109 protein-coding genes and 1 pseudogene (2 of these 110 cut by a window edge) are annotated in these 112,298 nt (G+C 71.5%); 64 read left to right on the top strand and 46 right to left on the bottom strand.

All coding sequences use genetic code 11. The annotated features are described in order from the left end of the window. Both AB0I59_RS33490 and AB0I59_RS33485 read left to right on the top strand, forming a co-directional pair. Window positions 1-633, top strand: partial view of an alpha/beta fold hydrolase gene (locus tag AB0I59_RS33490; RefSeq protein ID WP_358139254.1) — the final stretch only. 1,026 nt of this gene lie to the left of the window's left edge; the window shows 633 of its 1,659 coding nt (coding positions 1,027-1,659); its start codon lies off the left edge, out of view; the stop codon is at window positions 631-633. After that, window positions 630-1,325: a hypothetical protein gene (locus AB0I59_RS33485; protein ID WP_061259175.1), complete on the top strand. Its 696-nt coding sequence runs from the start codon at window positions 630-632 to the stop codon at window positions 1,323-1,325. The genes AB0I59_RS33490 and AB0I59_RS33485 overlap by 4 nt, the downstream gene beginning before the upstream one ends. On the opposite strand, the gene AB0I59_RS33480 is transcribed toward AB0I59_RS33485, so the two are convergent. The 5 genes from AB0I59_RS33480 to AB0I59_RS33460 form a co-directional block, all read right to left on the bottom strand. Further along, on the bottom strand, window positions 1,282-2,019 hold the full coding sequence (locus tag AB0I59_RS33480; RefSeq protein WP_358139251.1) for an SDR family oxidoreductase: 738 nt from the start codon (window positions 2,017-2,019) through the stop codon (window positions 1,282-1,284). The genes AB0I59_RS33485 and AB0I59_RS33480 overlap by 44 nt on opposite strands. Then, window positions 2,010-2,942 carry a VOC family protein gene (locus AB0I59_RS33475; protein ID WP_061259177.1) on the bottom strand — a complete coding sequence of 311 codons (933 nt, stop codon included), beginning with the start codon at window positions 2,940-2,942 and terminating at the stop codon, window positions 2,010-2,012. Before AB0I59_RS33475 ends, AB0I59_RS33480 begins: the two co-directional genes overlap by 10 nt. Before the next feature lie 18 nt (window positions 2,943-2,960). Then, window positions 2,961-3,398 (bottom strand): YybH family protein, encoded by a 438-nt coding sequence (locus tag AB0I59_RS33470; protein WP_061259178.1) that lies wholly within the window; start codon window positions 3,396-3,398, stop codon window positions 2,961-2,963. A gap of 108 nt (window positions 3,399-3,506) precedes the next feature. Further along, window positions 3,507-4,502, bottom strand: coding sequence for a zinc-binding dehydrogenase (locus AB0I59_RS33465; RefSeq protein WP_358139248.1), 996 nt, complete (start codon window positions 4,500-4,502; stop codon window positions 3,507-3,509). After that, window positions 4,499-4,954: a DUF3598 family protein gene (locus AB0I59_RS33460; RefSeq protein ID WP_228642503.1), complete on the bottom strand. Its 456-nt coding sequence runs from the start codon at window positions 4,952-4,954 to the stop codon at window positions 4,499-4,501. The genes AB0I59_RS33465 and AB0I59_RS33460 overlap by 4 nt, the downstream gene beginning before the upstream one ends. Window positions 4,955-5,070: 116 nt before the next feature. Here AB0I59_RS33460 and AB0I59_RS33455 point away from each other — a divergent pair, with 116 nt between their 5' ends. From AB0I59_RS33455 to AB0I59_RS33390, 14 genes are all read left to right on the top strand, one after another. Beyond that, complete coding sequence (locus AB0I59_RS33455) at window positions 5,071-5,808, top strand: FadR/GntR family transcriptional regulator (protein WP_061259181.1); 738 nt, start codon at window positions 5,071-5,073, stop codon at window positions 5,806-5,808. Between the two features lie 94 nt (window positions 5,809-5,902). Continuing rightward, complete coding sequence (locus AB0I59_RS33450; RefSeq protein WP_061259182.1) at window positions 5,903-6,424, top strand: MaoC family dehydratase; 522 nt, start codon at window positions 5,903-5,905, stop codon at window positions 6,422-6,424. Then, window positions 6,424-7,458, top strand: coding sequence for an LLM class flavin-dependent oxidoreductase (locus AB0I59_RS33445; protein ID WP_061259183.1), 1,035 nt, complete (start codon window positions 6,424-6,426; stop codon window positions 7,456-7,458). Before AB0I59_RS33450 ends, AB0I59_RS33445 begins: the two co-directional genes overlap by 1 nt. Further along, window positions 7,455-8,657: a CaiB/BaiF CoA transferase family protein gene (locus tag AB0I59_RS33440; protein WP_061259184.1), complete on the top strand. Its 1,203-nt coding sequence runs from the start codon at window positions 7,455-7,457 to the stop codon at window positions 8,655-8,657. Before AB0I59_RS33445 ends, AB0I59_RS33440 begins: the two co-directional genes overlap by 4 nt. After that, complete coding sequence (locus AB0I59_RS33435) at window positions 8,654-10,063, top strand: MmgE/PrpD family protein (protein WP_358139242.1); 1,410 nt, start codon at window positions 8,654-8,656, stop codon at window positions 10,061-10,063. Before AB0I59_RS33440 ends, AB0I59_RS33435 begins: the two co-directional genes overlap by 4 nt. Further along, window positions 10,060-11,223, top strand: coding sequence for a RidA family protein (locus AB0I59_RS33430; RefSeq protein WP_061259186.1), 1,164 nt, complete (start codon window positions 10,060-10,062; stop codon window positions 11,221-11,223). The genes AB0I59_RS33435 and AB0I59_RS33430 overlap by 4 nt, the downstream gene beginning before the upstream one ends. A gap of 5 nt (window positions 11,224-11,228) precedes the next feature. Further along, window positions 11,229-11,720, top strand: a complete 492-nt coding sequence (locus AB0I59_RS33425) for an FAS1-like dehydratase domain-containing protein (protein ID WP_358139239.1) — start codon at window positions 11,229-11,231, stop codon at window positions 11,718-11,720. Next, a complete protein-coding gene (locus tag AB0I59_RS33420) occupies window positions 11,717-12,145 on the top strand; it encodes a MaoC/PaaZ C-terminal domain-containing protein (RefSeq protein ID WP_228642515.1) in 429 nt (142 codons plus the stop codon). The genes AB0I59_RS33425 and AB0I59_RS33420 overlap by 4 nt, the downstream gene beginning before the upstream one ends. After that, entirely contained in the window at window positions 12,142-13,290 is a 1,149-nt protein-coding gene (locus AB0I59_RS33415) for an acetyl-CoA acetyltransferase (protein ID WP_061259188.1), read from the top strand. Before AB0I59_RS33420 ends, AB0I59_RS33415 begins: the two co-directional genes overlap by 4 nt. Further along, window positions 13,287-13,685, top strand: coding sequence for a Zn-ribbon domain-containing OB-fold protein (locus AB0I59_RS33410; protein WP_061259189.1), 399 nt, complete (start codon window positions 13,287-13,289; stop codon window positions 13,683-13,685). Before AB0I59_RS33415 ends, AB0I59_RS33410 begins: the two co-directional genes overlap by 4 nt. Before the next feature lie 3 nt (window positions 13,686-13,688). Then, window positions 13,689-14,855 (top strand): acyl-CoA dehydrogenase family protein, encoded by a 1,167-nt coding sequence (locus tag AB0I59_RS33405; protein ID WP_358139234.1) that lies wholly within the window; start codon window positions 13,689-13,691, stop codon window positions 14,853-14,855. Then, a complete protein-coding gene (locus AB0I59_RS33400) occupies window positions 14,855-15,682 on the top strand; it encodes an HpcH/HpaI aldolase/citrate lyase family protein (protein WP_358139230.1) in 828 nt (275 codons plus the stop codon). Before AB0I59_RS33405 ends, AB0I59_RS33400 begins: the two co-directional genes overlap by 1 nt. Beyond that, window positions 15,679-16,152, top strand: coding sequence for a DUF3598 family protein (locus tag AB0I59_RS33395; protein ID WP_358139227.1), 474 nt, complete (start codon window positions 15,679-15,681; stop codon window positions 16,150-16,152). The genes AB0I59_RS33400 and AB0I59_RS33395 overlap by 4 nt, the downstream gene beginning before the upstream one ends. Beyond that, a complete protein-coding gene (locus tag AB0I59_RS33390; RefSeq protein ID WP_358139224.1) occupies window positions 16,152-16,772 on the top strand; it encodes a cupin domain-containing protein in 621 nt (206 codons plus the stop codon). The genes AB0I59_RS33395 and AB0I59_RS33390 overlap by 1 nt, the downstream gene beginning before the upstream one ends. Before the next feature lie 102 nt (window positions 16,773-16,874). Here AB0I59_RS33390 and AB0I59_RS33385 read toward each other — a convergent pair whose 3' ends face one another. Genes AB0I59_RS33385 through AB0I59_RS33375 form a run of 3 tightly spaced genes read right to left on the bottom strand, consistent with a single transcriptional unit; the run spans window position 16,875 to window position 20,343 of the window. Beyond that, window positions 16,875-18,287, bottom strand: a complete 1,413-nt coding sequence (locus AB0I59_RS33385) for an MmgE/PrpD family protein (protein WP_358139221.1) — start codon at window positions 18,285-18,287, stop codon at window positions 16,875-16,877. After that, window positions 18,284-19,087 carry a cyclase family protein gene (locus tag AB0I59_RS33380; protein ID WP_061259194.1) on the bottom strand — a complete coding sequence of 268 codons (804 nt, stop codon included), beginning with the start codon at window positions 19,085-19,087 and terminating at the stop codon, window positions 18,284-18,286. Before AB0I59_RS33380 ends, AB0I59_RS33385 begins: the two co-directional genes overlap by 4 nt. Next, window positions 19,087-20,343: a CaiB/BaiF CoA transferase family protein gene (locus AB0I59_RS33375; protein ID WP_435831150.1), complete on the bottom strand. Its 1,257-nt coding sequence runs from the start codon at window positions 20,341-20,343 to the stop codon at window positions 19,087-19,089. Before AB0I59_RS33375 ends, AB0I59_RS33380 begins: the two co-directional genes overlap by 1 nt. Before the next feature lie 164 nt (window positions 20,344-20,507). Between AB0I59_RS33375 and AB0I59_RS33370 the strand changes: the two genes are divergently transcribed. From AB0I59_RS33370 to AB0I59_RS33345, 6 genes are all read left to right on the top strand, one after another. Further along, complete coding sequence (locus AB0I59_RS33370) at window positions 20,508-20,858, top strand: hypothetical protein (RefSeq protein ID WP_061259195.1); 351 nt, start codon at window positions 20,508-20,510, stop codon at window positions 20,856-20,858. A 30-nt stretch (window positions 20,859-20,888) separates the two neighbouring features. Beyond that, entirely contained in the window at window positions 20,889-21,716 is an 828-nt protein-coding gene (locus tag AB0I59_RS33365) for an IclR family transcriptional regulator (RefSeq protein WP_358139218.1), read from the top strand. A 28-nt stretch (window positions 21,717-21,744) separates the two neighbouring features. Then, entirely contained in the window at window positions 21,745-23,184 is a 1,440-nt protein-coding gene (locus AB0I59_RS33360; RefSeq protein WP_358139215.1) for a dihydroorotase, read from the top strand. Between the two features lie 126 nt (window positions 23,185-23,310). After that, window positions 23,311-24,180, top strand: a complete 870-nt coding sequence (locus AB0I59_RS33355) for a branched-chain amino acid ABC transporter permease (RefSeq protein WP_061259198.1) — start codon at window positions 23,311-23,313, stop codon at window positions 24,178-24,180. Next, entirely contained in the window at window positions 24,180-26,057 is a 1,878-nt protein-coding gene (locus tag AB0I59_RS33350) for a branched-chain amino acid ABC transporter ATP-binding protein/permease (RefSeq protein WP_061259199.1), read from the top strand. Before AB0I59_RS33355 ends, AB0I59_RS33350 begins: the two co-directional genes overlap by 1 nt. Beyond that, the gene (locus AB0I59_RS33345) at window positions 26,054-26,791 is read left to right on the top strand and encodes an ABC transporter ATP-binding protein (protein WP_358139212.1); all 738 of its coding nucleotides are present in this window, start codon (window positions 26,054-26,056) and stop codon (window positions 26,789-26,791) included. The genes AB0I59_RS33350 and AB0I59_RS33345 overlap by 4 nt, the downstream gene beginning before the upstream one ends. Window positions 26,792-26,942: 151 nt before the next feature. Here AB0I59_RS33345 and AB0I59_RS33340 read toward each other — a convergent pair whose 3' ends face one another. From AB0I59_RS33340 to AB0I59_RS33320, 5 genes are all read right to left on the bottom strand, one after another. After that, the gene (locus AB0I59_RS33340) at window positions 26,943-27,467 is read right to left on the bottom strand and encodes an SMI1/KNR4 family protein (RefSeq protein ID WP_061259200.1); all 525 of its coding nucleotides are present in this window, start codon (window positions 27,465-27,467) and stop codon (window positions 26,943-26,945) included. A 154-nt stretch (window positions 27,468-27,621) separates the two neighbouring features. Continuing rightward, window positions 27,622-28,368, bottom strand: coding sequence for a hypothetical protein (locus AB0I59_RS33335; protein ID WP_358139208.1), 747 nt, complete (start codon window positions 28,366-28,368; stop codon window positions 27,622-27,624). A 105-nt stretch (window positions 28,369-28,473) separates the two neighbouring features. Further along, window positions 28,474-29,715 (bottom strand): DUF4437 domain-containing protein, encoded by a 1,242-nt coding sequence (locus tag AB0I59_RS33330; RefSeq protein WP_358139205.1) that lies wholly within the window; start codon window positions 29,713-29,715, stop codon window positions 28,474-28,476. A gap of 102 nt (window positions 29,716-29,817) precedes the next feature. Then, window positions 29,818-31,377, bottom strand: a complete 1,560-nt coding sequence (locus AB0I59_RS33325) for a class I adenylate-forming enzyme family protein (protein WP_061259202.1) — start codon at window positions 31,375-31,377, stop codon at window positions 29,818-29,820. 71 nt (window positions 31,378-31,448) lie between these two features. After that, entirely contained in the window at window positions 31,449-32,420 is a 972-nt protein-coding gene (locus tag AB0I59_RS33320) for a VOC family protein (RefSeq protein WP_061259203.1), read from the bottom strand. A 138-nt stretch (window positions 32,421-32,558) separates the two neighbouring features. Here AB0I59_RS33320 and AB0I59_RS33315 point away from each other — a divergent pair, with 138 nt between their 5' ends. From AB0I59_RS33315 to AB0I59_RS33285, 7 genes are all read left to right on the top strand, one after another. Continuing rightward, window positions 32,559-33,008, top strand: a complete 450-nt coding sequence (locus AB0I59_RS33315) for a hypothetical protein (RefSeq protein ID WP_061259204.1) — start codon at window positions 32,559-32,561, stop codon at window positions 33,006-33,008. A 255-nt stretch (window positions 33,009-33,263) separates the two neighbouring features. Next, window positions 33,264-34,232, top strand: coding sequence for an ABC transporter permease (locus AB0I59_RS33310; RefSeq protein ID WP_061259205.1), 969 nt, complete (start codon window positions 33,264-33,266; stop codon window positions 34,230-34,232). 59 nt (window positions 34,233-34,291) lie between these two features. Then, window positions 34,292-35,128 carry an ABC transporter permease gene (locus tag AB0I59_RS33305; RefSeq protein ID WP_358139200.1) on the top strand — a complete coding sequence of 279 codons (837 nt, stop codon included), beginning with the start codon at window positions 34,292-34,294 and terminating at the stop codon, window positions 35,126-35,128. A 60-nt stretch (window positions 35,129-35,188) separates the two neighbouring features. Further along, on the top strand, window positions 35,189-36,742 hold the full coding sequence (locus AB0I59_RS33300; protein WP_358139197.1) for an ABC transporter substrate-binding protein: 1,554 nt from the start codon (window positions 35,189-35,191) through the stop codon (window positions 36,740-36,742). Then, window positions 36,742-37,737, top strand: coding sequence for an ABC transporter ATP-binding protein (locus tag AB0I59_RS33295; RefSeq protein WP_061259208.1), 996 nt, complete (start codon window positions 36,742-36,744; stop codon window positions 37,735-37,737). The genes AB0I59_RS33300 and AB0I59_RS33295 overlap by 1 nt, the downstream gene beginning before the upstream one ends. After that, the gene (locus AB0I59_RS33290; RefSeq protein ID WP_358139194.1) at window positions 37,734-38,687 is read left to right on the top strand and encodes an oligopeptide/dipeptide ABC transporter ATP-binding protein; all 954 of its coding nucleotides are present in this window, start codon (window positions 37,734-37,736) and stop codon (window positions 38,685-38,687) included. Before AB0I59_RS33295 ends, AB0I59_RS33290 begins: the two co-directional genes overlap by 4 nt. 28 nt (window positions 38,688-38,715) lie before the next feature. Further along, window positions 38,716-39,759, top strand: a complete 1,044-nt coding sequence (locus tag AB0I59_RS33285; RefSeq protein ID WP_061259210.1) for a nitrilase-related carbon-nitrogen hydrolase — start codon at window positions 38,716-38,718, stop codon at window positions 39,757-39,759. Here AB0I59_RS33285 and AB0I59_RS33280 read toward each other — a convergent pair. Continuing rightward, on the bottom strand, window positions 39,745-43,041 hold the full coding sequence (locus AB0I59_RS33280) for an AfsR/SARP family transcriptional regulator (RefSeq protein ID WP_358139191.1): 3,297 nt from the start codon (window positions 43,039-43,041) through the stop codon (window positions 39,745-39,747). The two genes, AB0I59_RS33285 and AB0I59_RS33280, sit on opposite strands and share 15 nt — an antisense overlap. A gap of 144 nt (window positions 43,042-43,185) precedes the next feature. Between AB0I59_RS33280 and AB0I59_RS33275 the strand changes: the two genes are divergently transcribed. From AB0I59_RS33275 to AB0I59_RS33265, 3 genes are all read left to right on the top strand, one after another. Further along, window positions 43,186-43,749: an NADPH-dependent FMN reductase gene (locus AB0I59_RS33275; protein WP_308066804.1), complete on the top strand. Its 564-nt coding sequence runs from the start codon at window positions 43,186-43,188 to the stop codon at window positions 43,747-43,749. After that, window positions 43,746-44,402, top strand: coding sequence for a dihydrofolate reductase family protein (locus tag AB0I59_RS33270; protein ID WP_358139188.1), 657 nt, complete (start codon window positions 43,746-43,748; stop codon window positions 44,400-44,402). Before AB0I59_RS33275 ends, AB0I59_RS33270 begins: the two co-directional genes overlap by 4 nt. A 126-nt stretch (window positions 44,403-44,528) precedes the next feature. Further along, on the top strand, window positions 44,529-45,149 hold the full coding sequence (locus AB0I59_RS33265) for a hypothetical protein (protein WP_358139186.1): 621 nt from the start codon (window positions 44,529-44,531) through the stop codon (window positions 45,147-45,149). A 22-nt stretch (window positions 45,150-45,171) separates the two neighbouring features. On the opposite strand, the gene AB0I59_RS33260 is transcribed toward AB0I59_RS33265, so the two are convergent. Then, window positions 45,172-45,543 (bottom strand): (2Fe-2S) ferredoxin domain-containing protein, encoded by a 372-nt coding sequence (locus AB0I59_RS33260; protein ID WP_358139183.1) that lies wholly within the window; start codon window positions 45,541-45,543, stop codon window positions 45,172-45,174. 309 nt (window positions 45,544-45,852) lie between these two features. Between AB0I59_RS33260 and AB0I59_RS33255 the strand changes: the two genes are divergently transcribed. The 9 genes from AB0I59_RS33255 (at window position 45,853) to AB0I59_RS33215 (ending at window position 54,159) form a co-directional block, all read left to right on the top strand. Beyond that, window positions 45,853-47,394, top strand: a complete 1,542-nt coding sequence (locus AB0I59_RS33255; RefSeq protein ID WP_358139180.1) for a cobyric acid synthase — start codon at window positions 45,853-45,855, stop codon at window positions 47,392-47,394. Window positions 47,395-47,523: 129 nt separating this feature from the next. Continuing rightward, entirely contained in the window at window positions 47,524-47,904 is a 381-nt protein-coding gene (locus AB0I59_RS33250; RefSeq protein ID WP_061259215.1) for a hypothetical protein, read from the top strand. A gap of 132 nt (window positions 47,905-48,036) precedes the next feature. Continuing rightward, window positions 48,037-49,353 (top strand): aminotransferase class V-fold PLP-dependent enzyme, encoded by a 1,317-nt coding sequence (locus tag AB0I59_RS33245; RefSeq protein WP_358139176.1) that lies wholly within the window; start codon window positions 48,037-48,039, stop codon window positions 49,351-49,353. Between the two features lie 138 nt (window positions 49,354-49,491). After that, window positions 49,492-49,908, top strand: coding sequence for a hypothetical protein (locus tag AB0I59_RS33240; RefSeq protein WP_358139173.1), 417 nt, complete (start codon window positions 49,492-49,494; stop codon window positions 49,906-49,908). Window positions 49,909-50,010: 102 nt separating this feature from the next. Next, on the top strand, window positions 50,011-51,108 hold the full coding sequence (locus AB0I59_RS33235; RefSeq protein ID WP_082777361.1) for a PLP-dependent cysteine synthase family protein: 1,098 nt from the start codon (window positions 50,011-50,013) through the stop codon (window positions 51,106-51,108). Beyond that, a complete protein-coding gene (locus AB0I59_RS33230) occupies window positions 51,105-52,373 on the top strand; it encodes an MDR family MFS transporter (protein WP_061259218.1) in 1,269 nt (422 codons plus the stop codon). The genes AB0I59_RS33235 and AB0I59_RS33230 overlap by 4 nt, the downstream gene beginning before the upstream one ends. Before the next feature lie 222 nt (window positions 52,374-52,595). Further along, window positions 52,596-52,787, top strand: coding sequence for a CbtB domain-containing protein (locus tag AB0I59_RS33225; protein WP_082777362.1), 192 nt, complete (start codon window positions 52,596-52,598; stop codon window positions 52,785-52,787). A gap of 8 nt (window positions 52,788-52,795) precedes the next feature. Then, the gene (locus AB0I59_RS33220; RefSeq protein ID WP_358139168.1) at window positions 52,796-53,524 is read left to right on the top strand and encodes a CbtA family protein; all 729 of its coding nucleotides are present in this window, start codon (window positions 52,796-52,798) and stop codon (window positions 53,522-53,524) included. Between the two features lie 59 nt (window positions 53,525-53,583). Next, window positions 53,584-54,159 carry a histidine phosphatase family protein gene (locus tag AB0I59_RS33215; protein WP_061259220.1) on the top strand — a complete coding sequence of 192 codons (576 nt, stop codon included), beginning with the start codon at window positions 53,584-53,586 and terminating at the stop codon, window positions 54,157-54,159. A 49-nt stretch (window positions 54,160-54,208) separates the two neighbouring features. Here the strand turns inward: AB0I59_RS33215 and AB0I59_RS33210 are convergent, their stop codons facing one another. After that, window positions 54,209-54,568, bottom strand: a complete 360-nt coding sequence (locus AB0I59_RS33210) for an ArsR/SmtB family transcription factor (protein WP_061259221.1) — start codon at window positions 54,566-54,568, stop codon at window positions 54,209-54,211. 48 nt (window positions 54,569-54,616) lie between these two features. On the opposite strand from AB0I59_RS33210, the gene AB0I59_RS33205 reads away from it, so the two are divergent. Further along, the gene (locus AB0I59_RS33205) at window positions 54,617-55,780 is read left to right on the top strand and encodes a cation diffusion facilitator family transporter (protein WP_358139164.1); all 1,164 of its coding nucleotides are present in this window, start codon (window positions 54,617-54,619) and stop codon (window positions 55,778-55,780) included. A 32-nt stretch (window positions 55,781-55,812) separates the two neighbouring features. After that, window positions 55,813-56,292: an inorganic diphosphatase gene (locus AB0I59_RS33200; protein ID WP_358139161.1), complete on the top strand. Its 480-nt coding sequence runs from the start codon at window positions 55,813-55,815 to the stop codon at window positions 56,290-56,292. Between the two features lie 100 nt (window positions 56,293-56,392). On the opposite strand, the gene cydB is transcribed toward AB0I59_RS33200, so the two are convergent. From cydB to AB0I59_RS33115, 17 genes are all read right to left on the bottom strand, one after another. After that, a complete protein-coding gene (gene cydB / locus AB0I59_RS33195) occupies window positions 56,393-57,388 on the bottom strand; it encodes a cytochrome d ubiquinol oxidase subunit II (protein ID WP_061259223.1) in 996 nt (331 codons plus the stop codon). A 10-nt stretch (window positions 57,389-57,398) separates the two neighbouring features. Continuing rightward, complete coding sequence (locus tag AB0I59_RS33190; protein WP_061259224.1) at window positions 57,399-58,790, bottom strand: cytochrome ubiquinol oxidase subunit I; 1,392 nt, start codon at window positions 58,788-58,790, stop codon at window positions 57,399-57,401. Window positions 58,791-58,875: 85 nt separating this feature from the next. Further along, the gene (locus tag AB0I59_RS33185; protein ID WP_061259225.1) at window positions 58,876-59,535 is read right to left on the bottom strand and encodes an ABC transporter ATP-binding protein; all 660 of its coding nucleotides are present in this window, start codon (window positions 59,533-59,535) and stop codon (window positions 58,876-58,878) included. Continuing rightward, window positions 59,522-60,520 (bottom strand): ABC transporter ATP-binding protein, encoded by a 999-nt coding sequence (locus tag AB0I59_RS33180; RefSeq protein WP_358139157.1) that lies wholly within the window; start codon window positions 60,518-60,520, stop codon window positions 59,522-59,524. Before AB0I59_RS33180 ends, AB0I59_RS33185 begins: the two co-directional genes overlap by 14 nt. Next, complete coding sequence (locus tag AB0I59_RS33175; RefSeq protein WP_358139154.1) at window positions 60,517-61,359, bottom strand: ABC transporter permease; 843 nt, start codon at window positions 61,357-61,359, stop codon at window positions 60,517-60,519. Before AB0I59_RS33175 ends, AB0I59_RS33180 begins: the two co-directional genes overlap by 4 nt. Further along, entirely contained in the window at window positions 61,360-62,343 is a 984-nt protein-coding gene (locus AB0I59_RS33170) for an ABC transporter permease (protein WP_358139151.1), read from the bottom strand. It abuts the gene before it with no gap. Continuing rightward, window positions 62,340-63,902 carry an ABC transporter substrate-binding protein gene (locus AB0I59_RS33165; RefSeq protein WP_358139148.1) on the bottom strand — a complete coding sequence of 521 codons (1,563 nt, stop codon included), beginning with the start codon at window positions 63,900-63,902 and terminating at the stop codon, window positions 62,340-62,342. Before AB0I59_RS33165 ends, AB0I59_RS33170 begins: the two co-directional genes overlap by 4 nt. A gap of 195 nt (window positions 63,903-64,097) precedes the next feature. Beyond that, window positions 64,098-65,213 carry an LCP family protein gene (locus tag AB0I59_RS33160; protein ID WP_061259230.1) on the bottom strand — a complete coding sequence of 372 codons (1,116 nt, stop codon included), beginning with the start codon at window positions 65,211-65,213 and terminating at the stop codon, window positions 64,098-64,100. Window positions 65,214-65,215: 2 nt separating this feature from the next. Beyond that, complete coding sequence (locus tag AB0I59_RS33155; RefSeq protein ID WP_061259256.1) at window positions 65,216-65,797, bottom strand: RNA polymerase sigma factor; 582 nt, start codon at window positions 65,795-65,797, stop codon at window positions 65,216-65,218. A gap of 295 nt (window positions 65,798-66,092) precedes the next feature. After that, a complete protein-coding gene (gene fabV, locus AB0I59_RS33150) occupies window positions 66,093-67,295 on the bottom strand; it encodes an enoyl-[acyl-carrier-protein] reductase FabV (protein WP_061259231.1) in 1,203 nt (400 codons plus the stop codon). 269 nt (window positions 67,296-67,564) lie between these two features. Next, on the bottom strand, window positions 67,565-68,326 hold the full coding sequence (locus tag AB0I59_RS33145) for an MgtC/SapB family protein (RefSeq protein ID WP_082777366.1): 762 nt from the start codon (window positions 68,324-68,326) through the stop codon (window positions 67,565-67,567). Between the two features lie 227 nt (window positions 68,327-68,553). Further along, window positions 68,554-69,567: an aliphatic sulfonate ABC transporter substrate-binding protein gene (locus tag AB0I59_RS33140; RefSeq protein ID WP_061259233.1), complete on the bottom strand. Its 1,014-nt coding sequence runs from the start codon at window positions 69,565-69,567 to the stop codon at window positions 68,554-68,556. Further along, window positions 69,564-70,358, bottom strand: a complete 795-nt coding sequence (locus AB0I59_RS33135) for an ABC transporter ATP-binding protein (protein ID WP_228648196.1) — start codon at window positions 70,356-70,358, stop codon at window positions 69,564-69,566. Before AB0I59_RS33135 ends, AB0I59_RS33140 begins: the two co-directional genes overlap by 4 nt. Further along, complete coding sequence (locus AB0I59_RS33130; RefSeq protein WP_061259235.1) at window positions 70,355-71,134, bottom strand: ABC transporter permease; 780 nt, start codon at window positions 71,132-71,134, stop codon at window positions 70,355-70,357. The genes AB0I59_RS33135 and AB0I59_RS33130 overlap by 4 nt, the downstream gene beginning before the upstream one ends. 1 nt (window position 71,135) lies before the next feature. Continuing rightward, complete coding sequence (locus AB0I59_RS33125; RefSeq protein ID WP_358139142.1) at window positions 71,136-72,620, bottom strand: sulfatase family protein; 1,485 nt, start codon at window positions 72,618-72,620, stop codon at window positions 71,136-71,138. A 154-nt stretch (window positions 72,621-72,774) separates the two neighbouring features. After that, entirely contained in the window at window positions 72,775-73,950 is a 1,176-nt protein-coding gene (locus AB0I59_RS33120) for an ROK family transcriptional regulator (RefSeq protein WP_061259257.1), read from the bottom strand. A gap of 118 nt (window positions 73,951-74,068) precedes the next feature. After that, entirely contained in the window at window positions 74,069-75,004 is a 936-nt protein-coding gene (locus AB0I59_RS33115; RefSeq protein WP_061259237.1) for a formylglycine-generating enzyme family protein, read from the bottom strand. Window positions 75,005-75,170: 166 nt separating this feature from the next. On the opposite strand from AB0I59_RS33115, the gene AB0I59_RS33110 reads away from it, so the two are divergent. Further along, window positions 75,171-75,980 carry a phosphotransferase gene (locus AB0I59_RS33110; protein WP_061259238.1) on the top strand — a complete coding sequence of 270 codons (810 nt, stop codon included), beginning with the start codon at window positions 75,171-75,173 and terminating at the stop codon, window positions 75,978-75,980. A 2-nt stretch (window positions 75,981-75,982) separates the two neighbouring features. Here AB0I59_RS33110 and AB0I59_RS33105 read toward each other — a convergent pair whose 3' ends face one another. After that, on the bottom strand, window positions 75,983-76,375 hold the full coding sequence (locus AB0I59_RS33105; RefSeq protein WP_061259239.1) for a winged helix-turn-helix transcriptional regulator: 393 nt from the start codon (window positions 76,373-76,375) through the stop codon (window positions 75,983-75,985). A gap of 119 nt (window positions 76,376-76,494) precedes the next feature. On the opposite strand from AB0I59_RS33105, the gene AB0I59_RS33100 reads away from it, so the two are divergent. From AB0I59_RS33100 to AB0I59_RS33075, 6 genes are all read left to right on the top strand, one after another. After that, a complete protein-coding gene (locus AB0I59_RS33100) occupies window positions 76,495-77,340 on the top strand; it encodes an NAD(P)H-binding protein (RefSeq protein ID WP_358139137.1) in 846 nt (281 codons plus the stop codon). A 178-nt stretch (window positions 77,341-77,518) separates the two neighbouring features. Beyond that, the gene (locus AB0I59_RS33095) at window positions 77,519-78,466 is read left to right on the top strand and encodes a cobalamin biosynthesis protein (protein ID WP_061259258.1); all 948 of its coding nucleotides are present in this window, start codon (window positions 77,519-77,521) and stop codon (window positions 78,464-78,466) included. 42 nt (window positions 78,467-78,508) lie between these two features. Beyond that, window positions 78,509-79,417, top strand: coding sequence for an ABC transporter ATP-binding protein (locus AB0I59_RS33090; RefSeq protein WP_358139131.1), 909 nt, complete (start codon window positions 78,509-78,511; stop codon window positions 79,415-79,417). Next, entirely contained in the window at window positions 79,398-80,198 is an 801-nt protein-coding gene (locus tag AB0I59_RS33085) for an ABC transporter permease subunit (RefSeq protein WP_061260577.1), read from the top strand. The genes AB0I59_RS33090 and AB0I59_RS33085 overlap by 20 nt, the downstream gene beginning before the upstream one ends. Beyond that, window positions 80,198-81,301: a PucR family transcriptional regulator gene (locus AB0I59_RS33080; RefSeq protein ID WP_063818975.1), complete on the top strand. Its 1,104-nt coding sequence runs from the start codon at window positions 80,198-80,200 to the stop codon at window positions 81,299-81,301. The genes AB0I59_RS33085 and AB0I59_RS33080 overlap by 1 nt, the downstream gene beginning before the upstream one ends. Window positions 81,302-81,399: 98 nt before the next feature. Then, window positions 81,400-82,095 (top strand): SHOCT domain-containing protein, encoded by a 696-nt coding sequence (locus AB0I59_RS33075; protein WP_061260575.1) that lies wholly within the window; start codon window positions 81,400-81,402, stop codon window positions 82,093-82,095. 128 nt (window positions 82,096-82,223) lie between these two features. Here AB0I59_RS33075 and AB0I59_RS33070 read toward each other — a convergent pair whose 3' ends face one another. The 7 genes from AB0I59_RS33070 to AB0I59_RS33040 all read right to left on the bottom strand — a co-directional run bounded on the left by AB0I59_RS33070 (window position 82,224) and on the right by AB0I59_RS33040 (window position 88,132). Next, entirely contained in the window at window positions 82,224-83,183 is a 960-nt protein-coding gene (locus AB0I59_RS33070; RefSeq protein ID WP_358139127.1) for a quinone oxidoreductase family protein, read from the bottom strand. A 140-nt stretch (window positions 83,184-83,323) separates the two neighbouring features. Continuing rightward, window positions 83,324-83,683: a hypothetical protein gene (locus AB0I59_RS33065; RefSeq protein WP_082777537.1), complete on the bottom strand. Its 360-nt coding sequence runs from the start codon at window positions 83,681-83,683 to the stop codon at window positions 83,324-83,326. A gap of 116 nt (window positions 83,684-83,799) precedes the next feature. After that, window positions 83,800-84,093 carry an AAA family ATPase gene (locus AB0I59_RS33060; RefSeq protein ID WP_358139124.1) on the bottom strand — a complete coding sequence of 98 codons (294 nt, stop codon included), beginning with the start codon at window positions 84,091-84,093 and terminating at the stop codon, window positions 83,800-83,802. Between the two features lie 91 nt (window positions 84,094-84,184). Then, entirely contained in the window at window positions 84,185-85,285 is a 1,101-nt protein-coding gene (locus AB0I59_RS33055; protein ID WP_061260566.1) for an ABC transporter ATP-binding protein, read from the bottom strand. Continuing rightward, window positions 85,282-86,139, bottom strand: a complete 858-nt coding sequence (locus tag AB0I59_RS33050; protein WP_228643631.1) for an ABC transporter permease — start codon at window positions 86,137-86,139, stop codon at window positions 85,282-85,284. Before AB0I59_RS33050 ends, AB0I59_RS33055 begins: the two co-directional genes overlap by 4 nt. After that, window positions 86,127-86,912 carry an ABC transporter permease gene (locus AB0I59_RS33045; protein WP_228643628.1) on the bottom strand — a complete coding sequence of 262 codons (786 nt, stop codon included), beginning with the start codon at window positions 86,910-86,912 and terminating at the stop codon, window positions 86,127-86,129. The genes AB0I59_RS33050 and AB0I59_RS33045 overlap by 13 nt, the downstream gene beginning before the upstream one ends. 74 nt (window positions 86,913-86,986) lie before the next feature. Continuing rightward, the gene (locus tag AB0I59_RS33040; RefSeq protein ID WP_358139119.1) at window positions 86,987-88,132 is read right to left on the bottom strand and encodes an ABC transporter substrate-binding protein; all 1,146 of its coding nucleotides are present in this window, start codon (window positions 88,130-88,132) and stop codon (window positions 86,987-86,989) included. 244 nt (window positions 88,133-88,376) lie between these two features. Between AB0I59_RS33040 and AB0I59_RS33035 the strand changes: the two genes are divergently transcribed. Then, window positions 88,377-88,643, top strand: coding sequence for a DUF6504 family protein (locus tag AB0I59_RS33035; RefSeq protein WP_061260560.1), 267 nt, complete (start codon window positions 88,377-88,379; stop codon window positions 88,641-88,643). After that, entirely contained in the window at window positions 88,643-92,254 is a 3,612-nt protein-coding gene (locus AB0I59_RS33030) for a DNA polymerase III subunit alpha (protein ID WP_358139116.1), read from the top strand. The genes AB0I59_RS33035 and AB0I59_RS33030 overlap by 1 nt, the downstream gene beginning before the upstream one ends. A 56-nt stretch (window positions 92,255-92,310) precedes the next feature. Here AB0I59_RS33030 and AB0I59_RS33025 read toward each other — a convergent pair. From AB0I59_RS33025 to AB0I59_RS33015, 3 genes and pseudogenes are all read right to left on the bottom strand, one after another. Then, window positions 92,311-92,802, bottom strand: a pseudogene (locus AB0I59_RS33025) (DUF4328 domain-containing protein); the annotation flags it as partial. A gap of 262 nt (window positions 92,803-93,064) precedes the next feature. Continuing rightward, complete coding sequence (locus tag AB0I59_RS33020) at window positions 93,065-94,078, bottom strand: LLM class F420-dependent oxidoreductase (RefSeq protein ID WP_358139113.1); 1,014 nt, start codon at window positions 94,076-94,078, stop codon at window positions 93,065-93,067. Window positions 94,079-94,127: 49 nt separating this feature from the next. Then, window positions 94,128-94,841 (bottom strand): FadR/GntR family transcriptional regulator, encoded by a 714-nt coding sequence (locus tag AB0I59_RS33015; RefSeq protein ID WP_061260554.1) that lies wholly within the window; start codon window positions 94,839-94,841, stop codon window positions 94,128-94,130. 84 nt (window positions 94,842-94,925) lie between these two features. Between AB0I59_RS33015 and AB0I59_RS33010 the strand changes: the two genes are divergently transcribed. Genes AB0I59_RS33010 through AB0I59_RS33000 form a run of 3 tightly spaced genes read left to right on the top strand, consistent with a single transcriptional unit; the run spans window position 94,926 to window position 97,716 of the window. Then, window positions 94,926-95,642, top strand: a complete 717-nt coding sequence (locus AB0I59_RS33010; RefSeq protein WP_061260595.1) for a (Fe-S)-binding protein — start codon at window positions 94,926-94,928, stop codon at window positions 95,640-95,642. After that, entirely contained in the window at window positions 95,639-97,063 is a 1,425-nt protein-coding gene (locus AB0I59_RS33005) for a lactate utilization protein B (RefSeq protein ID WP_061260552.1), read from the top strand. The genes AB0I59_RS33010 and AB0I59_RS33005 overlap by 4 nt, the downstream gene beginning before the upstream one ends. Next, complete coding sequence (locus tag AB0I59_RS33000) at window positions 97,060-97,716, top strand: LutC/YkgG family protein (protein WP_358139109.1); 657 nt, start codon at window positions 97,060-97,062, stop codon at window positions 97,714-97,716. The genes AB0I59_RS33005 and AB0I59_RS33000 overlap by 4 nt, the downstream gene beginning before the upstream one ends. Before the next feature lie 18 nt (window positions 97,717-97,734). Here AB0I59_RS33000 and AB0I59_RS32995 read toward each other — a convergent pair whose 3' ends face one another. Continuing rightward, window positions 97,735-98,802, bottom strand: coding sequence for a baeRF2 domain-containing protein (locus AB0I59_RS32995; RefSeq protein ID WP_061260549.1), 1,068 nt, complete (start codon window positions 98,800-98,802; stop codon window positions 97,735-97,737). Between the two features lie 11 nt (window positions 98,803-98,813). Beyond that, a complete protein-coding gene (locus tag AB0I59_RS32990; RefSeq protein ID WP_061260546.1) occupies window positions 98,814-99,230 on the bottom strand; it encodes a DUF2795 domain-containing protein in 417 nt (138 codons plus the stop codon). 79 nt (window positions 99,231-99,309) lie between these two features. Here AB0I59_RS32990 and AB0I59_RS32985 point away from each other — a divergent pair, with 79 nt between their 5' ends. From AB0I59_RS32985 to ettA, 9 genes are all read left to right on the top strand, one after another. Continuing rightward, window positions 99,310-100,389 (top strand): GNAT family N-acetyltransferase, encoded by a 1,080-nt coding sequence (locus AB0I59_RS32985; protein WP_358139105.1) that lies wholly within the window; start codon window positions 99,310-99,312, stop codon window positions 100,387-100,389. A gap of 153 nt (window positions 100,390-100,542) precedes the next feature. Further along, on the top strand, window positions 100,543-101,442 hold the full coding sequence (locus AB0I59_RS32980; RefSeq protein ID WP_082777533.1) for a sirohydrochlorin chelatase: 900 nt from the start codon (window positions 100,543-100,545) through the stop codon (window positions 101,440-101,442). Window positions 101,443-101,457: 15 nt separating this feature from the next. Next, the gene (gene cobT, locus AB0I59_RS32975; RefSeq protein WP_082777532.1) at window positions 101,458-102,546 is read left to right on the top strand and encodes a nicotinate-nucleotide--dimethylbenzimidazole phosphoribosyltransferase; all 1,089 of its coding nucleotides are present in this window, start codon (window positions 101,458-101,460) and stop codon (window positions 102,544-102,546) included. Between the two features lie 143 nt (window positions 102,547-102,689). Beyond that, entirely contained in the window at window positions 102,690-103,922 is a 1,233-nt protein-coding gene (gene cobA, locus AB0I59_RS32970; protein ID WP_061260544.1) for a uroporphyrinogen-III C-methyltransferase, read from the top strand. Continuing rightward, entirely contained in the window at window positions 103,919-107,638 is a 3,720-nt protein-coding gene (locus tag AB0I59_RS32965) for a dynamin family protein (protein ID WP_358139100.1), read from the top strand. Before cobA ends, AB0I59_RS32965 begins: the two co-directional genes overlap by 4 nt. Beyond that, window positions 107,635-109,266 (top strand): P-loop NTPase family protein, encoded by a 1,632-nt coding sequence (locus AB0I59_RS32960; protein ID WP_061260543.1) that lies wholly within the window; start codon window positions 107,635-107,637, stop codon window positions 109,264-109,266. Before AB0I59_RS32965 ends, AB0I59_RS32960 begins: the two co-directional genes overlap by 4 nt. A gap of 135 nt (window positions 109,267-109,401) precedes the next feature. Next, entirely contained in the window at window positions 109,402-110,058 is a 657-nt protein-coding gene (gene ssb / locus AB0I59_RS32955) for a single-stranded DNA-binding protein (RefSeq protein ID WP_358139096.1), read from the top strand. Between the two features lie 321 nt (window positions 110,059-110,379). Continuing rightward, window positions 110,380-111,675: a GGDEF domain-containing protein gene (locus tag AB0I59_RS32950; RefSeq protein WP_358139093.1), complete on the top strand. Its 1,296-nt coding sequence runs from the start codon at window positions 110,380-110,382 to the stop codon at window positions 111,673-111,675. A gap of 31 nt (window positions 111,676-111,706) precedes the next feature. Next, window positions 111,707-112,298: the beginning of an energy-dependent translational throttle protein EttA gene (ettA, locus tag AB0I59_RS32945; RefSeq protein ID WP_061260540.1), read on the top strand. Its footprint extends 1,073 nt past the window's final position; only the first 592 of its 1,665 coding nucleotides appear in the window; it begins with the start codon at window positions 111,707-111,709; its stop codon lies off the right edge, out of view.

Genomic DNA, 112,298 nt, shown 5'->3' with positions numbered 1-112,298 from the left:
AGGCTCAGGCCCGCCTTCGCGGTGGATCTCCCCGGGACCGGCGACTCGGATCTGCGCGCCGACCCTGACACCCACCTCGGCGTCGACCTCGCGGACGTGGCCGGCGCGGTCGAGGACGTGCTGGACGCCCTCGGTCCGGACTCGGCCGACCTGTACGGCACCGGCGCGGGCGGCACGATCGCCGCGGCCGTCGCCGCGCGTGACCGGGCCCGCGCGCACGCGCTCGCGCTGGCCGCGCCGTACGCCGGAGGGACACCGGGGGATCGGCTCGCGGCACGCACGCCGTCGCTGGCGCCCGACGACCACGGCACCCACCTGCTCCGGGCGTGGCACCTGCTCCGGGACGGCGCGCTGCGCGCGGGCGGCCGGGAGAGGTTCCCGGACCCGGTGCTCCTGCACGACAGGGTGCTCGACATCGTGAGGGCGTGGCCCACGTATGGCGCCGCCTTCCGGGCCGCCGTGCTCGGCGCCGCCACCCCGCGGACCGAAAGCCCGCACACGCCGGTCGTCGTCGTGGACCCGATCTGGGACCCGTTCGCGTCCGGTGCGGAGGCCGCGCCTCCGTCCCCGTACGGCGACGGCCGGGGCGGCGTGCTCAGAATGCTCGAAGCTCTGGACGAGGTGAGAACGTGAGCCGGTACCGGTACGGAGTCATCGACTACGTGGGCGACGACGTCGGCGTACGCGGCCGTGAGGAGTGGACCCTCAGTGTCGCCGAGGACGGCACCCGCACGCTACGCGCGCACTGCCGCATGTGGGACACCGAGATCGAACGCGACGTGGTGCACACGGCGTCGGCCGAATTCCGTCCGCTGCGGTCCTTCATCAGCCACCGGGTGGCCGGAGAGTTCCTCGGCGAGGGCTGGTTCGTGTTCGGGGCGGAGACGCTGGAGTCGGAGCTGCTGCTGGGCGGGACCCGGCGATCGCAGCGGGTCGCCCTGACGACCCCGCCGCCCTTCTTCGTCCCGCACGCCGTGTGCTGCGACGCCTGGATCGTCCCGTCCTACGACGTGGCCGCTGGAGGCTCGCAGCGGCTCAGCGGAGGCTTCCGGTCCTCGCCCCGGCCCAACGGCGCCACCGGCCCGTACGCGGAGGAGATGAGCGACATCACCGCGACCCTCCTCGGCGAGGAGACGATCACCGTGCCCGCGGGGACGTTCCTCACCTGGCACTTCCTGCTGACCAGCGACGGCGGCGCGCGGGAAGACCTGTGGACGAGCCGGGACGGGGACTGGCTCATGGTGCGGCTGCGCTCCGACCGGCTCTCCTCGACCTACGAGCTCACGGAGCTGCGGGAGGAAGCTGACCGAGGTCGAGGCGAGTGACCACGGCGGGACCTTCGAGCGCGACCAGGCTCCGCACCAGCTCCCCGACCACGGAGGCGGGCAGCCGGTCGGCGACGATCCGGTTCGACAGCTCGCTCTCCACCATGGCCGCGACCACGAGGTCGGTCACCTTCACCAGGTGGTCGGCGACCTCCTGGCGGAGCGTGTCGGACAGGCCGAGCAGTCCGAACTTCGACGCGGAGTACGCCGCCCCGGTGGGGTAGCCGCGCAGCCCGGCGCCGGAGTTCACGTTGACGATGTGACCGCGCTTGCCCGCGACGGGCTCCTGCCCGGCCATCAGCCCGGCCGCGGCGCGGGCGCAGTTGAAGGCTCCGGTGAGGTTCGCGTCCAGGGTCTCCCGCCACGCCTCGTCGGACAGGGTCAGGATCTCGCCCTTGCGGAACACCCCGGCGTTGTTGACCAGCACGTCGAGCCGGCCGTACTCCTCGGCGACGCCCGCGACCGCGGCCTCCACCTGGTCGGACGCCCTGACGTCGAGCGGTACGGCGGACGCGGCGCCTCCGGCGGCGCGGATCGCACCGGCCACCTCGGCCACCCGGTCCGCGCGCCGCCCGGCGCAGACGACCGTGTACCGGGCCTTCGCCAGGGACGCGGCGACGGCCGCCCCGATGCCGCTTCCCGCGCCGGTCACCAGGGCGACGCCCGGACTCACGGGCACCGGGGTCACAGGCACTGGTAGAACTCCAGGACCTCGCCGTCCGGCCCGAAGAAGGTCTGGACGAGCGCCGGGCCGTACGGCGGCAGGTCCAGCTCGACCGGCGCGCACACCGGCTCGGCGCCCAGCCCCGTGACCAGGGCGGCGGTGGCCGCGAGGTCGTCGGTGGCGAGGGAGACGGAGAGGATCCCGATGTTCGGCGGGACGGCGCGGTCGTGCTGCCGCGAGCCGGGGAAGCCGACGTACTGGGCGATCTCCACCCGGCCGTTCAGGGTGTCGCCGGGGACGTACATGTTGATGTTGTGCAGCGCGGTCCCCGGCGGCAGCCGGAAGAAGGACTCCATGCCCTCGATGAGCTTGTCGTACAGCTCCACGTAACCGAGCGCGGCGTAGAAGTCCGCGGACGCGCGGGCGTCGCCGACGTGGATCGCGACCGTCTGGAGCTCGCTCGGCCGCCCGTCGTACCCCGCGAGGGCCGACCCTTCGGCGGGTTCGAGCTGGAACACGTCCAGTACGACGCCGTCGGGGTCGTATGACAACGAGTCCCACGCGGACAGATCCGGCATCACCGTCCAGTGGGTGGGCTCCGACTTGGCGCGGCCCCCGGCGGCGCGCAGCCGGCCGATCGCCGCGTGGATGTCCTCCACCCGGATGTTGAGCGCGTAGTGCCCGTAGTCCTGGGCCCGCGAGTAGTCGCCCCAGTAGGGCTCACCCGGTGCGTCGAACTCCACCAGGCGCAGCAGCCCGGTGGTGGCGCCCGCCGGCCCCAGGACGGCCACGCGCCCGGTGAGGCCGGCCGGCATCTGCCAGGCGAGCTCCGCGGCCGGGCCGCCGACCGTGGCCGCGGCCAGCCGGTCGTATCCGAACGTGTCCATATAGAACGAACACGAACGCTCCAGATCCGAGACGGCCACCGTGGTCACGCGCAGCTCGCTGATCATGGGCTTGCCTTTCTCCGTTCAGGACAGTGGAGTCGCGCCCTCGGGCCACCAGTCCCCGGCGCCGTACGGGTCGGCCAGCGGCTGGGAGCCGTGCTCGTGGACGATGCGCCACTCGTCGTTCTCGCGGCGGACCAGCCAGGTCATCCGCATGCGCAGCCGCCCGACCTTGCCGTCGCCCACGATGTCGTAGTCGACGACGCCGCAGACCTGGGCGAGGGTGTCGCTCTCGAAGGTGAACGGACCCTCGACCCAGCGGAACGCGGTGATGCTGATCGGCGCCTCGAAGTAGGCCCGCCAGCCGGCCGCGATCCGGTCGCCGCCGCGGGTGGTCCAGCGCGGACCCTCGACGAAGACGTACGCGTCGGCCTCCGGGGAGAACGTCTCCAGCACGCCGTCCAGGCTCCGGTTCATGACTGCGGTGAGCATGGCCTCCGCCGTGCCGAGCGGTGTCCTCATCAGTAGCGCCTTTCCCCGAACTCAATTGATTCCACTATGTGGAACGATGTTTCGAGGAGACTAATTGTCTGAGGTATCAGGGGTCAAGGGTGCGGGCTCCGTGCGGGCTCATTCGGGGGCGACCCGGACGATCGCCTTGCCGACGTTGCGGCCGGCCATGAGCCGGCAGAACGCGGCGGGCGCCGCGTCGAGGCCCTCGTGGACGTCCTCCAGCAGGCGGAGCCGCCCGTCCGCGACGAGCGCGCCGACCCTGCGGGTGAACCGGGGCCGCAGGTCCTCGTGGTCGTAGACGACGAACCCGTGCACGACGGCCCGCGTCCGCATCAGCAGCCCGGCGGGCAGGACGGTCTGGCCGCCCACCTCGTTGGCGTGCTCCGGAAGCCCGCACAACACCACCCGGGCGCCGACAGCCAGCCGGTCGAGCACGCCGTCAAGGACCGCGCGCCCCGCCATGTGGAGGTATCCATCCACGCCGTCCGGGCAGGCCGCGGTGAGGGCCTCCGTCCAGGACGGATCGTGGCGGTCCACGGCCGCCGCGTAGCCGAACCGCTCGACCGCGATCCGGCACTTCTCCGGGCCGCCGGCGATCGCGACCGTACGGGCTCCCGCGAGCGCGGCGAGTTGTCCGGCCACGCCGCCGACGCCGCCGGTCGCCGAGGACACCACGACGGTGTCGCCCACCGTGGGGCGCAGCAGCCGGGTGACCGTCGCGTACGCGGTCAGGCCGGGCGAGCCGAGCGCGCCGAGTACGGCGGTGCGCGGCACGCCGGGAGGCGTGGTCGCCGGGCGCAGCGACGCGGCGGGGACGGCGGCGTACTCCTGCCAGCCGGTCTCGGCCACGACCCACTCGCCCGTGTCCACGACCCGGGCGATGGCCCGCCCGGGTACGAGGTCGCCGGGACGCACGGGCGGATGGCCGAGGTCCCTGCCGGTCAGCGTGCCCCTGATGTACGGGTCCAGGGAGAGGTCGACGGTGCGGACCAGCACCTCTCCCGGGCCCGGCGGCACGAGCCCGACCGTCTCCACGCGGAAGTCGGCCGGGGCGGGCACGCCTTCCGGGCACCGGGCGAGGACGATCCTGCGCTGGGTGGCAGGGAGGGTCATGCGATCCGCTTCTCGTTGATCAGAGTGCGCTTCACGCAGACGCCGTTCTCCAGCCACTGCCAGACGCGGGTCCTGTTGTCGCCGTCGTCGCTGAGGACGATCATCTCGAACAGCCGCTGGTCCAGCTCGTCGTCGGCGGCCTTGAACCGCCAGGTGAGGTACGCGGTGTTGTCGTCGAGGCACCAGGTCACGCCCTTGATGCGCTCGGTGTCGAAGTACAGGCGGCCGCCGCCGTCGTAGGTGCCGGGGAAGGTGTACTCCTCGGTCCGGCCGTCCTCCCAGCGGTACCGGTTGACCTGCACGTACTGATCCGGGCGCTCCGGCGGGAACACACAGCTCAGGTGGGACGCGTGCTGGTCGACGATCGTTCCCGAGCGGTCCACGTGGGTGTAGGTGCCCTCCCACTCACCCTCGTGCCTGGCGAGCAGCGGCATGCCTTCGCGAATGTTCACGCGTCACTCTTTCTCTCTGGTCACGCTTGCCGAGCCCAGAGTTACACGATGAAACGCCGTTCCGCTAGAGGGAACATGAGGCTGAGTTTCGCGCCCACTGTGGTTAGGCTGGGGGCGTGTCCACCGATCGTGTTTTGGCACCCGCGTACCAGGACCTGGCCGACCGACTGCGTGAGCAGATCCTCGCCGGGGAGCTCCAGCCGGGGGACCGGCTTCCCGTGGAGCCCGAGTTGTGCGCGATCTACGGCGTGAGCCGGAGCACCGTGCGCGAGGCGCTGCGGGTCCTCTCCAGCGAGCGCCTGCTCGTCACCCGGCGAGGGGTGGCCGGGGGGAGCTTCGTCGTCCATCCCGAGCCCGAGCACATCAGCAGCTATCTGCGCTCCAGCCTCGCGCTGTTCACCGACTCGGGTTCGGTCGCCAACCTGCTGGAGGTGCGCGGCCTGCTGGAGGTGCCCGCGGCGGGGCTGGCCGCCGCGCGCCGGACGCCGGAGCAGCTCGACGCCCTGCGGCGCACGCTGTTCGATCCGGGGCGGCTTTCTGGCGAGCACACCTACGCGGCGAACCGGCAGTTCCACAAGGCGCTGCTGGAGGCGGCGGGCAACCCGCTGCTCGACGCGGTGGCCGCGCCCGTGTTCGGCGTGCTGGAGGGCCGGTTCGCCAGGAACGAGGCGGACGACGGCTTCTGGGACCGAGTCGACAAGGACCACCGGGAGATTTACGCGTGCGTCGAGGCCGGGGACTCCCGCGGAGCGGAGCGGGCCCAGAGCGAGCACCTGGAGCATCTGCGCGCCACGTACTCCCGCATCGACCGCGAGCGGCGGGGCGAACCCGGAGAACCCACATCGCAAAACTGAAACGCTGTTAACGTCAGCGGAACAAGCCCTTGACCCTCAAACATCAGACCTTTAGGCTCTGCCGCGTAAGGACAGGTCTGGGTAAGGGGCGTCAATGGGTGTCAAGCCAGGGTGGCAAGGTCGGTTCTTCGAGGACTTCGAGATCGGCGACGTCTATCAGCATCCGCTCGGCAGAACGGTGTCCGAGGCGGACAACACCTGGTTCACGTTGCTGACGATGAACACCAACCAGATGCACTTCAACTCCGAGTACGCGGCGCGTTCGGAGTTCGGCCGGCCGCTCGTCGTCTCCACCTTCACGGTGGCGATCGCGGTCGGCCAGAGCGTCACCGACCTCACCCAGAACGCGTTCGCCAACCTCGGCTGGGGCGACATCCGGATGACCCATCCGGTGTTCGCGGGCGACACGCTCTGGAGCGAGTCGATCGTGCTGGAGAAGCGCGAGTCGGCCAGCCGCCCGCACGCCGGCATCGTCACCGTGCGCACCCGCACCATCAACCAGGACGGCAAGGAGGTCTGCTCGTTCAAGCGGACCTTCTACGTCTACCGGCGCGGCGCCGAGCAGATCGAGGGCGTGTTCCCGACGGCCGAGCAGCCGCTCACGCTGGAGGACTGATGCGCATCACGTACGGCCCCTGGGGCGAGACGCTGGAGGAGCTCGCGGACGCGGCGCGCGCGGCCGAGCGGGCCGGCGCCGAGATCGTGTGGGTTCCCGAGATGCACCGCAGCGCGATCGGCTCGGCCGCGGCGCTGACCCAGGCCACCCGCACCGCCGGCATCGGAACGGCCATCGCGCTCGCCTTCACGCGCAGCCCCATGGTGACCGCGCTCGAGGCGCTCGACATCGACGAGCTGTGCGGCGGCAGGTTCGTCCTCGGCCTGGGCACGGGCGTGCAGCGGCTCAACGAGGACTGGCACAACGTCCCGTGGGGCAAGCCGGTCGGACGGCTCCGCGAGACCGTCCGCGACATCCGGCACTTCTGGGCCAACTGCACCACCGGCGAGCCGATGCTCCTTTCGGGCGAGCACGCCCCGATGCGGATCCGCGGCTACCGCCGCCCGTTCCCGGTCACGCGCACCGACATCCCGATCTACCTCGCGGCGGTCGGCCCCGCCATGACCAGGCTCGCCGCCGAGATCGGCGACGGCTGGATCTCGCACGAGCTGTGCTCCCCGGCGTACCTCGCCGAGCGCATCCTCCCGGAGGTGGAGGCGGGGCTCGCCAAGGCGCCGGGCAAGGAGCGCGGCGACCTCGACCTCGTGGTCTCCGCCTGCTGCTCCGTGGACGCGGACGCGTCCGTCGCGCGCCGCCGGGTCGCGGGGCTCGTCGGCTTCTACGCCAGCGTGCGCAGCTACGCCGACTTCTTCGCCTTCCACGGACTCGCGGAGGAGCAGGCCGCCGTGGTCGAGACCTTCAGATCGGGACGCGGCGCCGACCACCTCGCCGACGTCGTGCCGGACCGGATGGCCGACGCGGTCACGCTCTCCGGCAGCCCGGACGACGTGCGGGCCCGGCTCGCCGCGTACGAGGGCCTCGCCGACACCGTCAAGCTCACCCCGCCCACGCACGGCCTTCCCGGGGCCGAGACCAGGGCGGCGCAGAAGTCGATCATCCAGCTCATCGCCGACATCACAGGAGGGCGCGCGTGAGACCGCTCGAAGACGTCAGGATCATCGCCGTCGAGCAGTACGGCGCCGGCCCGTTCGGCAGCGTGCACCTCGCCGACCTCGGCGCCGAGATCATCAAGATCGAGGACCCGCGCGTCGGCGGTGACGTGGGGCGCTACGTGCCTCCGTACACCGAGGGCGAGGACTCGCTCTTCTTCGAGGCGTTCAACCGGGGCAAGCGGAGCCTGTCCCTCGACCTCGGCACCGAGGAGGGGCGGGCGGTCTTCGAGGACCTCGTACGCGTCAGCGACGCCGTCTACAGCAACCTGCGCGGCGACGTGCCGGCCAAGATGCGCATCACCTACGACGACCTGAAGCACCTCAACCCCGCGATCGTCTGCTGCTCGCTCACCGGGTTCGGCATGAGCGGCCCCCGGCGGCGCGAGCCCGGATACGACTACATCCTGCAGGGACTCGCCGGATGGATGGACATCACCGGCGAGCCCGAGGGGCCCCCGACGAAGTCGGGACTGTCGATGGTCGACTACTCCGGAGGCTTCGTCGCGGCGATCTCGCTGCTCGCCGGGCTGCACGCGGCGCGCAGGGACGGCGTGGGCATGGACTGCGACGTCAGCCTGTACGACACCGCCATCGGGCTGCTGACCTACCCCGCCGCCTGGCATCTCAACGAGGGCTTCGTCCCGGTCCGCACGCGGCACTCCGCCCACCCGTCGCTGGTGCCGTTCCAGGCGTTCGAGGCGCGGGACGGCTGGCTCGTCGTCGGGTGCGCCAAGGAGAAGTTCTGGCAGCGGCTCACCGAGGTCATCGGGCACCCCGAGTGGGCGGCCGACCCCCGGTTCGCCACGTTCGCCGACCGCAGGAACAACCAGGACGTCCTGCTGCCCCTGCTTGAAGAGATCTTCAGGCGGCGCACCGTCGCCGAGTGGCTGCCGCCGCTCTACGCCGCGTCGATCCCGTGCGGCCCGATCAACGACGTCGCGGCGGCCCTGACCGAGGAGCACACCCTGGCCAGGGACCTGGTCGTGGAGACCGAGCACCCGGTCTGGGGCACCGTCCGCCAGGTGGCCTCCCCGGTCCGCGTCGGCGACGAGCGCCCGGCCTACCGGCGGGCGCCGCGCCGCAACGAGGACTTCGGCCACGTCACGCGCGGCCTGCTCGGGTACGACGACGAGAAGGTGGCGGCGCTGACCGAGGCGGGTGCGTTCGGGGCGTCCGCGTGACCGCCGCACGCGACCTCGCCGAGTGGGCGACGCGCCTGCGCCCGGACGACGTGCCCGGGGACGTGCGCGACGCGGCGTGCCGGCACCTGCTCGACGGGTTCGGCACCGCGCTCGCCGCCGGCCGTACCGGAGCGGCGGCCCCCGCGCTCGCGGTCGCCCGAGGGCTCGGCGGCGCCCCCGAGTCGGCGTTGCTCGGCACGGGAGAGCGAGGGTCCGCCGTCGCGGCGGCCCTCGCCACCGGCACGCTCGTGCACGCGCTCGACTTCGACGACACCCATGCCGGAGGGCTCGTGCACGCCACCGCCGTGGTGCTGCCCGCGGCCCTCGCCGTCGGCGAGCAGGTCGGCGCGTCCGGCGCCGAGGTCCTGGCCGCCGCCGTGGCGGGCTACGAGACGGTGTGCCGCGTCGCGGCCGCCGCGCCGCACGCCTTCCACGCGCACGGCCTGCACGCGACCATGACGTGCGGCGTGCTGTCCGCGGCGGTCGTCGCGGCCCGGCTGCTGCGGCTCGGCCCCGAGACGACCGTCGACGCGCTGGGCATCGCGGGCAGTCAGGCGGGCGGCCTGCTGGAGTTCCTGTCCACGGGCGCGTCCACCAAGCAGCTCCACCCCGGATTCGCCTCGGCCTCGGGCATCCTCGCCGCCCGGCTCGCGGCGGCCGGCGCCAGCGGGCCGGACAGCGTGCTCGAAGGGCCGCACGGCCTGTACGCGGCGCTCGCCGGTCGGACCGTGGACGCCGCGAGCGTCACGCGCGGGCTGGGGGAGACGTGGGAGACCACCCGCGTCGGCATCAAGCCGTACCCCGCCTGCCAGCTCATGCACGCGACCCTCGACGCCGTCGCCGAGGCGATGCGCGCGGCGGGCATTCAGCGGATCGAGGCCGCCGAGGCGGCCGGGCTGGTCGAGGTGATCGCCGACGTGCACCCGGACAGCGCGTCCATCGTGTGCGAGCCCGCGGACCGCAAGGTGGCTCCGCGCACACCGTACGACGCCAAGTTCTCGTTGCCGTGGAGCGTGGCGGCGCTGCTCCTCGACGGCGAGGTCACGCTCGGCACGTACGCGCCCGGCTCCCTGGAGCGGCCCGAGGCGGCCGCCCTGGCCACCCGCGTGCGCACGGTCGTCACCCCGGGTGAAGGGGTGGCCGCCGACGCGCACGGACGCGTGCTCCTGCGGTTCGCGGACGGGCGCGAGATCGAGGGCCGGGTGCCTCGCAGCGTCGGCGGCCCCGACCGCCCGCTCGGCGACGACGCGCTGCACGCGAAGTTCACCGCCAACGCCGGAGGCCCGTCCGATGAGGCGGGCGAGCTGGCCCGCAGGGTGCGCGGCCTCGCCGCCGAGCCCGACCTGTCCACCATCGTCGCACTCGCCGACCGGCTCGCCCGGCCGGTGCCGGAGGAACAGAAATGACGCTGAACGCGATCCGTCCGAGCCACTTCCCGTGGTTCCGCTACGACGGTTACTCCTTCTCCCTTGGCCTGACGCACGGCGAGGGCGCCTGGCTGTCCGGTCACTCCGCGAGCGAGTACGACCCCGAGTCCGGGCGTATCGTCGTGCGCGGCGGCATGACCGAGCAGGCCAGGACCGCCTACGCGAAGATCGGCGCGATCCTCGACGCCGCGGGGCTGTCCTTCGCCGACGTCACCCGCGTCACCGAGAACGTCACGGTCGCCGGCCTGGACGCCTACGAGGAGGCCGCCGCCGTACGCGCCGAGATCTTCGGCGCGCACAACCCGGCCGTCACCACCGTGATCGTCGAGCGTCTGCTGCGCCCGGCCGCCTTCATCGAGGTCGAGGTGCACGCGAGCAAGGGCGGGCCCGCGGCGCTGCCCGGCGGCGTGGCCGAGGCGCCGGACGGGGCGGTCTTCCTGCCCACCGTCCTGCCCGTCGACGAGCGCGGCGACGTGGTCCACGAGGGCGACCTGGTCGGCCAGTACGCCTACTGCCTCGACCAGGCCGACCGGCTGCTGCGCGGGGCCGGGCTGTCGCTGGACGCCGCCGTCACGACGTACGACTACACGACGCCGGCCACCCGCGACGTCTACCGCCGCACGCACCGCGTCCGCAAGGAACGGCTCGGCGGCGCGGGGGTCTTCCCGGGCGCCGGCGGCATCCTCATGAGCCGGCTGCACCGCCCCGGCGTGCTCGTCGCGCTCGACGTCACCGCGTCGCGGCACCCGCTGGAGGCGGTCAACCCCGGGTGGGCCCGCTACGACACCCTCACCTACACCCCCGGCGTCAAGGCCGGCGACATGCTGTGGATGAGCGGCTTCGCGTCGCTGGACATGGAGACCCAGCAGGTCCTGCACCCGGGCGACGTGGTGGCCCAGGCCGAGGTCACGTACGACGCGATCCTCCAGGTCCTGGACGCCGCCGGCACCGGGCCCGAGCACCTGCTCTCGACGATCGAGTTCGTCTGCCCCGAGGGCCTGGCCGACTACCGCGGCGTCGCCGACGTGCGCAAGCGGCGGCTGCGCGACCCGTGGCCCGCGTCCACCGGCGCGATCTGCGCGGGGCTGCTCCGGCCGGAGTTCCTGATCGAGGTCTTCCCGGCGGCGGTGCTGCCGTGAGCCTGATGACCGAGGAGATCCGCGCGCTGGTCGGCCGGGAGGTGTCCTACACCGCTCCCGAGGAGCTGGGCCGGGCCGCGATCCGGTACTTCGCCCGCGCCGTCGGCGACGACAACCCGCTCTACACCGACGACGCGTACGCCCGCGAGCACGGGTACGACGGCGTCATCGCGCCGCCCACGCTGATCTGCGAGACCAACCAGTACGCCGACCTGCCGCCGGACGCCGACGGCTACGCCGGACACGACTGGCACATCGACATCCCCGGCAGCCGGAAGGTCCGCGGCGGCAACACCTACACCTTCCACGAGCCGGTCCGGCCGGACGACGTGATCACCGCGACCTGGCGGCTCGACGGCGTCACCGAGCGGCGGAACTCCGCTGGGCAGGAGATGCTCGTCGTCTCCTCGGTCGCCACCTACACCAACCAGCACGGCCGGCTGCTCGTCACGAACGAGGAGACCATCATCTTCGTCGCACTGAAGGAGGAGCGGTGACCGGGCCCGAGGTGACGGTCGGCTCCGAGGTCGCACCCCTGGAGCGGACGATAGAGCTGCGCGACATGGTCGCCTACGCCGGGGCCACCTGGGACTGGCACCGGATGCACTACGACTTCGAATACCTGCAGAAACGAGGGCTGCCCGCGCCGGTCGTGGACGGGCAGGTCTTCGGCGCGCTGCTCGCCGAGCAGCTCCAGGACTGGCTCGGCCCGCGCGCCGTCGTGCGCCGCCTGCACTTCCGGTTCAAGAACCTCGTGTTCGCGGGCGAGACCGTCCGCTGCACCGGCCGGGTCATCGCGGTCGAGGGCGACACCCTCAGGGTGGAGCAGCGGATCGTGATCATCGACGGTGACGAGCCGGAGCGGGTGGCGGTCGAGCCCGCGGGGGCCGAGATCGTCCTGCGCGCCGAGGAGGCGCCATGAGCACGGGTGTGGCGATCGTCGGAGCCGCCGAGAGCGACCTCGGCGTCACCGGCAGGTCGATCCTGGGCCTGCAGGCCCAGGCCGTCAGCCGGGCGGTCGAGGACGCCGGCCTCACCCTCGCCGACGTCGACGGCCTGGCGACCACGGGCGTGTCCCGGTTCTCTACGACGCAGGTGGCCGACTACCTCGGGCTGCGCCCGTCCTGGACCGACTCGACCTTCGCCGGCGGATCCGCGTTCGAGATGTACGTCGCCCGCGCCGCGCAGGCCATCGAGGCCGGCCAGTGCTCGACCGTCGTCATCTCCTACGCGTCCAACCAGCGCTCCGCCAGGTCGCGGTCGCTGGCCGGGGTGGTGGAGACGCACACGCCCGAGGCGCAGTTCGAGACGCCCTACGGGCCGCTCTATCCGATCTCCTACTACGCCATGGCCGCCCAGCAGTACCTCCACCGGTACGGCGGGAGCCGCGAGGCGCTGGCCGAGGTCGCGGTCGCCGCCCGCGAGTGGGCGCTGCTCAACCCGGCGGCCTTCCGGCACGGTGCCGGCCCGCTGACCGCCGCCGACGTGCTCGCCGCCCCCATGGTGTCGACGCCGCTGACGACGGCGGACTGCTGCCTGGTCACCGACGGGGGAGGCGCGGTCGTCCTCACCTCGCTGGATCGGGCGCGTGACCTGCCCAAACCGCCGGTACGGGTGCTGGGCTACGGCGAGTGCACGACCAACACGTCCATGACCGCGGTGGACGATCTGACCGTGACCGGCGCGGTCGAGTCCGGGCGGGCCGCCTTCGCCAGGGCCGGTCTCGTCCCGGCTGACGTGGACGTCGCCGAGGTCTACGACTCCTTCACCGTCACGGTCGTGCTCACGCTGGAGGCACTCGGGTTCTGCGGCCGGGGCGAGGCGCTCGACTGGATCGCCGGAGGCCGGATCCGGCCCGGCGGCGACTTCCCGCTCGACACCTCCGGCGGCGGCCTGTCCTACTGCCATCCGGGCCAGTACGGCGTGCTGCTGCTGGTCGAGGCCGTACGGCAGCTGCGCGGCGAGTGCGGCGCCCGGCAGGTGCCCGGCGCGGAGGTCGCGCTCGCGCACGGCACCGGCGGCATCCTGTCCACGCACGCTACCGTCCTGCTGGGAGTGGACCGATGAGCGCGGAGGTACCCGAGCCCGACGAGGTGACCGGCCCCTGGTGGGAGGCCACCCGCCGGCGAATCCTGCTCGTCCAGAGCTGCGGCGCCTGCGGGCACACGCAGCACCCGCCGCGCGCGCTGTGCACCGGCTGCGGTTCTGACCGCCACCTCGACTGGGTCGAGGCGTCGGGCGCGGCCGTGGTCGACGCGTGCACCGTGGTCGAGCGGGCGATGCCCGGCTTCGCCCCGCCGTACGTCGTGGCGCGGGTCCGGCTGGCGGAGGGCGTGCTGCTGCTCAGCAACGTGGTCGCCGACGATCCGTACCTGCTGGACACCGGCGATCGGCTCCGCCTCGACTGGCGCCCGCTGCCCGACGGGCGCGCACTTCCCGTTTTCGTACCTTCCGAGAGGTGACCCGTGGACTTCGAGCTGAACGAGGACCAGCGTGAGTTCCGCGCGCTGCTGCGCGCGTTCGTCGACAAGGAGATCGTGCCCGTCGCCCGGGACTGGGAGCACTCCGGCCGCTACCCGACCGAGATCGTCGAAGGCTTCAAGCAGATGGGCCTGTTCGGCGTCACCGTCCCGGAGAGCTACGGCGGGCTCGACCTGGACCCGGTGTCCTTCGCGCTCGTCTTCGAGGAGATCTCGCGCGGCTGGATGGGCGTGGCCGGGATCCTCGGCAGCCACTCGCTGGCCTGCCGGATGATCGCGACGCACGGCACGGAGGAGCAGAAGGAGCGCTACCTTCCCGAGCTGGCCACCGGCGAGCGGCGCACCGGGATCGGCCTCACCGAGCCCGACGCGGGCACCGACCTGCAGGGCATCCGGACGACCGCCCGCCTTGAGGGCGACCACTACGTGGTCAACGGCAGCAAGACGTGGATCACCAACGCCCGGTACGCCGACCCGCTGCCGGTGCTGGTGAAGACCGACCCGGCCGCCAGCCCGGCGCACCGCGGGATGAGCATCCTGCTCGTCGACGCGGACACCCCCGGCTACCAGGTCACCAAGGACATCCCGAAGCTGGGATACAAGGGCACCGAGTCCTGCGAGATCGTGCTCGACAACGTCCGGGTCCCCGTGGCCAACCTGCTGGGAGGCGTCGAGGGCCGCGGCATGCAGCAGGCGCTGTCCGCGCTCGAATGGGGCCGGGTCAACATCGCGTCCCGCTCGGTCGGCATCGCGCAGCGCGCCTACGACGAGGCCCTCTCCTACTCCCGGCAGCGCAAGGCGTTCGGGCGGCCCATCGCCGACTTCCAGGCGGTCCAGCTCCAGCTCGCCTCGCTGGCCACGACGCTCCAGGCCGCCCGGCTCATGGCGTACTGGGCGGCGGACCAGGTGCGGCGCGGCCGGGCCGACACGCAGACGGGAATGGCCAAGATCTTCTGCTCCGAGGTGGCGCTGCAGGCCGCCATCGACGCGCTGAAGGTCCACGGCGGGTACGGCTACTCCACCGAGTACGAGGTGGAGAGGCTCTACCGGGACGCGGTGCTGATGAGCATCGGCGAGGGCACCAACGACGTGCTGCGCACCGTCGTGGCCAAGTCCCTCACCCGCGGCGACGTGAAGGTCGGGTGGGCGTGATGAGCGCCCGCTCCCACCTCTACGTCCCGGGCGATGCCCCGGAGAAGCTCGCCAAGGCGCTCACCCGGGGCGCGGACGCCCTGATCGTGGATCTGGAGGACGCCGTACCGGCAGCCGGGAAGGACGCGGCCAGGGAGGCGGTGGCCGGCTGGCTGCGTACGGCCGATCCGGGGCCGGCGGAGATCTGGGTCCGGGTCAACCCCGGCGACCTGCGCGAGGCCGACGTACGGGCCGTCGCCACCGCCCCGGCGTTGACCGGTCTGGTCCTCGCCAAGGTCGAGACGGCGGAGGAACTCGCCGACGTCGACGCCCTGCTGACCTCCCTCGGCGCGGATCGGCTGCCGGTCGTCCCGCTCCTCGAGTCGGCCGCCGCCGTACTGCGGGCGCCGCGGATCGCGGCGGCTCCCCGCGTGGCCCGGCTCCAGGTCGGCGAGGCCGACCTGCGCGCCGACGCGGGGATCACTCTCGGCCCCGACGAGCGCGAGCTGCTCTGGGTCCGCTCCCAGGTGGTGCTGGCCTCGGCGGCGGCGGGCATCGACCCCCCCGTCGGTCCCGTCTCCACCGACTTCCGCGACCTCGACGCGCTGCGGGACTCGACGGCCGCGCTGGCCCGGCTGGGCTACGTCGGCCGGGCCTGCATCCACCCGGCGCAGATCGCGGTCGTCAACGAGGTCTTCACCCCGGCGGCCGAGGAGGTCGCCTGGGCCGGCGACCTCGTGGACCGCTTCGAGGCCTCGGGGTCGGGGGTGCTCCTCGACTCCAAGGGACGCATGGTCGACGAGGCGATCGTGCGCCAGGCACGCAGGGTACTCAGGAGGGCACGTTGAACACGACCAGCGGGAGCATCACCAGCCTGCGCGAGCGCCTGTCGTCCGTCACCGGGGTCTGGGAGGGCACCTACACCCACCTCACCCCGGGCGGCACCCTGCTGGAGACGTACGGCTCGCGGCAGGAGACCCGCCTGGAGGGCGACCGCTGGTACGAGCGGGTCGTCTACCTGCGCGAGGGCGCGGAGCCCGAGGTGCTCGACTTCCGGGCCAGGTTCGAGAGCGAGGACGACCTCGTCTTCGGCTCCACCGACTTCGAGGGCCGGGCCCGGCTGGTCGACGGTCGCTTCCTGCTGTTCCCCTACCGGTGGTCGGCCGAGCCGGGCGTCGAGGTGGTCGAGCTGATCACCTTCGCCGACGAGGACTACCGGTCGCGGCTCTGGAAGCGGTTCCGCGACCGGCGGCTGGAGCAGATCACCGTCGTCGAGGAGCACCGCGTGCACGGCGGGATCCCCGAGGTGTGGCACTGATGGCGGCCGTCCGCGTCGTCGCGCTCGACGACGCCGACCTGCCGTGGATCGACGTGACCATGCCGGCGTCGTCGTCGGCCGTGCGGCTGGTCAGGCTGCACGCCGACGCGGCGACCGGTGCCTCGGTGTCGCTGGTCCGCTTCCCTCCGGGCTGGACCAGGCCGGGCACGGGCCACTACACCTGCGCCGAGGAGTTCGTGGCGTTCGACGGCGAGATCTCCGTCAGCGGGTCGCGCTTCGCGGCCGGCGCGTACAAGTACCTGCCGTCCCACGCGAGCAGGGCGGACAGCTTCGCGGGCGAGGACGGCTGCCTGGCCGTCGCCTGGTTCTCCGGCCCGCCGGTCTGGCGCGACGGGATCGCGGACGACGCTCCCGGCCCCGACCGGGCCGCCGCGCCGGACAGCTCCGCGCCGCTCGGCTCCGCGCCGCTCGGCTCTGTGCTGCTCGGCTCCGTCGCGGAGTTTTCCCGCCGCCTGCCCGGAGACGCGCGGGACGCCCCGGCCGGGTACGACGCCGTCTTCCTCGACGCGCGCGCCTGGGCGTACGTGCCCGAGGGCGAGCCGTTCCCCGACCTGCCCGGACGGGTCCTCGTCCGCCGCTGGGGCCGTACCGGCGGCTGATCTACGGAACCACCGCTCCGGAACCACAGCTCCGGAACCACAGGGAAGCCCTCCCGGCCTCTGGCCGGGAGGGCTTCGTTTCTGTGTCCGCTGTGCCGGTGACTACCGGCCGATCACGGTGGTGTCGAGGAGGCCGGCGACGCTGCCGCGCTCCGCGAGCCCGCGTACCTCGCCCGCGAGCGCCTCGGCCGCCTCGGACGGCAGCACGCGGGAGGCGTTGAGGGCGTACTTCGTCCGCAGCTCGTCGAACGTCAGCGGGTGCTCCGGCCCGCCCCGCGAGGAGTGGACCCGGTGCTCCAGGGTGCTCCCGTCCACGGTGCGGACCCGCAACACGGCGGAGAAGGCCCGGGGGAACTCCTCGCCGCACTCCTCGTCGGCCACGACGCGCACCTTGGCGGCCAGCGCCAGCCTCCGCTCGTCACGGAAGGCCGACTCGGCGAAGTCGTCGAGGTGCAGGCCGAGGCCGCCGCCCCCGATCAGGGCGCTGGCCACGGTGTACGGGCCGGAGAACTTGGCGTGGTACGGCGTACGCGGCCGCACCTTCTCCTCGTACGGCTCGCCGATCGTGCGAAGGGGAGCCGCCGCCACGCCGAGCTCGATCTCCGCCACGTCCTCGGGCCGCAGTCCCTGGGCGCGCAGGGCGAGGGCGGCGTCGATGCCGGGATGGGTGAAGTGGTTCGAGGGATAGGGCTTGTAGACCGTGCGCAGCAGCTCCCACCGCTCGCCCAGCCCGTCGGTGATCGCGTCACCGTCGTAGCGCCCGTCGAGGAACGCCTCGAAGAAGCCGAAGCGCCCCTCGAATACCGTCGGAGGACCGGTCACGCCTTCCGCGGCCATGGTGGCGGCGACGACGCCCGCGTGCGCGGCCCAGCCGCAGTGCACCCGCTTCACGGTGCCGCCGGTGCGGTTGGCCTCGATGACGCCCGCGCCCATGCTGGCCGCGATGCCCATGGCGTGGCCGATGCCGTCCGCGGAGAGGCCCATCAGCAGGGCCGCCCCGGCGGCGGCGCCCACCGTCCCGCAGATGGACGTGGCGTGCCAGCCCTTCTCGAAGAAGAGGGAGTTGCGCAGTTCGGGGATGTAGGAGGCCATCCCCAGCCGGTTGGTGATCTCGTCGCCCACCGCCACGGCACGGCACAGCTCGGCGCCCGACGCGCCCACGGCCTCCGCGACGGCCAGCGTGGCGGGGACGACGGAGGCCGACGGGTGGAGGACGGAGGGCAGGTGGGTGTCGTCGAAGTCCAGGGCGTGCGCGAGCGTGCCGTTGACCAGCGCCGCCGAGGGCGCGGGGAGGGACAACCCGCGGCCGATGACGGAGGACTCGCCCGTGCCGCTCCACCGCTTCGCCATCCGCAGCACCGCCTCGTGCGGCTCGGCCGGATCGGTGAGCTCCTGGGCGGCGAGGCAGTTCCCGAAGGTGTCGAGCACCCGTCCCGTCACGTCGGCGGTGACGGCGTCCGGCAGTCCCTCGCGGGCGTCGGCGGCGAATTCGGCCAGCGCCGAGACGATGGTCATGCGGCGAGCACCGCGAGCGGTCGCACCGGCGCGCCGGTGGCGCCCACGACGGGCAGCGGGTTGAGCACCAGCAGGAACTCGGCGACGCCGAGGCCGAGCAGTTCGGTGAGGCGCATCGTCTCGACGATGTGCACACCCGCCTCGACGAGCAGGATCCGGTGCACGGGCAGCGTGGAGTGGCCGCGGCCGGGCGCGATGCGCTCGAACGCGATGGTCTCGCCTCCGGCCACCGCGACGCCGTGGTCGACCAGCCAGCGGGCCGCGTCGGGGCCGGGGCCGGGCACGCCGCCCTCGTCGCCGACGAACCGGGTCGGCCGGTCCCACTCGCGCGACCAGCCGGTGCCGATCAGTACGGCGTCTCCACGCTCGACCCGCACGTCCGCCCTGCGCTGCGCGGCTTCCAGATCGTCCGGCGTCACCTCGTAGCCGGGCGGCAGCACGTCCACTCCGTGCACGGCGGCCACGTCGAGCAGCACACCCCGCCCGACGTACGGCGCGAAGGTCTCGATGCCGTACTGGGACAGGCCGTGGTGCGACTGGATGCCCGCCGCCTCGACCTCGCCGTACACGTACCCGTCCTGCGAGACGTGACCGAGGGCGTCGACGTGCGTGCCGACGTGCCCGCCGGTGAGGATGACCTCGTTGGCCGCGGATCCGCCGTCCTCGCGGACCATGTCACCGTGCCTGCGCTCGATGACCATCCGGAACCGCGGATGGTTCGGCGACTGGGGCATGCCCGTGCGCATCGGTTGCGCGAGGTCGACGACCTTGGCCCCGTCGAAATGCCGCCACAAGGACATCACACAACTCCCTTGTCCCGCAGGGCGGCCAGCTCGTCGGCGCTCACGCCGAGGCCACCCCACACGTCTTCGTTGTCGGCGCCGCGCGCGCGGCCCGTCCATCTGATCGAGCCCGGCGTCTCGGAGAGCCGGAAGAGCACGTTCTGCATGCGCAGCGGCCCGAGGTCGTCGTCGTCCACCGTCGTGATCGTGTCGAGCGCCCGGTACTGCGCGTCCTCGAACACGTCACGGATGTCGTAGATCGGAGCCACCGCGGCCTCGGCCTTCTCGAACTCCGCGACCACCTCGGAGAGGTCGTGCCGGGCGATCCACCCCCCGACGTACTCGTCGAGCTGGTCGGCGTGCTCGGCCCGGAGGGCGCCCGAGGAGAACCACGGTTCGTCGATCACCTCGGGGTGCCCGACGAGGCGCATCACACGTTCCGCGATCGAGTTGGCCGAGGTGGAGATGGCCACCCAGCGGCCGTCCTTCGTCTGGTACGTGTTGCGCGGGGCGTTGTTGACCGAGCGGTTCCCGGTACGCGGCTGGAGCCGGCCGAGCTGGTCCCACACCATCGGCTGCGGGCCGAGGAGCGTGACCAGCGGCTCGATGATGGCCAGATCGATCACCTGGCCGCGGCCGCTGCCGCCCGGCCGGTCACGGTGGTGCAACGCCATCATGACCGCGTTCACGCAGGTGAGCGCGGAGATGCCGTCGGCCAGCCCGAACGGCGGCAGCGTGGGAGGCCCGTCGGGCTCGCCGGTGACCGCGGCGAAGCCGCTCATCGACTCGGCGAGCGTGCCGAACCCGGGTCGCTTCGCGTACGGGCCGAACTGGCCGAAGCCGGTGACACGCGCGATGACCAGGCGCGGGTTGATCTCGTGCAGGGTCTCCGGGGACAGGCCCCACCGCTCCAGCGTGCCGGGGCGGAAGTTCTCGATGAGCACGTCGGCCCGTGCGATCAGCCGCTTGAGCAGCTCGGCGCCCTCGGGGCGGCCCATGTTGGCGGTGACCGTGCGCTTGTTGCGGCCGAGCATCTTCCACCACAGCCCGATCCCGTCCTTGCTCGCGCCGTGGGTGCGAGAGGGATCACCTCGGTCGGGGTGTTCCACCTTGACGACGTCGGCGCCGTAGTCCCCGAGGATCGTCGCCGCCAGAGGTCCGGCGAACAGGGTGGCCGCGTCGACGACCATGACGCCGGCCAGCGGTCCTGCGGGCGTTCCCGGCTGGTCAGCCGGCGCCGATCGTTCACTCGGAACGATCTGCTCTGCCTCCACGAAACGGCCTCCTCAACTGTGTTCCTGCTGGTCTGAGCCGATAGCGCATCCCCGGGGCAGGCGTTCGCGCTCGCCGGGGGGCTTCCCAAGCTATTGAAACAGCGTTACTGTCTGCGGAACAAGTCCACTGTACATATCGCACTCGGAAGGGCAGGCGGCCCTCGATGATCTATCTCGTCTACCGGATGAGGCTCGGTTCGCGAGCCCGCGATGACATGCGGGGCTTCTGGAACTGGCTGGAGGACCGGGAGAGCTGGTTCTACCGCGATCTGCCGATGGTGCGCGAGGTGCGCTGGTACTACAGCGTCGTCGGTGACGTGTACGTTGTCGAGAACTGGGCCGCGTTCGACGACGAAGCCGCCTGGGGCGAGTACCGCTCCGCGCTCGCGACTCTCAAAGCCGATGACGCCTGGGAGACGCAGCGTGTCAGCCAGAACGAATGGTGGGACTTTCTCGACACGCGAATCGTCACCGATCTTCCGGTGAGGGTCGGATTTCGGCGCCAGGATGGTTGATCAAACCTAGCTGATCTCCTGGAGGAAAACATGCCGACCAAGAACCGTGACACCGCGTCCGGCGAGACGCCCGCGCGGGAGAGCACCGGGCAGGCCATCGCCACCGTCGAGCGGGCCGCGGACGTGCTGATGCACTTCGCCGAGACCCCCTCGGCCACGCTCGGCGTGACCGAGATCGCCGAGGCGCTCGGGATGTCGAAGGCCGCCGTGCACCGGATACTGGCCTCGCTGCGGGTTCGGCGTCTCATCGAACTCGACCCGGTGAGCAGGCGTTACTCCCTGGGAGTCGGCGCCATGCGGCTGGGCCTCGCCTACCTTGACCGCCTGGACATCAGGCGCATCGCCGCGCCGGAACTGGTGGCCCTGTCCCAGCGCACCGACGAGACGGCGACCCTGTCGATCCGTACGGGATGGACCCGGATCTACGCGGACCAGGTGACCCCTGCCCGCGAGGTCATCATGAGCGTCTCCCTCGGCGTGCCCTACCCCCTGCACGCGGGCGGTTCGTCCAAGGCGTTCCTCGCCTTCCTGGCGGACGACGAGATCGAGGCCTACCTGTCGGAGGCCCCGCTCGAACCGTTGACCGGCAAGACGATCGCCGACGTCCCGAAGCTGCGCAAGGAACTCGCCGTGATCCGCGAGAGCGGCTGGGCGCAGTCCTTCGCCGAACGTATGTCGGGTGCCGCCTCCGTGGCCGCGCCCGTCCTCGACCACCACGGCCGGCCCGTGGCCGTCATCAGCGTCTGCGGACCGCTGGAACGGTTCCGCGAGGAGGTCGACGCGTGCGTCGAGGCACTGCTTGATTCCACTCGACGACTGTCCATCCAGATGGGATGGACCGAACCAGAAAGGGGGTGACGGCCGCCCACCCGGCCGGCCGTCGCGTATGTCCCGTTACGATCTGCTTGTCAAAGGCGGCACCGTCGTCCTCCCCTACCACGGAGAGATCCGCGCTGACCTGGCGGTCTCCGGAGGGAAGGTGGCGGCCCTCGCGGAGGACATCCCCACCTCCGACGCCGCCGAGGTGGTCGACGCCAGGGGGAAGGTCGTCCTCCCCGGGGCCGTCGACGCCCACTTCCATCTCGGCATCTACCGTGACCTGGCCCTCGACGCCTTCGAGGAGACCCGCTCGTCCCTCGTCGGTGGCGCCACGACCGTGCTGTCCTACTTCCGTACCGGCTCGCACTACCTCGACCGGACGGGATCGTACAAGGAGATCTTCCCCGAGGTCCTCAACGCCGTCGCGGGCCGCGCCTGGACCGACTACGGCTTCCACCTCGCGCCGATGACGGTGGACCAGATCGCCGAGATCCCGTACCTCGTCGAGGAGCACGGCGTCTCGTCGTTCAAGTACTACATGTTCTACAAGGGCTTCGACCTCGCGGCGAACAGCCGGGACGCACGCTCCTTCACCATGGGCGACGAGTACGACCTCGGCCACCTCTACCTCCTCATGGAGCAGGTGACCGCGGTCCAGCAGGCCAACCCCGGCCTGCGCCTGTCGCTGTCGCTGCACTGCGAGCAGTCCGAGCTGATGAGGGTCTTCATCGACCGGGTCCGCTCGAACGGCGACCCGCAGACGCTGCGCGCCTACCACGAGGGACGCCCGCCGCTCACCGAGCGGGTGGCCATCGGCGAGGCCACCACCCTGGCCAGCCACACCGGCACCAACCTCAACCTGCTGCACCTGTCCAGCCGTGAGGCGGTCGACGCGGTCGCGCTGGCGCGCAGGTCGTTCGGCGCGGTGGACATGCGGGCCGAGACCACGCTGCACCACCTGTGCCTCGACCACGACAGCCTCGACGCGGAAGGCGGCCTCGGCGGCAAGGTCAACCCGCCGATCCGCACCAAGGCCGACAACGAGGCGCTGTGGGAGCGCGCAGCCGACGGCACGATCGACTGGGTGGCCTCCGACCACGCCTGCTGCATGGAGGCGGAGAAGGGCGACCAGCTCTGGCCCGCGCGTCCCGGCTTCGGCGGCACCGCCCTGCTGTACCCGGTTCTGTTCTCCGAGGGCCACCTCAAGCGCGGGATCTCCCTGTCCCGCGTGGCCGAGCTGGCCTCGGCGAACCCCGCCCGGGCGTACAACCTGTGGGGCCGCAAGGGCAGCCTCGCGGTCGGGTTCGACGCGGACCTGACCGTGGTGGACCCGGCGCTGACCCAGACGGTGACGGCCGAGGCGTGCCTCTCCGGGCAGGACCACTCCCCGTTCGAGGGCGTCGACCTGACCGGCTGGCCGGTGACCACGGTCGTCGGCGGTCAGGTCCGGTTCCGCGACGGCGACGTCGTCGGCGAGCCCGGCGGACGGTACGCGCGCCGCGCATGACAGACGGGCTCTGAAACGTCAGACCTATTGACAGTCTGGCGATCATGAGCCAATGTTTCCCCAACCCTGTTCCGTTATGCGGAACAGGGTTCGTCAACCTCTGAAACACCAAGAGGAGCAGTGCAGATGAGCCCCGAGGCGATCATCGATGGACTGTTCGCCGGTTCCGTCTACGCCCTAGTCGCACTCGCCCTGGCCATCGTTTTCCAGCCGACCCGGATCATGAACTTCGCGCAGGGTGAGGCCGTGATCCTCGGCGCCGCCGTCGCGTACCAGATCGTCGCGCTCGAGAAACTGGGCTGGGCCGTCACCCTCGGCGTCACCATCGTGCTGGCCGCTTTGATGGGCCTGCTCATGGAACGCATGATCATGCTACCAGTCCGCATGTCCGGCTCACGCTACGCGTGGATCATCGCGACCCTGGCGGCGGCGCTGATCTTCCAGTCGTTGTTCAACCTCGGCTACTTCGACGTGGACGCCCTGCGGCCGAACCCGGTCGTCGCGGGCGGCTTCCAGGTGGCCGGCATCACCGTGGAATGGCAGGAGGCGCTGACCATCGTCGTCGCCCTGGCCGTGATGGCGGGCTACGACCTCTTCCTGCGGAGGTCCACGTACGGGCGCGCGATCCGGGCCACCGCGCACAGCTCCGAGACCTCGGTCCTCATGGGCATCCCGGTCCAGCGCATCGTCGTGCTGTCGTTCGTGATCGGCGCGGTCATCACCGCCATCGCGGGCATGCTCGCCGCCCCGGTGATCTTCGTGGCGCCGGCGACCGGCCTGATGTTCACCATCAAGGGCTTCACCGCCGCGGTGATCGGAGGAGTCGGGTCACCGCGCGGAGCGCTCGTCGGCGGCATGATCGTCGGCGTTCTCGACACCGTCGTCCGGAGCGTGGTCGGCGGCTCCATCGGCAACTTCGCCGTGTTCGCCGCGCTCGCGGTGATTCTCGTCGTTTTCCCGTCCGGACTGTTCGGCAAGCCCATGGAGGCGCACTGATGGCAACGGTGGACTCTTCCCCCGGAGGCGTCGGCTCTCCCGGATCCGTGTTCGACTCGGCGGCCTACCACCGCGCGCGTACCGTGGTCCTCGCCGTCCTCTCGGTCGCCGTCATCGGCGTGCTGCTCGCGTGGCCGGCCATCACGGACTACTACAGCTACAACGCGTCGTACTACAACGGCATCGTCGCCTCGGCCGCGATCAGCGCGATCCTGACCATCTCCCTGAACCTGTCCATGGGGTACGGCGGGATGTTGTCGATGCTGCACTCCGGACTGCAACTCGCCGGCGGCTACGCCACCGGATATCTCGTGGTCAAGCTGAGCGGCTCGTGGCTGCTCGGCATCGCCGCCTCCGTGGCCGTCGGCACCGTGGTCGCGATGCTGGTCCTGCTGGTCAGCCTGCGGGCGACCTATCTGTACTTCGGCATGATCACCCTGGCCGCCAACCTGATCGTCATCGAGGTCGGGCGCGAGTGGGAGTCCGTCACCGGCGGCATCGTCGGCGTCAGCGGCATCGCCCCCAAGCTGGGCGACGAGTTCATGTCGAAGCAGGCCTTCTACTACGTGGTGCTCGCCTGCCTCGCCGTTGCGTACATCCTGCAGCGCAACCTCGTGCGCAGCGGCGTCGGCCGCGCCTCGATGGCGGTGCGCGAGTCCTCCGACACCGCCTCGGCGATGGGCATCTCGCCCGCGCGCGCCAAGCTCCTGCTCTTCGGCGTCTGCGGCGGCACGGCCGGCCTGTCCGGCGCGCTGTACGCGTTGCAGCTCGGCTTCATCAACCCCGACGTCGGCCTGCTCGACAACGGCATCATCTTCTTCGTCGGCCTCTTCCTCGGCGGCATCTCCACCCTGATCGGGCCGCTGATCGGCGTCGGCCTCATCGCCGTGCTGGTCGAGCTCATCAAGGATCAGGCGCGGTACACCACGCTGGTGCTCGGCGTCCTGCTCCTGGTCGCCATGATGGTGATCCCGCGCGGCGTCGTCGGCACCTGGAAGGCGTCCAGGATGGGCCGCGACCGGCTGGCCGAAGCGGACGACGAGACGCTGCCGGACGAGGTCCCCGACGTGGTGCCCGAGGTGCGCGACGTCCCCGACGGGGTGGCCGCGCTCGAAGGCAGCGGCATCGTGAAGCACTTCGGCGGTGTGCACGCCCTCGACGGCGTGGACGTCCGGATCATGCCGGGCACCGTCCACGGGATCATCGGACCCAACGGATCGGGCAAGTCCACGCTGGTCTCCTGCCTGACCCGCTACCACCAGATCGACGCCGGACAGGTACGGATCTTCGGCGAGGAGGCCCCGCACGCCGCCCACCGCGTCGCCCACGCGGGAGTGACCCGCGTCTTCCAGGTCCCGCACCTCTTCGAACGGGTCAGCGTCCTCGACAACGTGCTCACGGGCATGCGCACGCGCGAGACGTACTCCTGGTTCGGCGCCCTCGTGCGCTCGCCCTCCTATCGCCGCCAGGACCGGACCGAGAGGGAGGAGGCCAGGGAGCTGCTCGCCTTCGCCGGGCTCGCGTCCCGTGCCGACTGGCTCGCCTCGTCCCTCTCCCACGGCCAGAAGCGGCTGCTCGAAGTGGTGCGCGCGGTGGCCAGCAGGCCGAAGGTACTCATCCTGGACGAGCCCGCCACCGGCCTGACGTCCGACGAGCTCGACGCCCTCGGACGGCTGTGCCGGGTACTGCGCGAGCGCGGGCTCGCGGTCGTGCTCATCGAGCACAACGTCGACTTCGTGATGGGGCTCTGCGACGAGCTCACCGTCCTGGAGAGCGGCAAGGTGATCGAGCGCGGCACCCCGGAGAAGGTGCGCAACTCGGCGGCGGTCCTCGAGGCGTACCTCGGCCGCCCCGACCTCGTGGAGGAGGCGTCATGAGCAGACTGCTCGAACTGTCCGGGCTGACCGCGGGCTACGGAGGCGTACGCGCCCTCGACGGGCTCGACCTGCACGTCGACGAAGGGGAGTTCGTGGTGCTCCTCGGCCCCAACGGGGCCGGCAAGACGACCACGATGAAGACCGTCTCCGGTCTGCTGAAGCCCGTGTCCGGGCAGATGCGGTTCGCCGGGCAGGACCTGGCGAAGGTCGCGGCCTGGCGCCGTCCCGCCCTCGGGCTCGGCCACGTGCCCGAAGGCCGGCAGATCTTCCCCGACCACACCGTCCTAGAGAACCTCGCCCTCGGCGGCTTCCCGACCCGGCGGCGCAAGGCGGAGACCGACCGCAGGCGCGACGAGATGCTGGAGATCTTCCCCCGGCTGGCCGAGCGCAGCTCCCAGCTCGCCGGCACGCTGTCCGGGGGAGAGGCCCAGATGCTCGCGATCGCCCGCGCGCTGATGGCGGCGCCCCGGCTCCTCATGCTGGACGAGCCGTCGCTCGGCCTGGCCCCGCTCAAGGTCGCCGAGCTGTTCGGCTATCTCAAGCGGCTGCACGACGAGCGCGGGCTGACCATCCTGCTCGTCGAGCAGCAGGCCAGCACCGCGCTCCGGCTCGCCGACCGCGGATACGTGCTGGAGCGCGGCCGGGTGGCCGTCGAGGGCACCGGCGCCGAGTTGCGGGAGGACCCCAGGGTCCAGGCCGCCTACCTCGGCCAGCTCCGCCAGGAAGCCGGCTGATCCCACCCGTCGCTCCGCCCGGCGGTAACCGTCGGGCGTGGCGCCCCGGCAGGCGGCGCAGAACGCAGAGGCCGGTTCCGATCGTCGGAACCGGCCTTTCGCGTGACCGGTGTAGCCGGCTTTCTGGTGGGGGCCGCGCGCCGGCGCGGCCTCAGTCGAGATATTCGCGCAGGACGCGTTCGGCGAATTCGAAGAACGTTTCGATCTGACCCGTCTCAGCGTCGAACTCGGGTGTCCATCCCAGGTCCCAGTACGACCAGACCGTGCCCTGGAGCGGTCCGCTGAGCACCAGGCACGCGAACCCTTCTCCCGCCGAGCCGCCATAGATCGGCAGCGCACCGTCGCATGGCCCCTCGATCGCCCGGCTCTCACCCGCCCGGACACGTTTCACCAGGTCGGCGGCTTGCTGTGGAGAAAACGGGAAGGGGGCGCCCGGCTGATCCTGGCCCTCCGCCAGCAGCAGGAGCCCATCCGCGGGTGACCACAGCGGTTCGTAGCCCGTGTCCTCCTCACCGCGTGTCACCGAGGTGATGAACGTCCGGTACTCCTCAGGGAGTCGCACGCCGATCTGTTCTTCGACCTCTCCGACCTCCTCCTCGCTCATGGGGGGCAGGAAGACGAAGTCGTTGTCAGCGGCCTCGATGTCGAGGACAAGCTGCCGGATTCTCTCAAGCACTTCGCGCGGCTCTCCGAACTGATGAGGTTCTCATCGGAGTGGTGACGGCAGGTGGTGGGAACCGCGCAACAGTACCGGGAGTCCCCTGGGAGCCGCGCGGGCATGGAAAAGCCCCCACGGTCGTCCCGGTGGGGGCTGTCGGGGTGGACGGGGATCAGCCGAAGGCGGTGGTGCCGGGCTTGACCACGCCGAGGAACGCGGCCACGAGGACCAGGAACCAGATCGCGTAGACGTACGGCAGGCAGGAGCGTACGGAGTGCCGGATCTGGTGCTCGACCTCGGGAGTGGAACCCTCGGTCACCAGCTTGCCGAAGGCCGGGCCGAACGGGCTGAGCTGACGGCGGATCATCACGCCGGACAGAATGCACAGCGCGTACGCGGCGACCTTGGCGGCCAGCCACTTCGGGTTGGTGGTGACGCCGAACGGCTCGGCGGTGAAGAAGACGTACCCGGAGCCGGCGAGCAGCACCACGGCCAGGCCGTACCGGACGATCAGGTCGAGCTTCTGCACCACCGTGCCGAGCGGGGTCGCGCCGCGCGTGTAGTCGTAGACGACCAGCACCAGCCAGCACAGCGCGGCCACCCATGTCAGGGCGAGGAGCCAGCCCGGGAAGACGTCCTCGCCGAACGGGCTCAGCGACATGAGCGTGACACCGCTCGGCAGGAAGAGGACGAGGCAGATCCTGGGCGCCATGTCCACGGCGTGCATGATCTTGGCGGCGACCGAGCGGGCCGGCGTCGGCAGTTCGGAGCGGAGGATGAACCGGCTGGAGTAGAAGACGCCGATGTCGCTGCCGAGCCAGTAGACGAAGAGCACGATGTGCAACAGGATCGCCAGGCTGTACGCGTTGAGGCCGTGTACCGGCTCCATGGTCGTCGCGAGGGGCATGGGGAGGGGCATGAGGTGACGCTCCGGTGATATGGCCGTGGCCGGACCCAGAGGCCCGGCCACGGTGTTCGCAAGGTGCACGAGCGGTGCGATGAGGGGTGCGTGAGGGGCGGACGGCTACATGCCGTCGCCGTCCCAGCGGCCGCGGGAGCGGCTGCGGACGGGGAGGCTGGAGATGATGGGCGCCGGGATGTGGTCGCCCGGCTTCCACGCCCGTCCGTGGGCCCAGTTGTGCGCGCCCTCGTCGGTGCGCTCGTCGGCGTGCCCCAGGGACGCGGGGTCCGCGCCCCAGTCCAGCGCCGGCACGTCGTGGTCATGGCCGTGGTCGTGGTCGTGGTCGTGCCCATGGTCGTCGCCGTGGCCGCCCTGGAGGCGCGCGGCGTCGAGGGCCTTGGCGATGGCCAGGATGCTGCGGTCGACGCCCTGTCCGTGCTGGACGTACTCGGCGTCGGGCTGGCCCTGGTCGCGCTGGAACTGCCAGGCGGCGGTGAGGTCGGCGATGTCCTTCTCGCTCCGCCAGGTGGGGCCGGAGCCGAGGTCGTGCGAGGACTGCGACCACCGCATACGACCGCCGTCGGGGCCGTAGTTGACGGCCTCGCCGCCCCAGCGGAACCACTCGTTCTGGGTGTACCAGTTCTGCAGTTCGCCGTCGGAGCGCAGCAACCAGGTGGCCCCGCCCTCCATGGTGGTGAAGTGGCCGTGCTTCACGCGGGCGGGGCGGAAAAAGTACGTGCCGAGGTCCAGGGTGCCGAAGTTGTACTCCATGTGGCCCTGGGTGGTGTACGCCTCCTCGTAGCAGGGGTGGTGCGCGAGCCGGTGGTCGGCCCAGCCCTCCTGGGCGTGCACCAGGCGGGTGTAGAAGCCGGTCGCCGGGTCGACGTGCAGGTACTTGATGAACAGGCCGGGCATGGGTCCGGGGTTCGGCACCGCGTCCCAGTTCATGGCCTCGCTGTCGATGACGATGACGTCCTCGCGCGCGTCCGCCCAGCGCGGGGCGTTCAGGCTGTCCACGGCGTCGAAGCCGGCGTCGCCGTACTCGCGGTAGTGCAGGATCCGGGTGCCCTCGGCGAAGGTGATCGCGTCGGTGGGGACGCCCTGCGGCGCGTAGACGTAGCCGCCCTTGCCGATCTCGCGGCCGCCGTACGTCATCGAGCCTTCGAGCACGTAGTACTCGGTGTTGGCGTGGTGGATGCCCGGCCCGCGGCCCCAATCGGTGTGGAAGTCGATCCGGAGCGACGAGGAGCCGTCCTCCTCGTCGACGGACAGGCGGCGCTCGCTGGCCCGCCCCTCACCGTTGACGAGCTCGGCGCCGTGCCACACATAGTCGTCTTCCTGGATCAGCTCGACATGGGGGCGCACTGTGATGTCCTTCCGCTGGCCTCAAAACTGTATGTTCCGCTATGCGAAACGGCGTTTCTATCAGATTGAGGGTAATTGTCTGAGGTATTGAGGGTCAAGGGGTCAGGCGCCGATCGCCGGGGGCTTGAGGTCGCGCTTGACGATCTTTCCGGCCGCGTTCCGGGGAAGAGTCGTGACGACCTCCCAGCGCTTGGGCACCTTGTAGCCCGCCAGGCTGGTACGGCAGTGCGCCTCCAGGCCGGCGAGCAGGCCGGGGTCGACGGTCGGTCCGGCGGCCCCGCCGCGGAGGACGACGTACGCCATGACCTCCTCGCCCCACGTCTCGGACGGGACGCCGACCACCGCCGCCTCGGCGATCGACTCGTGCGCCGCCAGCACGTCCTCGACCTCGCGGGGGTAGACGTTGATCCCGCCCGAAATGATCATGTCCTTCTTGCGGTCGATGATGTGGATGTAGCCCTCGTCATCGCGCACCACGATGTCACCGCAGGTCAGGAAGCCGTCATCCGTGGTGCACTCGTCGGTCGCCGCGGGGTTCCGGTGGTAGCCGTTCATCAGGAACGGGGAGCGGCTGAACAGTTCCCCGGGCTGTCCCGGCTCGACCGGATCGCCGTCCTCGTCGACGATCCGCAACTCCGTCATGTACCAGGCGTGGCCGACCGACCCCGGCTTGCGGTGCTGGTCCGCCGGGCGGAGGTTGGTCACGATGCCCGCCTCGGTGGAGCCGTACAGCTCGTGCACGCCGCAGGCGGGGAACGTCTCCATGACCCACTGCTTGAGCGGCCAGGGCAGCGCGGCGGCGTTGAAGTACAGCGTGTCGAGGCTGCTCAGGTCCCTCGCCGCCAGCTTCCCGCCGTCCAGCGCGCGGAGCATCTGCGCGTGCGTCGGCACCAGGAAGGCGGACTGGGCACGGTCCCGCTCGACGAGGTGCAGCAGCGCCTCAGGATCCCACTTGCGCAGCATCGTGACCGTGCCGCCGGTGTAGACCGGGGCGTACCCGAAGGCGAAGCCGGCGCCGTGGTACATGGGCGCCACCGCGACCGACACCCTGCCGGTGCCGAGTCCCCACTCCATGGCGGAGCAGTAGAACGTCAGGGACCGGCTCCGGTGGCTGATCAGCACACCCTTGGGCCGTCCGGTCGTACCCGACGTGTACGTGATGCAGAACGGGTCGAGTTCGTCCACCCGCACCGCGGGGTCCACCGCCCGCGCGCCGGCGAGCGCGTCCTCGTACGCCGGGCCGATCTGGGTGCCGTCGATGGAGAGCGTGACCAGGCGCGACTCCTCGACCGCGTCGCCCACCACGGAGGCGAGGGCGTCGTCCAGGATGACCGCACCCGCGCCCGAGTGCTCCAGGATGTACCGCGCCTCGCCCGGGGTGAGGCGGGGGTTGAGCGGCACCATGAGCAGGCCCGCCTTGGCGATCCCGGCCGCGATCTCCGGGTATTCGAGCCGGTTCCCGAGCAGTACCGCGACAGGCCGGCCGGGCGTGAGACCCCGCGCCAGGAGCGAGGCGGCCAGGCGGTTCGAGCGTTCGTCGAGCGCGGCGTAGGTGAGGGCGCGGTCGCCGTCGATCACCGCAGTCGCCCGGGGGGTGGCGCGGGCGAACTCCCGTACGCCGCCCGCGATCGACAGAGGAGCACCTCCACGATGGACGGGCATGCTACTTCCTTCCGTGAAGCCGTAGATGGTGCGACATATTGGAACAACGTTTCATCAGGTAGGGCAAGGGGTCAGTCGCGGGGCTGCCACAGCGTGACCGAGACGCCGTTCGGGGTGTCGGCGGTGGCAACGATCGCGCGCCCGTGCAGCGGGTCGTCGGTCTCGACCGGAGAGGTCAGCACCCGTCCGCCGGTCCTGCGGACGCTCTCCAGCGCCGCCTCCAGGTCCCGGGTGCGGACCGACCAGCCGCTGTGGCCGAGCGAGCGGGCCGGACGCTGGGTCGCCCGGCGGTCCACGCCGTGCTCGCCCGCGGCCGACGTGACCTCGATGCGGGCGGTCTTCTCCCCGGCGAGGAAGGCCAGGCGCATCTTGGTGCCCGCGGGCAGCCCGGCCACCTTGTCGAAGCCGGGGGAGGAGAAGACCACGTCGTACCAGACCGCCATGCCCAGACCCTCGGGTCCCCAGAAGCCCACCTCGGCGTCGGCGTCGGGGACGTGGCAGACGACCGAAGTCAGCTCGGTGTACGACCGCTCGGGGTCGGCGGCCCACGCCTCGGTGCCGCGTACGGCGGCGGGCTGGACGAAGACCACGACCGTCCCGTCCGGGGCCGGGCACACGCCCTGCGTGACCTGGACCTCGCGCTCGCCGACCGCGACGCCGTACGTGGTGGGCGGGGTGGCCCAGTCCCGGCCGGACCGGCCGAGTTCGGCGTGCGCGGCCTCGATGTCGCGGGCGTACATGTCGATCCCGACCAGGCCGACGTCGAGGTTGTGCGGCGGGTCGGCGGGCGCGATCGGCTCCGGCACGCGTACCAGGTGGATCCGCCCGGTGCCGGCTCCGGCGGCGGCCAGCGCGATGGCCTCGACGTCCGCGGGGCCCGAGGCCCACAGCGCGTCGGCGACGGCCCCGGGGACGACGCCTTCCGCGGCCACCTCGTAGCCCAGTTCGCCGACGAAGAAGTCCAGGTGGGGGCCGAACTCGGTGACGCCGACGATGGCGGCGGTGATGCCCTCGACCAGTGGCTGCGGGGTTGTCTCGGTCACGGTGATCCCTTCTCAACGTGTCTGTTCCTTCTATCGGAACACTGTTCCATTCAATCCGAGATCACGCTAGGCTCGCCGCCGACGGCCTGTCAACGGCCCGTTCACCACTCCGCGATCACCTGTGACCAGGGAGGACCTATGCGCGCGGCGCTTTCCGGGATGCCGATCATCAGCAAGCACCTCGGCGAATGGCGGGGCGAGTACATCCACATCGCCGCCGACGGCACCATCGTCGACCGGCACGCGTCCCACCTGTACTGCCGAGTCCCCGAGGACGGCTCGTACGACATCCTGCAGACGAACACCTACACCTGGGCGGACGGCCGGGAGGAGGCGTTCGACTTCGGCGGGAAGCTCGACGCCGACGGTGTCTGCCACTTCGACACCGACCGCATCATCGGCGAGATGAGCCAGGTCGACGACCAGACGATCGTGCTGACGTGGTCGTACAAGAACGACCCGGACAACTACCTGTACGAGCTGATCCAGCTCTCCCGTGACGGCCTGCACAAGTGCCGTACCTGGCAGTGGATGGACGGCGACCGCCTGGTCAAGCGCACTGTCATCAACGAGACCAAGGTCGCCTGAACCCGCGTCAGCGCCTCGTCCGCGTCCCGGTGTCCTCTGCGGCGCCTCCGGGGCGCGGCGGACCCTCGTCGGCCTCCGTCGAACCGGGGATGAATCAGAGGTGAATCGGAGGTGAACCGGGACGGCGTTCCGTGAGATCCGGCAATTCCGTCTGGCCTCTTCCGCACCCCCCTTCCCGCAACTACTATTCCGCTCACGGAAATCATGTTCCGTTTCGCGGAACACGCGATGCCTATACACAAATGAGGACCCGGGATGCTTCGGTATGTCGGACGTCGGGTCGCCGGCCTCGCGCTGGTCCTGCTCATCGTCTTGACGCTCGTCTTCTTCATGCTCAGGGCCGCCCCCGGCGGGCCGGTCGACGCCTATCTCGGGATGAACCCCACCCCCGAGAAGCGGGCCGAAGTGGAGCACCGCTTCGGTCTCGATCAGCCCATCTGGGTGCAGTACGCCAAGTTCCTGGGCAATCTCGCCTCCGGCGACCTCGGTAACTCGCTCTTCAGTGACCGGCCGGTGAGCGCCATCATCGGGGAGCGGCTGCCGGTCACCCTCGAACTCAGTCTGGCCGCCTTCCTCTTCTGGGTCGTGGTCGGTCTCGCCGCCGGAGCGCTCGCCGCCCGCAGGCGCGACTCGTTCGTGGACGGGCTCGTCCGCGTGGGCAGCGTCGTCGCGCTGTCCATCCCGAGCTTCTGGCTGGCGCTCGTCCTGGTCGTCGTCTTCGGGCTCTACATCAAGGGGGTGCTGCCCTCCAGCGGCTGGGTGCCCTTCACCGAGGATCCGTGGGAGAACCTGCGCGGCGTGGTGTTACCGGCCTTCGCCCTCGGACTCGGCTCGGGTGCGGTCATCGCCCGTACGCTGCGCGCGTCCATGATCGAGACGACGCGGGCGGACTACGTGTCCTTCGCCCGCGCCATGGGGATGCCCGAGCGCCGCGTCCTGCGCCGGATCACGCTGCGCAACGCGATCATCCCGACGGCGACCGTGATCGGGCTCATGCTCGGCGTGTTCGTCAGCGGGACCGTGCTCGTGGAGAACGTGTTCAACATCCCCGGGATCGGCCAGACCATAGTCGGCGCGTTCCGCCAGCACGACTATCCGCTGGCCATCGCCTGCACGCTGATCACCGCCACGGTGTTCCTCGTCGCCAACCTGGTCGTCGATCTCCTCTACTTCGTGCTCAACCCCCGGATTCGCGCCGGGTTCCTGAACGGGACGGCTCGCTAGACATGGTGATGACCCGAGTGCTCCCACGCTCCCGGACCTCCCGGCTCAGGGTGCCGCGGATGTCCGCGCTGACCTGGAGCGGCCTGGTCCTGCTGCTGCTGTTCCTGCTGCTGGCCGTGGTCGGCCCCCTGGTCGCCGGCACGTCGACCGCCCGGACCGGTGACACCCTCGCCGCGCCGGGTGCGGCGCACCTGTTCGGCACCGACCACCTCCAGCGGGACCTGTTCGCCCGTACGGCGGAGGGCGCCAGGGTGTCGCTGCTGGTGGCGGTGGCCGGGGTCGGGTTCGGGCTGGTGGTCGCGGTTCCCGCCGGTCTGGTGGCCGGGTATTTCGGCGGCCGCTGGCCGGACGATCTGATCATGCGGATCCTGGAGGCGCTCCAGGCACTGCCGCTGTTCGTCTTCGCGCTGTTCGTCATCGGCGTCACCGGGACCGGCGACTCCCAGATCGGTCCTGTCACCCTCACCTCGACGACCAAGGTCGTGCTGCTCCTCGGCGTCGGCTTCATCCCGTACTTCGCCCGGGTGACCCGGTCGGCCACACTCGTCGAGGTCCAGGAGGACTACGTCGACGCGCTGCGGGTGGTCGGCGTCCCCCGATGGCGCATCATCGCCGGAGAGATCCTGGTCAACGTGCTGCCGCCGGTCCTGGTCCAGGCGTTCCTGTGGATCGGGGTGGCGATCTTCGCGGAGAGCGCCCTCAGCTTCCTCGGCCTCGGGATCCAGCCGCCCCAGCCCAGCCTGGGCAACATCCTCGGGGACGCGACCGGCTACATGCTGCTCGGCGCGTGGTGGTACTCGATCATCCCGGGCCTGGTCATCCTCGTCGCCACGATCGGCTTCAACCTCGTCGGGGACGGCCTCGGCGACGCTCTCGACGCTGACAACCGCCGCTGAGCCGTACCGCTCCGCACCCCCCTACACCTTTTGAGGAAATAAGTGATGATTAATCACAACATGTCCACGTTTGATCGTCGGCGGTTCCTGACGATGACCGGAGTCCTCACCGCCGGAGCGCTCGCGCTGGCCGCGTGCGGCACGGACGACTCCGCCACCGGCGGCGCGGCCAAGGAAGGCAAGAAGGTCGAGACGATCACGTTCGGCGTCGTCTCCATCTCCGACTACATGAACCCGCTGACCAACACGTCCAAGCGGGTGCACTGGATCACCGACCCGGTCGTGGAGTCCCTCTACACCTACGACGCGTCGCTGAAGTCGATCCCGCTGCTCGCCGACGGCGAGCCCGAGATCTCCGATGACGGCCTGACCTGGACGATCAAGCTGAAGCAGGGCGTGACCTTCCACAACGGCGACCCGCTCACCGCCGACGACGTGGTGGCGTCGCTCACGTTCGTCAGCAACCCCAAGAGCACGAGCGACTGGACCACGTTCTTCGCCTACTACGTCAAGAGCGCCGAGGCCGTCGACAAGCAGACCGTGAAGATCACGCTGACCACGCCGTTCGGCGTGCTCCGCTCGCACCTCACCAACCTGCCCATCGTGCACAAGGCGTTCGTGGAGCGGACCGACACCACCATGGGCACCGGCCCGTTCAAGGTGGACAAGGTGGCCCAGGGACGGCAGGTCACGCTGAGCCGCAACGACGCCTACCACGGCACCAAGCCGGAGCTGAAGGGCGTCGTCTTCGAGGCCATCCCCGACCCGGCCACCCGGCTGGTCAACCTGCGCGAAGGCAAGATCCACATCATGACCGACGTCTCCCCGGAGAGCGTCGCCCTGCTCAAGCAGGACAGCCAGATCACGGTGCACGAGGTGGACGCGCCCAGCGACATCATCACGTACTTCGTGGCGAACAAGGCGCCCTTCGACGACGTCAAGGTGCGCCAGGCGCTCGCGTACGCGATGGACCGCAAGGGCGTGCGCGACATCGTGTACGCGGGGACCGCGAAGATCGCCCAGGGTCCGGTCGGCCCGGCCGTCGAGGGCCACGACTCCTCGCTCCAGATCTACGGCGAGGCGCCCGACTACGCGAAGGCCAAGGCGCTCCTGGCCGAGGCGGGAGTGTCCTCCCTGGAGTTCACCCTGATGATCACCAGCGACGCGGTGATGAAGAACGTCGGCCAGGTGCTCGCCGAAGGCTGGAAGCAGGCCGGCATCACCTGCACCCTCGAAGTCCTCGACTTCAGCCCTTGGGTGAAGAACTGGGCGTCCGGCAAGTACCAGATGGCGATGACCGGGTTCGAGAGCGGCTTCGGCGGCGGCCGCACGGCGGTCACCGTGCTCGGCCCGATGAGCTCGAAGAACCCGCTCAACTTCGGCTACAAGAACGACGAGGTGGACAAGCTGCTCGGCGAGGCGTGGGCCACCACCGACGACGCCGCGCGCGTCGAGGCCTGCAAGAAGATCAACGGGATCCTCGCGAACGACGCCATCATGATCCCGCCGGTCTACCCCCGGCTCGTCGTGGCGCAGCGCAAGGAGATCTCGCCCCTCGACGAGAAGCTCATGGGCGTCAGCCGGGTCTCGCTTCCCCCGGTGCACTCGGTCTGATGGCGCCGGAGCCGAAGGCCGGCGGGGCGGCGGCGCCGTCCCCGGCCGGTCCCGCACTTCTGTCCGTACGGGACCTCGCCGTCACGTTCCGCACCAGGGACGGCGAGGTGCCCGCCGTGCGCGAGGTCTCCTTCGACCTGGCCCGCGGCGAGATCCTCGGCCTGGTCGGGGAGTCGGGATCGGGCAAGAGCACGCTGCTCACGGCGCTGATGCGCATGCTGCCGCGCAACGCCGGGATCACCGCCGGCCACATCGGCTTCGACGGCACCGACCTGCTGGCGCTGCGCGAGGACGGCATGCGCCGGCTGCGCGGCGACCGGATCGGCCTGATCCCGCAGCGGCCGATGACCTCGTTGTCACCGACCACGTCCGTCGGCCGTCAGCTCCGCTGGCACCTCGACGGGCTCGACGAGGGGCGGCTCAAGGAACTGCTCGGCGGTGTCGGGCTGGGCGCCGTGCTCGACCGGCTGGACAGCTATCCGTTCGAGTTCTCCGGCGGCCAGCTCCAGCGCCTGCTCATCGCCGTGGCCGCGCTCGGCAAGCAGCCCGACCTGCTGCTGGCCGACGAGCCGACCACGACGCTCGACGCCACCGTGCAGGCGCAGGTGCTGCGGCTGCTGCTGGAACTGCGCGACCGGGTCGGCCTGACGATGGTGTTCGTCACCCACGACCTGGGCGTGATCTCGCAGGTCAGCGATCGCATCGGGGTCATGTACGCCGGTCGGCTGGTCGAGGTCGCCCCGGCCCGTGAGCTGTTCGACGCGCCCAGGCACCCGTACACGCGGGCGCTGCTGGAGGCGATCCCCGGGCGGCACCGCCGGGGTGAGCCGCTGCGCTCCATTCCCGGCACGGTCACGGGCGCGAACCGGCTTCCCGGCTGCCCGTTCGCCCCGCGCTGCGCCGCCGTCGTCGACCGGTGCCACGAGGAGAACCCGGAGGTACGCGAGGTGGGAGAGTCGCTGGTGCGCTGCCATCGGGCGGGTGAGGACCTGTGAGCGCCGTCAGGGCGGAGGATCTCAGGAAGCACTACCGGATCAGGTCCGGCCGCGGGGGCGAGGACCGGGTGGTGCACGCGGTCGACGGCGTCTCGTTCGAGGTGCCCGAGGGCCGCACGCTCGCGATCATCGGAGAGTCCGGCTGCGGCAAGTCGACGATCGCCCGCATGCTGGTCCGGCTCGCGGAGCCGACCGAGGGCCGGATCCTCGTCCACGGCACCGAGGGCGTCGACCGGCGCGCGATCCAGCTCGTCTCACAGAACCCCTGGTCGGCGCTGAACCGGCGCAAGAGCATCCGCCACGCGCTGGAGCAGCCGCTGGCCGTGCACGGGCTGTACCCCGACAAGGCGGCGCGGGCCGCCCGGGTCCGCGAGCTGCTGCACCTGGTCGGCCTCACCGATGAATACCTCGGCCGCCGGCCCGGCGGCGTGAGCGGCGGAGAGCTGCAGCGCGTGACCGTCGCGAGGGCGCTGGCCGTCGAGCCGCGCGTCCTGGTGCTGGACGAGCCCACCGCCAGCCTCGATGTCAGCGTCAAGGCGCTGCTCGTGAACCTGCTGCTCGACCTGAAGCGGCGCCTCGGGCTCAGCTACGTGCTCATCACGCACGAGATCGACATCGCCCGGCACCTGGCCGACGAGGTCGCGGTCATGTACCTCGGCCGGTTCGTCGAGACGGGCGACGCCGAGCGGATCTTCTCCGCCCCCCGGCACCCCTACACCCGCGCGCTGCTCGCCGCCGTGCCGGGGCCCGGCCGGGAGCCGGCCGCGCCGCTCCAGGGCGAGGTGCCGTCCGCGGTCGCGCCGCCGTCCGGCTGCCGGTTCCACACCCGGTGCCCGATGGCCGTCGACGCCTGCGCGCGCACCGAGCCGGCGCTCGAGCCGGACCAGGACGGACGGCTGGTGGCCTGCCTCCGCGCCGACGAGCTCCTCTCGCCCGCAGAAACCGTCTGACGACAATCGCTGACAAGGAGACCAACCGATGACCGACCCCGCCGAGAGCACGGCACTCACCCAGGACACCGACGGCGGTTACCCCACCGTCCCGCTGGCCAAGGACGTCTGGACTCTCGGCGTCGTCCAGTCCCGCGTGCACCCGACACCGGACCCGTCCGGGATGAAGGCCAACCTCGACCACATGCTGCATCTGATCGACAACTCCTTCCACGTCGGGTTCGGCCCCGGCCCGGACCTGCTGTTCTTCCACGAGTTCCCGATCAGCGGCTGGGACAGGTGGACCAAGGCGGAGACCGAGCGGCGGTGCATCGAGATCCCGGGCGAGGAGACCGAGCTGATCGCCGCCAAGGCCCGGCAGTACAAGTGCTACATCGCCTTCGGCGCCTACGTCCGCGACCCGGACTGGCCGGGCCACGTGCTCAGCATCACCACGCTGATCGGCCCGGACGGCGAGATCGTGGCCAAGCACTGGAAGGCGCGCAACGTCAAGGGCGTGTTCAGCGGCTTCGAGCTGTTCACCACCACCGTGTACGACGTCCTGGACGAGTACGTCGAGAAGTACGGCCAGGACGCGGTCGTCCCGGTGGCGCGCACCCCTCTGGGCAACATCTCCATGTCCTCCACCCAGCTGGAGCCCGAGCTGTTCCGGGCCGCCGCGATCAAGGGCGCCGAGGTCTTCCTCCGTACGGCGAGCGGCAGCTTCACCGAGATCGACGTCCGGGCCTCGGCGCTGCACAACCGGGTGTACTGCGCGATCGCCAACAACTCGGTGCTCTCCGCGGAGACCAACTACTTCGAGGACACCGGCGCCGGCGGCACCGCGATCTACGGCCCGGACGGCATGGCCATCGCGGCGGCCGACAGCAAGTTCGAGAAGCTCGTCCTCGGGCAGATCCCGATCGCCTCGTTCCGGGCCAGGCACCGCCAGCCGGACATCCACTGGGACCTCTACCGGCCGGTCTTCGAGCGTTACCGGAGCCGCTTCGAGCCGAACCTCTACACGCCGTACCAGCCGGTCAGCCTGGAGGACGCCGGAGCCTACCTGAACGGCAGGTCACGCTGGCGGTAACGGAGCGACCATCAGGGAGCGCACCTCGTCGGGCGTGAGCGTCGCGCCGTGTCCGGCCTCGGCGGCGAACCGCTCCTCGCCCAGCGCCGTACGGACCCGGTCGGTGATCCGGTCGATGTCCACGCGCTCCGCGGGGGCGGGGGAGAGGGAGCCCGACGCCCGGGCCGCGGCCGCCGCGCCCAGGATCCGGGCGGCCCGGTCGTGGTGTCCGGCGAGGGACAGCGCCCCGGCCAGACCGTCCAGGACGATGGTCATGTCCCGGGCGGTGTCGAATCCGGCCGCGAGATGGAACGCCTCACGATGCAGGTCGAAGGCGGTCGCCGCGTCCCCACGCTGCTCGGCCACGAAGCCGAGCTCGATCAGCACCAGAGGCAGGTGCGGAGGCGCGGCCTGCCCGGGCTCCCGGTGCGGGGTGTGGTCCAGCACGTCACGCAGGTGGGTCTCGGCGAGGTCGAGCCTGCCGTACCTGCGCGCGGCGAACGCGAGCCCCATCTTGGCGAAGATCTGCCCGGCCTGGTGGTGCTGCTCGACGGCCAGCCGCAGCGCCCGCGCGCAGAACTCGCCCGACCCCGCGAAGTCGCCGCGCCGCAGCGCGATCCAGCCGAGCCAGGCCAGCCGCCCGCCGACCTCCGTCCACAGTTCGAGCTCCTCGGCCACGCGCAGCCCGTCCCGGTGGAGCAGTTCGGCCCGGTCGAGGTCGTCGGTCATCTCGGCCAGCGCGCCGAGCCAGCCGGTGGCCTCCAGCCGGCCCCAGCGGTCGCCGAGTTCGTCGAACAGCTCCAGGCTCCGCTCACCGTCGCGGCGCAACGCGTCGAGGTCGCCCCGGACGTGCGCGAGCTTGGCCCGCGTGGCGAGGGCCGCCGCGGTACCCCACAGGTCGCCGCGTGACCGGAAGGCGGGCAGCGCGAGGTCCAGCAGTTCCCCGGCGACGGCGAGGTCGCCCAGATCGACCCCGGTATAGGCCAGGAACCACTGTGCCCGTGCCAGCCCGCCCGGTTCGCCGGCTTCCTCGAACATGCGGAGGGCCGCGCGGCGGCGGTCCTCCCGGTCCGCGACGTCCCCCTGGAGCAGCCCGATGCCGACGTGCCAGGCCAGCGCCTCGGCCCGCCGCGCCGGGGCCACGTCACCGTCCGCGGCGGCGACGGCCAGCGCCGCCGTCAGGGACCGCCGGGCCTCGGCCAGCCGCCCGCGCAGGAACCAGTACCAGGCCATCGCGTTGACGAGGCGGAGCGCGTCGTCCGCGTTCCCGTCCCTGACGGCGGCGTTCAGCGCGGCCCGCAGGTTGGCCGCCTCCGCGTCGAGGCGGCGCAGCCAGCGCCGCTGGTCGGCCCCGTGCAGGTGCGGTACGGCCCGCTCGGCGAAGGCGATGTGGAAACGGTGGTGCCGCCGCCTGATCCGGTCGAGTTCCTCCGCCTCCTGGAGACGCTCGACGCAGTACGCCGCCACCGACTCCAGCAACCGGTAACGGGGGCCGTCGGGCCCGTCCGCCATCATCACCAGCGACCGGTCGACCAGGCGCGCGAGCAGGTCGAGAACGTCCAGGCCGTCCTCGGCGCAGACGGCCTCGGCGGCGTCCACGGTGCAGCCGTCGGCGTGTACGGCCAGCCGGCGCAGCACGACCCGCTCGGGTTCCGTCAGCAGGTCCCAGCTCCACCCGATCATCGCGGCCAGGGTCTGCTGGCGCGGCGGGGCACCTCGATGCCCCGTGGCGAGCAGCCGGAACCGGTCGTCGAGGCGCTCGACCAGGCCGTGCACGCCCAGGGCGCGCACCCTCGTCGCGGCCAGTTCCAGGGCCAGCGGTATGCCGTCCAGCCGGCGGCACAACATCGCGACCGCCGACGCGTTGTCCGTGTTCAGGGTGAATCCCCGTGCCGAGGCGGACGCGCGGGCCACGAACAACCGCACCGATCCGGCTCGCTCCAGCACCGCGACGTCGTCGGCGGCGTGGCCGGGCACCTCCAGCGGCGGAACACTCCAGACCACCTCACCGGCGAGCCCGAGCGGCTCCTGGCCGGTCGCGAGGAGCCGCAGTCCCGGGGCCGCCCGCAGCAGCCGCACCGCCAGCTCCGAGACCGGCTCGACGACGTGCTCGCAGTTGTCGAGCACCAGCAGCAGCCGCCGGGGACGGAGCGCGTCGGCCAGCCGCTCCACCGCGGTCACCGGCTCGGCCGGCTGCTCGGAGGTCGCGCCGTCCCGGACGTCGAGCACCCCCATGATCGTCTCGGCCAGCCGGGGCAGCGCGTCCTGGTCGGCCGGTCTGTCCAGCGCGGCCAGCTCGACCCACCACACGCCGTCAGGGAACGCGTCCGGCGCGGGGGACTCCGGGGATGCGCCGGGGTCCTGGTCGAACAGACACCTGGCGGCCTCCATCGCCAGCCGGGTCTTGCCCACCCCGCCGGGGCCGGTGAGCGTCACCAGCCGGTCCGTGCCCAGCCGCGCCCGGATCTCGGCGACCGCGCCGTCCCTGCCGATCAGTCCGGTGACCGGCGCGGGGAGGTTCGTGACCGGCCGCGTCGCCGGAGAGTCCGGTACGGCGGCCGCCGCCAGCGCCGGGTCCTGCGTCAGGATCGCCCGATGGAGGGCCACCAGGTCGGCGCCGGGGTCCAACCCCAGCTCGTCGGCCAGCAGCGCGCGCAGGCTCTCGTAGCCGGCGAGTGCCTCGCTCTGCCGTCCGGAACGGTAGAGGGCGCGCATGTGCACCGCGCGCAGCCTCTCCCGGAGCGGATGTTCGGCCACCAGGTGACCGAGCTCCCCGGCCAGCAGGGCGTGCTCGCCCAGCGCCAGCCGTACCTCCGCGAGGTCCTCGTGCGCGGTCAGCCGCAGTTCCGTCAGGTGGGCGGCGGCGGCACGGACGAACGGCTCGTCCGCGAAGTCGGCGAACGCCGTGCCCCGCCACAGCGCGAGCGCGTCGGACAGCAGCGCCGCCCTGCTCCTCGGGTCGTCGGCCCGGCCCGCCTCGGCGAGCAGGGACCGGAAGTCGGCGGCGTCGGTGTCGGCCTTCAGCAGGTAACCCGCCGGCTGGAGCGGGACCAGCTCGCGTCCGCCCGGCTCGGCGTCCTCCAGAACCCGGCGGAGCTGCGACACCTTGGCCGACAGCGCGCCGAGGGGGTTGCCCGGCTGGTCCTCGCCCCACAGGTCGTCGACCAGCCGGTCGGCCGGCACCGGCCGGCCCTCGTGCGCCAGCAGGTCGGCCAGCAGGGCACGGACCTTGAGCCCGGGGACGGTGACGACCTCGCCCCCCGCCCGCCACACCGCCAACGGACCCAGCACCCCAAAACGCATGCGCGCCACGATAACGCGCCTTTTCTTCGTGTCGGCGGATCTCCGTAAACCGATGCGAAAGAAGCCGTAAACGGCCTCCGGCATCGTTGGCCACGTCGGAAAACGAGCGAGAGGGGGACCGGAATGGACCAGCGGAGGCTACGGGTGGCGATCATCATCGGCAGCACCCGCAAGGGCCGGTTCGGACCCACCGTGGCCGGCTGGTTCGCCGCCAGAGCCCGCAGACGCGGCGACCTGGACGTCGACCTGGTCGACCTGGCCGAGGCCGACCTGCCGCAGACCCTCACCGACCACGAGGAGCCCGTCCCGGCGCGGGTGCGGGCGCTGGCGCCGCGGCTGACGGCCGCCGACGCCTTCGCGGTGGTCACCCCCGAGTACAACCGGAGTTTCCCCGCTCCGCTCAAGACGGCGATCGACTGGTACCACGAGGAGTGGCAGGCCAAGCCGGTCACCTTCGTCGCGTACGGCAGGGAGTCCGGTGGCCTGCGCGCCGTCGACCAGCTCCGGCAGGTCTTCACCGAGCTGCACGCCGTGGCCATCCGCGACGTGATCACACTGCCCTGCTACTGGGACCTGTTCGCCGCCGACGGCACCTGGCCCAAGGCCACCGCGGAGTGCAACGCCGCGGCCACGACCGCGCTGGACCGCCTGGTCTGGTGGGCCGGCGCGCTGCGGGACGCGCGGGACAGGTCCCCGTACATCCCGTGAGGTCCCCCTCGGGGATCTCGCCCCAGCATGACACCGTCCACGGCACCATCGACGACACGGAGAGCACCATGCGGAAGATCATCGCCTCGACCTACAGCACGCTCGACGGCTTCATCGACAACCCCCACCTGTGGTCCCTGCAGTACAACAGCCCGGACGCCATGGCGTACGCGTTCACCATGACCACCGGGTGCGACGCGCTGATGCTGGGCCGCGTCACCTACGAGGGCATGGCTCAGGCCTGGCCGAACATGGGCGGCAACCCCTACGCCGACCACGTCAACTCCATCACCAAGTACGTGGTGGCCTCCCAGCCGGTCGACACCAGCGCCTGGGACCCCACCGTCGTCATCCCCGGAGACGACCTGGCCGCGCAGGTCGCCAAAATCAAGGAGCAGGACGGCAAGGACATCCTGATCTGGGGGTGCGGCCGGCTCACCGACGCGCTGATGGAGCACGGCCTCCTGGACGAGTACCGGATCTGGCTCTACCCCGTCATCCGCGGCGAGGGCGAGCGCCTGTTCCGCGAGGGCACCGAGGCGACCCTGGAGCTCGCGGACTCCACGGCGTTCGAGTCCGGCGTCGTCGTCAACACCTACCGGCCGGTGAGCGCGGGCGGGGACGCGGGCGCGGAGGAGCCCGTCTCCGGCTGATCGGGCCGAGGGGGTCACGCCCCGCCACGCCCCGCCCGGACGCCATGGGCGCGTCCGCGGCGGGGCGGTGGCACGCCGGACCCAGGGGTGCTCTGGCGGTATGCGGGGATCGATACGATCACCGCCATGATGCGCAAAATGATCACGTTGGCCGCTGTGGCCGGAGTCGCCGTGTCGGTGGCTCAGGTGCCCGCGTCCGCGTCCTCTTCTTCCGTTTTATCCTCCTCCGCTTCGTCGTCCTCCACCGACGCCACCACGCCGCTGGCCCTGCGCGGCGGCCTGACCCTGGACCTGCCGAGCTCGTGGCAGGTGTACGGCGGCGGTGACCAGATCCGCGTGGTGACCGGTGCCTGCGCGCGGCCCAGGAGCCACTATTTCGAGCCGAAGTGCCGCAGCTTCTGGGTGATGGGGACGCAGGCGATCAGGACCGGTGGTGAGGGCTTCCAGACGTACAACCCCAACCAGGGGCCGTTCTACCCGGCGGTGGACGTGGCGCCGTGCGCGACGAACCCCTCGCTCGGCCAGGTTCTCGGCAAGGCCGTCGCCGTCGGCTACCGCGCCGTGGGCGCGGGGCACAAGGCCCACTACCGGGTGTGGCCCGGCCGCTGCGTGCGCTACGACAACGGAGAGCAGAAGTCGACGTTCAAGCAGCGCGAGTGGTACCTGCCGAAGGAACGCATCCTGATCGTCGACCAGTGGGGGACGCCGGGACTGGCCACCGTCCTGAAGAACGCCGCCTGGCACTGACGGCGGCGGGATCCCGGCGCGATCACCGCGAGGTGCGTGACCGGCGGGTACGGACCCCGCGCGGCGGTGTGAAGACGTAGAGCGTGAGGATGTCCGGCAAATCGGCCACCCCCGGGCCTCCGGCACGGACCCAGACCGCGATGTCCTCGGTGGCCATCGCGTCGTTGACCAGGCCGAACCACACCGGCCGGCCGCCCGCGGCACGCCCCTCCGACGACGGCTGGACGACGATCACGTTGGCCTGCTCGCACACGAGCAGGCAGGGGGTGACCCGGACCTCGGCGACCTCCGACAGACGGCGGACCTGCTCGGCGTGGTCGACGCCGGTCACCTTGGCCGTGCCGCAGCAGCAGTCACGGCAGACGGCGATCCTGCAGGGAACCGGACGCCTCATGGACGCAGGAGCCGGTCGCCGGTCCGCCGGGCACCCGATCCGTGCTCCGCGACCATGCTGTCACTCATCGTGGCCCCCCGGCGCCGTCGTACGGCGCACGCCATCCGAGCGCGGCCGGTTCCGGGGTCCAGCATCGCTCAGCCTCGGTATTCGCCCAGGTAGGCACGCTGAAGGCCGGGCGCGATGATGATCGCTTCCCGGTGGAGGACCGGCCTCCCCGGGCAGCGATCACCGTGCCCGGCGGGGCCGGAACGCCGGGCGATAGCGTGAGCACCCTCCGAATCACCTTCCGATCACGAGGAGGACGGGTTGAAGGGCGCGTTGCTGGTCGCGGGGACCACGTCGGACGCCGGGAAGAGCGTCGTCACGGCCGGGATCTGCCGCTGGCTGGCCAGGCAGGGCGTCCGGGTGGCGCCGTTCAAGGCGCAGAACATGTCGCTCAACTCGTTCGTCACCGGCGACGGCGCGGAGATCGGCCGGGCGCAGGCGGTGCAGGCGGCGGCCTGCGGCCTGGAGCCGTCCGCCGACATGAACCCGATCCTCCTCAAACCCGGCAGTGATCGGCGCAGCCAGGTCGTCGTGCGCGGCCGCCCTATGGCCGACGTGGACGCGATGGAGTACGGCGCGCTCAAGGACCGGTTGCGCACGGTCGCGGTCGAGGCGCTCGACCGGCTGCGGTCGCGGTACGACGTGGTGGTCTGCGAGGGCGCGGGCAGCCCCGCCGAGATCAATCTGCGCCGGGGCGACATCGCCAACATGGGTCTGGCCCAGGCCGCCAGGTTGCCCGTCATCGTCGTCGGGGACATCGACAGGGGCGGCGTCTTCGCCTCCATGTACGGCACGCTCGCCCTGCTCGACGCCGCTGACCAGTCGCTCGTCGCGGGATTCGTGGTCAACAAGTTCAGAGGAGCGCGCGAACTGCTGGAGCCGGGGCTCGACACACTCCGCGAGCTGACCGGCCGTGAGGTCTACGGGGTGCTCCCGTGGCTGGACGGGCTGTGGATGGACGTGGAGGACTCGCTCGCCCTGGACAACCGGCCGCCGGTGGCGGCGCCCGGCGGGCGCACCCTGCGGGTGGCCGTCGTCAGGCTGCCGCGGATCTCCAACTTCACCGACGTGGACGCGCTGGCCGGTGAGCCGGGGGTGGTGGTCCGCTTCGTGACCTCGGCCGCCGAACTGGACGACGCCGATCTCGTGGTCCTGCCCGGGTCCCGTGCCACCGTGTCCGACCTCGCCTGGCTGCGCTCCTCGGGGCTGGCGGAGGCCGTACGCGATCGGGCAGCGCGGGGGAGACCGGTGCTGGGCATCTGCGGCGGCTACCAGATGCTGGCCCGGACGATCAGGGACGACGTGGAGTCGGGCGCCGGGCTGGTGGAGGGGCTCGGCCTGCTGCCCGCGTCGGTCGAGTTCGCGGCGGGCAAGACCCTCGCGCGCCCGGTGGGCGAGGCGTACGGCTGCCAGGTGTCCGCGTACGAGATCCACCACGGCACGGTGACGGTGGATCCGCGCCCGGCCGCCCGGCCCGGCGGGGATCGGGGAACTCCGGGCCGGAACGGCCACCATGAGGCGGAGCCGTTCCTCGACGGCTGCCGCGTGGGCGCGGTGTGGGGGACGACCTGGCACGGTGCCCTGGAGAACGACGGCTTCCGCAGGGCGTTCCTCGCGGACGTCGCGGCGGTTGCCGGGCGGGACTTCACCCCCTCACCGGACACGTCGTTCTCCGCGCTGCGCGAGGCCAGGCTGGACGCGCTCGGCGACCTGGTCGGGACGTACATGGACACCGCGGCGCTGGTGCGGCTGATCGAGAGCGGGGCCCCGGGCGGCCTTCGGCTGTTGCCCCCGGGCGCGTGAGCGGTCGGCGCTCCCCAGGCCGGGGGTTCCGGCGATCCAAGGGGCGCGGTATGACCCGTGCGGGCGCGTTCCGGTCGCATACGGGATGTCCCGGTGTTCACACGGGGAGGACGTCACTACGATCGCGGAGTGACGGATGCGGATGACACTCTTCACGTTCGGGCCATCGACGCCTTCATCGCCGCGACCGGCGCGAGCGATCCGGAGCAGCGGGCCACGCTGCTGAGCCGGGCGCTCGCCGCCGACGTCGTCTTCTGGGGTCCGCTGGGTCGCGGCGTCGGCCGCGAGGCGGTCGAGGACTTCATCACCGAGGTGGTGCAGGGGCACCCGTCGGGCCCCTGCCGGATGGTGCGGACCACGGGGGTGGACGCGCCGGAGGAGTGGGCGCGGTTCGGCTGGTGCTACGAGGACGCCGCCGGCCGGCCCATCCTGTCCGGGACGGACATGGTCCACGTCACCCCCGCAGGGGACATCGACGAGATCGTGGTCTTCGCCGGCCCTCTGAAGTGATCACCTGCGCGCCACGCCTGCGGAGGCGGGGATGTGGGGCTCCGGGACACGGTCGCCGCAGACTGGAACGCGATCTCGGGGAACCCGCCGTATGGCGGTTCCCGCCGCGCGCGGGGGAGGAATGCGATGGTCATGTCCAGGCGTCAGATGGTGGCCGGGATCGGCGCGCTGGCCGTGCCCTTCGCCCCCTCCGCGCCGCGACCGCCCGGTGCCGAGCCGCCGGCGCCGGACCCCCTGGTCGTCCCCGCCGGGGTCGCGCCCGAGAAGCTGGCGCGGGACGAGGGTTTCTGGCGGTCCGTGGCACGCCGGTTCCGGGTCAGCCCGGATTTCGTCAACCTGGAGAACGGCTACTACGGGATCATGCCGGAGCCGGTCCGCCGGGAGTACCACCGCAACGTGGACCACCTGAACGAGTGGAACTCCCACCTGCTCCGCATGACGTACAAGCCGCGGGCGGACGAGATCAGGCAGCGGGTCGCCTCGGTTCTCGGCGCGGCGAAAGAGGAGATCGCGCTGACCAGGGGCGGCACGGAGGCCCTGCAGAACCTGATCGCCGGATACCGGCGGCTGCGTCCGGGTGACTCGGTGATGTACGCCGACCTCGACTACCACAGCATGCAGTACGCGATGAACTGGCTCGCGGACCGGCGCGGTGTGCGGGTGGAGCGCATGGTCGTCCCCGAGCCGGCGACACGGCAGGCGGCGCTGGACGCCTACGACCGGGCGCTGCGCGACCATCCGAAGGTCAGGCTGCTCCTGCTCAGCCACATGAACAACCGCACCGGACTCGTGCTGCCGGTGCGGGAGATCGTCGCGATGGCCCGGGCCAGGGGCGTGGACGTGATCGTGGACGCGGCCCACTCGTGGGGGCATCTCGACTTCACCATCGACGACCTCGGAGCCGACTTCGCCGGGTTCTCCCTGCACAAGTGGATGGGCGTGCCGCTGGGGGCGGGGTTCCTCTACATCCGCGGGGGCCGCCTGGACGACATCGATCTCGCCTTCCGCGACGAGACCTATCCGGCTTCCGACATCCGTTCCCGGGTCCACTCCGGCACGCTGGACGTCGCCCCCGTCCTGTCGATCCCCACCGCGCTGGACTTCCACGAGACCCTGGGCGCCGAGGTCAAGCAGGCGCGGCTGCGCTTCCTGCGCGACCGCTGGGTCCACCAGGTACGGGACATCCCGAACATGGAGATCCTCACCCCGGAGGAGCCGCCCATGTACGGCACGATCACCGCGTTCCGGATCACCGGCCGGGTCTCGGAGGCCGACAACGTGGCGATCACGGACTATCTCCTCGACCGGCACCGCGTCTTCACAGTCCGTCGCGGCGGCCCCGTGCGGGGCGACTGCGTCCGGGTGACTCCCGCGCTGTTCACTTCACGCGACGACGTCGATCTCCTGGCCCTGGCGCTGCACGACGTCGCCCGGCGCTTCACGGCCTGATCCGCCCGACCGGATTTCTCGCCGGATAACCAGCTCGATATGAATATTTCTGACCATCTCCGATGAACAGGTAAATTATCGGGCTGCGGCGTTCCTCATCCGCATGGAAAGCGAAGAACCCTGGGCACACTCCTCGCGATGTGTAACAGGACCTTCCGGGGTGCCTCGGCGATGCCGCCGGGCGGCCCGGCGTACGCGCGGTTGAGCCGGATGTTCGTCGTCATCGTGGCGGCCCTCGGGCTCTTCTCCCTGTACGCCGCGTCCTGCTGCACGCTCGACCAGGGACACCGCGGTCACCATCACCACGTCGCCGCCGGCACGGACTGCCCGGACGGCGGCGCGTGCGGTGGCTCGCCCCACCATTCGGAGTGCTGCGACGAGAGCGCCGGGCTGTGGACACGCGCCGTGGACAGCCACGATCCGCTCCACGCGGAGGTCGCCGTCGTGCCCGCCGTTCCGGTCGGGCCGCGTCCCTCCGTCCGGTCCGGCCCTCCGCCGTCGCTCCGCGTACCGTGCCGGGGAAACCGCCTGGCGCTCTGCGTGCTGCGCATATAGACCCACCGTTCCGCGCGGCACGAGTTTCCCGCGGAAAAGGGCACGCAGAAATGTTCGGCGCCTCAAGGAGAGGTGCCGCGGACCTTTGGTGGGTTGGTACCAGTGAAATCTCTTGTCAGTTCCACGCTGCCCGCGTTCGAGGGCATTCCGTCCATTCCATCCACGCGGAATTCACGGGTCCGGGTCGGCGACACGCCGGTCACGTGGATTCCGGCGCGGTCCCAGGAAAGGGGCTTCTGGGCGAAGCTCGAAGGATTCAACCCCGGCGGGATCAAGGACCGCCCCGCGCTGCACATGGTGCGCTGCGCCCGGCGGCGCGGCGAGCTCGTGCCGGGAGGCACGATCGTCGAGTCCACCAGCGGCACGCTCGGCCTCGGCCTGGCCCTGGCCGGCATCGTCCACGGGCACCCGGTCACGCTCGTCGCCGATCCCGGCCTGGAACCGCTGATGGCGCGGCTCCTCCGGGCGTACGGGGTCCGCCTGGAGATCGTGACGGAGCCGCACCCGGTCGGCGGGTGGCAGGAGGCGCGCAGGGAGCGGGTCCAGCGGCTGCTGACCGAGCTGCCCGACGCCTACTGCCCGGACCAGTACGGCAATCCCGACAACGTGGCGGCCTACGCCACGCTCGCCGCCGAGCTGGTGGCGCAGCTGCCGCTGATCGACGTCCTCGTCTGCTCGGTGGGCACCGGGGGGCACAGCGCCGGCGTCTTCCGGGCGTTGCGGCGGACCTTTCCCGACGTCGCGCTGGTCGGCGTCGACACCGTCGGCTCCACGATCTTCGGACAGCCGGCCAGGTCCCGGCTCATGCGCGGCCTGGGCAGCAGCATCCATCCGCGGAACGTCGACTACCAGGCGTTCTCCGAGGTCCACTGGGTCAACCCGGCCGAGGCCGTGCACACCTGCCGGGCGCTCGCCGCCGCCCACTACGCCTGCGGCGGGTGGAGTGCGGGAGCGGTCGCCCTGGTCGCCGACTGGGTGGCCAGGACGGCGCCCCGGGGCACCTCGATCGTGGCGGTCTTCCCCGACGGGCCGTGGCGGTACTGGAACACCGTCTTCGACGACGACTTCTGCGCGGCCAACGGCCTGCTCGCCGGCGCCCCGGCCGAGCATCCCGACGAGATCTCCCATCCCGCCGAGCGGGAGGTCACCCGCTGGACCCGGTGCACGACCGTGGTCGACCCGCTCGGAGCCGCCGTATGAGAGCCGGGTACGCGTCGTTCAGCCCGGCCGTGCGGCTCCTCCTGGTCAACCAGTTCGGCATCAACCTCGGCTTCTACATGCTCGTGCCGTACCTCGCCGATCACCTGTCCGGGCGGCTCGGCCTGGCCGTCTGGCTGACCGGGCTGCTGCTCGGCCTGCGCAACCTCAGCCAGCAGGGCATGTTCCCGGTAGGCGGCACGCTGTGTGACCGGTACGGCTACAAGCCGCTGATCATGGCGGGATGTGGGCTGCGCACCGTCGGGTTCGCGCTGTTCGGCGTCTCCTCGTCGGTTCCCGCGCTCATCGCCGCGTCGGTGCTGACCGGCCTCGCCGGGGCGCTGTTCAACCCGGCGGTCCGCGCGTACGTCGCGGTCGAGGCGGGGGAACGGAAGGTCGAGGCGTTCGCCCTCTTCAACGTCTTCTACCAGGCGGGGATCCTCGCCGGGCCGCTGGTCGGCGTCCTGCTCGTCGCGGTCGACTTCCGGCTCGCCTGCGTGGCCGCCGCCGTCGTCTTCGCGGTGCTGACGCTGCTGCAGGCCCGCAGGCTCCCCTCGCGCCGCGGTACGGCGGAGGGGGCGGGCCGCCCGGTGCTGGCCGACTGGAAGGAGGTGCTCGCGAACCGGCCGTTCGTGGCCTTCTCGGCCGCGATGTTCGTGTCCTACGCCCTCTCCTACCAGGTATATCTGGGGCTCCCGCTGGAGCTGCGCCGGGCGGGAGGGGGCCAGGCCGCGATCGCCGTGATGTACACCTTCATGGCGTTGCTGGCCGTGGCCGGGCAGGTCCGCCTCACCGCCTTCGCCGCACGCCGATGGCGACCGGAACAGGCCATCGTGCGCGGCCTGGCGGTGATGGGCGTCGGCTTCGTGCCCGTGCTGCTCGCGGCCCAGTTCGCCGGTCGTCCCGGCGATCTGCCGTACGGGCTGGGGGTCGCGCCCGCGGTCGCCACCGCGATCCTGCTCACCGCGGCCGGGATGCTGATCTTCCCGTTCGAGATGGCGATGATCTCCACGCTGGGGTCGCCGGAGCTGACCGGCACCTACTACGGGCTCTACAACGCCTTCTCGGGAATCGGCATCCTGCTCGGCAACCTGGCGAGCGGCTGGGCCATGGACGTGGGGGACGCCCGCGGCTTCCCCGCCCTGCCCTGGCTGCTCCTGCTGATCGCCGGTCTCGTCTCGGCTCTCGCCGTACGGAGGCTCGATCGGGCCGGGCGGTTCCTCGCCGCGTCCTATCCGGATCGTGTGCGCCCGGAAACGGTCGGTTAGCGGACGCGATATCGGGTTCGTCTTAATTCGGACAAAGATCATGATATTGATTGTTACTTCGCGAAAGGTTACGCTCGCGGAAGATCCGTAAGTTGTACGAGGGAGATCCGGTGGGATGCCGGAGCCGGCCGCGCCCGCGCGGCCGGGGCGTTGGTCTCCGAATCCGGGTCACCTGGGACACCGGTCCTCCGGCAACGGAGGCGCCATCCCAAGGAGGCACCGATGAGTGAACTGACCACGTCGCATCCCGTTCCACTCGCCGGCCTGGGACGCTGGCTCCTCGTGGCGGTCCCCCTGCTCCTGCTCGTGGCCTATCTGGTCACGTTCGACCAGGGGGCCGTCTCGCAGGCGGGTAACTATCTGCACGAACTGATGCACGATGGGCGGCACCTGCTCGGCGTTCCCTGCCATTAGGGCGCGCGATGATACGCACGCTACTGGTCCGCGGCCTGCTCGTCGGGCTGGCCGCCGGACTCATCGCCGCCGTCTTCGCCTACCTGGTGGGCGAGCCGCACGTCAACCAGGCCATCGCCCTCGAGGAGGCCGCGAGCCACGCCCAGGCCGCTGCCGAACACTCCCACGCGGAGGAGGAACTGGTCAGCCGGTCCGGCCAGCAGGCCGGGCTGTTCCTCGCCCTCGCCCTGTACGGCATGGCCGTGGGCGGCATCTTCGCCCTCGTCTACGCCGGGGTGCGTGGCCGGATCGGTCCCCGCACCGACGCGGCCCTGTCCGGCACGATGGCCGCGACCGCCTTCGTGGCGATCGTCCTGGTTCCGTTCGTCAAGTACCCCGCCAACCCTCCGGCCGTCGGGGACCCCGACACCATCAACGGCCGGACCACCTACTACCTCGTCATGGTCGCCATCGGCCTGCTGGCCGTGGCGCTGGCCGTGGCCGCTGCCCGCAAAGTGCCGGAACGCCGTTATCTGGCCGGCGCCGTCGGCTTCCTGGCCCCCGTGATCGCCGCCTGGCTGCTGCTGCCGACGGTGAACGAGGTCCCGGCGGGTTTCCCCGCCACCCTGCTGTGGGACTTCCGCCTCTCCTCCCTGGGTACGCAACTCGTGCTCTGGTCGGCGATCGGCGTCCTGTACGGCGTCGCCGCCGAGCGAGGCGTCCGCCGCAGGTCGCTCGCGGTCACCGTGCCGACCTGACCGTGCCGACCTGACCGTGCTGACCTGACCGTGCTTGACCCGACCTTCGGACAGACTGGATGCGCCGCCTGATCCTCCTGCGGCACGCGAGCACGCCGGGCATGCGCGCGGCGTGCTTCCCCTCCGCCCAGGACGCCGACCACGCCGCCCTGGCGAAGGTGAGGCACGTCGCCGGACTGCCCGCCCGATTCGACCACTACAGCGGGCCGGAACCCGCCGCCCGGCAGACGGCCGAGGCCATCCGGCCCGCTCCGATCGTGGTGGCCGCCCTCGCCGAGGCCGATCACGGCCGGTGGAGCGGCCTGCCGTACGAACGGGTCGCGGTGGAAGAGCCGGAGGCGCTGCTCCAGTGGCAGCGTGACCCGGACGCGGCCCCGCACGGAGGCGAGAGCCCGGCCGCGCTGGCCGCCCGTGTCGCGTACTGGCTGGCGGGGCAGTCGGAGCTGGACGGTGCCGCTGTCGCCTGCTGCGACGCCGGTCCGATCCGCGCCGCGCTCTGCCACGCGCTCGGCCTGCCCGCGGGCTCGGGCGCGCTGTTCGACCTCGCCCCGCTGTCGGTCACCGAACTGAGCGCCACCCGCGCGGGCTGGCGGGTCGGCTGCGTCAACCGGCCGGTCCTGAGCGGACGGTCGTGAGCGGATGGTCGTGACCTGACGGCGCGCGGGTGGAGACGGCGCGTGGATCTCAGTCGTCGTGGCGGGGCGCGCCGGACACCTCGTGGTCGGCGTGGGAGAGCGCCTCGGCGATGAGTGTGCGGACGTGCGCGTCCCTGGCCCGGTAGAGGACCCGGCGGCCGTCCCTCCGGGTGCGCACCAGACCGGCCATGCGGAGCTTGGCCAGGTGCTGGGAGACCGAGGGGCGCGCCACCTCCAGCGTCCGGGACAGCGATGAGACGTCGTACTCGCCGGAGGCCAGCAGCCACATCAGGCGCAGCCGGGTGGCGTCGCTGAGCATGCGGAACGCGGCGACGGCCGCCTCCACCCTGGCGCTGTCAGGTCGCTCCTGCGACAAGGTCGTACCTGATTCGTTGTCGCGTGCGTACATGAATACATATACTCCGCCGGAGAGCCGTCCCACGCAAGCGGAGAAGCCATGTCCGAGCGGAACCATTCCGGCATCTCACCTGATCAACCCCCGATTCCGTACACCCATGCCCACGGCCACGGGCACGGCCACGGCCACGGGCACGGGCACGGAGACGGGCATCGGGGGGCGGCGGGCGGTGGCGGACTCGGGTCGTGGGCGGGCCGGATCGCCGTTCTCGCCCGGATCGTGGCGCCGCACAGCCACGACAGCGCCGACAAGACCGACGCGGCGCTGGAGTCGAGCGGGCGCGGCATGCGGGCGCTGGCGGTCTCGTTCGCGGTGCTGATGGTGACCGCCGCCGCCCAGGCGGTCATCGTGGCGTTCTCCGGATCGGTCGCGTTGCTGGGCGACACCCTGCACAACGTCGCCGACGCCCTGACCGCGGTCCCGCTGGGGATCGCCTTCTGGCTCGGGCGACGCGCGGCCACCCGGCGCTTCACCTACGGGTACGGCCGGGCCGAGGACCTGGCCGGCGTGGTGATCGTGCTGATCATCGCCGCCTCCGCGGCGCTGGCCGGGTACGAGGCGCTCCGGCGGCTGGCCGAGCCGCACGACATGCGCGCGGTGGGCTGGGTGGCCGCCGCCGGGCTGGTGGGGTTCGCCGGGAACGAGTGGGTGGCCCGCTACCGCATCAGGGTGGGCAGGGAGATCGGCTCGGCGGCGCTGGTGGCGGACGGCCTGCACGCCAGGACCGACGGCTTCACCTCCCTCGCGGTGCTGGCGGGCGCGGGTGGTGCCGCGCTGGGCGTCCCGCTGGCCGACCCCGTCGTCGGACTGCTCATCACGGTGGCGATCTGCTTCGTACTGCGGGACGCGGCGCGGCAGATCTGCCACCGGCTCATGGACGCCGTCGATCCGGCGCTGGTCGAGGAGGCCGAGCGTGTCCTCGGCGAGGTCCCGGGCGTGCGGCGGGCGGGCGCGGTCCGGATGCGCTGGGTCGGTCACGCGCTGCGCGCCGAGGTCGAGATCGTGCTCGACCCTGGCCTGACCCTGGTGGAGGCGCACGAGGTCGCGGTGGAGGCCGAACACCGGCTCATCCACGGCCTGCCCCGGCTGCGTGCCGCGACCGTGCACGCCGATCCGGACGGCCCCGAGGGTACGGCCCACCACGCGGTGCTGGTCGCCCACCGGGAGCCACGATCCGTTCGCGCTGCTCAGCCGTACGATTGAAGGAGTGGCCGTCCCCGGAAGGGGGGCATGAGGTGCGCTTCGACATCATGGTGGAGACGCCGCGGGGGTCGCACAACAAATACGAGATGGACATCGAGCGGCAGCGGATCCGGCTGGACCGGATGCTGTTCACCGCGACGGTCTACCCCTACGACTACGGGTTCCTGCCCGGCACTCTCGCGGAGGACGGCGAGCCGCTGGACGCGCTGGTTCTCGGCGACCTGCCCACCTTCCCCGGATGCGTGATCTGCGTCCGGCCGGTCGCGGTGTTCTGGATGCACGACGAGATGGGGCCCGACGCCAAGCTGCTGTGCGTGCCCGCCGACGACTGCCGCTACGACGGCATCCGAAACAGCGACGACGTCCCCGCGCACGTCCTGAACGAGATCGCCCACTTCTTCGACGTCTACAAGGACCTGGAACCGGGCAAGAGCGCGGACACCTGGGGCTGGGAGTCGCGGGACCGGGCCGAGGCCGTGGTGGAGGACGCCAGGAACAGGGTCAGCCCCTGATCACCGTGATCCGGCCGCCGTACATCTCCGGACAGGGCGAAGGCCGGGAGACACCCGCGAAGGGTGATCTCCCGGCCCTCTGTTCCGCAGGCCGACCCGGTCACTGGGCGATTGGAGTACGGGTGAGGCGCTTGCGGAAGACCCAGTACGTCCACCCCTGGTAGGCCAGCACCACCGGGGTGAAGATGGCCGCCACCCAGGTCATCACCGTCAGCGTGTACGGCGAGGACGCGGCGTTCGTGACGGTGAGGCTGTACAGCGCGGAGGTGCTGGACGGCATGACGTTGGGCCACAGGTCGAGGAACAGCGTGGCCGTGGCCAGCACGATGGTGACGGCCGTGCCGGCGAACGCCCAGCCCTCCCTGCCGCGGAACGCGGCGCCGACCCCGGCGACCAGCGCCACGGCGGCCAGGGCGGTGGTGACCCAGGTGATCGGCTTGCCGTGCGTGAGCTGGGTGATCACCAGGAACACCGCGGCGACCGCCACGACGACGGGGGAGATCCGCAGGGCCAGCGCGCGGGCGCGGGTCCGCACGTCACCGTCGGTCTTCAGGGACAGGAAGACCGCCCCGTGCAGCAGGAACAGGCCGAGTGTGACGAGCCCGCCGAGCAGCGCGTACGGGTTGAGCAGGGTGAGCAGGTTACCGGTGTACTCGTGCTGGGCGTCGATCGGCACCCCGGCGACGATGTTGCCGAAGGCGACGCCCCAAAGGACGGCCGGGAGCAGCGATCCCCAGAAGATGGCCTGGTCCCAGCCGCGGCGCCAGCGGTCGGAGTCGTGCTTGGCGCGGAACTCGAACGCGACACCGCGCACGATCAGCGCCAGCAGGATGAGCAGCAGCGGCAGGTAGAACCCGCTGAACAGGGTGGCGTACCACTCGGGGAAGGCGGCGAAGGTCGCTCCGCCGGCCACCAGCAGCCAGACCTCGTTTCCGTCCCAGACGGGCCCGATGGCGTTGATCATGATGCGCCGGTCGGTGTTGTCCTTGCCGAGGATCGGCAGCAGGACACCGACACCGAAGTCGAAGCCCTCCAGCACGAAGTAGCCGATCCACAGCACCCCGATGAGGATGAACCAGACGGTGGTGAGTTCCATGACGTGTTCCTCAGTAGGTCAGGGCGGGGACGGTGGTGTCGGCGGGTTCCTTCTGCGCCTCCAGGTCGGGCGGTCCCGCCTTGACGTGCCGCGTCATGATGAACGCGGTGATCCCGGCGAGTACGGCGTAGACGATGGTGAAGGCCGTCAGGGAGATCGCCACGGTGGTCACGTCCACGCCGGGGGAGACGCTGGCCGCGGTCCGCAGCACCCCGTAGACCGTCCACGGCTGGCGGCCCATCTCGGTGAAGATCCATCCGGCGGCGTTCGCGAGGAAGGGCAGCGCCATCGAGGCGAGCGCGGCCCGGTAGAACCAGCGGCTGCCCGGTGTCCGCCCCTTCCTCGTCAGCCAGAGGCCGACCAGCGCGAGCAGGCTCGCGAGGGCCCCGAACCCGATCATCAACCGGAACGTCCAGTACGTCACCGGGATCGACGGGCGGTAGTCGCCCGGTCCGTACTTCTCGACGTACTCCTTCTGCAGGTCGTTGATGCCCTCGACGGTGCCGTTCGGGTCGCCGGTCGCCATGAAGGACAGCACGTGCGGCACGCGCAGGCTCCACAGTTCCTCGTCGCCGTCCGGGGTGCCGAGGGTGAACAGGGAGAACGACGCCGGCCCGGACGTCTCGTACAGGGCCTCCGCCGCGGCCATCTTCATCGGCTGCTGCTCGGTCATGATGCGGCCCTGGACGTCGCCCGTGACCGCCACGCCGATGCCCGACGCGAGCGAGACGATCAGGCCGATCCGCATCGCGCGGCGGAAGAGGCCGGTCTCGTTGCCGCGGGCGAGGTGCCAGGCGCTGACCCCGATCAGGAACCCGGCCGCGGTGATGAACGCGCCGAAGAGGACGTGCGGGAAGGTCACCAGGGTGGTCGAGTTGGTGAGCACGGCCCAGATGTCGGTCAGCTCGGCCCGGTTCGTCTCGGGGTTGATGCGGTAGCCGACGGGGTGCTGCATCCACGAGTTGGCGGCCAGGATGAAGTACGCCGAGAGAGTGGTCCCGATGGCCGCCAGCCAGATCGTGGCGAGGTGCAGCCGGGGTGACAGGCGGTTCCAGCCGAAGATCCACAAGCCGAGGAAGGTCGATTCGAGGAAGAACGCGAGCAGGCCCTCCATGGCCAGCGGTGCCCCGAAGACGTCACCCACGAAGCGGGAGTAGTCACTCCAGTTCATCCCGAACTGGAACTCCTGCACGATTCCGGTGACCACGCCCATCGCGAAGTTGATCAGGAAGAGCTTCCCGAAGAACTTGGTCATTCGCAGATAGGTCTCGTTGCCGCTGAGGTGCCAGGCGGTCTGCATGGACGCCACCAGTACGGCCATGCCGATCGTCAGGGGAACGAAGATGAAATGGTAGACGGTGGTGATACCGAACTGCCATCGCGACAGGTCCAGCGCGTTCACGGTGGGTCTCCTCCTAATTTCCCCCCAAACGTTCTCGTGCTTGGCCCATGTGGCGGCAGGGACCTTGGTCATGCATCCGAAGGTCCTACGTACGGGTCCAAAGCCGTTCGAGGTGCCGGATGGAGGAGTCCGTCCCGCACCACCGGTCGAGCAACTCGGTGTCGTGGCTGATCGCGAGCACGCCCGCCCCCGACTCCCGCCGGTAGTCCTCCAGCCGCGCGACGAGGTGGGCCTGGGTGGAGGCGTCGAGCATGGTGGTCATCTCGTCGCAGATCACGTAACGCGGCCGCAGGGCGAGCGCGCGGGCCACGCACGCGCGCTGCAACTGGCCGTCGGACACCTCGTGCGGTCGCCGTACGAGCAGGTCCGGGGTGAGGCCCATCTCCTCGGCGAGCCGCTCCGCCCGGTCCAGGGGCTGCCGCGCCACCCGCAACGGCTCGGTGATGACGTCGAGCAGGGTGAACCGGGGATCGACGGCGAGCCGGGGCTGCTGGAAGATCAGCGCGACCCTGGTCCGGAGGGCGGGCGCGGCGCGGTGCCGCCAGCGGCGGACGTCGGTCCCGTCGACGCTGACCCGCCCGGCCGCGGGCCGCAGCAGCAGGGCGAGGACCCGGGCCAGGCTGGACTTGCCGCACCCGCTCGGCCCGGCGAGCCCGGTGACCACCCCGGGGGGCACGTCCACCGACACGCGGTCGAGCACGCGGTGGCGGTCGTAGGAGACGGTGACGCCGTCAGCGCGCAGCATTGCGGTCCAAAGGATGCTCCGGGGGAGTGATGGGGTGGTCGAAGGGGTGGTCCAAGGGGTGATGGCAGGCCACCTCCTGCCCGTCGGCGCAGGCGAGTTCCGGCGTGCGCTCGCAGGCGGGCGTGGCCCGGTCGCAGCGTGGCAGGAAGGCGCACCCGTCAGGGAGCCGGGTCAGCTCGGGCGGCCGGCCCGGGATGGGCGTGAAACGGCGCGACGGCAGCGCGTCCAGCAACCCCGCCGCGTACGGATGACGCGGCCCGGCGAAGAACGCGTCCGCCCGGGTGATCGACACGACGTGGCTCGCGTACATGACGGCGATCCGGTCGGCGACCCGCTCGGCGGCACGCAGGTCGTGGGTGATGAGCAGGACGGCCCGCCCGTCGTCGGCCAGGCGGCGCAGCTCGTCCATTGTCGCGTCCACCAGCGGCCGGTCCAGGCCGCTGGTGGGCTCGTCGGCGAGGATCAGCCAGGGATCGCCGGCCAGGGCCAGCGCGTTGGCGACCCGCTGCGCCATGCCGCCGGAGAGCTGGTGGGGGTAGCGGTCGAGATCGGCCGGGCGCAGGCCGGCCCGCTCCGCCAGGTCGTCCGCGCTCGCCGGGTTGCCGAGCTCTCTCAGCGCCTCGGCGAGCTGGGCGCGCGCCGTGCGGACCGGGGTGAGGTGCGTGGCGGGGCTCTGCGGGACCAGCCCGATCCTGCGGCCGCGCACCGTGCGGGCCAGGACGGCCTCCGGCGCCGCGATCAGGTCGACGGGATCGGCGTCGCCGGTCTCCAGCCACGCGGATCCCTCGACCTCCGCGTTCCCGGGAAGCAGCCCGAGCAGTGCGTGGGCCATCACCGACTTGCCGCAGCCGGACTCCCCGACCAGGGCCAGGCATTCGCCCTGCCGTACCTCGAAGGACGCGCCGGTGACGGCCCGTACGGTCGCGTCGGGGAGACGGAAGCGGACCGTGAGGCCCTCGACGCGCAGACGGGAAGGTGACCTCATAGCTGCAGCTCCGATCTCCGGCGGGGATTGCTCCGGTCGCGCCAGTGCTGGGCGAGCGAGGAGATCGCCAGGGTCGGCAGGAGGACGAACAGGCCGGGGAAGAGCGAGGGCCACCAGTTGCCCGCGAGCAGCGACCGCGCGCCGTCGTTGATCATGTTGCCGAGCGAGGCGAGATGGGCGGGCAGACCGAGCCCGAGGAAGCTCAGCGCGGTCTCGTGCCAGACGGCGTGCGGCACCATGAGCACCGCCGCCAGGGCGATGTGCGGGCCGAGGTGGGGCAGGAAGTGCCGGAGCACGATCCGCGCCCTCCCGGAGCCCATCGAGATCGCGGCGTCCACGAACGGGCGGGACCGCAGCGTCAGCACCTCGGAGCGGACGATCCTGGCCGCGGTCATCCAGTGGGTGAGCCCGACGGAGACGACCACCGCGGTCGCGCCGGGCGAGAACAGCGCGACGATGAAGATGCCGAACAGCAGGTGGGGCACCGAGTTGAAGGCGTCCACGATCCGCATCAGCAACCGGTCGGCCGCCCCGCCGAGCGTTCCGGCGGCGAGCCCCACCAGCGTGCCGACCGTCGCCGACACGGCGGCGGCCACCAGGCCGACGAGCATGGACACGCGCAGGCCGTACACCACGCGGAGCAGCACGTCGCGGCCCATCTCGTCGGTGCCGAACGGGTGCGCGAGCCCCGGCGGGAGCGAGGCGGAGTGCAGGTCCACCTGGCTCTGGTCGAGCCGGGCGAACAGTGGGACGAGCAGCACGGCCAGCCCGAGCACGGCGAGGGTCGCCGCCGCCAGGCGACGTGATCGGACGTGCCTCCGGCGCGTCACGGTCGCCATCTAGCTCACCCCCAGGACCCGCACGCGCGGGTCGACGAAGACGTACGCGGCGTCGGCGGCCAGGCTTCCGAGGACCACCGCGAGGGTGGCGAGCAGCGTGAGCGCCGCCAGCAGCGGGAAGTCCGCGGAGAGCGCCGCCTGCACGGACGCGGAGGCGACTCCGGGCCAGGAGAAGACGGACTCGACCAGGATCGCCCCGGTGACCAACTCGGGGATGCGCGCGCCGAGCAGCGTGACGAACGGCAGGAGCGCGGAGCGCAGCGCGTGCCGCAGGATCACGGTGCGCTCGCGCAGTCCGCGAGCCCTGGCCCCGACGACGAAGTCCTCCCGCAGGGTGGCGATCAGCGACTCGCGCACGTACAGCACGAGCCAGGAGGACTGGGAGAACGCCAGCACGGTCACCGGCAGCACCATGTGCCGCAGCACGTCACCCGGCGAGGTGGTGGTGGAGGCGGCGTCGGTGAGACCGCCCGAGGGCAGCCAGCGCAGCTTCACCGCGAACAGCCAGATCACAAGGAGACCCGTCCAGAAGACGGGCGCCGCCTCGTTGGCGTAGGCCGTGCCGGTGATGGCCCGGTCGAGCCACGAGCCGCGCCGCCAGGCCGCCAGGGCGCCCACGGCCAGGCTCCCCGCCAGCATCAGCACCAGGGCGCAGCCGACCGCGAGGAGGGTCCAGCCGAGCCGGTCGCCGATCACCTGGGCGACCGGCAGGTGCATGCTCCGCGACTCGCCGAGCTCGCCGCGGAGCAGGTTGCCCAGCCAGGTGAGGTACTGCTCGGCCAGTGGCCGGTCCAGGCCCCAGTTGGCCCGGATCCGTTCGGTGATCTCGGGGCTCGTGGTGAGCGCCCGGTCGCCGAGATACTGCCGGACCGGGTCGAACGGCGACGCCTTGGCCAGCGCGAAGATGCCGATCGTGACCGCGAGCAGCAGCGGTACGACGAAGACCAGCCGCCAGGCCACCATGCGGGCCAGAGCACGGATCACGCGGCCGGCTTCCATTCGGCGAGGTTGCGGAACAGGCCGCCGGCGGCGTGCTCGTGCGCCTCGACGCTGGGGGCGATGCCCGTCCACTCACCGCGTACGACGTAGACGTGTTCGAGGAAGACCAGGTACGCCCACACTTCGTCGTCGCGTACGCGCTGCTGCAGGGCGTCGTAGGCCTGCTTGCGCGCGGCGGGATCGGTCTCCTCGCGGCCCTTCTCCAGGAGCGCGTCGACCTCGGGCACCTTGTAGTGGCCGGGGTTGAAGAAGCCCTGGCCGGAGAAGCGCGAGTGGAACGTCTCGTAGTTGGTGTAGTCGGGGTCGAACGGCGTGCCCATCCCCATGATCAGGGCGTCCTTGCCCATGCGGGGCTCGATGGCGTCCCAGTCCAGGCCGGTCGGCCGGACGTCGACGCCGATCTTCTTGGCGTCCGAGGCGACCGCGAGGGCGAGCTCCTTGCGCAGCGAGTCGCCCGCGGGGTACATCAGCGTGAACGTCGCCGGTGTGCCGTCCTTGGCACGGACGCCGTCGGCTCCCCGGACCCATCCGGCCTGGTCCAGCACCTGCGCGGCCGCGGCCTGGTCAGGGGTGCCGGAACCCTCGACGGCCGGGTTGTGCCAGGTCGTTCCCGGCGGGATCGGCCCGAACGCGGGACGGCCGGCTCCCGCGAGGATGGTCTTCACCATCGCCGCCCGGTCGAGGGCGAGGCTGAGCGCCTTGCGGATGGCGAGGTCACCGGTGACCGGCTCGTCCAGGGGGAACATCACGCCCCGATAGTCGGCGCTCGGCACCCGGTGGACGGTCAGGCCGTCGGTGTTCTCGAACCGCGCGGCGGCCTTGGGCGGCAGCTCGGCGGCGTCGAACTCGCCGGCCGCCATCCGGGTGGCCCGGACGTTGTCGTCGGAGGCGAAGGCCAGGACAAGCTTCTTGATCGTCGGCGCGCCGCCCCAGTAGGTGGGGTTCGCCTCCAGCACGATCTTGTCGCCCGGCGTCCGGGACACGAACCGGTACGGCCCGGTGCCCACCGGCCTGGCCTCGAACCCGGACCGCTCCAGGCTCCCGTCGGGCACGATGCCCAGCGTCGCCCGCTGCAGGATCGGCGCGTACGGGTACGTGAGGTGGAACACGACCGTCGTCGCGTCGGGGGCCTCGACGGACTCGATGGCCGCGTAGTCCCCGCGGATGCCGGAGTTGTTCTTGTCGTCCAGCACCGACCGGTACGTGTAGGCGACGTCAGCGCCGGTGAGCGGAGTGCCGTCGTGGAAGGTCACGCCGGTGCGCAGCGTGAAGGTGACGGTCGTGCCCTTGACCTCGGGGAGGCTCGTGGCGAGCGCGGGCCGCAGGCTCAGATCCGCGTTCCGGCTGACCAGGCCGTCGAACATCAGGGACCCGCCGTCCGCGGCGTATCCCATGACGGGGTTCAGTGAATCGGGTTCGGAGCCGAGTCCCGCGACGAACGTGTCCGCGTTCGCGGGCCGTTCCTGGGCGGGCGCGGCCGAGCAGGCGGCGGCGGACAGCCCGACGATCGCGGCGGCCGCGAGCCGGGTCAAGGCACTTCTCATGGGGCGAAGGTAGAACGACCAGGTGAGTTATTGCAAATAACTCGCAATTGCGTATATTAATCAACGACAACGTGCAGCCGCGCCCGCGGACGGCGGTGCGCCCCGCGGTCCGGATCCTTCCTTGCTGTCCGGCACTGTCCAGTCCGGCTCCGCGGGGCGTCGCTCCTTCCTCGGCCATCGCCTACGGGGAAGGGCCTACTCGCCGGCGCTCCTGAACCGCTCGAACAGCTTGTCGGCGGCGGGCTGCTTCCAGGAGAGCCGGTTCCGGTCGGGCGGATAGGGCACGACCGGAACCGCCGTGAACGTCGTGGCGCTCGGCTTCACCCCCGCCAGGCCGCGGGCGAGGTCGTACATCGTCCGCATGTCGAAACCGGAGTCGGTCGTGATCCAGGTGGAGGCCGCCTTCACGAAGGTCGCGAGCCTGGCCGGGTCGGACGGCAGGTCCTTCGCCTTCTTCAGCACGGCCCGCATGAGCGTGTGCTGGCGCTTGATCCGCATCAGATCCGACCCGTCGCCGAGCGCGTAGCGGGCCCGCGCGTAACCCAGGGCCTGCTCGCCGTCGAGGATCTGCCGACCGGCGGGCAGGCGCAGCTTCGCCTTGGGGTCGTCCACCGCCTTCGGCACGGTGATCTCCACGCCTCCGACGGCGTCGATCACCTGCTTGAAGCCGGAGAAGTCGATCGAGATCGTGTGATGGATGCGCACCTTGGTCAGGCTCTCGACTGTCCTGCGCGCGCAGATGAGACCACCCTCGGCATAGGCCGAATTGATCATGCTGACGTGGGAGGCGATCACCTTGCCGTCACTCGCCCGGCAATCGGGAATCACAACCATCGAGTCCCGGGGGATGCTGACGACCTCGGCGCTCTTCCGGTCGGCGGGCAGGTGCACCAGGATCAGCGTGTCGCTCCGCCCGGGTTGGTCGCCCATGCGCCGGCCGTACTTCCCGTTGCTCCCGGCCCGGGTGTCGGACCCGATCAACAGCAGGTTGAGCGGCCCGGTGGGCGCGCTCCCGCCCGTCCCGGTCCGGACTCCTACGTCGCTGCCCACGATGGAGGAACGGTTGAGGAGCACGGTGGGCACGGTGACGACGGCGGCGGTGAGACCGGCGGCCAGGGCGAGCATCGCCCAGGTGCGCGTCCGGCGGTTCACCCGGCCAGAAGCCCGGACATGTGCCTGATCGGGCCCCTGTGTGTGCGCCCGTGCGTGCGCCGAGGATCCGAGGAGGCGCCCCCGCTGGCGCGCGAGCGTGGCCGGGGGCTCGTGTTCCAGCTCGCGGCCGAGGTCGCGGAGCAGCTTCAGATCGTCCATGGTCACTCCTCCTCGTGCATCGGGTTGGTGTCGCCGAGCGCGGCGCGGACCTTCTTCCTGGCCCGGTTCAGACGGGAGCGCACGGTGCCGACCGGGATGTCCAGGGCCCGCGCGACCTCCTCGTACGACAGGTCGCCCCAGGCGATCAGCAGCAGGACGTCACGGTCCCGCGAGGCGAGCCCGGCCAGGGCGCGGGCGAGCGCCGGGCGGGTGGACCTGGCGGTGACCCCCGCCGCCACCCGGTCGGCAGGGGAGTCGACGACGTCCTCGGCAGGGCTGCGCAGCAACGCCCGGTACCGGGCGGACTCGGTGCGGCGATGTCGCGCGACGAGCTTGGTGACGATGCCGAACAGCCAGGGGCGGGCGTCGGGATAGGCCCCGTCGTAGCGGTCCCGCCGGGCGAAGGCGACGAGGAACGTCTCGCCGACCAGGTCCTCGGCGACCTCGGGACCGAGCCGCCGGGAGACATATCTGTACAGCATCCCGGAATAGCGATCGAACAGGGCGGCGAACGCCTCGGGATCGGTCCGGGACTCCCCGATGAGGTCGGAGTCACGGATCCGGTCTGTGGGGATCGCGGTCATCGCGCGCACCATGACACGTGGATGGCCTTTCGTGGGGGACAGGGAACATCCTGTCTCGCCACGAGGCGGCCTACGAGTTCACGCCGCGGCCCGAGACACGGGGTTCCTGACGATCACCGTCTGGCCACCCACGGAGCCGATCCGCCGCCTGGCATCGGATCTTGCGTTCCGCATAGGGGCGGCGGGGCGAATGCGCTGCTCACACCGCTGGACGCGGTCACTCGGCGATCACGCGTCCTCCTGATCGGGTGGGACCGGCCCAGGTGGCGGGTCCCGCACCGGCGGCGTCACACAATCAGACGGCGGGCCAGGGAAGATCGGGCTCGCACGGAACGGAGTAGTCCACGCCCGGCACCTCGAAGCCGTACAGCCGCCGGACCTCGTCCCGGAACCAGCCGGTGTCGGCGAGGTCCCCGATGGTGTCGGGGGTCGCCGCCTCCCACCGTTCGGTCACCGCCGTCTGCGCCGCCTCGTCCAGCTCCCAGCGGTCGAGGCGGATACGGCCCTGTTCGTCGGTGTCGAGCGGGGCGGTCCCGGTGAGCTGGTCCCACAGGTCGACGGACTGCGCGAGCGGCGACGACATGCCCGTACCGAGGGCATCCCGCAGCAGGCTCACGTACAGGGCGATGCCGGGGATGGCCGTTGACGCCTGGGTGACCGCCGCGCCGTTGACTGAGGTCAAGGCACGACCCCCGTAGTCGCCCAACCGGTCCCCGAGGACGGATGCCGTCCTCTCAAGATGCAGCTTGGCCGCCCCGATGGTCCCGGCCCGGTAGATGGCCGAGGTGAGATGTGAACCGATGTAGGACAGGGCCACAGTGGTGAAGCCCGGCCGGATCAGACCGCCCGCCTCCAGTGCGTCCACCCAGCGCGCCCAGTCTTCACCGCCCATGACCTTGACCGTGTCCGCCGTCTCCGCATCCGTCGCAGGCTGAACTCGGATCTCCTTCAGGTGCGGTGTCCCGTCACCGTCGAATTCGAGTGTCTTGGTGACGTGCTCGGCCCCGATCGGCTGGATCACCGACTGATGCAGCGCGCCCGTGACCGGGTCGGTGCGGCGTGGCGCGGCCACGCTGTAGATCAGATAGTCGATGCCTCCGAACCGCTTGGACACCAGGTCGAGGACGTCGTCCTTGGTGGCGTCGGTGAAGGCGTCCCCGTTGACGAACGCGAAATCGCTCCCGGTCTCCTGCGCGAGCGTGGCCGTGGCGATGGTGCGGTACCACCCCGCCGTCGCCGTCCGGCGCGTGGTCGGCGGACGCTCGAAGCACAGGCCCACCCCTTGAACGCCGTACCGGGCGATGCCCGCGACTGTGGCGGCCAGTCCGTAACCGGCGGAGGAACCGATGATCAGGGCGACCGGCCTTTCCCTCTCACCCGATCGCGTCACCGGTTGAACCTGTGCCGCCATGTCGGTGACGATCCGTGCGCATCCCCCGGGATGGGCGTCGAACAGCAGGAAGCCGCGCCCGGATGGCTGAATGAGTCGTGCGGTCATCGTTTGCCTTTCTGTGTCAAGGGCTGCTGGAATCGCTGCTCCAGGATCTCGACCCGTTCCAGCAGGTCAAGGCTGTCCACGCCGAGGCGTCCGGCGAATTCAGACGCGGATCCTCACACGGCGGCTCACGTCCGGGGGCCTCTGCAGGCGAAGTCATCCACGCGTTGTCCCTTCCCGGGCATGTGGCCGTCCCCGCGGATCATGCTGGTCCGGCCGAGACTTCGCCCGGCGGGTGCCACGTCCGTACGGGCGCCGGTTCGGGTGAGATCCTAGTCGTGGTCGACGCCGTCGCCGGAGTTCACCGCGAGCACGGAGGGGAGTTCGCTCAGCTCCGCCGTGAGGTCGGTGATCGAGCCCGTGCCGCGCAGCCCGAGAGTGACCGAGACCGTGCGTCCCCCCGGAGGACCGGGCTCGGCCCGCTCCCGGCCGTCCGCCCGGCCGAGGTCCGCGATGTCGCCGTGGATCGCTCTCTCGGCGGCGACCTCGGTCACCGCGAAACCGCGCCGCGTACACGCCACGAGCGCGTCGCGCAGCGTGCCGGTCCCGTCCACGTACACCAGGCGCAGGTAGGACGCGTTGTCGCCGCCGGGGGGAAGGCGGCGGCTGACGAGGTTGAGGCCCAGGATGACGAGGAAGTGCCCGGCGGTGACCGCGACCGCGAGGACAGGCAGGCCCGCGCCGCAGGCCATGCCGATCGCCGCGGTCACCCAGACCACGGCGGCGGTGGTCAGCCCGCGTACGGCGTCGCGCCGGACGAAGATGAGGCCGCCGCCGATGAACCCGATGCCCGAGACGACCTGGGCGGCGACGCGTGAGGGATCGAGGGAGACGTGTTCTCCCAGCACGTCGTAGAAGCCGTACTTGCCGACCAGCATGAACAGCGCGGAGCCGAGGCCGACCAGGGCGTGGGTGCGCAGCCCGGCGTTCTTGAAACGCAGCTCGCGTTCGAGGCCGATGGCGGCGGACAGCACGATGGCCAGGGCGAGTTCGCCTAACTGGGGGAGACCTTGACCGGATGACAGGACAAACATCTTCACCATGCTACCCACGCAGGGGCGGGACAGTCCGGATATCTGGAGATCCGCCGATCACGGATGGTGACGTTCGGGAGGAGAGTCGATTCACCCCCTGTGCCGGTTCCCCGGGGCGAGGACGCGGTCATCCGGCGGGCCGGTCTCCCGGGGAGGTCCGGGAACACGCGCAGGGCCGGCCCCCGAGGGAGACCGGCCCGCCGCGGTTCGCTCGCCGTGTCCGACGGCTACTTTCCGCCGCCCGCCGCGGCCTGGTAGAGGTCGGCGGTGTAGTAGGTGGCGGGGTCGGGAGACTCCGTGATCTTGCCCATGGTGACGAAGATGTCGGCCAGCCCCTTGTACCAGCCGGCGACGGTGCCGTCGGCGCTGAACTTCGCGAGTTCCGCCGTCGTCAGGATCTTGGTGACGGAGGAGGCGCCCTTGAACTGCTCGGCCGGCGCCTTCAGGAAGGACGCCGACAGCTGCTCCGCCTCGGCGGTGTTGGCGGCCACCCAGTCGTTGGCCTCCTGGAGGACCTTGAGCACCTTGGTGACCGTCTCCGGCTGGTCCTTGACCAGCTCGTTCCGCGCGACGAAGGAGCTCGGGAAGCTGAGCTTGGGATAGAAGTCCTCGCTCTTGGTCAGCTCGACCAGGTCGGGGACGTTCTTCTTGATGGTGTCGATCAGCGGGTACCAGATGGCGGCGGCGTCGACCTGTCCGGACGAGAACGCGGTGACCACCGTGCTCGCGTCCATGGAGACCTTCTGGACGTCCGTCGGCGCGAGCCCGGCCTCCTTGAGGGCGAGCTGGAGGATCATGTCACCGGACGTGCCCTCGGGAACGCCGACCTTCTTGCCCTTCAGCTCGGCGATCGAGGTGATGCCGGAGCCGGGGCGGGTGATGACCCGGTCGGCCTGGCCGAGCATGTTGACCGAGATGATCTTCGCCTTGCCGGAGGCGGGCAACCAGGTGGCGCCCGAGCCGATGTAGCCGAAGTCGAGGTCGCCCGCGCCGAGCGCCTGGATCTGCAGCGGCCCGTTGGTGAACGCCTTCAGGCTGGGCGTGAGGCCCTGCTTCTTCCACAGGCCCAGCTTGTCGGCGGCGGCGAGGGACGCCACGCCGGAGAAGTCGGCGATGTAGCCGAAGGTGACCTCGGTCGCGCCCTCGGCGGAGTCCGAGGACGAGCCGCCGCAGGCCGTGACGGGGAGGAGGAGGGCCACGGCGGCGCCGAAGGCCGCGATCAGCCGGCGAGGTCGCTTCACGGCGACGTCCTTTCGATGGGGGAGGGCTGGTGGTAGACGGAGTGCCAGACTTCCCGCCTGAGCTCGGCGAACTCCGGCGACAGGCGCATGTCCTCCGTACGCGGATAAGGCAGGTCGACGTCGATCACACGGTGCACGCGGCCCGGCCGCGCGGCCATGACGATCACCCGGTTGGCCAGGTAGACCGCCTCGTCGACGTCGTGCGTGATGAACAGCACCGTGCGCCGCTCCCGGCTCCAGGTGTCCAGGAGCCGGTCCTGGAGCTGCACCCGGGTGAGCGCGTCGAGGGCGCCGAACGGCTCGTCCATCAGCAGGATCGTGGGATCGACCGCGTACGCCCTGGCGATGGCGCAGCGCTGCTTCATCCCGCCGGACAGGGTCTTCGGCAGCGCGTCGGCGAAGTCGGACAGGCCGACCATGTCGATGAACCGCTCCGCCGTACGGCGACGTTCCTCGGCGCCGACTCCGGCGATCTTCAGCCCGAACTCGACGTTCTTGCGCACGGTCATCCACGGGAAGAGCGCGTACTGCTGGAAGATGACGCCGCGCTGCGGGCTCGGGCCGTGCACCGCCCGCCCGTCCACGAGGACCTGGCCGTCGCGGGGCTCGAGCAGCCCGGCCGCGATGTTCATGAGAGTGCTCTTGCCGCAGCCGGAGGGGCCGACGACGGTGACGAACTCCCCGTCGGCGATGTCCAGGCTGACGTGGTCCAGGGCGGCGAACGTCTCGCCGCCGAGGTCGAAGCCGTGCGAGACGTCGCGAAACTCGATCTTGGGAGTCACTGGGCTCATCTCCGTTCCTGCCAGCTCGTCAGGCGGCGTTCGGCGAGCAGCAGCAGGCGGTCCATCAGGAGGCCGACGAGACCGATGACGATCAGCTGGACGAAGATCGTCGGCAGGTCGTAGTACAGCTGGGCCTGCTGCATCCGGTAACCCAGCCCCTCCTGGGCGGCGATCAGCTCGGCGGCGACGACCGTGGCCCAGGAGGCGCCGAGGCCGATGCGCATGCCGACGAGGATGAACGGCGTGGACGCGGGGACCACGACTCCGGTGAAGACCCTGCCGTCCTTCGCGCCGAGCACCCGGGCCGCGTTGATCAGCGTCGAGTCCACGGAGACCACGCCCTGGAAGGTCGAGACGACCGACGACAGGAACGAGGCCAGGAAGATCACGAAGATCTTCGGCGTCTCGCCGATGCCCATGAGCACGATCGCCAGCGGGATGATCGCCAGCGGCGGCACCATGCGGAAGAACTGCAACCACGGTTCGATCAGGCCCCGAACCGGGGGATACCAGCCCATCAGGAATCCGACCGGCACCGCCAGCGCGACCCCGAGCACGAACCCGGTGAGCACCCGGCGGAGGCTGGCGAACAGATCACCGAACAGCGTGCCGTCGCCGATCGACGTCACGGCGCGCTCGGCCACCTCCAGCGGGCCGGGGAAACCCTGGATGCCGCTGTTCGCGAGCAGCACCCAGACGGCCAGCCCGAGCAGGCCCGACCCGATGGTGAGCGGCACCGTGGAGCGGCGCTTTCCTGCTCTGCTTCCGGCTGTGTGTTCGGCCATGTCAGGCCACCTCGTCGGCCACGCCGTCGACGTCGGCGGCGCGGCCGCCCCCGATGTCGGCCATGTAGCTCATCCACGTGTAGGCCGGATCGCCCCTCCGCAGCAGCTCCCGGTACAGCCGCGTGGTCATGTCCCGCCGTACGTCCGCGTAGGACGGGGCGGTGTAGACGTTGTGCAGCTCGTGCGGGTCGGTCTCCAGGTCGTAGAGCTCGTGCACGCTCTCCGGGTTGAACACCAGCTTGTACCGGCGGTTCCTGATCATCCGCTGGGAGTAGGGGAAGTGGTGGCCGTGGAACTCGGCGACCACCTCCTGCGGCCAGTCCGGCCGCTCGCCGTGGATCAGCGGGAGCAGGCTCCGGCCGTCGCAGGGGCTCTGCGCGGGCAGCCCGGCGAGCTCCAGGATCGTCGGGTTGAGGTCGATCAGCGTGACGAACTCGTCGACCGCCTGGGCCGGGGCGCCGGGCACGCGCACGATGCCTGGGATGCGATAGATGTCCTCATACATCGCCGGGCCCTTGTCGTTGAGCCGGTGCGCGCCGGTGAACTCGCCGTGGTCGGCGGTGAACATCACGGCGGTGTCGTCCCAGAGGCCCAGCTCGCGCAGCGCGGTGAGCAGGCGGCCGATCTGGTCGTCGATCATCGTGACGTAGCCCCAGTAGACCGCGATCAGCTTGCGCCAGGCGTCCGCGTCGAAGTGGTCGGCCGACCAGTACTCCGCGTAGCGCCGCTGCACGTCCGGCTTGCCGGCGAACGTCTCGGCCATGGAGGCCGGCAGCGGTACCTGCTCGGGGTCGTACATGTCGTAGTACTCGTCCGGGATCAGATACGGCAGGTGCGGGCCGTACCAGTGGCAGGAGAGCACGAAACGGCGGCCGCTGTCGTGGAAGTCGCGGGCGTAGCGCTCCAGGAGGTCGAGCGTCCGGTCGGCCAGGAACGCCTCGACCGTGGCCTCGACCGGCTGCCGCAACCGGCCGGCGATCAGATGGCCGCGCCCGGATTCGTTGGGCGCCTTGCCGAAGATCGCGTCGCGTACGGCGAACGGCGGGTGGCCGTTCTCCGCCAGCCATCGCTCGTAGGAGGGGTGGTGGAACGGGTTGAGCGCGCCGGGCAGGTGCTCGCCGTCCATCCGGTAGAACTCGGGGCCGCGCTCGCGGCCGATGTGCCACTTGCCGACATGGCCCATGTTGTAGCCCGCGTCCAGCAGCGGCGCGGCCAGGACGGGGTGCTCGTCGGCGACCTCGTCACGGGCGCCGCCGTTGCGCTCGGGGTTGACCAGCAGGCCGTGCCGGAACGGGTGCAGGCCGGTGAACAGGGAGGCGCGCGCCGGGGTGCAGATCGCGGTCGGCGTGTAGAAGCGGTCGAACCGGGTGCCCTCGGCGGCCAGACCGTCCAGGGCGGGGGTGCGCGCCAGAGGGTTGCCGTAGCAGCCCAGAGTGTCGACCCGGTGCTGGTCGGTCATCAGGAACAGGACGTTGCGTGCGGACACTCGCTCTCCGATCGGGCATTTTTTCCTGAGGGTTGACGTTAATGGTCCGCCTCGGCGCTGGCAAGGGGGGATTCTTGATCCTTTGACCGGATTACAGGCTATGTTGAGCAGGCCAGTTCTTCCGAAACGTGGAGAAATGGCCGAGGGGAGGCGGTCAGAGGCGCGGGCGCGCGGGCTCCTCGTTCAGGAGGAAGGCGATGGCGCCCATCGCGGACGCGTTCACGCCGAGATCGGCGGGCGACACCTCGATGCGTCGGCGGGCGTTCGGCAGCGCCAGCCGGTCGATCGCCGCGCGGATCGGATCCAGCACCAGGCTGCCGAGCGCGGCGAACTCGCCGCCGACGACGATGCGCTCGGGGTCGAGCTGGATGACGGTGTCGGCCAGGATCCGCCCCAGGTCGGCCGCCGCGTCCGAGATCACCGAGCACACCGTGGGCACCCGGTCCTGGGCCGCCGCGATCAGCTCGTCCAGGCTGGACACGGCGACGCCGCGCGCGGCGCAGGCCTCCAGCAGGGCCGGGCTGCCGATCCGGCGTTCCAGGCAGCCGCGCCCGCCGCAGTGGCACTCCGGGCCCTCGGGGTCCAGGGAGACGTGGCCGATCTCGCCCGCCGCCCCGTGCGCGCCGCGCAGCAGGCGGCCGCCCACGATGAAGCCGCCGCCCACGCCGACCGACCAGCGCGCGTAGACCATGTCGCCGACCGACCGCGCGGCTCCCCAGGTGTTCTCGGCCAGCGCGGCCAGCCGCGCGTTGTTGTCCACCGCCACCCGTACGCCGAACTCCTCCGAGATCAGCCGCGTGATCGGCGCGTACCGGGCGGGGACGGTGCTGGCCGGGAGCGACGGGTCGTCCACGATGCCGAAGAGGCCGAGGCCGACTGCCTCCAGGGCGCTGAGCCGTACGCCGTGCTCCTCGCCCACCCTCCTGATCAGCCGTACCGCGGCCTCGGCCTGGCGCTCCGCGCCCGCACCCGCGGGGATGTCGTCCATGCCGGTCACGATGACCTCGTGCGCGACGTTGGCGACCGCGAGCCGCACCCGCCTGCGGCCGAGATCGACCCCGATGAACAGGCCCGCGTCGGGGTTCAGGGCGACGAGCGCGGCGGGACGCCCCCGGCCGCGCGGCTCGGTGGCCGGGGCGTCGATCTCCACCACCGCTCCGCGTTCCATCAGGTCGGAGATGATCGCGAACAGCGTGGTGCGCGACAGCCCGGTCTGCTGGACGAGCTGGGCGCGGCTCAGCGCACCGGCCGAGCGCAGCGTGGCGAGGACGGCGTCCTCGTGCGCGCGGCGGAGCCGCCGCAGCGCGTCGGCGGGCTTGTCCGTGCTCACGTGTCCGGTGCTCACTCGTCCGTGGTGTCCATGCTCGTTCGGGTCGTTCGGGTCGTTCGGGTCGTTCGGGTCGTTCGGGTCGTTCGGGGCGGCTCGTCTGCTCCGTCACGCCTCCTGATCAAAGATCGGCCGCGATCCGGAAGCCGGTGTTCCCCGAGCTGCTGTCCGGGGTGTTCGCGCTCCGCGCGGCCACGCGATACCGGTTGCAGTAGGAGTCATGGCACAGGTACGAGCCTCCGCGCAACACCCGCGCGGTCCCCGTCTCCGGTCCGCGCGGATCGTCGAGCGGGCGGGAGAGGTGGTCGGTGGCGAACCAGTCCGCGCACCACTCCCACACGTTGCCCACCATGTTGTACAGCCCGTACCCGTTGGGCCGGTAGGTCTTGACCGGAGCGGTGCCGAGATGGCCGTCCTCTTCGGTGTTGTGCGTGGGGAAGCGCCCCTGCCAGATGTTGCAACGGTGCTGCCCGCGCGGCGTGAGCTCGTCGCCCCACGGGTAGCGCGCCTGGTCCAGCCCGCCCCGGGCGGCGTACTCCCACTCGGCCTCGGTGGGCAGCCGCCCGCCCGCCCAGGCGCAGTAGGCGCGCGCGTCCTCCCATGACACGTGCACGACCGGGTGCTCCCTGCGGTCGTCGACCGTGCTGCCCGGCCCCTGCGGCGCGTGCCAGGCGGCGCCCTCGATGGCGAGCCACCACGGTGTCCCTTCCGGGGAGGGCGCGTGGCGGCGGGCGTTCCCCGGCGCGAGCAGGTGGAAGACGTAGGACCAGCCGAACCGCTCGGCCTCCGTGACGTACCCGGTGGCCTTCACGAACGCCGCGAACTGGGCGTTCGTCACCGCGGTGCGCGCCAGGCGGAACGGCCGCACCGTCACCGCGCGGACCGGGCCCTCGCCGTCCGTGGGGAAACCCTCGCGGTCGTCCGTCCCCATCCGGAACGTCCCGCCGTCCAGGGCGACCAGCCCGCTCACCCGGCGCGGCGTGGGCGAGAGGGCGACCGTTCGTGGTTCCTCCCGCCCTTCCGCGGTACGGCCAGGCGCGCAGCAGTGCTCGGTCATCAGCTCACAGTCCCACGTTAAATGTCCGACTTGTTGACATTATCCCAACGTCGGTGAAGGGGACGTGCGATCGCCGCGTCGGCACCATGCGTACGACCACCGGCCACCCGATATTCGTGCCGAAAACCGGTACACGACGGGATCGGTAGGACTAGCCTCGATGGCTATGTTCGTCCGGACGGCCCCTGTCGAGATCGCCTTCGAGACCGATGAGGAGAGGATCGTCCGGGTAGGGGCCACCGTGCGGCGCTGCATGGGAGCGTCCTCTCCTTCGGTGCACGCGCTGCTCGCGCACCTGGAAGCCGTGGGGTTCGAGGGGGCGCCGCGTGTGCTCGGCGTCGACGGGCGAGACCGGGAGATCCTCACCTTCGTCGAGGGCGAGACGGCCACCCGGCCGCTGCCCGCGTGGGCGGTGTCCGACGAGACCCTGGTCGCGCTGGCCGGCCTGCTGCGCCGGTTCCACGACGCGGCCGAGAGCTTCACCCCTCCGCCGGGCGCGGTGTGGGAGCAGGGATCCCAGGTGGACGAGCGCCCCGAACTGGTCGGCCACTGCGACGTCACTCCGGAGAACGTCGTCTTCCGGGCCGGGCCGTCGGGCCGGATGCTTCCGTACGCGCTGATCGACTTCGACCTGGCCCGGCCGACGACCCGGCTGTTCGACGTGGTCACGACCCTGCGGCACTGGGCGCCGATCGCCGATCCGATCGACCGCGACCCGCTCCAGCGCACGCTGGACGTCGGAGCCAGGATGCGGCTCTTCTGCGACGCGTACGGCCTTCCCGTACGGGATCGGCTGCGGCTGGTGGACACCGCGCGGACCAGGTTCGGTCGCTCGTACGTCGCCACCCGTGCCCGCGCCCAGACGCTCGGCGGCGACTGGGCGCGCAGATGGGCAGGGGGCGCGGGGGAGCGCATCCGGAGGGCATGCGCCTGGCTCGACGCCCACGAGGACGAACTCCGCCGCCACCTCGTCTAGTACTAGTGGGTCGAAGCGTTGTCGTAGTCGCGCCGGGCCCGATCGACCTGGTCGAGGTTGGTGGCGGCCCATTCGGCGAGGTGGGCGAAGAGCGGGGCGAGGCTGCGGCCGAGTTCGCTGATCTCGTACTCGACCCGGGGCGGCACCTCCGGGTGGTACGTGCGCACGACCAGGCCGTCGCGTTCGAGCTGCCGCAGGCGCTGGGTCAGCACCTTCGGGGTGATCGTGGTGATCTGCCGTTGCAGCTCGACGAAGCGCTGCCGGCCGTGCTGGTTGAGGGTCCACAGGATCGGAGTGGTCCACCGGCTGAACACGATGTCGACCACCGGGGCGATCGGGCAGGCCTGTGCCGGGTCGGCCTGCTCGGTCGCGAGCGTCCATGCCGTGTCACCCATACGGATGCCCTCTCAGAGATAGTTACTTTCCTGTAGGTATCTACTATATCGAGGATGTTAACGTCCCTGCGTTGCGAAGAAGCCGCTCGTTCGAGCGGATGAACGGCAGGAGACCGGCCATGATTGTTGTAACCGGAGCCACCGGAAACACCGGGCGCCCGCTCGTGCGGGCGCTCGCGGTGGCGGGCGAGAGGGTGACCGCCACGTCCCGGAACATCGCGGAAGCAAACGTGCCCGAGGGTGTCGAGTTCCGGCAGGCGGACCTGGCCGACGCCGAGAGCCTGCGTCCGGTGTTCGACGGCGCCGATGCCCTGTTCCTGCATGATGGTGGTGCCAGCGCTCACACCCTGAACGTCAGCGACATCCTCGACGTGGCCAAGGCCGGCGGCGTCGAGCGGGTGGTGCTGCTGTCCTCGCTGGGAGTGGCGACCCGGCCGGAGTCGGCATCGCACGGAGTGCGAGGGCTGTCCATTGAGGGGGCCGTGCGAGAGTCGGGCCTGGACTGGACGATCCTGCGGCCCGGCAACTTCGACTCCAACACCTATGCCTGGGCCGCGTCGGTGCGTGCCGATCGGACCGTCGCCGCGCCGTTCGCCGACATCGGGCTACCGGCCATCGACCCGGGGGACATCGCCGAAGTCGCCGCCGCGGCGCTGCGGGAGGACGGCCACGCCGGGCAGATCTACGATCTGACCGGCCCCGCCCCGGTAACGCCCCGGGAGCAGGCCGAGGCGATCGGCGCCGCGCTGGGCGAGACGGTCCGGTTCGTGGAGCAGACCTTGGAGCAGGCGCGAGCGCAGATGCTGAGCTTCATGCCGGCGGACGTGGTGGAGACGACCCTGGCCATCCTGGGCGCGCCCACCCCGGCCGAGCGGCGGGTCAGCCCCGACGTCGAGAAGGTGCTGGGTCGAGCGCCCCGTACGTATGCCGACTGGGCCCGTACCAACGTCGCCGCCTTCCGATGATCAGCACTCGCCGGGCGCTGTCCGGTTCCCCGGCCGGCAGGCGGCAGGACAGGGCGCCCACCGCGTCGCCCGACTCGCGGGCCTCCGGGTGGATCATGAACCGGCTCGAATCCCGTTGGTCCGACGATCACGAGAGAATGCCCCGGTGACACGCACGGACAGGTACACGGCCGCCGGGATGGCACTCGGGGTCGCGGTCGACGCCCTGGTGGGCGACCCCAGGAAAGGGCATCCGGTCGCCGTCTTCGGCACCCGCGCCGCGGCACTGGAAGAACGGATATACGCGGATTCGAGGACACGCGGTGTGCTGTTCACCGCGCTGTGCGTGGGCGCGGTCACCGGGATCGGGGTGGTGGCCGAGCGGCTCACCCGGCACCGGCCGGTGGCCCGTACCGCCGTCACCGCCGCCGCCACCTGGGCGGTACTCGGCGGGACCACGCTCGGCCGTGAGGGCGCGCACATGGCCGCGTCCCTGGAATCCGGTGACCTGCCCGCCGCCCGCGTACGGCTCCCGCACCTGTGCGGGCGCGACCCGTCCCGACTGGACGCGCCGGAGCTCGCCAGGGCGACCGTCGAGTCGATCGCGGAGAACACCTCCGACGCCGTCGTCGCGCCGCTCTTCTGGGGCGCGGTGGCGGGGGTGCCCGGCCTGCTGGGCTACCGGGCGGTCAACACGCTGGACGCGATGGTCGGGCACCGGTCCGCGCGCCACGAGCGGTTCGGCTGGGCGTCCGCCCGGCTCGACGACGCCGCCAACCTCGTGCCCGCCCGGCTGACCGGGCTGCTCGCCGCGGCCCTCGCGCCCGTCGCCGGTGGCTCTCCCCGCCGTGCGCTGGCCGCGCTGCGCCGCGACGGGCACCGCCACCCGAGTCCCAACTCGGGCCGGTGCGAGGCCGCCTTCGCGGGCGCCCTCGGCGTACGGCTCGGCGGCGTCAACGACTATGGCGGGCGCCTTGAGGAGCGGCCCGAGCTCGGAGACGGCCCGCGCCCCGCAGTCCCGGACATCCGCCGCGCCGTACGGCTGGCCCGCGCGGTGTCCTTCGCCGCGGCGGCGCTCGCGGTCGCCGCGCGGATGACCATGCGTTGCCGGAACCGCGAAAAGAACACATCGCCAGATATCCGATGACGGGCATTTCCTCCGCCCGCACGCGGGAGGACCATGCCGGTCATGACAGCGGTGGTGCGAACCGAAGGACTGACCAAGTTCTACGGGAGACGACGGGGCCTCCACGACCTCGACCTGGAGATCCATCCGGGCGAGGTCTTCGGATATCTCGGCCCCAACGGCGCGGGTAAGACGACGACGATCCGGCTCCTCCTCGACGTCATCAGGCCGACGTCGGGGCGGGCCGAGGTCCTCGGCCTGGACCCGCGCGACAGCAGGGTGCGGGCCAGGATCGGATACCTCCCGGGCGAGCTGGCCCTGGAGGGCAGGGAGAAGGCCCGCGCCTACCTGGAGTTCATGGCCTCCGTACGGGGTGGCCTGCGGCGCGGCCGGATCGACGAGCTCGCCGAGCGGCTGGAGGCGGACCTGTCGGTGCGGATGGGCGAGCTGTCCAAGGGCAACAAGCAGAAGATCGGCCTGATCCAGGCGTTCATGCACGATCCGGAGCTGCTCATCCTGGACGAGCCCACGAGCGGCCTCGACCCCCTCGTCCAGCAGGAGTTCCTGGCCATGGTCCGGGAGGTCAAGCGTGAGGGGCGCAGCGTCCTGATGTCCTCGCACGTGCTGGCCGAGGTAGAGCACGTCTCCGACCGGGTCGGGATCGTACGCGCCGGCCGGCTCGTCGCGGTCGAGGACGTCGGCGCGCTCAGGGAGCGGGCCATCAGGAAGGTCGAGTTCCACTTCGACGCGCCGGTCCCCCGGGAGGCGTTCGAGAACCTGTCGGGAGTGCGGGACCTGGTCGTCGAGGGCGCCGGCCTGCGCTGCACGATCGACGGTCGCCCCGACGCGCTGATCAAGGCGGCGGCGCGGTTCACGGTGGTCCACATGGTCAGCGCGGAGCCCGACCTCGAGGAGATCTTCCTCGCCTACTACAGCGACGAGGAGGCCCGGCATGCCCACGCTGGTGCGTAAGACGCTGAGCGACTACCGCAGGGCGCTCGTCGGCTGGACGGTCGGCGTCTGCGCGTTCCTCATGCTCTACCTGTCCATCTACGGCAGCATCGCGGAGAATCCGGACTTCTACGAGAACGCCGCGATGGCCAAGTATCCGGGCGCGCTCAAGGACCTCATGGGCGGCCTGTCCGACCTCGCCAGCGGGCCCGGATACCTCCAGGTGATCGCGTACCAGCTGTTCGGCCCGCTGCTCCTGATCATGTGCGCGGCGGTGCTCGGCAACCGCGCGATCTCCGGGCCGGAGGAGTCGGGCACGCTGGAGCTGACCCTCACCCTGCCGATCGGCCGCAGGCGGCTGGTGGTCGAGCGGTTCGCCGCGCTCGCGCTCGGGCTGCTGGGCATCGCGGTCGTGACCTTCGTCCTGATCGCGGGCATGGCCGCGGTGCAGGACATGAACGTCCCGATCGGGCACATCGTCGCCGCGCACACGGGACTGTTCCTGCTGGTCCTGTTCTTCGGCGCGCTGGCGCTCGCCGTCGGCGCGGCCAGCGGCAGCAAGGCGCTCACGCTGGCCGTGACCGGGGCCTACGCCGTAGCAGGGTACGTCGTCGAGACGCTCGGCAAGAGCGTGGACGCGATCTCCTGGCTCCGGTGGATCTCCCCGTTCCACTACTTCCTGGACGGCAGGCCCGTCTATCAGGGGTGGCCGGTCGGGGATTATCTTGTCCTGCTGGGCGCGTCGGCCGTGTTCCTCCTGGTGGCCGTCCTCGCGTTCGATCGGCGTGACGTAGGAGTCTGATGGACGTTCTCGTTCGGGTGAGCGAGGCGACCGGGGTACCCGCCGACCTGCTCGGCGGGTACCTTTCCGCGCTGACGGCTTCCATCGCCACCGGCCGGCTCCCGGACCGGTCGGAGGTGGACGCGCTCAAGGCGTGCGGCACGCTGGCCGCCGAGCGCGGGATCCCCTTGCGCGCCCTCACCGACGCCTGCCTCCTCGTCGCGGAGCAGCTGTCCGACGGCGCCGCGGTGGCCGGTCAGGAGAACGGCACGGTGCTCGGCGCGGTGCTCGGCGCCGTGCTCGGCGCGGTACGGCGCAGCCTCGCGGCGTTCGCCGAGGGATACGAGGAGGCCCACCTCACGGCCATCACGAGGGAGGGCGAGGCGCGCAGGGAGTTCGTGGACGACCTGCTGCAGGGCCGGGCCGACGCGCGGCAGGCCGAGCACTTCGGACTGCGTCTCGCCGAGGCGTACGCCGTGACCGTGGTCAGGACGGACGAGCCGCTCCCTCCGGACGCCCACGTGATCAGGCGGATCGAGCAGGCGCTGGTGAGCCGGTTCGGCTCGCACAACATCCTCGTCGCCGGGCGCGACGGCATGCTCGTCTGCGCCGCGCCCGCCTCGCTGGCGGCGGCGACGGGGGAGTTCACCCATCACGTCCGGTCGTCGGTGGCGGCGTGGCGGGCCGGCGTCGGCCGGCCGCACCACGGTCCCGGCGGCATCGTCACGTCCTACCGTGAGGCGGTCGGCGCCATCGAGCTCGGCGACCGCCTCGGCCTGCGCGCCCAGGTGCTGAAGGCGGCCGACCTGCTGGTCTTCCCCGTGCTGCTGCGAGATCGCGGCGCGATCGTGGACCTGGTCGGCACCGTCCTCGGCCCGCTCGCGGAGGCGCGGGGCGGTCCCGAGCCGTTGCTCTCGACTCTGGAGGCGGTGTTCGCGTCGCAGGGCAACCACACGGCCGCCGCCCGCCGGCTCGGACTCAGCACGCGAGCCGTCACCTACCGGTTGGAGCGGGTCCGCAGGCTCACCGGCTTCTCCCCGGCCGATCCCACCCAGCGGTTCACGCTGGAGACCGCGGTGCTCGGGGCGCGGCTCCTGGAGTGGCCCGACCGGCCCCTGGTCTGACGTCCCCGGTCCGACTGTCTCCGGTCTGTCAGTACGGTCTGTCGGTTCTGGTCTGTCGGCTCTGGTCTGAGAGGCCCCGCCGCTCCTACGATGCGACCGTGCTCACCCCCCTTCAGCTCCTCCGGCGGTCCATCGGGACGCTCGCCGGGCTGGGCGCCTTGGCCTGCTGCCTCACCCTGCTCTACCTCGCCTCCCACGTCGTCATGGGGATCGGCGGAAGCTGCGGCTCCGGCGGGCCGTACGAGATCGTGACGCCCTGCCCCGACGGCATCGGGTGGATCGTCCCCGTCTCGATCTTCGGAGGGATCGCCGGACTGGGTGTCTACGCCTGGAGCACGCTCCCGGTGGGGCCCAGGCTGACGTTCCTGGCATGGCCCGCGCTGTTCCTCAGCCTCGGCTACGCCTTCCTCGACTCCGCCCTGAACGTCGCCGACGGCGTCGATTGGGGTTTCATGGTCTGCGCGGTGCTCTTCATCCTCATGGGCGGAGTGCCGCTGCTGTTCCTGGCGAACCGGGACGCCTTCCTGCGGGTGTTCTGGGGGCCGGAGCCCTCCCCTGTCCCCAGCAGGCCGTCCCCGATCCCCGGCCGGGCTTTCCCGATTCCCCGAGGGACGTTCCCGGCCCCCGTCCGCCCGTCCGCTCCGGCGAGGACTCCCGCCCCGCCCCCTCCGCCCGCCGCGAACGATCTGGTCGGCGAGCTGGAGCGGCTGGCCGCCCTCCACCAGGCCGGTCGGCTCGACGACGCCGAGTACGCCCAAGCGAAGAAGCATCTGCTGAACGGAACCACCTCATGAACCCCACCGCGGTGCGCGTCCTGTCGATCGTCCTGCACGTGGTCGCGATCGTGGGGGGCGTCTCCCTCGGCATCCTGATCTTCCACGCGGCGACGGGCTGACCGGCCCGCCGCCGGGGAGATCAGGGCCTACGGAACGAGCAGGAGCTTGCCGGTCGTACGGCGGGCCTCCAGGTCGTCGTGCGCCCGGCGGGCCTCGGCCAGCGGGTAGCGCTCGGAGATGTGCACCTTGAGCGCGCCGGAGGCGACCCAGCCGAGCAGCTCGCCGGCCCGGCCGAGCAGCTCCTCGCGTGTCGCGATGTAGTGGGCGAGCGAGGGCCGGGTCAGGAACAGCGAGCCGCCCTGGTTCAGCCGCTGCGGGTCGAAGGGCGGGACGGGGCCGCTGGCCGCGCCGTACAGCGCCATCATGCCGCGCGGGCGCAGCGCCGCCAGCGAGCCGTCGAACGTGGCGGCTCCGACGCCGTCGTAGACCACGTGGACCCCCGCGCCGGTGATCTCGCGGACCGCCTCGCTGAAGTTCGCGTAGCGGAGCACCTCGTCGGCGCCCGCCTCCCTGGCGAGCTTCTCCTTCGCCTCGGTGGAGACCGTGCCGATCACGCGGGCGCCGAGCAGCTTGGCGATCTGGACGAGGAGCAGCCCCACGCCGCCCGCCGCCGCGTGGACCAGCACGTCGTCCCCCGGTCGGATGGCGTACGTCGAGTGGGTCAGGTAGTGGGCGGTGAGCCCCTGGAGCAGTACGGCGGCCGCGAGCTCGGGCGACAGGCCGCGCGGGAGCGACACGGCCATGCTCGCCGGGATGACCGCACGCGTGGCATAGCTGCCGAGCACGCTCGCCCACCCGACGGCGTCTCCCACGACCAGGTCCGTCACGCCGTCCCCGGTCGCGATGACGGTGCCCGCGCCCTCGGAGCCGGGGACGAACGGGAGGGGAAGCGGATAGCGCCCCTGCCGGTGGTAGACGTCGATGAAGTTGACGCCGCTCGCCGCGACCTGGACCAGCACCTCACCCGGACCGGGCACCGGGTCCGGCCGCTCGGCGTACTCCAGAGCGGAGGAATCACCGGGGGTGGAGACGACTATGGCACGCATGAAAACTCCCGTTGCGAGACTTCCTTGCTCGTGCCCAACCCCCGCACGGCCACCCCTTGTTCCCGTTCGCGGCCGACGGCGGGCTCAAGCGCTGGGACCAGGATGGCACCTGGGCGCGTCTGCTTGAGCGCCTGCTCCTCTTAGCGCAGCCACCGCAGAGCAGCGTCGGCGCAGTCCTCGGGGCTGCTGTTGAAGGCGATGGCCGCGTCGGGCGCGTGTCGCCGGACCAGGTTGACCACTCTCTCGAAGAATTCGAGCAACGGCTCGTGCGTGCGGATGCCACCCCCGATCACCACGCAGACGTGGTCTTCGCGGGTCAGCGCCTCCACGATCGCTCCTTCGGGGTTCTCGTCGAGTGCCACCAGGCACCAGTCGGCCTCGATACCATGATCGTCGAAACGGGCCTGACCCCGTGCTAGCGCCGCCTGGACCGGCTCCGGATCCCAGCCCTGGATCTTGGCGGGATCGAGACCGACCACCAGTACTCGTGCCACTGTCACGCGTCCTCCCTCTCGCAGAACGTTTCCACGTCGGCGCGATGGTTGCAGGTGATGCTTGGGACCATCCACATTGTCCATCTCCTCCAGAGAGCCGGGAGGCCGGAGCCAGAGCGGGCTCATCCGTGCCGTCTCCGGCCCGCTTCGGAGAGTTTGAAGGGATCTCTGGGGACACCGCCATGGGGGCTCCAGCCCGTCTGCGATTGGCGGATCGCCTCCGTCATCCAGCGAAGAGCGTCGAGCACGTTGGACTTGCCCGAGGCGTTCGGACCATAGATTCCGGCGACGGTGACGACGGGCGGCACTTCGGACGGCCGCGGCTTGGGCTCGCCCCGGCGGGGAACCGCGACGAGAGACAGGGTCTGCTCGTCGCGGATCGACCGGTGGCCCGCCACCCGGCCCCGCAGCAGCATCGTGGACCTCCTCGCGCGGGACACTTTCCATTACCCGCGCGAACAACACAATCACAGGCTCGTTAACGACGGGATTCCCCGTAACTAACGTTCATATCGCGTTCGAGGCGTCCGCAGTGGATACCAGGACGGGGCGGTCGACGAGGGTGACGGTCACCTGTACGCCGGGCGCGAGCCGTACCGAGTCGTGGCCGGGGACGTCGGCCAGCAGTTCGGAGCCGTCGGCGAGCCGCACGCGCAGGCGGGCGGTCGAGCCCCGGAAGGAGGAGGCGACGACCGTGGCCGTGCCCTCGGAGTCCGGAGCGGGGATCACGGCCTCCGGCCTGACCAGCACGTCGACGCCTCCCTGTACGGCGGGGCCGTCCACGGGCAGCGTCTGGCCGAGCACCGTGACCCGGTCGCCCGAGGCGGTGCCGGGGATGTGGTTCATCGTCCCGACGAACTCCGCGACGAACGGCGTGGCAGGCCGGTCGTACAGCGTGGCGGGGGCGGCGACCTGCTCCAGCCGGCCCGCGCGGAGCACGGCCACCCGGTCGGCGATCGACAGCGCCTCCTCCTGGTCGTGCGTCACGAAGATCGTCGTGATGCCGAGGGAGAGCTGGAGCCGCCTGATCTCCTCGCGGAGCGCGACGCGGACCTTGGCGTCCAGGGCGGACAGCGGCTCGTCGAGCAGCAGCACCCGGGGTTCGAGCGCGAGCGCCCGGGCCAGCGCCACGCGCTGCTGCTGCCCGCCGGAGAGCTGGTGCGGGTATCGCTCGCCCACCGCGGGGAGGCCGACCAGCTCCAGCAGCTCCCGCGCCCGCGCGTGCCGCCGGGCCGCCGGCACCTTGCGCACCCGGAGGCCGAAGGCGACGTTGTCCCGGGCGTTGAGGTTCGGGAAGAGGCTGTAGGACTGGAAGACCATGCCGGCGTCGCGCCGGTTGGCGGGGACGCCGGTGATGTCCCGGCCGTCCACGAGGACCGCGCCCTCGTCGGGCCGCTCGAAACCGGCCACGCAGCGGAGCGCGGTGGTCTTGCCGCATCCCGACGGGCCGAGCAGGGCGAGCAGTTCACCGGGCTCGACGGACAGGTCCAGCCCGTCGAGGGCGAGGGTGCCGCCGAAGCGCCGGTACAGCCCGCGGAACTCCACCCTGGCTCCGGTGGCGGCCTCCGCGACGGCTTCGCCGGCGGTCCCGGTGGTGGGCGCGGTCATGAACGTTTCCTTCCTGCGACGGAGACGGCGAGCAGGACCAGCCAGGTGAGCAGCAGGCTGAACAGCGAGACGGCCACGGACACCTGGGCCTGCGAGCCGGAGATGTAGACGATCCACACCGGGAACGGCTGGAAGCTGAGCAGGCGCGCGACGGTGAACTCCCCGAGCACCAGCGCCAGCGTGAGGAACGACGCGCTGGCCAGGGCGGAGCGCAGGTTCGGGACGATCACCCGGAACACGACGTGCGGCCACGAGGCGCCGCAGTTCCGCGCGGCCTCCACCAGCGTGGGCGCGTCCATCGCGCGCAGCCCGGCGTCCAGGGACCGGTGGACGAACGGCAGCGTCAGCACCACGTACGCGAGCACGAGCACCACCGGGAAGGAGGGGTTCTGCATGGCGATGATCGTCTGGTAGAAGGGCGTCCTGGCCAGGTATTCCGGCCCGAACCGCAGCACGGTGCCGATCCCCGCGACGAACGTGATCGGCGGGACCACCAGAGGCAGCGTGCAGACCACCTCCAGGACCGGTCCCAGCCGCGGCGCGCCCAGCCGTACGGCCAGCATGGCGGGCAGGGTGAGCAGCAGGACGAGCACGATGGTCGCCACCGCCAGCCCCAGGGACAGCAGCAGGCTGGAGCCGAACCCGGGAGCGGAGAAGATCTGGCCGTAGGCGTCGACGCTGAACCCCTGGGGATCGTCCACCGTGAACCAGAACGAGGCGGCCATCGGCACCAGGAAGTACAGCGCCGCCAGCGTCAGCACGGCCACGCGCCAGGCCCGCGGGCGTCCCCTGCGCCCGCGCCCGGCGGAGGCGGGCGGCTCCCCGGCGATCGGGGCCGGTGTCAGCGCAGCCATCGGGCGCTCCTGCGTTGCAGCGGCAGGTAGACCGCCATGACCAGCCCGGCCACCACGATCATGTCGAGGCTCAGCGCGAGCGCCACGTTCTCGTGGCCGATCAGCACGTTGCCGGTCAGCGCGTTGGCGATCTGGAGGGTGACCAGCGGCACCGTGGTCCCGACCATCGCGGCGGCGGTGGCGTAGGCGGCGAAGGCGCTGCCGAACAGCAGCACCACCCCGCCGAGCAGCGACGGCGTGAGCACGGGGACGCCCACGTACCGCCAGAACTGCCAGGCGGACGCGCCGTTGTTCAGCGCGGCCTCGCGCCACTGCGGCCGCAGCCCGTCCAGTGCCGGGGTGATGACGAGGACCATCAGCGGCACGGAGAAGTACAGGTAGACCAGGGTGAGCCCCCAGAAGTTGTAGAGGCTCCACCCGTGCTCGCCGAGTCCGAGGAGGCGGGTGACGACGCCGGAGTTGCCCAGCGTGGCGATCCAGGCGAACGCCAGCGGCACGCCGCCGAAGTTCGCCAGCACGCCCGACGCCGTGAGGACGGCCTCGCGCAGCCGCGAGGTGACGACGGCCTGGGCGAGGAAGGTGCCGAGGATCGTGCCGAGCACCGCGACCGTCGCCGACAGCTTCACGCTGCCGATCAGCGCGGTGAGGTAGGCGCCCTGCAGCGATTCGGCCAGGTTCTCCCCGGTGATCCGCCCCTGGCGGACGAACGTGCCGCCGAGCAGTACGACCAGTGGGGCGCCGAAGACGATCGCGACGAACGCCAGCAGCGGCACCGTCGCGATCCATCCTCTCGATCTCCTGCGGCTCCGGCCCGGCGCCGAGGCGGAAGCCGTACCCGCGGGAAGGCTCATCCGGAGACCGCGGCGCCCCAGCCGGTGGCGAGGGTCTCCTTGGCCTTGTTGATCTGGGCCTCGGTCGGGAAGGTGGGTGTGCCCTCGACCGCGGGGAGCTTGGCCACCACGGCGGCGTCGGCGGTGCCGTCGGCCTGCATCGCGGGCAGCAGGACCGCGCGGGCGTAGCCCTTGAGCCAGAGGTTCTGGCCCTCGGTGCTGTAGAGGAACTCCTGCCACAGGCGGGCGGCCGCGGGGTGCGGCGCGTCCTTGTTGATCGCCTGGGCGTAGAACTGGGCGTACTTGCCGTCGCTCGGGACGGCGACCTTCCACTCCACGCCCTTGGCCGCGAACTGGTCGGCGTACCCGGCGTTGAGGTAGTCCCAGTCGATGCTGATCGGCGTCTCGCCGTTCTGGACGGTCGCGGGGGTGGACTCGACGGGGTTGAAGTTGCCGGCGGCCTTGAGCTTCTTGAAGAACTCCAGCCCGGGCTGGATGTCGTCGAACGAACCGCCGCCCGCCAGGGACGCGGCGTAGACGCCGGCGAAGGCCGCGCCCGCCTTGGTCGGGTCACCGTTCAGGGCGACCTTGCCCTTGTACTCCGGCTTGAGCAGGTCGGCGTACGTCTGCGGGCAGTTCGCCACCTTCTTGGCGTCGCAGCCGATCGACACGTAGCCGCCGTAGTCGTTGTACCAGGTGCCGTTCGGGTCCTTCTGCCCGTCGGGGATCTTGTCCCACGCCGCGACCTTGTACGGCGCGAACAGGCCCTCCTGCGAACCGCTGAGGGCGAAGGACTGGCCGAGGTCCAGCACGTCGGGGGCGCGGTCCTGGCCCTTGAGCGTCTTCACCGCGTTGATCTCGTCGGAACTGGAGCCGTCGGGGTTGTCGCTGGTGATCGTGATGCCGTACTTCTTCGAGAAGGTGTCGAGCAGCTCCCCGTAGTTCGCCCAGTCGCGGGGGAGCGCGATGACGTTGAGTTTGCCTTCCTTCTTGGCGGCTTCGACCAGCTTGTCGAGCCCGCCGAAGTCGGCGGCCGAGGTGGCGGCCTTCGCGTCGGTCCCTCCGGAGCCGGCCGCGCTCTCGGTGGGTGCGGCGCCGCAGGCCGCGCTCAATGGGATGGCGATGGTCAGGGCGGCCACGAGGCCGGCGATGCGCGCAGACACGCTTTTGTCTCCCACTGTCGTACGTGGATCGAACGTAGGCGAACTCAATGCAACAAACCAGACCCAGTAAGCCCTGGGCAGATTGCGCTTTGGTGAACGGAAGGGCCCGGGACGGTGGCGCTTTGTGAACGGATCTCGGCGCGGTTCCGGCCCGAGTTGCGGTCGATCTTCTGAGAACATATGTTCGAAGTAGCACGTTGCGCCCGCCTTCCCCCGGGCGCCGACCATGGGGGGAAGATCCGTCTTGAGCAGACTTTATGGTGATCCGATCGAGGTGTGGATCCGGGACGACCGGCCCGCCCAGTTCGTCTGGCGTGACCGGCTCTACGCGATCCGCCAGGTCCAGGATCACTGGGTGGTGGCCCGCGAGTGGTGGAAGACCTCCGACACCGACCCGGGCGAGCGGCGGTTCTGGCGGGTCGAGGCCGGCGCGACCACCGGCGTCGGCACCTACGAGCTGCGCTTCGACACCGCGAGCGGCGGCTGGCTGCTGCTGAGGGCGTGGGACTGATGGGCTCCTTCGTCCACCTCCACGTGGCCTCCGCCTACTCCCTCCGGTACGGCACGGCGTTCCCGCCCGCCCTGGTCGCGCGCGCGGCAGCCCACGGCATGGACGCGCTCGCGCTGACCGACCGCGACGGCCTCTACGGCGCGATCAAGCACATCCGGGCGTGCCATGCCGAGGGCCTCGCCCCCATCGCCGGGGTCGACCTGGTCCTCGGCCCCAGGGAGCACTCCCGGGGCAAGGGCTCCCACGGTGGCGGCTCCCAGGGGGACGGCTCCCCGGGCAAGGACGAGTGGCGGATCGTCGTCCTGGCCCGCGCGGACGGCTGGGGCCACCTGTGCCGCCTCGTCACCGCCGCCCACCACGTGGGAGAGCGCGGCGAGCCGTACGTGACGCGCGAGATGGTGGCCGAGCACGCGCGCGGCCCCTCGGGCGACGCCCGGCTGACGGTGCTGCTCGGGCCCAGGTCCGATGTCGGGCACGCGGCGGCCGGACAGCGCGACGACGAGGCCAGGACGCTGCTGGCCGCCTGGCGCGCGGCGGTGCCCGACGTCGTGGTCGAGGTGACCGACCACTACGGCTACCGCGACGCGAACACCGCCGCCCGGATGATCGGCCTGGCCGACTCGGCGGGCGTCCCCGCCGTGCTGACCAACGCGGTGCGCCACCTCGACACCGCAGACCACCAGGTGGGCAACGTGCTGGACGCCGCGCGCAGGCTCGCCCCGCTGCACGTCCGGCACCTGGAGCCCTCCACGCAGGCGTACCTCAAGAGCGGCGAGGAGATGGGCCCGGTGGCGGCCCGGGTCTGCGGCGGCGACAGGAACCGGATGGTCCGCCTCCTGGCGGAGACGCGTCACGTCGCGGAGAGGTGCGCGCTCGATCCGGTCGAGATCGTCCCGCTCCTGTCCGACCCGCCCGGCGCGCTGCACCTGCCGGAGATCGGCGGCGATCCGGTCCCGATGCTGCGGAACCGCTGCGACGACGGCCTGCGCCGCCGGGGAATGGAACGTTCGAAAGAGGCCAGGGACCGGCTCGCCGCCGAGCTGGACATCATCGAGAGGAAGCGGCTGTCCGGCTACTTCGTCGCGGTGGCCGGCATCACCGACATGATCCGGGACATGGGCGTGCGCTGCGCGATCCGCGGCTCCGGCGCGGGCAGCCTGGTCACCTACCTCACCGGCATCGGAGAGGTGAACCCGCTCGAACACGGCCTGCTGATGGAGCGCTTCCTGTCCGAGGGCCGCCACGGACTGCCGGACATCGACGTGGACGTCGAGTCCGCGCGCCGGCTCGACTGCTACCGCGCGATCCTCGGCCGGTACGGCGAGGCGCGGGTGGCCTGTGTCTCCATGATGGAGACCTACCGCGCCCGCAGCGCGATCAGGGAGGTCGGCGCGGCCATGGGGCTGCCCCCGCACGAGGTCGACGCCGTCGCCAAGGCGTTTCCGCACATCCGCGCCAAGCAGATCAGGGCCGCCCTGACCGACCTGCCCGAGCTGCGCGACAGCGGGCTGAACGACCGGTCGCTGGAGACGGTGTTCCGGCTGGCCGAGAAGCTCGACGGGCTGCCCCGGCACATCGCGCTGCACCCCTGCGGCGTGCTGGTCGGCAACGCCACGCTGCGCGACCGCACCCCGGTGGAGCGCAGCCTGCTCGACTTCCCGATGTCGCAGTTCGACAAGGACGACGTCGAGGAGGCGGGCCTGCTCAAGCTGGACGTGCTCGGCGTGCGCATGCAGTCCGCGATGGCCCACGCGCTCGGTGAGATCGAGCGGGTCGACGACCTGCGGATCGAGCTGGACGGGGTTCCTCGCGACGACACCGACACCTACGACATGATCTGCTCCGGCCGCACGATCGGCTGCTTCCAGATCGAGTCACCCGGCCAGCGGGAGCTGGTCGCCAAGCTGGAGCCCCGCACGATGCACGACCTGATCGTGGACATCTCGCTGTTCCGGCCGGGCCCGGTCAACTCCGACATGGTCACGCCGTACCTCGAGGCCAGGCACGGCTTCCGGCGGCCGTCGTACGCCCACGAGGAGCTGCGCGAGCCGCTGCGGGAGACCCACGGCGTGGTCGTCTTCCACGAGCAGGTCCTGAAGGTCATCGACGTCATGACCGGATGCGGGCTCTCCGAGGCCGAGAAGGCCCGCCGCGCCCTCGACACCCCGCAGGGCAGGGAGGCGGTCCGCGACTGGTTCGTGCCGCTGGCCGGGGAGCGGGGCTTCGATCCCGCCACGGTGGAGAAGGCGTGGAAGATCCTCGACGCGTTCGGCGCGTTCGGGTTCTGCAAGGCGCACGCCGCGGCGTTCGCGCTGCCCACCTACCAGTCGGCGTGGCTCAAGCGGCACCACGCGGCCGCCTTCTTCGCGGGCGTGCTCACCCACGAGCCCGGCATGTACCCCAGCCGCGTGATCCTCGACGAGGCCCGCCGGTGCGGCGTCGACATCCTGGCCCTGGACGTCAACCACTCCGGCAGGGACTGGCGGATCGAGAAGACCGGGGAGCCGCTGGCCCTCCGCGTCCGGCCCGGTGACCTGGAACCCGGCGGCGGACCCGCCACGGAACCCGACGGCGAACGGGACCCGGAGATCGGCAGGGGATACGGCCTGCGCGTGCCGTTCTCCGCGGTGCGCGGGGTCAGCGAGGCCGAGGTCGCCCGGATGGTCGCCGGCCAGCCGTACACCTCGATGGCCGACTTCTGGGAGCGGGCCCGCCCGTCACGGCCCGTCGCCGAGCGGATCGTGGAGGTCGGCGGCCTCGACGCCATGTACGGCCTGCGCCCCGGCGGCCCCCGGTGGCGGCCGGGCAGCTTGACCAGGAGGGACCTGATCGCCCAGGTCGGAGCGCTCGACCGGTCCTCGTCGGCCGGAGTGGCGGCCAGGCGGGACGCGACGGCCGTGCAGCTTCCGATGGGGTTCACCGAGCAGGTCATCCCCGGCGAGCTGCCGGAGATGACCGAGGCGGAGGTGGTCGAGGCGGAGCTCGCCGTCCTCGGCATGGACGTCAGCCGGCATGTGATCGGCTTCCACGAGGAGCTGCTCGACGCGATCGGCGTGGTCCGGTCGAGAGACCTGCTGAGGCAGCGGAACGGCGCGGAGATCCTGGTCGCCGGGGTCAAGGTGGCCACCCAGACGCCCGCCGTGCGTTCGGGCCAGCGGGTCATCTTCCTCACCCTCGACGACTCCACCGGTCCGATCGACCTGACGTTCTTCGAGTCGGTGCAGGCGCACACGGCGGCGACCGTGTTCGGGTCCTGGCTGCTGGTCGCGAGGGGGGTGGTCCGGCGCACCGGCGCGCGGGCCGTCTCGCTGCGCGCCCTGCACTGCTGGAACCTCGTCGACCTCGACGAGCTGTGGCGTGCCCCGGAGCCCCATGGCGGCATCGCCGCCGTACGCGCCCGCCTGGACGAGAGGCCGGGGTCCGGCGGGGGCGTGGGCGGGCGCCGCATCGAGTACGACAACGGCTACCGGCTCTCGCCCTACTCCGACATCGGCCCGACTCCGGGGGTGCGCGACGCCGCGGCGTTCCTGGCCCATCCCACCGAGCCCCAGCGTCGGCTCTGGCACGCGAGTTCCGGCAGCTCGGGCCCCACCCGTACGCGCAGGCGATGACGTCCGGCGTCGGCCTGCGCGGCCGGCGTCCTGACGGTCCTGAGCCGGGTGATCCGGTGGACGGTGACGGCGCACAGCGCGGCGGCGACCGCCGCGGTCACCAGTTCGAGCAGCCCCGCTCCCGTCAGGTCGGCCTGGCTGTGGGTCCGCGGCAGCCTGATCAGGACCAGCCAGATCAGCGCCAGCCAGCTCACCCACCAGCCGATGAGGAGCGGCAGCCAGCGGGACCGGCTCTCCCGGCCGTGCGCCGCCTCCCGCCAGGCGCGGTCGGCGATGATCGGCGGCGCCACGAGGTTGACCCCCGGCAGCAGCCAGGCGCCGACCGCGTAGAGCCCGGAGCCGCTTCGCCGCACCCGGTGCAGCCAGCTCAGGTACGCCACCGCGGCGGTGATCGTGGCCGCGGCGAGCAGCAGCATGAGAAGCGCGAACACGGTCACCGCCCCGACCACCTCGTGGGCGGCCGGATCATGCGGATCGCCACCGAACGCGGCGATCTCCCGGGTCAGCCGCCGCCCGCGTACGTGCTCGAAGACGACGAGGGCGGCCATCGAGGCGACCTGGGCGCCGAGGCTCGCGTAGACCGCCACGGCCGACCGGCTCACTTCTGACGACGCGGACCGCATGTGTTTCTCCCCCCGGCCTCCGTGTCACTTGCCTCTCTCGTATCCCATTGGTACCTGGGCTAATCGGGGCCGATTCGGTGCCTGCCGCAGGCCATAGAAAGGTTTGGCACGTACTTCCCGGCATTTGGCCGGGCGATCGATCCCCGCTGGTGAAAGAGCCGCCGCGCCGGCTGGTCGGGCGCGGGGGTCATCCGAGGACGAGGTCGCGGACGGTCCGCAGCGTCTCCTCGTCGCGCGGGCCCATGACCAGCAGGTTCGTCACCGGGCTCGCGCGCCACGGTGCCAGGCGCTCGCGGATCCGGCCGGGAGGCCCGACGAGGGAGATGCCGTCGGCCAGTTCGTCCGGTACCGCGGCGAACGCCGCGTCCTTGCGCCCCGCGAGGTAGAGCGCCTGGATGTGTTCCGCCGCCTCGGCGTATCCCATGCGGCCGATGATGTCCGCGTGGAAGTTGCGCGCCTTCGCGCCCATGCCCCCGATGTACAGCGTGAGCATCATCTTGACGCCGTCCAGGGCGGCTCTGACGTCGTCGGTGACCAGCACCATGACCATGGCGGCGACATCGAATCCCGGCCGGGCCCCCTCCAGCGCCTCGCCGTACATCGCGGCGATCTTCTCGGGGAAGGCGAACAGCGGCAGCCATCCCTGCGCGATCTCGGCGGCCAGCGCGACGTTCTTCGGGCCCTCCGCGCCGAGGTAGACCGGGATGTCGTCGCGGAGCGGGCGCGTGATCAGCTTCAGCGGCTTGCCCAGGCCGCCGGGCAGCGGCAGCGGGTAGTGCGGTCCCTCGTTGGTAACAGGTTCTTCCCGTCGCCAGATCTTCCGCATGATCTCGACGTACTCGCGGGTCCTGGCCAGCGGCCGGGCGAACGGCCGGCCGTACCAGCCTTCGACGACCTGCGGACCGGACGCGCCGACGCCGAGGAGCAGCCGGCCGCCGGTGAGGTGGTCCAGCGTCATCGCGGTCATCGCGGTCGCCGCCGGGGTGCGCGCGGAGAGCTGCGCCACGCTCGTGCCGAGCTTGATCCTGCTGGTTCGCGCGCCGTACCAGGCGAGCGGGGTGAAGGCGTCGCTGCCGTACGCCTCGGCCGTCCAGACCGAGTCGTAGCCCAGGCGTTCGGCGGCCCGGACGAGCTCGGTCGCGTCGTCGGCGGTCCGCTGCCAGTAACCAAGATTCAGTCCCAGTCTCAGGTCCTCGGCCACTGATCCTCCTCGATCACATCGCGCGCATGGAACCTGATTAGAACACGTTCTACCCTGGATAGGCACGGGCCAGATGCTCGGTGACCGCGACGACGGAGGCGGCGGCGTCGCCGTCCCTGACGGCGTCGTGGATGCGCCGGTGGTCCGCCTGGAGATCCACGGTGTCCCCGAGGCGCAGCACCGCCTCGATCGCGTACCGCCGTACCGCGTCGCGCAGCGCCCGCATGATCGCGGAGGTGAGCCGGTTGCCCGACGCCGCCGCGATCGCCATGTGGAAGGCGATGTCGTGCTCGACGAACTCCTCGGGCGTGGTGGCGGCGTCCATCGCGGCGATGGCGCGGGCCATGTCGTCCAGCGCGGCTCCGCCGTCGCGCGCCGCGTGGGCGGCCGCCCACTGCTCGATCATGAGGCGGGTGTCCACGACCTCGCGCATGGAGAGCGTGGACAGGCCGAGGTTGAGGCGGAGCAGGTCGGTGAGCGCGCTGTCCGGCCGGGAGGTCAGTACGGCTCCCGCGTCCGGGCCCCGGCCGACCTGGGACGACACCACGCCGAGCGTCGCGAGGGCGCGGAGGGCCTCGCGGACCGACGACCGGCTCACCCGGAGTTGCTCGGCGAGTTGGCGCTCACCCGGCAGCCGGTCGCCCACGGTGAGCCCGTCGGCGGCGATCCGCTCCTCGATCCGGTCCAGGACCTCTTCGAAGGCCCGCGTCCGGGGGCCCGCCGGTCCGCGCCCGGCTTCCTGCGAACGATCGCCGTCGCTCAACGTCCTGTCCTCCTCGAGTGGAGCCCGCCAGCCGGGTGTATGGTCTGACCATATTTGGTCCGACCATACATGCGGGAGCCGTACGTGCGGGTCGCCTTGTTCATCACCTGCGTCAACGACACGCTCTTCCCCGGTACGGGGAAGGCGACGGTGACGCTGCTCCGCCGCCTCGGCGTCGACGTCGCGTTCCCCCGGGCGCAGACCTGCTGCGGGCAGATGCACGTCAACACCGGCTACCGCGAGGAGGGCGTACGGCTCGCGCGCCACTTCGCGGACGTCTTCGGCGGCTACGACGCCGTGGTCGTGCCCTCGGGCTCGTGCGGCGCCATGGTGCGCGAGCAGTATCCGAAACTGGCGCCCGCCGCCACCGGCGCGGTGGTGCCGAAGGTCTACGAGCTCTCCGAGTTCCTGATCGACGTGCTCGGCGTGACCGACGTGGGGGCGTACTTCCCGCACCGGGTGACCTACCACCCCACCTGCCACTCCCTGCGCGGCCTGCACCTGGGGGACCGGCCGCTGCGACTACTGCGGAACGTCCGGGGCCTGGACCTCGTGCCGCTGCCCGGCGCCGAGGAATGTTGCGGCTTCGGCGGCACCTTTGCCGTGAAAAATCCTGATATCTCCGCCGCGATGTGTGCTGACAAGGTGGGAAATGTCATGACCACGGGGGCGGAAGTCCTGTGCGCCGCCGACAACTCCTGCCTGATGCACATCGGGGGAACGCTCACCCGTCAGAAGACCGGAGTCAAGATCATGCATCTGGCCGAGATCCTCGCCGCGACGGAGGTGACGGAGCCATGACCCGCACCTTCCTCGGCATGCCCGCCAGCGCGCTCCAGCGGAGCTTCCCCTCCAACGCCGCGAAGGCCGTACGCGACTCGCAGTTGCGGTTCAACCTGCGCAAGGCGACGCACACCATCCGCGACAAGCGGGCGAGCGTGGTCGGCGAGCTGCCCGACTGGGAGGAGCTCCGCCAGGCCGGCAAGGCGATCAAGGACCACACCCTGCGCAACCTGGACCGCTACCTCGTCCAGCTCGAGGAGGCGGTCACCGCCGCGGGCGGCCACGTCCACTGGGCCAGGGACGCCGACGAGGCCAACCGGATCGTCGCCGGCCTGGTCAAGGCCACCGGCGAGACCGAGGTGGTCAAGGTCAAGTCGATGGCCACCCAGGAGATCGGACTGAACGAGGCCCTCGCGGCCGAGGGCGTCACCGCGTACGAGACCGACCTGGCCGAGCTGATCGTCCAGCTCGGCGACGACTGGCCCTCGCACATCCTGGTCCCGGCGATCCACCGGAACCGCGCGGAGATCCGCGAGATCTTCCAGGAGCGGATGGGCGAGTGGGGCCGCCCGGCGCCGGAGGGCCTGACCGACGAGCCCCGCGCGCTCGCCGAGGCGGCCCGGCTGCACCTGCGGGAACGCTTCCTCTCCACCAAGGTCGCGATCTCCGGTGCCAACTTCATGATCGCCGAGACCGGGACCCTGGTCGTCCTGGAGTCCGAGGGCAACGGCCGGATGTGCCTCACCCTGCCCCGGACGCTGATCAGCGTCGTCGGCATCGAGAAGCTCCTGCCGTCCTGGCGCGACCTGGAGGTCTTCCTCCAGCTCCTGCCCAGGAGCTCGACGGGGGAGCGGATGAACCCCTACACCTCCACCTGGACCGGGGCCGCCGAGGGTCAGGAGTTCCACCTCGTGCTCCTCGACAACGGCCGCACCCACGTCCTCGCCGACGAGGTCGGACGCCAGGCGCTGCGCTGCATCCGCTGCTCCGCCTGCCTCAACGTCTGCCCGGTCTACGAGCGCGCGGGCGGCCACGCGTACGGATCCGTCTATCCCGGGCCGATCGGGGCGATCCTCACCCCCCAGCTCCGCGGCCTGGATTCCGAGCTGGACCGGTCGCTCCCGTACGCGTCGTCGTTGTGCGGAGCCTGCTACGAGGTGTGCCCGGTGGCCATCGACATCCCGCAGGTGCTGGTCGATCTGCGGGCCAAGGCCCGCCACCCGCGCGCCGAGCGTCTCGGCATGGCCGCCGCCGGGTGGATCTTCAACCGGCCGGAACGGCTGGCGCGGGCGCAGCGGGCAGGCGGGAGGTTGCGCCGGTTCGTGCCCAAGCGCCTGCCCGGTCCGATGTCGGCCTGGACCGATACCCGCGACATACCGGATATCCCTCGTGAATCGTTCCGTGGCTGGTGGGACCGTACCGGCGGAGGCGACCGATGAACTCGCGCGACCTGATCCTCGCCCGCGTCCGCGGCGCCGTCGCGGGCGCGCCCGACGTCGAGGTTCCGCGCGCCTACCGTGGCGTGACCGGCGACGCGACCGGCGGCGCGACCCCGGCAGGCGGTGACCGCCTGGTCGACCTGCTCGCCGAGCGGCTCCGCGACTACCGCGCGATCGTCCACGTGGTGCCCGAGGCCGAGATCGCCTCCGTGGTCGAGGAGGCGCTCACCCGCAGGAAGATCGGGCGCCTCGTCGTGCCGCACGGCCTCCCATCGGCCTGGCTGGAGCGTGAGCCGCGCGACCGTGAGCCGTACGACACGGTGGGGGACGATCCCGAGCTGAGCGCGGCCGACCTCGACGGCGTGGACGGTGTGATCACCGGATGCGCCGTGGCGATCGCGGAGACCGGGACGATCGTCCTCGACGCCGGGCACGGCCAGGGACGGCGGGCGCTGACGCTGCTCCCGGACTACCACCTGTGCGTGGTCGGCGCCGGGCAGATCGTGGCCGGAGTGCCGGACGCCGTCGCCCGCCTGTCCCCCGAAAGGCCGCTGACCTGGATCAGCGGCCCGTCGGCTACCAGCGACATCGAGCTCAACCGGGTCGAAGGCGTGCACGGCCCGCGGACCCTCGAAGTCGTGATCGCCCGCTGACGACCACGACGCCCGCGATCAGAACCTGAGCACCGCGCCGACACCGTCGGGAGAGTCGAGCTCCGGCACGAACCAGAGCTCGGCGCCGGTCACGGCGACGGCGCGGGCCAGCGCGGCGTCGGCCCGCTCCTCCATCGGCAGCTCGACGCCCAGGTCGCTCAGCTCGCCGGGATCGGCCGCGAGCTGGTTCCCCTCGGGACCGATCCACAGCGTGGCGTCGGCCGACGGGTCGTCCCGCAGCAGCAGCGTCCGCACCCGCCCCTCGCGCAGCGCCCGCGCGGTCTCGGCCAGTCCGGTCGCGTACGGCCCCGCCTGGTAGGCGGCGAGCAGCGCGGCGCCGCCCTTGCGCACCCACGCGGCGAGGGCGCGATCCACCTCCGCCTGGAACGGTTCATTCGCGGATCCGGGAGCGCGGCTGCCGCGCTCGGCGACCACGACGCGCCCGGCCGTGTCCTTGCCGAGAGCCTCCATGATCATGTGACGGGTCTGCGGTTCGCCCGCCAGCACGATGACCTCCGCGCCGATGCCGTGCGACTCCTTGTCGATCACCTCGGCGGTCGCGACCGCGTTGCGCCGCCAGGTCTCCTCGGCGTCCCGTTCGTACCGGGTCTGCGACCATCCCCCCTGGCCGGTCTTCTGGATGGGCCAGTCGGCGGCCTCGACCGACAGCTCGCGTTTCGGCCCGCCGCAGGAGATGATCACGTCCGCGCCCGCATGGTCGGCGAGCACCTGGAGATGCGGCACGGTCTCCCCGCGCTGGGCCAGCATCGGCATCACGTGCGGCAGCGGCGACCAGCGGGCGATCTCGCGCCGGGGCGGCGCGGCCAGCGATTCGGTCAGCGCGACGGACGAGCCCTCGGCGAACACGGCGCGTCCGGGCGCGGCCTCCACCGGGTCGTTGACCAGCTCGCCGACGGGCTCGCGAAGCTCGGGCGGCGCCCCCGCCTTCGCCAGTTCGCCGTCGAGCCGCCGCCAGCGCAGCTCGACCGCGCTCGCCGCGTCCTCGGTCGTACGGGCCGTGTCGAGGTAGACCGAGATGAAGGGCCCCCGGCGCTCGTACAGATGACGGAGTGAGTCCAGCCTCACGGGGTCTCCCCTCACCAGCGGTGGCGTTCGACACCGAGTCCGAGAGCCTCGGCCACCTCGCCGACGTTGTGGAACTTGAGCTCGGGAAGCTGGCGCACGGCCTCGATCACCGCGTCGGGAGCGCTTTTCGTCTCGGCGTGGGCCAGCAGGTTCTCGCGGTTCGCCGGATATTCGGCGTCGCTCAGCCACTTCGCCAGATTGCTCCGGCGCTCGACGTCCGCGGGGGTGATGCCGGAGGGCGTTCCCGGCTCATGCCCGGGAGGCCGCCGGCCCGGCGACAGGTCCTCCTCGGCGCGCTGCGTCGGCTCCGGCTCCTTCCACTCTTCCGCGTGAGTCGTGCCGCCGCCTCGTGTGAGACCCTCCGTCTCATGCTTCTGCTCGTCGTCCACGCGGGGGCCGTGCTTGTCGCTACCGCGTTGGATACTCATGACCTCACCTCCCGAATCGGGTCATGTGGAGGCCCGTACCCGTCCCGTCCCCCCCAAACATCGCATTCGGAGGGAATCCGTGTTTGACGAGCGCCTCACGATCACGACGGAGAGGCTCGTGCTGCGGCCCTTCGGCCCCGGCGACGCCGGGCAGGTGAGCGAGATCATCAAGGAGCGCGGGCACATCACCGGGTTGCCGCCCGGCGCCCCCGGCCACCCCCTCGGCATCGCCCCCTGGCTCTCCCAGGGGGTGCACGAACTGTGGCGCTCCGGCCAGGGCATCCACCTCGCGATGGAGGCGAGGGGTGTGATCGTCGGGGCCATCAGCCTGTTCAAGACCCAGTGGGGAGCCGGCACCACCGAGGTCGGGTACGGCGTGCGCCCCAACTACCGGGGGCGGGGATTCGCCCCCGAGGCGGTCCGGGGTCTCACCGAACGGGTGCTCGGCGCGGGGGCGCTCCGGCGGGTCGAGCTGCGCGCCAACCTGGACAACACCGCCTCCATCCGGGTCGCGGAGAAGGCCGGGTTCACCCGGGAGGGAGTGCTGCGCGGCGCCGGGTTCGAGGACGACGGCCCGCACGACCTGGTGGTCTTCGGCCTGCTGCGCGGCGACGGCCGTACCGTCTTCGACAGCCGGCTCGGCGGCGAGCGCGTGCTCCTGCGGCCGTTCGCCAAGCGGGACGCCTTCGACGTGCTCGCTGCGGTCACGGAGGACCCCGAGATCGGCCGCTGGATGCCCTGGGCCGCCGGCTACACCCTCGAACGAGCCGTGGAGTGGTGCACTCGCCTGGCCCACACGAACGGCATATCCGGCGCCAACTTCGCGATCGAGCCCCGGGACGGCGGGCGGCTCGCGGGGGCGATCGGCGTACAGCGGGCCGACCGGGAGCGCGGCGACGTGGAGGTGGGGTACTGGACGTCGCCATGGGCGCGGAGGCTGGGCTACGCCACCGAGGCCACGCGGATCGTCACCCAGCACCTCCTGACCCTCGGATTCCATCGTGTCCAACTGGTCGTCGCGACCGGCAACCACGCCAGCCGGGCGGTGGCCAAGAAGGCCGGATTCGTCCAGGAAGGCGTCCTCAGACAGGCCGTTCCGGTGCCCGGAGGGCGGTCCGATGCCGTAATGTTCAGTGTGCTCAAAGGGGAAATGCAATGAAATTTCCTACGTTCGGAGCGGCTACCAGCCGGCTGATCGTCTCGCCCTCCTGACCTCTGCCTACGGCGCGAGCAGTGCCCGCCGTCGGCACCGTCGGCTATCCTCGCGAGCCGGATTACAAATCCGCAGGTCAAGGCATAGGAGATCAGGCAGATGAAACCGCCGCTGCTGCTCGTCGGGCACGGGACCCACGATGAGACCGGCGTCGCCGAGTTCGGCAGGTTCGTCCATCGGCTCCGCTGCCGGCTCGACCGGCGCGTCGCCGAGGTCACCGGAGGCTTCATCACGAAGGCCAGGCCGCAGCTCAGCGACTCCGTTTCCTCGTTGATCGCGCACGGTCACCACCACGTCATAGCGCTGCCGCTCAGCCTCACGGGCGACCGCGAGGCCCTGGGCGACATCCCCGGCACGATGGCGCTGGAGCAGGAGCGCCACCCGACGCTGGAGTTCGACCTCGCCCGGCCGCTCGGCCCCGACCCCCGCGTGCTCGAACTGCTCGCCGAGCGGCTCGCCGACGCCCAGGCCGACATGCCGCGGCTCGTCACCGACGAGACCCCCGAAGACATCGATCCCGCCGAGACCGCCGTGGTCCTGGTCGGCCACGGCGCCGCCGACCCCGCCGTCAACGCCGAGGTGCACCGGGTCTCCCGGCTGTTCTGGGAAGAGCACGCGGCCGACATGCTGACCGTCGAGACCGCCTACGTCTCGCACAACAGGCCCGGCGTCCCCGGTGGCCTGGAGCGCTGCCGCAGACTCGGCGCCAAGCGCGTGATCGTCCTGCCGTACCTGCTGTTCGCCGGTGGCGTCCTGGAGCGCATCTGGGCCCAGGCCCTGGCGTACGGCGCGAACCACGAGGGCCTGGACATCCGCTGCGCCGAGGTCATCGGCGACTGCGAGGGTCTGGCCGACGTCGTCATCGACCGGTACGAGGAGGCCCTGTCCGGCGCCGCCGACCCGGAAGCCTGGACCGCCCGCCGCCGGTTCACGCAGGCACTGGCCGTCGAGCGGATGACCAGGGACGAGCCAGAGTCGGAGATCCCCACCCCCGTCTGACATTGGAGTACACGCGTGACACCGCTTGATGAGACGATCTCGGCGATCCGCCCGGCCGACCAGGACGCCATGGCACGGGCCAGGGAGCACCAGGACCGGCTCACCAAGCCGCGCGGCGCGCTCGGCGCGCTCGAGGACGTCGCCGTACGGCTCGCCGGAGCCGCGGGCGTCTGCCCGCCGCCGATGCCGGTGCCCGCCGCGCTCGCGATCTTCGCCGCAGACCACGGCGTCCACGCCCAGGGCGTCTCCCCGTGGCCGCAAGAGGTCACCACCCAGATGGTGGCCAACTTCCTGGCCGGAGGGGCCGTCGCCAACGCCTTCGCCGCCTCGGCCGGCGCCTCAGTGACCGTGGTGGACGTCGGCGTCGCCGCCGACCTGCCCGCCGCGCCCGGCCTGCGCGCCCACAAGATCGCGTACGGCACGGCCGACCTGTCCGCCGGCCCCGCCATGACCACGGAGCAGGCCGCCGCCGCCCTGCGGGTGGGCGTCGAGGTGGCCGGGGAACTGATCGAGGCCGGCGCCCGCTGCCTGATCACCGGGGACATGGGCATCGCCAACACCACCGCGTCCGCCGCGCTCATCTGCGCCTACACCGGCCGTGACGCCGCCGAGGTGACCGGACGCGGCACCGGCATCGACGACGCCACCCACCAGCACAAGATCGGCATCGTGCGCCGGGCGCTGGAGGTCAACCGACTGCGGGCGGCCGACGGGTTCACGCCGGAGCGGCCCGAGGACGCGCTCAGGGCGCTCGCCGCCGTCGGAGGGCTGGAGCACGCCGCCATCGCCGGGTTCATCCTCGGCGCCGCCGCGGCGCGGGTGCCGGTCATCCTCGACGGCGTGATCGCCGGATCCGCCGCGCTCGCCGCCGTGGCCCTCGCTCCCGCCGTCGCGGGCTACTGCGTCGCGGGACACCGCTCGGCCGAGCCCGGCCACGCGGCCACGCTCGACCACCTCGGCCTGCGGCCGCTCGTGGACCTCGAACTCCGCCTCGGCGAGGGCACCGGCGGCCTGCTCGCCCACCCGATCGTCAGCGCCGCCGTACGCGTGATGCACGAGGTCGCCACCTTCGACTCCGCCGGTGTGACGGAAAAAGAGGGATGACGGCTCTGCCGTAGGATCTACCGCGCGGACGTCGGCGTCCGCCCCGTTCGACGAAGCCTGATCCGCTGAGCCGCCGGTCACCGGTCAACCGGTAAATTTGCCTCCTAACAGAGCACGCTTGACGCATTAGGGAGATAGGGGTCATGGCGCCCTACCTGCTTGGCCTTCGCCTGGACGGACGGCGGGTCCTGGTCGTGGGCGGCGGCCGCGTCGCCCAGCGGAGGATCCCCGCGCTGCTCGACGCCGGGGCGTCGGTCACCCTGGTCTCGCCCAGCGCCACCCCGGCCCTCGACGACCTGATCGCCGACGGCCGGATCACCTGGGAGCGCCGGCCGTACCAGGTCGGCGACTGCGATGCGGCATGGCTCGTGCACGTCTGCACCGACCGGCGCGAGGTGAACACGGCGGTCGCCGCCGAGGCCGAGGCCAAGCGCATCTGGTGCGTACGCGCCGACGACAAGGAGGCGTCCGCCGCCTGGACGCCCGCGAGCGGCCGGGTCGGCGAGATCGGCGTCGCGGTCACCGCCGGGGGCGACCCCCGCAGGGCCGCCGGCATCCGCGACGCGGTCGTCAACGCGCTCAGGGACGGCACGGTCGACGCGCGGCGACACCGCGGCAAGCCCGTCGGCGTCGCGCTCGTCGGCGGAGGACCGGGCGATCCCGGCCTGATCACCGTCCGCGGCCGCCAGCTCCTCGCCCAGGCGGACGTCGTCGTGGCCGACCGGCTCGCCCCGCGCGGCCTGCTCGACGAGCTGTCGCCCGACGTCGAGCTCATCGACGCGGCCAAGATCCCGTACGGTCGCTACCTGGCCCAGGAGCGGATCAACGAGCTGCTGGTCGAACACGCCAGGCAGGGCAAGTTCGTCGTCCGGCTCAAGGGCGGCGACCCGTTCGTCTTCGGGCGCGGCGGCGAGGAGATGATCGCCTGCGCCCGCGCGGGCATCCCGGTCACCGTGGTTCCCGGCGTCACCAGCGCGGTCGCGGTGCCCGCCGCCGCCGGCGTGCCCGTCACGCACAGAGGGGTCAGCCAGGAGTTCCACGTGATCTCCGTCCATGTGGCGCCCGGCGACCCGAGATCGACGGTCGACTGGGCGGGACTGGCGAGATCCCAGGGAACGCTGATACTGCTGATGGGCGTCGAGCGGATCGCGGAGATCGCCGACGCGCTCGTACGAGACGGACGTTCGCCGGAAACTCCCGTGATGGTGGTGCAGGACGGTACTCTTCCCACCCAACGAGCTCTCGCCGCCACGCTCTCCACGGTGGCGGAGCGCGCGACCGCGACCGGGATACGGCCACCGGCGATCGTGATCGTCGGCGAGGTCGTCAGAGTCGGCCAGGAGATCGAGATGGTGCGAGCGGAGCGGATCCCGTGAAATCGGCTGCCAGGAAGACGCCCGACAACGGGCCCGTCGACCGGTCCGGCCACGCCGAGAAGAACGAGGAGCAGGCCATCGATCACACCGATGAGCATCCGGAGACGCCGGGGGAGCAGACCGTCGCGTTCCGCCCCATCCGGGACACCGACCCCTCCGACGGGGGACGGTCCGGAGGGGGACAGGGGGGCGCGACCGGCTCCGCCGTAACGGCCGCCGGCCATACCCGTCCGGAATGGGACACCGGTGACAGCTGGGATGGCTTCACGGTGCGACCGGCCACCCCCGTCGGCGGTTCCGCCGCGGACACGGGCGACCGCTGGGACGCCTTCGCGGCCAAGGACACCAGCGGTTCCGAGGTGACCGGCGCGGGCGAGCCTGACCGCCCCGGCATCGGTGACCGCACCGCGTGGGCCACGCCGGGATGGGACGCCTTCGCCGCGCAGCAGCCCCGGCGGACGTCGCCGCTCGGTGGTCACCCCGGCACACCGAGAGCCGCCGGCCCGCCGGAGCCGCCCCGAGCCCCCGCCCCGTCCGTCCCCGAGAGCGCCGAGCCGAAGAGCCCTGGATCTGAGCGCCCTGGATCTGAGCGCCCCGTGCCTGGGAGCCCCGTGCCCGGGAGCCCCGTGTCTGGGAGCTCCGCGGCGGGGGCCCCGGCGGGGGAGTCGTCCGTCTGGGACGCGTCCGCGCGCGAGATCCTCATCCGGCAGACCCCGGGGGGCGAGCCGCCCGTCTGGGACGCCCCCGCTACCACGGACGGCTCCGCCGAGGAGGCCCCGGAACGAGGGGGCTCGCTCTGGGATGCCGCCTCCACGCGCAAGCGGCCGGAGGATTCGGCGGAATGGGACGCCTTCGCCCCCAGACCCGCTTCGAGCGCCGTGCGGGACGGCGTCGCCGCGCCCGGAGCCGCCGACGTTCCGGACCCGGCCGAGGTGGTGAGCGCCGGGTTCGCCGCCGTGGCCGAGGACGTTCCCGGATGGGACGCCTTCGGCGCGGTCAGGTCGTCCGACCCGGCCAGGGCGTCCGCCCCCGCCGACGCGCCTCACGCGATCGACGAGAGCGTCGCCGAGGAACCCGCGAGCGGTGAAGAGGCCGCGAGCGGCGAGAACACCGGTTCCGAGATCGTCGGGATGCCGGACACTCCCGCCGAGCCCGGTGCGCCGGCCGACTCCGGTGTGGGCGCCGTACCCACGGACCCGGAAGGCGACCACGGTGACGCGGCGGAAGGCGCGCTCATCGAGAGCACGTCCGAGGCGACCATCGGGGACGACGCCGAACCCGCGGTGAGCACGGTCGACGGCGCCCCGCACGACCCGGGCACCGAGCCGCCCGCGCGTGCCGATCACCCGCAGGACGCCGAACTGCCGGACGACGCCGCGCAGGCGAGCGCGGTCGAGGAGATCGGGTACGCGGCGGGCGCCGAACATGTGGTGAGCGCCGGCGGCGCCGCCGTACACGAGGGAAACCCGGACGAAGGCGCCGAGCCTACGCCCGGCGACTCCGGCGACTCCGGCGAGTCCGGCACGACCGGCACGGATCTGACCGGCATCGACGTGTCCGGTACCGACGCGATCGGCGCCGACACCCGCGAACCGGACGCTGAGGGCGTCGAGCCCCACGATTTCGGCAGTGCCGACGTCTTCGATGCCCCGGATGTCCTCCGTGACGTCGAGCGGCCGGAAGAGGGCGGGCGGTTCGGGACCGACGGGTGGACCGGACAGGTCGAGGACACCGAAGTCCCCCCGGACACCGAAGCCGTCCAGGAGATCGACGTCGCCCTGGTCGCGGCCGAGCCCGGGAACGTCGACGACACCGAGGACGTCGAGTGGCGCGAGGCGATCGAGGAGCCTGGAGCACCCACCGACCTCCAGGAGACCGCTGAAGGGCCGGACGACCTTTCGGACGACGAGCGGGCCGGGCACACGGAGCGCGCTGGGTCCACCGAGACCACTGAGTCCACCGAGAACAGCGGGTACGACCCGCACACCGAGTACGCCGAGGACGAGCCGGAGGAGGCTCCGGAGGGCCGGGTACGCGCGGTCCCGCTGCCGGATCCGGTGTCCGCGGCGCTGACGGAGTCGCTCGACCAGCTCCGCGTGGCGGTCGAGGACCTGCACTTCGGCCTGGACGTGCCGGGGGCGGAGGAGGCCCGTAAGGCGCAGGCCGCGGTGCTCGCCCAACTCGAGGACTACGTCATCCCGCGCGTGCACATGAGCACCGCCCCCGCGTTGATCGTCATCGCGGGCTCCACCGGGGCGGGCAAGTCCACCCTGGTCAACACGCTCGCCGCACAGCGGGTGAGCGCGACGGGGGTACGCCGCCCCACCACCGGAACGCCGGTGCTCGTCTGCCACCCCGACGACCACGAGTGGTTCGCCGAGGGTGACCTGCTCGGCGGGCTGACCCGGCTGGACCGGCCCGCCAAGGGCGCGGGCGTGGACAGCATCGTGCTGTCCACCACCGAACGGCTTCCGCCGGGCGTGGCGCTGCTCGACACGCCGGACATCGACTCGGTCGTCGAGGAGCACCACGAGATCGCCCACCGCATGCTCGACGCGGCCGACCTGTGGGTCTTCGTGACCACCGCGTCCCGGTACGCCGACGCGCCCTCGTGGAACCTGCTGCGGCTGGCCAAGGAACGCGGCGCGCGCCTGGTCATCGTGCTCTCCCGGGTGCCGGCGAAGTCCCGTGACGTCATCGTGAAGCACTTCGGCCGGATGCTCGACGAGTACGGCCTTGCCGACGCCGTGCGGTTCGTGATCAACGAGACGGCGGTCACCGACGGGCGGCTTCCCGACAAGGAGGTCACCGAGCTGCGCATGTGGCTGGCCGACCTCTCCGTGGACGACGAGCGGCGGGCGGCGGCCGTCAAGGCGACCCTGAACGGCGTCCTGGACAGCTTCAGGACCCGGGTGCCCGCCCTGGCCAGGCATCTGGAAACGCAGGTGGCGCTGCGCGCCGATCTGCGCTCCGACGTGGACGCCGCCTACATGGGCGCGCTGGCCGACATCGACGAGGCCACCAGGAACGGCTCGCTGCTCCGTGGCGAGGTGCTGGCCCGCTGGCAGGACTTCGCGGGATCCGGCGACCTGATCCGCACCCTGCAGCTCCGCAGGGGCGGCAAGGGCAACCCGCGGGGGCCGCAGCGGTTGCGCGCGCTCAGAGAGGCGATCAGGACCGCGCTCGAAAGCATGATCAACTCTGCTGGTCAGCGGGCCGCGGAGGAGGTCGTCGCGCGCTGGCGGCAGCGCGCGGGCGCGGGCGACCGGCTGGCCCTGACCCCGGGCCTCGGCCGCTCCTCCGACGACGCCGTACAGCGCACCTCGCACGCGATCGGCGCCTGGCAGGACCACGTGACCGAGCTGATCAGAACCGAGGGCGTGACCAAGCGGTCGGTGGCTCGGCTCGTCTCCTTCGACGTCGAGTCGCTCGCCCTGATCTTCACGGTGGGTCTGCTCGGATACGGCACCACGGATGTGTCGTCCGGGCCGGGGACCGGCGCGCTGCCGCAGCGGCTGCTGCGCGGGCTCCTCGGCGCGGAGTCGTTGCGGAGCATCAGCGCGAAGGCCCGGAGCGACCTGCGCGCGCGGATCGGCATGGTCTTCGACGAGGAGACCCTGCGGTACGTGGACGCGCTCGACGGCGCGGGAATCCCGGACGAGGCAGCAGCCACCCGCCTGTACCAGGCGACGTACAACCTCGAGGTCGCACGATGACTGCCAGCATCACCGACGTCCAGCACGCCCTGGGGGCCCGGCTCGCCGCCCTCGCGCGGATCGTGGAGCTGGGCACGGGCCGGGCCGACCAGGCGTCGCTCACCGAGAGCGCCCAACTGCTCGTACGCGCGGGCGACCGGCTCAGGCTCTCCCCGGACCACACGGTGGTCGCGCTCGCCGGAGGCACGGGCAGCGGCAAGTCGTCCCTGTTCAACTCCGTCTCCGGTCTGGAGCTGTCACCCACCGGAGTGCGCAGGCCGACCACCGCGCGCACCCACGCCTGCGTGTGGGGCCTGGACGGCGCCGGGCCGCTCCTGGACTGGCTGCAGATCCAGTGGCGCCACCGCTTCGCCCGCGCCAGCGCGCTCGACAAGGGCGAGAGCCCGCTGCACGGGCTCATCCTGCTCGACCTGCCCGACCACGACTCGATCCGGGCGCTCACCGACACCGAGGCCGACCGTCTGATCAAGGTCTCCGACCTGGTGGTGTGGGTGCTCGACCCGCAGAAGTACGCGGACGCCTCTGTGCACCGGCGCTACGTCACCGAGCTCGCCGGGCACGACGCGGTGACGGTCTTCGTGCTGAACCAGTCCGACCGGCTGACTCCCGAGGAGCGGGAGATCTGCGTGGCCGACCTGCGTGAGCTGCTCGCCGACGAAGGCGTCGGCGGCCCGCGGGTGGTCGTGACCTCCGCCCTCACGGGGGACGGCGTCGACGATCTCAAGGCCGTGCTCGCCGAGTCGGTCGCCGCCCGCCGCGCGGCCTTCCAGCGGCTGGAGGCGGATCTCGACCGGCTCATGGTGCCCCTGGCCAAGGACGTCTCCGACATTCCGCGCGTCGAGCCCGTCGTCGACGACGCACGCCGCGCGGGGCTGATCGACGCCCTGTGCGACGCGGTCGGCGTCTCCGCACTCGGCGAGGCCATGGAGAACGTGTACGGCGTCCGCTCCGTCGACTGGGTCGGCTGGCCGTACGCGCGATGGGCGGCCAGGCTGCGGCCCGACCCGCTGAGCAGCCTGCGGCTCGGTGACGTGAAGGAGGAGATCCGCAGCCTGGTGGGCAGCGCCGTCAGCGCGCAGCCCGCCGAGGTGGACAACGCCGTGCAGGCTCTGGCGGACGGGCTCACCCCGGGCATGCCGGAGGTCTGGCAGGCGGGCGTGCGCGACGCGGCACGGTCGCGTTCCGCCCAGTTGCCCGCGACCCTTTCCGATGAACTGTCCCAGATCGCCCCGCCTCTTGACCGGGTGCCCGGCTGGTGGTGGCTGCTCAAGATCTGGCAGTACCTCCTCGTCGTGCTGTTCGTCGCGGGAGTCGCCTGGGCCGGGTCGATCCTCGCGTACGGCGTGCTCGACCTGGGCAAGGCGCCGGCGGAGATCCTCGGTGACGTCGGAGTGCTGCCGTGGCTCGCGCTGATGATCGCCAGCGTCCTCGGCCTGGGCGCGCTCTCCGGCATGGCGAGCAGGAACTTCGTCGTCCTGGGGGCCGCGAACGAGCGGGACCGCCTGGAGAAGGACATGCGCCGCCGGGTGTCCACCGTGGCCGAGGAGATGGTGATCGCGCCCGTCGAGACCGAGCTGCGGCGCTACAACGACTACTTCGGAGCCGTGGCCGCCGCGTCCCGGAAGTAGCCGGACGCGACCGCGGCGAGTCGTCCCCAGGCCGCCGGTTGTCCACAGAACCGGATTCGGCGGCGGGGGATCGGGCGGGGGCCGGTCAGAGTGAGTCCCGGTGTCCGGCGAGGGTCCGGACCTGGGAGGCACCTGATGAGCGACATCTACGTCACGCTGAGCGGCAACGTCGCCGCCGACCCCCGGCAGTACCAGTTCCCCGACGGCTCGCGGGCGACGACGCTGCGGCTCGCGGTCAACCGCAGGGTGCTCGATCGGCAGACCCAGACGTGGACCACCGAGGACACGACCTACTACATGGTCCGCTGCTACCGCGCTCTCGCCGACAACGTCGCCCAGTCGGTGCGCAAGGGCCACCCGCTGGTCGTGTACGGCAGGCTCCGCATCAAGCAGTTCGAGGACCGGCAGGGCGAGCAGCGATTCTGGGCGGAGATCGAGGCCACCTCGGTCGGGCATGACCTCAAATGGGGCATCGCGACTTTCGAGAAACCCGCTCGATCCTTCGCGGCGATGCCCAGCGCCGCCGAACGCCGCGGCATGGAGGAAACCACCCGCGAGTGGGAGCTCAGAGCCGTCCAGCACGTGAGCGAGCAGGCGCCGCACGCGGACGAAGCCGGATCCCGCTCGGGTGAGGAGGCCCCTCGGCCGGACGATGCCGCGGCGCACGCGGAGGACCGCTCGCCGTCTGGTGAGAAGGCGTTGGGTGACACGGCGCCGGGTGACATGGCGCCGGGGTCGGGGGAGTACGCGCCGTGGCCGGTGGAGACCGTGTCCGAGACGCTGGCCGCGTGACGCGGAGAGTCAACTGGTGGGGAGGGCATCGGCCGTACAGGGCCGGTGCCCCAACAAGGAACGTCCGGGGATCGGCCGATGGCGACATCCGCGTCGCTGCAAGAGCACCCTCGTCAGGTCCAGGTCACACCCCGCACCATGGCTGCTCCCTTCCCACACGGCCCCCTCGTGAAGGAGCGGTTACCTCGTGAGTCCGTCCGGACACCCGGACAGCCCGACTGCCCAAGGTAGCGGTTCCCGTCGCGTGACGCACACTCCGCAACTATTGTGTTACACATCGTGAGACGCTGGAGACAGTGCAGGGATGCGTGGGGAGACGGGATGACGGCGCCCAGCCAGACCTCGGCCACACCGCGGGACGGATCGCCCTCGCGGCGCGGTCGGTGGCCCCTGCTGGGTCAGCGCCGTCCCCTCATGGCCTACTTCTGCGGCATCGTCGCGCTGGACCTGGCCGCGATCGCGTATCTCCTGTCGGTCACGACCTTCCACATCTCCGACGTCGCCGCGTTCGCCGCCCTGACGGGGTGCGGTGCCGTCTGCATCGAGGCCACACGCCGGCTGGGCATGCCGGCCGGCGTGTCCCGCGACCTGCTGTCGGCCTGGTGGCTTCCGGTCGTGCTGCTTCTCCCGCCGCTGTACGCGCTGCTCGCCCCCATCCCGCTGCAGATCCTTTTGCAGGTGCGCGTCCGCGCCACGGTGGCCTACCGCAGGGTCTTCAGCGCCGCGGCGATCGGCGTGGCGGCCTGCGCCGCCTCGGTGGCGTTCCACGCGTGGATACCCGTGCCCGCCGAGCTGTCCAGCGGCCGGGCGCTGCCCATCATGGCGGCGGTGGCCTGCGCCGCGATGTTCACGATCCTCAACACGGCTCTCATCGCCGTCGCCGTGCGGACCGCCGATCCCGACACCCGGTGGCGTGAGTTCGTCTGGAACCGCGAGAGCGCGCTGCTCGACACGGTGGAGCTCTGCCTGGGCGTCACGGTCGCCATCGCGTGCGGACTCAACCTGGCCCTGCTTCTGCTCGCCCTGCCGCCAGTCGTGCTGCTGCAGCGCAGCCTGCTCCACGCCCAGTTGCAGGCCGCCGCGCGCACCGACCCCAAGACCGGGCTGCTCAACGCCGCGGCCTGGCAGCGCGAGGCCGACACCGAGATCGTCCGCGCCCGGCGCACCGGTGAGACGCTCGCGCTGCTCATCGTCGACATCGATCACTTCAAGCGGGTCAACGACACCTACGGCCACCTCGTCGGCGACCAGGTGCTGATCGGGGTCGCCGCCACGCTGCGCAACCAGTTGCGCGACTACGACGTCGTGGGCCGGTTCGGCGGCGAGGAGTTCGTGATCCTGTTGCCGCGCGCCGACGTCACCGAGGCCAGGCGGGTGGCCGAGCGGCTGCGCTCCCGAGTGGGCCGCATGGCGGTCCCCGCCGACCACGCCATGGTCACCGTGACGATCTCGGCCGGGGTGGCGGTCATGAACATGCACGGCCACGACCTGATCGAGCTGCTCGCCGCCGCCGACCTCGCCCTCTACCGGGCCAAGGAGCTCGGCCGGGACCGCATCTGCCTGCCCGCGCGCCCGACGGCCCCTCCACCCCGCTCAGGGGACGAAATCACCGGCTGAAGCTGCCGTGGGTGCCACTACCCTTGGAGACATGCCGGAGTACATCTACACGATGCAGCGCGTGCGCAAGGCGCACGGTGACAAGGTGATCCTCGACGACGTCACGCTGTCCTTCCTGCCCGGAGCCAAGATCGGTGTTCTGGGCCCGAACGGCACGGGCAAGTCGACGCTGCTCAAGATGATGGCGGGGTTGGAGCAGCCGTCCAACGGAGACGCGCGGCTGATGCCCGGTTTCACGGTCGGCATGCTGCAGCAGGAGCCCCCGCTCAACGAGTCCAAGACCGTCCTCGGCAACGTCGAGGAGGGCGTCGCCGAGACCAAGGCGATGCTCGACCGCTTCAATCAGATCGCCGAGCAGATGGCCACCGACTACAGCGACGAGCTGCTGGAGGAGATGGGCAAGCTGCAGGACGCGCTGGACCATCGCAACGCCTGGGATCTGGAGAGCCAGCTCGAGCAGGCCATGGACGCGCTCCGCTGCCCGCCCGGTGACGCGGACGTCACGCAGCTGTCCGGAGGCGAGCGCCGCCGGGTCGCGCTGTGCAAGCTGCTGCTCGAGCAGCCCGACCTGCTGCTGATCGACGAGCCCACCAACCACCTCGACGCCGAGAGCGTGCAGTGGC

This window comes from Microtetraspora glauca (assembly GCF_040656155.1).
GTDB lineage: Bacteria > Actinomycetota > Actinomycetes > Streptosporangiales > Streptosporangiaceae > Microtetraspora > Microtetraspora glauca.
The sequence above is the reverse complement of the archived record's forward strand: the minus strand, read 5'-3'. Positions and strand labels throughout refer to the sequence as shown.

What these genes read in the sequence shown, in the direction of transcription:
- AB0I59_RS33475 (WP_061259177.1), bottom strand. Translation starts at nt 2,942, where the DNA reads ATGATCAGCGAGCTGCGCGTGACCACGGTGGCCGTCTCGGATCTGGAG.
- AB0I59_RS33470 (WP_061259178.1), bottom strand. Translation starts at nt 3,398, where the DNA reads ATGAGGACACCGCTCGGCACGGCGGAGGCCATGCTCACCGCAGTCATG.
- AB0I59_RS33465 (WP_358139248.1), bottom strand. Translation starts at nt 4,502, where the DNA reads ATGACCCTCCCTGCCACCCAGCGCAGGATCGTCCTCGCCCGGTGCCCG.
- AB0I59_RS33450 (WP_061259182.1), top strand. Translation starts at nt 5,903, where the DNA reads ATGGGTGTCAAGCCAGGGTGGCAAGGTCGGTTCTTCGAGGACTTCGAG.
- AB0I59_RS33445 (WP_061259183.1), top strand. Translation starts at nt 6,424, where the DNA reads ATGCGCATCACGTACGGCCCCTGGGGCGAGACGCTGGAGGAGCTCGCG.
- AB0I59_RS33430 (WP_061259186.1), top strand. Translation starts at nt 10,060, where the DNA reads ATGACGCTGAACGCGATCCGTCCGAGCCACTTCCCGTGGTTCCGCTAC.
- AB0I59_RS33425 (WP_358139239.1), top strand. Translation starts at nt 11,229, where the DNA reads ATGACCGAGGAGATCCGCGCGCTGGTCGGCCGGGAGGTGTCCTACACC.
- AB0I59_RS33415 (WP_061259188.1), top strand. Translation starts at nt 12,142, where the DNA reads ATGAGCACGGGTGTGGCGATCGTCGGAGCCGCCGAGAGCGACCTCGGC.
- AB0I59_RS33410 (WP_061259189.1), top strand. Translation starts at nt 13,287, where the DNA reads ATGAGCGCGGAGGTACCCGAGCCCGACGAGGTGACCGGCCCCTGGTGG.
- AB0I59_RS33400 (WP_358139230.1), top strand. Translation starts at nt 14,855, where the DNA reads ATGAGCGCCCGCTCCCACCTCTACGTCCCGGGCGATGCCCCGGAGAAG.
- AB0I59_RS33390 (WP_358139224.1), top strand. Translation starts at nt 16,152, where the DNA reads ATGGCGGCCGTCCGCGTCGTCGCGCTCGACGACGCCGACCTGCCGTGG.
- AB0I59_RS33385 (WP_358139221.1), bottom strand. Translation starts at nt 18,287, where the DNA reads ATGACCATCGTCTCGGCGCTGGCCGAATTCGCCGCCGACGCCCGCGAG.
- AB0I59_RS33380 (WP_061259194.1), bottom strand. Translation starts at nt 19,087, where the DNA reads ATGTCCTTGTGGCGGCATTTCGACGGGGCCAAGGTCGTCGACCTCGCG.
- AB0I59_RS33370 (WP_061259195.1), top strand. Translation starts at nt 20,508, where the DNA reads ATGATCTATCTCGTCTACCGGATGAGGCTCGGTTCGCGAGCCCGCGAT.
- AB0I59_RS33365 (WP_358139218.1), top strand. Translation starts at nt 20,889, where the DNA reads ATGCCGACCAAGAACCGTGACACCGCGTCCGGCGAGACGCCCGCGCGG.
- AB0I59_RS33360 (WP_358139215.1), top strand. Translation starts at nt 21,745, where the DNA reads ATGTCCCGTTACGATCTGCTTGTCAAAGGCGGCACCGTCGTCCTCCCC.
- AB0I59_RS33355 (WP_061259198.1), top strand. Translation starts at nt 23,311, where the DNA reads ATGAGCCCCGAGGCGATCATCGATGGACTGTTCGCCGGTTCCGTCTAC.
- AB0I59_RS33350 (WP_061259199.1), top strand. Translation starts at nt 24,180, where the DNA reads ATGGCAACGGTGGACTCTTCCCCCGGAGGCGTCGGCTCTCCCGGATCC.
- AB0I59_RS33345 (WP_358139212.1), top strand. Translation starts at nt 26,054, where the DNA reads ATGAGCAGACTGCTCGAACTGTCCGGGCTGACCGCGGGCTACGGAGGC.
- AB0I59_RS33335 (WP_358139208.1), bottom strand. Translation starts at nt 28,368, where the DNA reads ATGCCCCTCCCCATGCCCCTCGCGACGACCATGGAGCCGGTACACGGC.
- AB0I59_RS33325 (WP_061259202.1), bottom strand. Translation starts at nt 31,377, where the DNA reads ATGCCCGTCCATCGTGGAGGTGCTCCTCTGTCGATCGCGGGCGGCGTA.
- AB0I59_RS33315 (WP_061259204.1), top strand. Translation starts at nt 32,559, where the DNA reads ATGCGCGCGGCGCTTTCCGGGATGCCGATCATCAGCAAGCACCTCGGC.
- AB0I59_RS33310 (WP_061259205.1), top strand. Translation starts at nt 33,264, where the DNA reads ATGCTTCGGTATGTCGGACGTCGGGTCGCCGGCCTCGCGCTGGTCCTG.
- AB0I59_RS33305 (WP_358139200.1), top strand. Translation starts at nt 34,292, where the DNA reads ATGTCCGCGCTGACCTGGAGCGGCCTGGTCCTGCTGCTGCTGTTCCTG.
- AB0I59_RS33300 (WP_358139197.1), top strand. Translation starts at nt 35,189, where the DNA reads ATGTCCACGTTTGATCGTCGGCGGTTCCTGACGATGACCGGAGTCCTC.
- AB0I59_RS33295 (WP_061259208.1), top strand. Translation starts at nt 36,742, where the DNA reads ATGGCGCCGGAGCCGAAGGCCGGCGGGGCGGCGGCGCCGTCCCCGGCC.
- AB0I59_RS33285 (WP_061259210.1), top strand. Translation starts at nt 38,716, where the DNA reads ATGACCGACCCCGCCGAGAGCACGGCACTCACCCAGGACACCGACGGC.
- AB0I59_RS33280 (WP_358139191.1), bottom strand. Translation starts at nt 43,041, where the DNA reads ATGCGTTTTGGGGTGCTGGGTCCGTTGGCGGTGTGGCGGGCGGGGGGC.
- AB0I59_RS33265 (WP_358139186.1), top strand. Translation starts at nt 44,529, where the DNA reads ATGATGCGCAAAATGATCACGTTGGCCGCTGTGGCCGGAGTCGCCGTG.
- AB0I59_RS33260 (WP_358139183.1), bottom strand. Translation starts at nt 45,543, where the DNA reads ATGAGGCGTCCGGTTCCCTGCAGGATCGCCGTCTGCCGTGACTGCTGC.
- AB0I59_RS33245 (WP_358139176.1), top strand. Translation starts at nt 48,037, where the DNA reads ATGTCCAGGCGTCAGATGGTGGCCGGGATCGGCGCGCTGGCCGTGCCC.
- AB0I59_RS33240 (WP_358139173.1), top strand. Translation starts at nt 49,492, where the DNA reads ATGTGTAACAGGACCTTCCGGGGTGCCTCGGCGATGCCGCCGGGCGGC.
- AB0I59_RS33230 (WP_061259218.1), top strand. Translation starts at nt 51,105, where the DNA reads ATGAGAGCCGGGTACGCGTCGTTCAGCCCGGCCGTGCGGCTCCTCCTG.
- AB0I59_RS33225 (WP_082777362.1), top strand. Translation starts at nt 52,596, where the DNA reads ATGAGTGAACTGACCACGTCGCATCCCGTTCCACTCGCCGGCCTGGGA.
- AB0I59_RS33220 (WP_358139168.1), top strand. Translation starts at nt 52,796, where the DNA reads ATGATACGCACGCTACTGGTCCGCGGCCTGCTCGTCGGGCTGGCCGCC.
- AB0I59_RS33215 (WP_061259220.1), top strand. Translation starts at nt 53,584, where the DNA reads ATGCGCCGCCTGATCCTCCTGCGGCACGCGAGCACGCCGGGCATGCGC.
- AB0I59_RS33210 (WP_061259221.1), bottom strand. Translation starts at nt 54,568, where the DNA reads ATGTACGCACGCGACAACGAATCAGGTACGACCTTGTCGCAGGAGCGA.
- AB0I59_RS33205 (WP_358139164.1), top strand. Translation starts at nt 54,617, where the DNA reads ATGTCCGAGCGGAACCATTCCGGCATCTCACCTGATCAACCCCCGATT.
- cydB (WP_061259223.1), bottom strand. Translation starts at nt 57,388, where the DNA reads ATGGAACTCACCACCGTCTGGTTCATCCTCATCGGGGTGCTGTGGATC.
- AB0I59_RS33185 (WP_061259225.1), bottom strand. Translation starts at nt 59,535, where the DNA reads ATGCTGCGCGCTGACGGCGTCACCGTCTCCTACGACCGCCACCGCGTG.
- AB0I59_RS33180 (WP_358139157.1), bottom strand. Translation starts at nt 60,520, where the DNA reads ATGAGGTCACCTTCCCGTCTGCGCGTCGAGGGCCTCACGGTCCGCTTC.
- AB0I59_RS33175 (WP_358139154.1), bottom strand. Translation starts at nt 61,359, where the DNA reads ATGGCGACCGTGACGCGCCGGAGGCACGTCCGATCACGTCGCCTGGCG.
- AB0I59_RS33165 (WP_358139148.1), bottom strand. Translation starts at nt 63,902, where the DNA reads ATGAGAAGTGCCTTGACCCGGCTCGCGGCCGCCGCGATCGTCGGGCTG.
- AB0I59_RS33160 (WP_061259230.1), bottom strand. Translation starts at nt 65,213, where the DNA reads ATGGACGATCTGAAGCTGCTCCGCGACCTCGGCCGCGAGCTGGAACAC.
- AB0I59_RS33155 (WP_061259256.1), bottom strand. Translation starts at nt 65,797, where the DNA reads ATGACCGCGATCCCCACAGACCGGATCCGTGACTCCGACCTCATCGGG.
- fabV (WP_061259231.1), bottom strand. Translation starts at nt 67,295, where the DNA reads ATGACCGCACGACTCATTCAGCCATCCGGGCGCGGCTTCCTGCTGTTC.
- AB0I59_RS33145 (WP_082777366.1), bottom strand. Translation starts at nt 68,326, where the DNA reads ATGTTTGTCCTGTCATCCGGTCAAGGTCTCCCCCAGTTAGGCGAACTC.
- AB0I59_RS33135 (WP_228648196.1), bottom strand. Translation starts at nt 70,358, where the DNA reads ATGAGCCCAGTGACTCCCAAGATCGAGTTTCGCGACGTCTCGCACGGC.
- AB0I59_RS33130 (WP_061259235.1), bottom strand. Translation starts at nt 71,134, where the DNA reads ATGGCCGAACACACAGCCGGAAGCAGAGCAGGAAAGCGCCGCTCCACG.
- AB0I59_RS33115 (WP_061259237.1), bottom strand. Translation starts at nt 75,004, where the DNA reads ATGACCGAGCACTGCTGCGCGCCTGGCCGTACCGCGGAAGGGCGGGAG.
- AB0I59_RS33110 (WP_061259238.1), top strand. Translation starts at nt 75,171, where the DNA reads ATGTTCGTCCGGACGGCCCCTGTCGAGATCGCCTTCGAGACCGATGAG.
- AB0I59_RS33105 (WP_061259239.1), bottom strand. Translation starts at nt 76,375, where the DNA reads ATGGGTGACACGGCATGGACGCTCGCGACCGAGCAGGCCGACCCGGCA.
- AB0I59_RS33100 (WP_358139137.1), top strand. Translation starts at nt 76,495, where the DNA reads ATGATTGTTGTAACCGGAGCCACCGGAAACACCGGGCGCCCGCTCGTG.
- AB0I59_RS33095 (WP_061259258.1), top strand. Translation starts at nt 77,519, where the DNA reads ATGGCACTCGGGGTCGCGGTCGACGCCCTGGTGGGCGACCCCAGGAAA.
- AB0I59_RS33090 (WP_358139131.1), top strand. Translation starts at nt 78,509, where the DNA reads ATGACAGCGGTGGTGCGAACCGAAGGACTGACCAAGTTCTACGGGAGA.
- AB0I59_RS33085 (WP_061260577.1), top strand. Translation starts at nt 79,398, where the DNA reads ATGCCCACGCTGGTGCGTAAGACGCTGAGCGACTACCGCAGGGCGCTC.
- AB0I59_RS33080 (WP_063818975.1), top strand. Translation starts at nt 80,198, where the DNA reads ATGGACGTTCTCGTTCGGGTGAGCGAGGCGACCGGGGTACCCGCCGAC.
- AB0I59_RS33070 (WP_358139127.1), bottom strand. Translation starts at nt 83,183, where the DNA reads ATGCGTGCCATAGTCGTCTCCACCCCCGGTGATTCCTCCGCTCTGGAG.
- AB0I59_RS33060 (WP_358139124.1), bottom strand. Translation starts at nt 84,093, where the DNA reads ATGCTGCTGCGGGGCCGGGTGGCGGGCCACCGGTCGATCCGCGACGAG.
- AB0I59_RS33055 (WP_061260566.1), bottom strand. Translation starts at nt 85,285, where the DNA reads ATGACCGCGCCCACCACCGGGACCGCCGGCGAAGCCGTCGCGGAGGCC.
- AB0I59_RS33050 (WP_228643631.1), bottom strand. Translation starts at nt 86,139, where the DNA reads ATGGCTGCGCTGACACCGGCCCCGATCGCCGGGGAGCCGCCCGCCTCC.
- AB0I59_RS33030 (WP_358139116.1), top strand. Translation starts at nt 88,643, where the DNA reads ATGGGCTCCTTCGTCCACCTCCACGTGGCCTCCGCCTACTCCCTCCGG.
- AB0I59_RS33005 (WP_061260552.1), top strand. Translation starts at nt 95,639, where the DNA reads ATGACCCGCACCTTCCTCGGCATGCCCGCCAGCGCGCTCCAGCGGAGC.
- AB0I59_RS33000 (WP_358139109.1), top strand. Translation starts at nt 97,060, where the DNA reads ATGAACTCGCGCGACCTGATCCTCGCCCGCGTCCGCGGCGCCGTCGCG.
- AB0I59_RS32990 (WP_061260546.1), bottom strand. Translation starts at nt 99,230, where the DNA reads ATGAGTATCCAACGCGGTAGCGACAAGCACGGCCCCCGCGTGGACGAC.
- AB0I59_RS32980 (WP_082777533.1), top strand. Translation starts at nt 100,543, where the DNA reads ATGAAACCGCCGCTGCTGCTCGTCGGGCACGGGACCCACGATGAGACC.
- cobA (WP_061260544.1), top strand. Translation starts at nt 102,690, where the DNA reads ATGGCGCCCTACCTGCTTGGCCTTCGCCTGGACGGACGGCGGGTCCTG.
- AB0I59_RS32960 (WP_061260543.1), top strand. Translation starts at nt 107,635, where the DNA reads ATGACTGCCAGCATCACCGACGTCCAGCACGCCCTGGGGGCCCGGCTC.
- ssb (WP_358139096.1), top strand. Translation starts at nt 109,402, where the DNA reads ATGAGCGACATCTACGTCACGCTGAGCGGCAACGTCGCCGCCGACCCC.
- AB0I59_RS32950 (WP_358139093.1), top strand. Translation starts at nt 110,380, where the DNA reads ATGACGGCGCCCAGCCAGACCTCGGCCACACCGCGGGACGGATCGCCC.